Origin of the sequence: Microcoleus sp. B4-D4, from assembly GCF_036705185.1 — a bacterium.
Taxonomy (GTDB): Bacteria; Cyanobacteriota; Cyanobacteriia; order Cyanobacteriales; family Microcoleaceae; genus Microcoleus.
In genome coordinates this window covers 1-115,343 of record NZ_JAUBTX010000011.1, presented here as the reverse complement: position 1 = coordinate 115,343, position 115,343 = coordinate 1, and the positions used below count along the sequence as shown (strand labels likewise).

Sequence of the window (115,343 nt, the reverse complement as noted above, 5' to 3'; positions counted from 1 at the left end):
TTTGTAGTGACATAGGGAGAAAAGCTCTCCGAGAAGCGATAGAAAAAGTAAAGGAAAAATATCCTTTTTGTATTGATGCTTTTGTTTTATTACCAGATCATTTCCATTGTTTGTGGACTTTATCTCCTGATGATAAGGATTTGTCGGTGAGATTGCGCTTAATTAAAACTTATGTTACCAAACATTATGGACAAGCATTAGGGGTTAATCGAGCCGTTTATCAATCACGACAAAAGCGAGGGGAAAGTAATCTTTGGCAACGTCGGTTTTGGGAGCATTTAATTCGGGATGAACGGGATTTTGCGCTCCATTGTGATTATATTCATGATAATCCGGTTCGACATGGATTGTGTGAAAATCCCCAAGATTGGGAGTATTCTAGTGTTCATCGGTTTATTGCTCAGGGAATTTATCCGCCTGATTGGGGAAGCGATGGCAGAAAGGAAAAACCTCAAGGATCTTGGGATGATTAGCAGTCGTAGGGTCTGTTAGCGACAGCGTAACACACCTTAAATTAACATAAAGATGGTGCGTTACATTTGTGTATATTTGATGGTGCGTTAACGGAGTGTAACGCACCCTACAATATCTGCCGTGAAGTGTTAGCTGGGCATTCGTCTCAGCTTAGACGACATCTTATTTTTTCCAGAGTATAAAGGGCTATCACCATTATTTTCTGATAACCAACGGTGATAGCCCTGAATCTCAGGACCACCGCAGTTGATTACAAGCTCTAAACCGAAAATAGCCAAAACGCAAAACCATTCGCCCCAACTTGTCTGAAGAATATCAGACTCATGAACGATTTGGACATCCGAGCCAAATTCATCGATCCATTTCTCATTAGGCTTATAAATACGACGTGAATTGTATGGCCAATCAGGTGTATCTCCTCGACGAGCGTGGTTCCTAAGAAGATCTAGCTGTGCTTCATTGACTAAGTAGTCGATTCCGTCAGAAGCATTTAAGTCGTCAATCTCTTTGCAGGCTTCTAAGATACGTAAAGCCATCAATTCGAGAGCTACTTTAGCCAAAAACCTTGAGACGATTCTGTCTGGTGGAGGCTCATCATGCCCCGAAAAGATTATTTCCCCACCCTTTCTTTCAAAAAGGACTTTGATAGCTTCCGGCGGCATATCTACTAATCCTGCAAACGCCCCTTCTAAATAGCGATATGAAGTCACCGGAAATTCGGATGAAAAGATCCCTGTCAAGGGCGGTACTCTCTGCCTTTTATTAGGAATAGCTTGGTGAAAACGGAGAGACTTCAACGCTGGAGCTTCAAGAAAAGGTTGCTCCACTTTACGTGCGAAGTAGTTGTTACATTTATCGCAGACAATTCCTTTTGGAAGCACTTTCGTGGTGTTACCGAGGGATTCAGGAATAATATGCTCGACACTCTTGGATTTGCTTGAGTCGCTTTTGCAAAAAATACAGCGCATGCTCCAAAAACCTCTTCGCACTACAAAAGCTGTCGTTTTATTTTCCAATAATTTTCTACGTTATAGCACAAGTAGTTTAATTGAACTATCCAGGTTAACGCCTGTGAAAGCTTTGCCTACCAAATTCAAATAAGTAACTATCCTGAAACGCAGCCAGCTAAGTATTTATTATACCGAAACTTTCCGTCTAGTCAACCCCAATGGAACAAAAAGCCGAAACTTTCGGGATAATCACCCCATGGAGGATGATAGCTAGAAACATTCCGTATATTCTCCGATAACAACCAGAAACTTTCGGGATAACATACCAGATAGTCATACTATCAAGAAACATTCTGGATCTCATCTTATGAAACAACGTCCCAAAAAACTCCTTGAACAAGTAAGTGATGTCATTCGTCTGAAGCATTACTCTTACCAAACGAAAAAAGCTACATTAATTGGATTAAATGCTATATTTTATTCCATAATAAACGACATCCTAGAGAAATGGGTGGCAAAAAAATTGAAGAATTTTTAATTTATTTAGTCGTACAATAAAATGTCGCTGCTTCAACTCAAAATCAGGCTTTAAGTGGTATTTTATTTTTGTATAAGGAAGTTCTCAAACAAGAGTTAGATTTACAGGTTGATGCGGTAAGAGAAAAAAGAAGTCGGCTCTGCCTCCGATTTAGAGCCACGAGACAGCATTACCAGACACAAGCCTGGTAACGATGTGGCAGCAGTGTTTTGTAAAAGCTCCCCGATAGTATTTTGAGCAAGATCCAGCCGCTGATTTTAAATTGAATAAGCTGGAAAAGTCATCGCGTGTTTGGGCTTGACATAAACCTGTTGCTCTCGCTTTAACTGTAGATGATCGAAGCGCTCGCGACTTACGTAAGCTGTTACTACCTGATCCGATTCTAACACTAATTCGGTTTGAATCTCCCGTCCTAAATGAATGATGCGGCTGACTTTTGCTAAGGCAAAACCAGACTGTGGATTAGTTTGAATTTCCACATCGTGGGGGCGCAAAAACACTAAATCAGAATGGGCGGCTCCATTATTGTGAGCCGTTGTGCCGTTGCTGGCGAACAAACCCGCAGTATTTGGCAGCACATTTACAGGCCCAATAAAACTCATCACAAAAGCTGTTGCGGGTTTGTCGTAAATTTCAGCAGGAGTGCCAACTTGTTCGACTCTACCTTTGTTCATCACCACAATTTCATCGGCTACTTCCATAGCTTCTTCTTGGTCGTGGGTGACAAAAACTGTGGTGATGTTAACTTCTTTATGAAGGTTGTGCAGCCACGATCGCAATTCTTTGCGGACTTTAGCATCTAATGCTCCAAAAGGTTCGTCTAACAGCAGCACTTTTGGTTGAACTGCTAAAGCTCTCGCCAAAGCCACGCGCTGCCGCTGGCCGCCGGAAAGTTGCGAAGGATAGCGATCGCCCAAACCTGTCAACTGCACTAAATCCAAAAGTTCATCAACCCGCCTGCTAATTGAGTTTTTAGCAACTTTGCGAATTTCCATCGCAAAAGCAATATTTTTCTTAATAGTCATGTGTTTGAACAAAGCGTAGTGCTGAAACACAAAACCAATATGCCGTTCCTGCACCGACTGCTGGGTAGCATCCTCGCCGATCAGGTAAATATGACCCGTGTCAGGCGGTTCGAGTCCCGCAATCATCCTCAGCAGAGTCGATTTCCCGGAACCGGAAGGCCCCAACAGCGCGACTAAAGAGCCACTTTTAATTTCCAAATTCACGTTGTCAATGGCGTGAAAGGAGCCGAAGTGTTTCGATACGTTCTGAACTTTAATGCTCATGAGTTTATTTACTTATTTTAGGAGTTGACAAGCCAAACCCCACTTACTCGACAGATTTACAGTAGTATATCCTGAAAATAATATTTTGCAAGGTCTGTAACTTTTTGTATTGTATTTCCAGCCCTCCTGATGGGGACGGCGCTTGAAAGTTGAGGCTAAGAGTCGGAAGAGTTAACCCGCGAGGGTTTCGAGAGGTGGGACGATCGCCCGTGGGCGATCGCCCGATAATCAGCAATGCTGAAAATACGCAAAAACCGGGCTTGATGGACGAAAATACTGGATCAAAACCTTTAAAATCTTTAATCCCGCTCAAAAACCGGGTTTCTTTGCTGTCGATCGATAATTTGACGGCTGCCGACAATTCCCCGACTCCCGGCGATATTGAAAATTTCAGGTAGGAATTGCTCAATCTGAGCTGCGATCGCACACAATTTAGATCACAATAGTTAATTCAGAAGCCCGCCAGCTTCACCTTTGAGAAACTACCAAGAATAAGTTCTAACCAAAACACCACTATGGGAAAACCAACAGGCTTTATCGAATTCTTGCGCGAATTGCCCTCCGAACTCTCACCAGTCGAGAGAGTCCACAACTGGGACGAATTTCACCTACCGATGGAGGAAGACAAACTCCGCAGCCAAGGCGCGCGCTGCATGGACTGCGGCATTCCATTTTGCCACACGGGTTCCCTGATTAGCGGCATGGCCAGCGGCTGCCCGATCAACAACCTCATCCCCGAATGGAACGACCTAGTATATCGCGGACTCTGGAAAGAAGCCCTTGACAGACTCCACAAAACCAACAACTTCCCCGAATTCACCGGCAGAGTCTGTCCCGCCCCCTGCGAAGGCGCTTGCGTGCTCGGCATCAACAACCCGCCGGTGACAATCAAAAACATCGAAGTCGCAATTATCGACAAAGGCTGGGATGAAGGCTGGATTACCGCCGAACCACCCGCCAAACGCACCGGCAAAAAAATCGCCGTCATCGGTTCCGGGCCCGCCGGTTTGTCGGCTGCAGCGCAACTGAACAAAGCAGGTCATTTGGTAACTGTATACGAAAGAGCCGATCGACCGGGAGGCCTGCTAATGTACGGCATCCCCAACATGAAGCTAGACAAAGAACAAGTCGTGATGCGCCGCCTCAAAGTCCTCGAAGACGAAGGCGTGACATTCGTTTGCAACACCGAAGTTGGGAAAGACTTACCAGCCGAACAACTGCTAAAAGAATACGACTCAGTTGTCCTCTGTACCGGCGCGACAAAACCCCGCGACTTAGGAATCGAAGGCCGGGAATTAAAAGGCATCCATTTCGCGATGGACTTTTTGACAGCGAACACCAAAGCAGTTTTAGACAAGAGCACCAACGACAACTTCATCTCCGCCGAAGGCAAAGATATCGTGATTATCGGCGGTGGCGACACAGGCACCGACTGCGTGGGCACCTCCATCCGCCACGGCTGCAAAAGCTTGGTACAGCTAGAAATCCTCCCCAAACCGCCCACGGAACGGGCCGCCAACAATCCCTGGCCCGAATGGCCGAAAGTCTACCGCTTGGATTACGGCCAAGAAGAAGCCGCAGCCAAATTCGGCGATGACCCCCGCGGCTATCTCACCACGGCGACAAGGTTCGAGGGCGACGAAAACGGCAACGTCAAAGCCGTGCACACCGTTGAGGTGGAGTGGGCGAAAAACGAAAAAGGACAGTTCATTCCGAAGCAAATCGCGGGCACCGAGAAAGTGTTGCCGGCGCAGCTTGTGTTGCTGGCGATGGGCTTCCTGGGCCCGGAACAGCCCTTGCTGGATGACTTGGGATTGGAACGCGACGCGCGCAGCAATATAAAAGCCGAGCACGAAAAATATACCACCAGCATTCCGGGAGTTTTCGCGGCTGGTGACTGTCGCCGGGGACAAAGTTTGATTGTTTGGGCGATTAATGAAGGGCGCGGCGTGGCCCGCGAGTGCGACCTTTATTTGATGGGTGAGACGGATTTACCTTAGTGGATTGATAGAGCCGATAGGGGCGGGTTAATCAACATTTTGAGGCAACAAACCCAAAATTCTGTAAACCCGCCCCAATACCGCGAAATGACCTAAATCCTGACGTAATATTTGGGTGGGGAACGGCGGGTTTAGATAGTTTGTGGTTTGGTGTCAGAGATTTTGGTGAACCCACCCCTTGTATATTAAAAGAAACAGGCGATCGCATCGCTAGCAACGCAAATCTAAAGAAACCAGAAAAGTTTCATAGCTTGGTACAAGTTTCGCTAGAAATTATAGTGCGAGCGTCCCCGAAGAGCGATCGACTTCGCTCTTCGGGGACGCTCGCACTATCAATGATTAAAATATATAATTCCGATGCTATGGGAAACGATATTACAAGCCCTATTGCAGCGACTCGATTCCTTACAAAAAATGATGACAGCAGAACAAAACCGTTGAGAAACAGCCACAGCGACTGTGGCTGGACTTACTCAATAACATTTGGAGTACCTCAAACAACAAGCACAGATCGTACCAATTCCGCTTGCACTCATACATGATGTTAACAGTTAACAGTTAACAGTTAACAGTCAACAGTCAACAGTATCTACGGGATTGGTATATTTGAATTAATCTTGTGGTGGGGCGGGTTTATACGATTCGTCGTTGGGTGTCAAATATTTGGGGGAGGGGAACCCCTACAAGATTGTGATATTATGTATTATTGAGAAATTTATTATCGCAATCTAATTTAATAATAAAAATCATGAAATTAGCCAATACAAAAAATATATTTATCTTAACATTCCTCTCTTTTACCAGCTTAGTAACTGGGGAAATCGGACTTTTCACCCCATCCCAAACAGCCACGGCCCAAATTACTCCCGCTGCTGACGGCACAAATACTAAAATCACACCGAATGGCAATCAATTCAACATCCAAGGCGGCCAACAATCCGGCGATGGCACTAATTTGTTTCACAGTTTCCAACAATTTGGTTTAACTCAAGGACAAACTGCAAATTTTATCTCAAATCCCAATATCCGCAATATTTTAGGGCGAGTTGTCGGCGGTGATGCTTCGCTGATTAACGGCATAATTCAAGTTACGGGCGGCAATGTTAATTTATTTTTAATGAATCCGGCGGGGATTGTTTTTGGTGCAAATTCTAGTTTGAATATTCCCGGTTCTTTCACGGCGACTACTGCAACAGGAATCGGTTTGGGCAATAATTGGTTTAGTGCGGTTGGTACGAATAATTATACAGATTTAGTCGAAAATCCGAATACTTTTGCTTTTACAAATCTACAGCCGGGAGGAATTATTAATCTTGGTAATTTGGCGGTGAATCAGGGACAAAATATTAGTTTGTTGGGCGGCACGGTTTTGAGTGCGGGACAACTTGCTGCACCTGGAGGAAATATTATGGTGGCGGCGGTTCCGGGTCAAAGTTTAGTTAGAATTAGTCAGCCGGGAAATTTATTGAGTTTGGAGATTCAACCGCAATCTGTGGCTGGTAGTTTGCCGCAAAGTTGGGTGTTACCAGTTGCATCTTTGCCGCAGTTGTTGACTGGTGGTGCGGGAAGTGCAACGGGGGTGATAGTGAATGCTCAAGGGCAAGTAGAATTAACTGGTGGCGTGCAGGTAGAGAATGGGGATGTTGTTGCTAAAGAAGTAACTGCCCAGAATGCAACTCTGTCAGCTAATGGCAATTTGACGTTAGTTGAAAGTCTGTTGCGTACAACTGGTGATTTGAGTTTGCTGGCTGACGATACAGTGCGGGTGCGCGACAGTGTGGCGAATCCGTTTGTGGCGAATGCTGGCGGCAATCTTTATATTCAAGGTAATAGAAGTATTGATATTTTGGCGCTGAATCATCTTTCGGAAACGCCGTTTATTAGCGGTGGAAATTTGACTTTGGCGAGTGATGGCATCATATCTACAGATTCTCATTTTCGCAGTGGCAGTAATATGTCAATTCTCGATTTGTCGGGTCAACCTGCTAATTTTACCAGTTTGTACGATCCGATTTTTACACAGCCTGGTGATTATACTTCAGGGGGTTACAGTGGTGCATCCCTCAAGGTAGATACGACTTCGGGTACTGGAAATATTACTTTTAATGGAGATATCAATATTACGAGTGTCGATGCAACTTATGCTGGCGCTACTACGGGTACAGATGAATTTATTTTGGGCAATTCGCGATCGGTGATTTTGCGATCGGGTGGCAACATTCAAGTAGTTGGAAAGATTGATACTTATGCAAGTAATTCTAATAACGTAGGCCCTGTAATTATGCAAGCCGCAGGCAACATTCAAACGGGCCTGATTGTGGCAGACGCTTTTGGGGGTAATGCTGGTTATATATCTTTGACTGCTGGGGGCAACATTTCTACAGGTAGAATTACTACTATAAATACAAATACCAATGGCAGTGGCGGTGATATTAATGTGAATGCAGGTGGCAGCATTACTACTGCCGATATACATTCTTTCGGAACCCGTGGATCGGGTGATATTAGTCTCAAAGCAAAAAACGATATTACTTTAGACTGTGATTCCCCTAGTTTTTGCATAGAGAGTTTTGCAGGAGGAGTTCCTGACGTAATACCTACTGGCAGTAGTGGTAATGTTACCATCATCAGCGAACAAGGATCTATTATTTTTCCTCCCAGCGGCGTACATATAACCACTGGAAATAGCGCTTTGTCCAGCAGTCCTGGTTCTGTAACGTTACAGGCAAATCGTAACATTAACGTAGCTTATATAGGTGCAGAGAGCCTAGGTGAATCTACATTAGATGGTGCAAATATCAATATTACGAGCATCAATGGCAATATTCAGCTTGGCGATATAAATAATTCTTCAGATGGCGGTAAGGGTGGCAATGTTACCATCTCTACCAGTGGGAATATTAGAACAGGTAACGTATTAAACTACGGGATATTGCGAGGTGGTAGCATTAATTTTACTAGCACGAATGGCAGTATCACTACTGGAAAATTAAATACAACTAGCTCTCAGGAGTCAGGAAATGCTACTATTTTTAACCCAGAAAATGGTGGATCAATTACTTTAAAAGCCGATCGCAATATTACGACGGGCAATCTCAGCGTAATGGCAAATCAAGACGGCGGCCCGATCGCCCTTACGAGCACCGCCGGTTCCATAGATACCGGGGCGATCGACACCACGGGCGATCGCGCTGCTGGCAATATTACCATTCAAGCCAGCACCGGCATCAAAACGCCGACAGAAGGAACTGCAATCGCAGGTAATTCCGTTAAGGGGAATGGCAGCAACATTACTTTATCTACCACTAGCGGTGACATTAATACAGGCAATGTATTAGTATCAGGAATTCGGGGCGGAAATCTCAATTTTACTAATAGCAATGGCAGCATTACAACAGGTCAGCTACTGACAAGTTATGACGGTTTATCTGCCGATAAAAAAACTAACACAGGCGGCACTGTTAATTTAAATGCTGGGGGAAATATTACTACCAGCGACATCCGCGCGATCGGCAATCAAGACGGCGGCTCAATCACGTTTAAAAGTGGCGGGGCGATCGATACTACGGCCGGACTTCTCAACGCAATCGGCGGCAACAGCGGCGGCAATATTTCCCTAGAAGCTGGAACTAACATCAGTACGGCCGGAATTGGTAGCGCTTTATTATTAACCGGATTCAGCGCCAATAGCGGCAATCTTCGCATTCAAAGCGGCGGTAATATTGACACAACTGCTGGCCCGCTGATTACTGCCGCGGCCAATGGCAAAGGCGGAAATGTTGTCATAAATGCTAAAGAAAATGTGGCGACATCTAGTATTAATTCCCGCACTTTTGCTCCCAGCACCACTGTGAATGGCGGCAATATAGATATTCAGGCAAATAGTATTACTGCGGGCGGAATTATCGAAACTAACCGCAACAATATTACATTTGCTGCTCCGGTAACATTGTCTGAGAACCTCTCTGTTAACATTCTGGAGATGGGCGACATTACTTTTAATTCTACAATTGACGGGCCGTACAATCTCGCGGTCAAGCCAAATGCGGGAGTTGTTCAGTTTGGCGGTGCGATCGGCAGCCTGACTCCTCTCAACAGCGTCAATATTCAAGATGATATTCCCGAAAATACGGCGGCGATAAATATTGCTGCAACTAATAACATTACCGCTCAAAACATCACCTCGGAAGCCGGGATTTCTTTGTATAGCGAACAGGGAGAAATTAAAACAGGAAATCTTGACTCGACTTCCCAAAATAATGGTAGCAATATTGATTTGAATGCGGGAACTAATATCACAGCAGGCAATATCAACACTTCGGCCGCTGGTAATGGCGGCAATATATTTCTCGATGCCAATGGTAATATTAATGCTGGAGAAGTTGACTCTTCGGCTAAGGGAAATGCTGGCAATGTCAGCGCGATTAACCGCAGCAGTGCGGGCGACATTGTTCTGAGTTTAATTAACGCTGAAAGTATGGAAAGCGGTAGGGGCGGAGATGTTTTGATTTTGACTCAAAGGTTTTTTCGATCGCCCAATTCGTTCTCAGACAGAAACAGCATCAATGCTAGCATCTCTACGGCCGCCAGTCCAGGAGACGATCGCGGCGGCTTCATAATTATCAACCACGGGGGCGCGGGAATCACGCCTTTTATTGTCGGCAATTCCGACAAAAATGGAACTGCTGGCGCACTTACTAGAGGAAATAGCAATCCCATACAAACGATTTTGCCTGAGATCGGTTATACCTACACTCACAGACAAGACCCCAGTCTCGCATCCAATCGCGAGCGCATTCAAATTAACTCGGTTCCCTCACCCATTACGCCCGTACCAACACCCGCGCCGACGGCGACTCCATCTCCAACAGTCGCCGCCACACCCGCCGCCACACCCGCGCCGACGGCGACTCCATCTCCAACAGCCGCAGCCACACCCGCCACCACACCCGCACCGACGGCGACTCCATCTCCAACAGCCGCCGCCACACCCGCCACCACACCCGCACCGACGGCGACTCCATCTCCAACAGCCGCCGCCACACCCGCGCCGACGGCGACTCCATCTCCAACAGCCGCCGCCACACCCGCACCGAGGGCTGTTCCCTCGCCCATAACCCTAGCTACAAGAACCGCACCGACGGCTGTTCCCTCGCCGTCACCGGCAACTGAAACGGCGTCACCGACGGCGACTGCATCCCCAATACCCGATCGCCCGATCGACCAAACTCCATCTTCCACTCCCTCACCAACACCCGCACCCGCGCCCGTCTTCGAGAATTTTCCCGAACTCGAAGAATTGCTAAACACCAATTTCTTTACACTGCCGCCCCGCAGGCTTCCCACCCAGCCTTCTACACCAACCACACCGGGCGCAGCCGCCCGAATATCCGTCACGCCGACAATTCCCTCGATCGCCCAACTCACCGCCCCCGTCGCTCCTCCAAGTGCGATCGCTCCTCCAAGTGCGATCGCTTCTCCAAGTGCGATCGGGCAAAATCCAGCCTCCGCAACCCTTCAAGCCCCTTACAACCCGCCTGTAGGACAAATTCAACCCGTACCTGCACCTTCTGTTTCACCCGTTCCCGCACCGATTCCCGCACCGATTCTCGCACCCACTCAAAGCCAAACTCCGCAACAGCAATTAGGCTTGTTAATTGGCGATTTATTAGCAGCAAAAACCACCATCACCCCAAATCCTGAAACCGGAGGCAACACTTTTGAATGGGCATTTTCCGATTCAAAGAACAACTTTTCGCTCACACCACCGCCCCTTGAGAAAGCACCCAATCTTACTTTTATACCGCCTTCGGAAAAGCCGCCAGAAAATCCGCCAGAACTTGGTTCTTCTGCTACAGAACAACCGGACGGATGGATAGTCTCAACTCCCGATCCTGCGCCTATTGAGCCGCCAGTTGCTCAAATAGAGCCTGATTGGTTGGCCAACATTCCCCAAATCACTTTTTCGCCAACTCCCGCACCAACTCCAGCACCGGCGCCAACTCCCGCCCCCGCACCAACTCCAGCACCAACTCCCGCACCCGCACCCGTGCCAACTCCCGCGCCCGCACCAACTCCCGCACCAACTCCCGCACCCGCACCAACAACCGCACCCGCAGCCATCCCTAATCTTTTTCCCTTAGAAATTAGCAGGTTGAGCGTCGAACAAACATTAGACCAAGGTAATGGTAATGATGCTGTTGGTCTAATTGATAAACTGTTTGAACAAGATTATGAAAATTATTATGGCGAAGATTTGACCGACCAACAAGTAACTATTGAATATCTGAAAGAAACTCTCAAAACAATCAAAGAGGAAACCGGGAAGCAAGCGGTTATTGTTTACGCGCTAGTCCGTTTTGAAGCATTGTGGCTAGTATTAGTAGTTCCCGACGGCCCTCCGATTATCAAAAAAATTCCTGTCAACAGCGAAACTTTGCTAAAAACAGTGAAAGAGTTTCACCACTTTTTGGCTAAGCCAAATGATGCAGCAGATACAAGATATTTGCCAATTGCTCAGAAACTTTACCAGTGGTTAATTGCGCCGATTAGTTCAGATATAGAAGCGTTAAATGTCGATACGTTAGTGTTTTCTTTCGATGCGGGTTTGCGCCAGTTGCCGCTAGCTGCTTTGCACGACGGCCAGCAATTTTTAGTAGAAAAGTACAGCCTCGGCTCAATTCCCAGTGTTAGCTTGACTAGCACGAGTTATCAAAGTTTGAAAAACGCGAAAGTTTTGGCAATGGGTGCTTCGGTATTTATCGATAAACTTGCTTTGCCTGCAGTGCCGATCGAATTAGCTGCGATCGCCGGTACAATCGGTAAGGGGCAAAATCCTGCGGAATTGCCCTTGTGGCCTGGCCGCTTTTTTCTCAATCAAGATTTTACTGTAGAAAATCTCATAAAACAGCGCCAGCAAGAATCTTTTGATATTATTCACTTGGCTACTCACGCGAGTTTTCCGCAAAATCAATACGGGCGCAGCGAAGCTGAAATTGATTTTTGGAAGCGCTCTTTGCCGCTGGATGAATTTCGGTTGGCTAAGTGGTACTATCCCCGACAAGTACAGTTATTGGTGCTGAGTGCGTGCGAAACTGCGATCGGCGATCCGACAGCGGAAATGGGTTTTGCTGGGCTGGCAGTCGGCAGCGGTGTAAAATCAGCTTTGGCCAGTTTGTGGAAGGTTAAGGATGTTACGACTTTGGCGCTGATGACGGAGTTTTATGCTAATTTGCGATCGGCTCCGATTAAAGCTGAAGCCCTGAGACAAGCTCAACTGGCGATGATTCGCAAACAGGTAGTATTTAAAGATGGTAAGTTGGTGGGAACTCAAAGGGCGATCGATCTTACCAAAGTCGAACAAGTAGCAAATTCAGATTTATCTCACCCAAAATTTTGGGCAGGATTTACAATAATTGGCAGTCCTTGGTAATAAACTGGCGCGCATCTAATTTTAACAATAAGATTGGTTAGTAGTGCGGACTTTACTCCGCACGAGCTAACCTTTATGCTAATCAACCGGACATGATATAAGTTATAAGCCAATACGGTTCACTTAACATATTTATGCCCCGGAGATCCCCCTAAATCCCCCTTAAGAAGGGGAGTAGGGGTTGACTTTGAGGGCATTCTTGTCCCCCCCTTCTTAAGGGGGGCTAGGGGGGATCTGTCTTAAGTGAACCGTATTGAGTTATAAACTTTTTTTTCCCAAATACTGTAATGGAGCAAAACCTGTGAGCAATTTTACTCAAATATTCAAGTCCAAAGATAAATCATCAATGCAGTTGCGTGTAGAGGAATCCGTCGCGGCGGTAGCACTTGTCGCAGCGGAGGCAAATTACCCTGATGTGAGTGCTGATATCTTGATAAGCAGAATTTGGGATTCAGAAATATTTGCTGAATACTCGGAGGATGATATGTCAGCAACTCTTCAAAAACTCGCGGGTATTCTTGCCAAAGACGGTTTAGGAGGATTATTTAATACGGCTTGTGAATCACTCCCAAATGAGTTGGTGTTGGATACTTTTACGATTACCGCAGCAATGTTTGTCGCAGATGGCGAAGTGTCTCAGAAGCATCGGGCTTTTCTGAAGGAATTTCAAGAAGTATTAGGTGTAGGCGATAAGGAAGCTAAGGCAATTATTGAGGATGTAATTGCTGGATACTCGGAACTAAAACTCGAAGATTACGATATCGAGACAGATGAGGCGTTGTATTTTTCTGCTCTAGGCAATTTTGTGGTTTCGATTCCTGTTGAGAGGCAACGAGGCGGTAAAATTGAGGATGACAAAAGCTTTGTTGCTTTTTCTGACGATTTTGGTGTTTTGCTGAAAATTGATTATTTCCCGCTTTCTGGTGATGTGAAAAAATTAATCGAATCAGCGGGGGAATGGGCTTATCTTACTTTGTTTCTTAACAAGTTTATTGATGACACGGTTCTGGCTAAATTTGCTAATTCTCAGTTACTCTACAGTGAATATTTAGAAGAGGAAAATGCTTATTTGGTAGTGACCGATTTGCCTGGGAGTGCTAATGTCAGCGTACCACAAAATGACGATCAACTTACTTTGATGGATGCTTACCGGGGATTTATGGCTTTGATCGTTGACGATTTTTGCTACACGGTGAGTTGTCAGCGAATTTATGAGAAGCAGGAGGAATTGGGTTCTATTGAGTCGGAGGTTGAGGATCTTATGAATAAGATTTTTGATTTTATTCAGACGATCCAATTCTCTGGGGAGAAATAAACACTACTTTTAGCTTCTGCGATCCAATCTTATAGTTGTCAATTGACGGGACAGGATATTAAAGCAGTTAACAGCCCTATGATACGGTGACGATTATTTTAGCGGGGTGCTAGATATTATATCAAATCCTCTCTTCATCGGAATTGTAAATTCACTGTTGACTGTTGACTGTTGACTGTTGACTGTTAACCGTTAACATCATGTATGAGTGCAGCCGGAATTGATTTTAGAGGTTGTTGGAATAAAATAGTGCGATCGAGAACAGGCTTTTTAGTCGGTTCTCGATCGCACTTCCAGAGTCAGTCAACCCCAGTCGGAAGACAGCAGCAATTCGCCGCCATTTTCGATTAATTAGTCGTTTGAGCTTCCTGCAATCGCTGCTTGAGTTCTTCCAGAGCGCTCGCCCAGCGCGGATCTGGCTGCACCGAGCCAGAATCAGCGCTCGACACTGTGGTTGTGGACTGATTGCGGCGAGACTTGTTGTTGTCACTCCGACGGCGATTGCTTTTACTAGAACCGCCTCCACCTTGAGTTGGGGGAGCCGAGCGCTGCTGTTGCTGCGGCGCAGGCACCGGCATCGCTGTTGATGCGGATGCCAACTGCGGTGAAGCAGGCGACGATGACTGCTGCTGATCTTCTTCGCCCTTCTCCGATTTACCCTTAGAGCGCGGGAGTGCCTTCTCTATTTTTAGCGGGTTTTCTTTGAACATCAAGCCGTTATATTTCTCAATAACTTGGTCGGCTTGTTCGTCGGTTAGCACCGTCACAAAACCAAATCCTCTACATTTACCTGTTTTGCGGTCTGTAATTACCTTTGTGGTAACAGATTCGCCCTCGGGTGCAAAAACTTCTTGCAATTCTTGGCGATCGAGTTCCTTGGGTAGGTTGCCAACATAAAGACGAATAGACATGAAAAATTCCTCCAGAATAGGATTCTAATTAATTTGCTCGAACCGAATTACCTGCTGTCAACTGAATGTTGACTTCAGGGAAAGACCGCATAACCGCATAATTTGCACATTCCTCCCACCAACCTTGACAGATTCTCCCACCTTTTAGAAAAAAAAGGTGATTTATTCTGATCGGGCCGGAACTTAACCGCCGATGCAGAGAGCCTTGAAATCTCAGGTTGTTGTGTAAACTTTTAGTCATCACTCAAATGTTGAGGCTATTGGCTATTCTGTATTTCTTGCTTGCGGTTTTGATTCAGAATGTTTGTAGCCAGAGCCGTGTAGAAATTTATGTCCAAGGATGTCATTTCAAGCGATCGGAATGCCAGTATTCAGTTTAATACAGTGATGGATAAAATTGCTAACATTTTTTGGCCCAGTAATCTTACCTCGCTCCTCATCTCGCTCTTAATCCTAAAAACTGCTCGCTTACCCGGTCTCCCTTAAATCGGGCTCGGCAGCGTCCGACCATTCTTTAAAGGTATCACAACCTGGGTGACAGAGCTAGCTATTTAGGTATATTTCAGGCGAATTTGATGAAAACAACAATCAGAATCATTTTTCTGAATTCATCGCCCACAGCAAAATTGCCAGTCTAAAAAAACAGCCGACAAGCGGCTGGCTAAACTTGCTGTGTTGGGAGGTTGACAATTTTTACGCAATACCTTAGCGGTTTTAGCCCACTGAAGTTATTGCGATTTTTGTTTTATCCAATTTATATAAACAAATGTAACAGGATGTCATTTAAAAAGCAACTTTTGTTTACGAAGGAAGAGGGAAGTTCGGCAACGAGCAATGTACGGGATGTAACGGATGTAACGGATGTAACGGATGTAAGTCCGTCGGAAGACGGAAGAGGGAAGAGCATTATATATCTTGCAAAAGTCAAATTCACCCCCCGCAAGTCCCCCCTCCTGCGGGGGGAAACAAGAATAATCTTGCCCCCTCCCCGCGAGTTCGGGGAGGGTTGGGGTGGGGTGAACTGTATTTTTGCAAGAGTTCTATTGGTTTGTAGTGCGGACTGAAGTCCGTACTACGAACCTTTTGTGCAATCTCAAATCCCAAATTCCCTCATCTTCCGCCTTGGATAATAATGTATGCGCCCCAACAAGCAGCAGCAAAAGCCAAAATCGCAGACCAAATCGGATGTCCGCTGTTACTGACTAGGCTGCCTTGACTGCGGAGGGTTTCGAGGTCGATCGCCACATTAGCACCCCGGCGCAACCAACCAGTCGCCACAACTGGTTTTCCGATCAAATCGCTGGGGCGAGTAGGTTGCGGCCACAAAGAACCACAGGGCCCAAACCTCGAAACATAGTGCAACCTCACCAAACCAGTCGCCGTTTGCAAAATCAAATCCTGTCCCAGCCAATTTTCTATACCAGTCCTACCCAAAAGCTGCCCGGAAAGCTGCACTGGTTGAGCATCTACGGGCAAAACATCGGGATTTGACAAAATTTCCGGCAAACTCGGCGAAGCGGCTTCTCGCGGCGTAATATCGGGGAAAAAATAATTGATCCGCATCAAAGTACCGATGCTAAATCCGATCGGCAAACAGCCCCAAAAGATCGATCGATCGCCCAAAAGCCAATCCAGCCGCCAAATACTCGTCTGCGAGAAAATCCAGCCAATCAGCCAAAGCAAAACCACCAAGCCCAAACTCATCGGAATCCCAAAAAACGGCGCGCCCTGTAAAAATAGTTTTGAGTCTTTAAATTCGAGTATTGATTTAAACAGAGATAATTTTCGTTTCTTCGGTGATTCCAGCGACAGACTCGCCAAATCTAACTCTGTCTCGATTTTCCAGAATTGCGCGTAAAGTTCCAATAGCTTCAAACGCTCTCCCAGCAAAGGATGCGTGCTGTTAACCGTCAGCCAAACGCGATCGGGATTGGTGAGATCCCACAGCAAAATCTGTGACAGCGGCGCGCGCAACGCAGCAGAACCAATGGTTGCAGCTTGTCCGACTCCCACGGGTAACAACAAATCGAAACCTTCAAGAAAAAAGCTAGTTTGTTTTTGCTGTTCGATATTTGCAGCAATGCCGATCGCCATTTTACCAAGCGCCCGCGTCAAACCGTTAGGATTGCCCGTAATTTCCGCAGCGGTGCGATCGCTAAAATATACCCGGCGGCGGGACAGCCACAACATCGGCCAGCGCAACAACTTATAAATCCCGTAACTAATAGCAGAAATTGCAGCGGCCAAATTTCTCACAGCAAAACGCAAAAAGTCGATCGTCATTAAATCGCACAACCTCTCACTCCAGTATGCCGCTTGCCAATAAATCAAGTAAGGAATCTGAATCACCAGCAGCGCCAGCGACATCGGCGCAAAATCCCAGTGAGAAATGTGGCTTAATTCCCGCGCAAAAATAGTCGCAATTTCATCATCCGTCAACTGTTCCAACAGCCCTTTACTCACAGCAATCCGAGCAAAACGGGGCAAACAGCCGTAACTGAAAGCCACAGGAACATTCAGCGGCAAGAGTTTCAACACAGGGGTTGGCATATTTTGCTTGGTACAAAAACTGCGGAGTACCCGACTAGCTTCTTTGCTGTGCTTGGATAAAACTGAGCCGCGCAGGGTTTCGATGCCGCAAAATAGTTTTAGCAGCGCGTCTGTCAGCCAGGGAGATGAGGCCAAAAGCAATCCAAAAACTATCTGCACAAAGGGAGTTGGATCGCGGTAAAAAATTTGGATCGGCGCGAAAATAGGCAGTCTTGTAAATATGTAAAACTGAAGCAATAGAAAATTAGCGTTTGTCAACAGCAATTGCAGGACAAATCGCGCTAGGAAAAATAGGGCGATCGCGCTTACAGCAGCCCCAATCCAAAAATTCAGCAATTTTAGCGGTTTCAGTCGCTGCGGGTTTTTTGTGCGCCCTGCTTCGCGCCAAGTCAGTTGGTAAGTTTCTGTTGGGGAACCAGGGCTATTTTCGCCGCTAGTTTCTGCATCGGTTGCGGTTTCTGTAGGGGCGGTGGATGGTGCGTGATCGCCCTCTTCTGAGGTGGGGCGAATCGGTGGTTTGGGGGGTGGAGGTGGCGGTGAAATATGTGTGGAGTTGGTGGTTTTTGGCGCGGCAGTCGCTTCTAAGGGTGAAAATCCGGTTTTTTGGTCTGCGGTTGGTCGTAGCGAAGCGGGGCGTAAGCCATCGCCCTCAAGCGTATTTTCTGCCGATTTTGTGCCGTCATCAAAGGCGACAAAGCCTGTTTTGGGGGGAGTTTCTGGTGGTTTTGGAGGGCGGGGCGGGGTTAATTCTTTTAAAGTGCGATCGGCCCAAGCTTTAACTTGAGGGTTAGGATTTTTGCTGAGGGAGGTGCAAAGGGCGATCGCGCTTTTGAGATTGCCGGTTGCTTTGTACGCAGCGACTAACCCCATTTGCGCGCGGATTCCGGGCGGTTGATTTGCTGCGGTTTGGCTGACGGATTCTAAAAGGGCGATCGCGCTTTGGTAATCTTTTTGTTTCAAAGCAGCTAACCCAGCCTCTAGAGACTGTTTCAGAGATGAATCCGCCGAATTTGGATTGTGTGGAGATGCCATGACTGTGCTTGCGATCGCGTCTTTTCCAAGATAACCTCACCCTCCGGCAGTTCGGCAACTAGCAATCTACGGGATGTAACGGATGGATCTTTAGTCGTAGGGTGCATCGCCTTAGAAAAATCCCTGGATGTGATCGAGAATCTCATAGCGACGCACCGGGAAAACAGGACTCACAAAACAAACAACACTTATTTTGTAGGATTACTTTTTGCAACTGGTATAAGGTGCGTCAGAATTGGTGTATGCAAAACAATTAGGTTTTGCCGTCTGACGCACCCTACTCCTTTATCCGCTCCAATGATTTGTTATGCCCCGATCGCTTCTCAATTCTTAACTTTTGCGATCACCAATAACCTTTCCGAACTCAACAACAAAACCAACTATTTTTGCTTGCCCAATCTCGGATGAAATCAGACAACCTAGACAGACGCATCGGTTCGGCATAACGATGCCCATCACCCGCCGCAGATAACCTCTGCATCAAACCAATGATTTTTCGACGGTCGGCGTGCATGGGCGTTGTTAGCCCTCGGATGCAACAAACTAAATCATTTAATCCAACCCATCGATAGCATTAATAGAGCAGCAATATCACTTACTTTTTGATTTGTATAAATCTGTTTGTTCTCCTCTGGATTTGATTTTTCTTTCATCACTGCATCCATTTGTGTCACAAGCTCTTGGGCAAGCACCCTTATATCATCCATAGACTTTATCTGGTTCTGAATCGATGGCTTGAGTGATTTTGTCTGCCACATAGCTGAAACAATGTCTGCACAGGTGGCCAACTTATTCTCATAACTTGCTTGTTGCCATTCGAGTGCACCAGCGTTATGTAACGTGCCCCCTTCATACCACTTACCTTGCTGCAACTGACTTTGCTCTTGACCTGATGTAGGCGCAGTAGATGTGGCAGTGCGAGATGTAGTAGGCTGTTTCGGGAGAGCGCAATAGCCAACTAAACCAATAATTAAGACAACAAAAACTCCAAGACCTATGTTACTAGAAGTTGTGTTGTCTACAAATTTCCCATTCTTAAGAGCAAGAAATCGGTTCCATACTTCCGTTTTTTTATCTGATGCAATCTCTGAAACTCTTACTGAACGTACTTTATCTGGCTGAATATCATTCAGTATGCCAGTTACAGCCTGGATGCAGGATTGAGGTTGCATTGTCGCTAGGGGATATATCTTCAACCACAAAATAACACCATGTTGCATTGTCGCCTCCACTGTTATATTCCGAGGTGCAATTGCTCGACCGATAAGACTAGAAATAGCCTGAATATCTCCTTTTTGTGCTGCTTCTCGAAGCAGAATTACTTCTGGATTAGCATCGCTGCCAGAATGAGGGACTAAATTACTATTTTGAGCCGTTAGAATATTATTGTTTTGAGAAGAGGATATAGGACTTTGTACGCGTTGGGAGCGCAGATCTTGCGGTTCTGATATCACATCCTGATTGGTTAGGGGTGATGATGGCATTTTCAAGTTAATTGTCTGGCTCCATGCGGGAGCTTTATCACCTACCTGTCGCCCAAGAACCTGAAGAGTATTAAGTTCAGCTATTCCGAGTTTTAGGATGGCATTGCGAATAAACTCGCTCAGATTGTCCTGGTTGGGGACTTGATTTGATTCGAGCATAACCCTCAGACAGTCATCCTTGCGACTAACTTTTGCAGTTATCCCTTTGGGCTTAACATTACGATTTATTAATACAGCGATGGCATTGGGATTTCCTTGTTTCGCAAGTTCGAGCGGGTTTTGTTGAGGCATCTGGGAAACCTTGAACTTTGATTGAGCGATTTTGCTCTATTGTAGCAACATGAGTGTATTTTTTCCCATACACGAGATATGGCGATAACTAAGCCCTGAACACAAGCAGATAGCTTTGCAGTATATCCCCACCGATAACTCAGCGGGCTAACTATGTATTAGACGGAAAATTTCCATCTAATCTGACTATAGGGGATTTAGCCCGAAAGTCAAATTTCTGCCTAATCACCCCATATGTCATGTTATGCAGAAACTTTCTTGCTAACACACCATTTTGGGGTAGTTATACAGAAAAATTCTGCCTAATCACCCATTTAGATAATTAGCCAGACAAAATCATGTAAGTAGGTAGGCGATATATTTAAATAATGGCAAAAGTAAAAAGTCGATATGTTTGTAATAGCTGTGGTTTCGCAAATTACCGACAACGACCAAGCGCGATCGCCTTCAGGCTATGAAGAACTCGATCGCGTGTTAGGTGGTGGTATTGTTGCAGGTTCTTTAGTAGCTTGATGGGAACGAGTGAATCAGACAAAGAAACCGGGTTTTTTACTAAATCTAGGAATCACAACGAAATATTCTCGAAAAAACCCGGTTTCTGGCCCTATGCGTAAGTCCTAAATTTGCTAAAATAGACCCAGAAAATATCAAAATATCAAAAATATGAACGAATCCCAAATACCCCAAATAGCTTGGCTGCCCTTAAGCCGAGAAGCGCACAAACTATCAGTTACCGACAGATTAGCTCTAGTCAATGCGATTTTTGAGTCCATCAGACGGGAACTCAGACCCCCACAATCCCTACCAGATAACTTCCTCGAACCCATGACGGGGCTACCAAAAACTGATGCACCACTCCCAAAAAATACCGAAGTTAAAATTAGATTGCGGGGCGATCGCAAAGGTGCATCCAAGCGACTCAGAGGGCTAGCGAAAACAGATATGCCACCGCCAACAGATGCGGAAGTTGCACTCATGTTAGAAGAACGTTTTGTGGAGAAATACCTAAAATTAAAGGTATTAGTATACAACACCAATATTATCCTCGATAGTTTGCTAGAGCGAAAACCGTTTGTAGAGGATGCTGATGCTTGATTTGAGGCGATCGCTCCTTATTTAAAAAAGCCGTTTCTGAAGCCAACGCACCTAGTACAATACTGCTGGATACTCTACCCATCTTGAAAATTAAAACCGAGTCCTATGCAACCAAAGCCTAACCTTAACCTATACTCATTATTGGGGCATATCCCCTGGCTGAAAAAAAGCTACACTGCCAAAATTATGGTGGTTGCTTTTTTAGGCACGCACGTTCCTTTGCTAACCTTAATGGTCTGGTTTCTTACCTCAAACGCTTACTCTCTAGAGACATCAGTCCGGGTTCTGCTGATTGCTCTGCTGGCGACATTAGCGGGTACGGCAGCAACGCTTTATACGCTACGCCACCTCCTGGTTCCGGTAATCTTAACCTCGGAGGCTCTACAAAACTACCTCGATACCAGAACATTGCCGAACTTACCCACAAAGTTTACTGATGAAGTCGGTACGCTGATGGCAAATTCCTCACAAACGCTTTACAAACTAGATGAATTAATTCATTACATTACCCACTACGATGAACTGACTGGATTGCCAAATCGTGACTTATTCTGCGATCGCCTGAATCAAACCCGATCTCAAAATCACTCACCCTTGGTCGCATTGCTGGTATTGGGTATTGATGATTTCCCAGGGATGCGCCATGCGTTGGAGCCTGAGATATGCGACTTACTAATTAGAGCCGTTTCCCAACGGGTGGTAGAGTGCATCGATGGGTCAGATGTCTTGGCGCGTTTGGGTGACGGTGAGTTTGCGATCGCTCGCAGCGAACTCCCCTCGCTGGAGAGTGTGGTCAAGCTATCCCAACTGCTGCTGAGTACGCTGATCAAACCTTTCTATATCAAGGGCAACCCGATCCACATCACCGCCAGTCTTGGCATTACATTGAACCATCTAGAAAATACGAATTCTGTAGAGAAACTTCTTCAGCAAGCCGACTTCGCACTTCATCAGGCAAAGCAGCAAGGGCGGAGTCACTATCAGTTTTATTCACCCGAAATTAACGTTCAGTTACAGGAGCGACTGGCCCTAGAAAATAGCCTGCGCGGAGCGCTGGAGCGTAACGAACTACTGGTTTACTATCAACCGCTGATCGACCTGCACGGCGGACGGGTGACAGCAACGGAGGCGCTGGTTCGCTGGCAGCATTCTACAGAGGGTTTGGTCTCTCCGGTAAAATTTATTCCGATCGCCGAAGCCAATGGCGAGATCGTGCCAATTGGTGAATGGATCTTGCGAACGGCTTGCGCTCAAAACCGTCGCTGGCAACTGGCTGGGCTGCCAGCCCTGCGGATTTCGGTGAATCTGTCGGCTCGACAATTTGAGCAAACGAATCTGGTTGAGATGGTTCGCCAAATTTTGGCCGAGACCGAACTCGAAGCTGCGTATTTAGAACTGGAAGTGACTGAAAGTGCCTTGATGACTGACATTGAACGATCGGTCACAACCTTAACGCAACTGCGAGAACTTGGCGTGTCCCTCGCCCTAGACGACTTTGGCACAGGTTATTCTTCCCTCAACTACCTGCAACGGTTTCCGGTTAATATGCTCAAGATCGATCGATCCTTTGTCAAAGATGTACTGTCTAACCCGAACAGCGCCACCATTACTGATGCGATCATTGCTCTGGCAAAAAGTCTGCGGTTAACGATCACCGCAGAAGGCATTGAAACCAAGGATCAGCGTGACTACCTGCAAGCGCGAGGCTGCGATGAAGGTCAAGGGTTTTACTTCAGTCGCCCTGCTAACGCTGATACAATCACCAAACTGCTAAACGACTCGTTTCAGTCTGATGCAGAATCTATCGCTCTTACCACAGACTTTTAAGCTGAATGACTAATACCAATTTAATGGGTCGTTGCACATATCTCGATCCCCCTAAATCCCCCTTAATAAGGGGGACTTTGATCGGAATCTTGTCCCCCCCTTATTAAGGGGGGCTAGGCAGGGTGGTTTTATTGTCATCCTAGAAATAGGTACGTAATTGGGCTTTAGCCCTCTTTAGACGTATATATAAAGAGGGCTAAAGCCCAACTACGTACCTTTATTAATATAACACTTGCGTCCCAGACGCGAGCTTTGAGCGGTGCTTTCTGTCGTTTCAGATTTCTTCTCCCCACAATAAAACCACCCTGCTTATTAAGGGGGGCTAGGGGGGATCGAGATATGTGCAGCCTCATAAAAAATTGGTATAAAGCGCTCTTGTTTTTAGATTTCCGACTTCTCCAAGAAGTCGGAAATCTCGATATGCTGTTTTTTACTCGTTAACAAAAACAGAAGATGTAAGCTGACTTTGACTTACACCCTGCACGATGCCCAAATAATTACTACCAGACTTAATCGCCGTAGAAGCGACGCTTGCGCCTCCATCCAACTGCAAACTCACAGCTTCAAAAGTCAAGTTGGCAAATCCGATACCGTCAGTCAAACCAATCTTATCCTCTGCCCCAAAATCGGTAATCACATCCGCACTAATTAAAGCAGCCGCAGCAGACAAACCTCCTGCCAATACAAACGTATCATTACCAGCGCCGCCCGTCAGAACATCTTGCCCGCGATCGCCAGCCAACAAATCGGATCCGTTACCGCCAATCAAAATATCATCTTCTTTCCCACCGCGAATAGTATCATTGCCGTCAGATCCGATCAGTCGATCGTTATCGTTATTACCGCTGATAAAATCATTACCAGCACCGCCATCAATTGAATCCGAATCTTTGCCACCCCATAGGCTATCATTGCCACCAGCGCCGTTAATTGTATCAGCACCTTGCATTCCATTAATGTTATCAATACCCTCTCCACCAGTGAGATTATCTTTACCAGAAAGAGCAAAAATTGGCAATCCCGCAGCATTTGCCGGTATTTGAGTATCGGCACTATCTGATAAGAAATAATTGCCGTCGCTGGCTGTATTCTTTGGCCCTGCTGTCGGGCTGCCCTCCCCTGTAGCATTCGGTATTGGCGAATTAATTACTACTAATGTGTTGGGAGTTGGTGTCGGAGTTGGTGCGGGAGTTGGTGTCGGAGTTGGTGTCGGAGTTGGTGCGGGTGTCGGAGTTGGTGCGGGATTGACGCTACCGTCAAGAGAAGTCGCAAAAACTTGTGTCCAATAGTGATTCCAGTTTTCTGTGCCAGTATCGTTGGCTAAGAAATAGTAGCCGATTCCTATTTCTTTGAGATTGGGGTTGAGAATGTTAGTCCGGTGGCCCGTGCTGTTCATCCACGATGATACAACTTGTTCGGGTGTAGAAGAACCCGCAGCGATGTTTTCTGCCGCCGCCCTGAATTGATAGCCCGTTGCAGTAATCCGACTTCCCATTGACGAACCATCTTTGCCAGTATGGGAAAAGAAGTCTTGCAGTGCCATGTTTTGGCTCTGAGTTTGCGCCGCACTCAGTAACTGAGTATTTAAAGTTAGGGGGGGAAAACCTAATTTGCTGCGTTCTATATTAGTAAGTTCCAAAACTTTATAAATAAAGTCTTGATTAGTTGTGGGTTGGGAAATTTGAGAGACCGATCGCTCTCCTGTTACAATGTCTGCAGACTGAGAACCGAAATTTTGTGGTTCGAGCATGGGTATGATTAAAAATTTTAAGACTTGGTGAGTGTTGGTAGATGGCTTACCGTCTTAATGATAGTTTCCCGATTATTAGTTGGCGGCCTACAATTCAAGCATTGTGTTAATCTCTGCCGCTGCTGTATGTATTTTGATTATAGCTGTTGTGAAAGTGCAAATGTCAAGAGTTTGGCTGTAGTTTTGTTGATAATTAGTCCGATCGCCCTTTGCATCAATACAAATGGTAGGATTTGAGATTAACAGGTAGCGACAGTTGCAGGGGCGGCGAATCGGGGGCAAAAAACCCGGTTTCTGGGAGTTTTGCATTCGGTTACGAAACATTTCAAAAAAAACCGGGTTTCTGAGTTCGGCGTGTGAATCGCGCGCGGGAGAAATCCGGTTTCTGGGAATTTTGCATCCGGTTACGAAACATCTCAAAAAAAGCCGGATTTTTGAGGCAACAAGTGCGATCGCCCTTGCTAACTTTTTACTAGAATATTCACAAAAAATTGTAAATTATACCATTTTTATAAAGATGTGCTATGTATGAAATCTTAGCCCCCCCTTACTAAGGGGGGGTTGGGGGGGTAATCTCTAGCGCTACATGAAATTGGTATAAGGGGGGGTTGGGGGGGTAATATCTAGCGCTACTTTAGAAAATTGGTATTAATGCAAAATCCCCAACTCAAAAATCACAATTTCAAACTATTTTCCTGTCCGATTTTAGCCTCCTGAGCAACTTGCTCAACCTCATCTTTCGCGAGAATTTCCAAAGCAGCAGCAGCTTCCGTGCCGCCCAACCTGCCCAAAGCTTGAGCGACTCTGTAACGAATTTGCCAATCTGCATTAGAAGCGCAAGGAAGCAGCAGCGGCACCGCGCGTTTATCTCCCAATTCTCCTAATGCACTGATGGCAATAGTTTGGATCAATTCGTTTTCAGAACCTATGGCATTTTCTAACATCGGAAATGCTTTGGGATCTCCCATTTCTCCCAAAGCTGCGACGATACTCAGTTGCACCAACCATTCAGACGTACTACTATAAACTTGCTCCAAATCTCCTAAAGCAGAGGTTAATTTTAAAGCGCCCAAAGCATCGGCTGCTGCTGCTTGCACGTCGGGTTCGGGGTCGTTGTTCAAGCTGTTAAGCAATACCTCTAAAGCGTTAGGCAGATTCTGCGTGCCGAGGGTTGACATTTGGCTAACGGCGGCGTACCGAACGCGGACGTTTTTGTCGCCGATCGCAATTTGAATCAAGTTGTAGGCGATCGCAGGTTCTAATTGTCGCAGTTGGTTGACACCTCGCAGCCTTTCGCCAAAATCCTCGGAATTCAACAATTGTTCGACAGACTCAGGGGTAATGCTCATGGAATTTTTAAATGGGGAAAAAGGTAATTGGGAAAAAGGTAATTGGGAAAAAAATAATTGCCAAAAGCTGAGAGATTGAAGGAACGATCGGGAACATCTCTGTCGGAATGCACGCTCAAATGCTCTCACCCTCGATGCTCCCGAGCGATCTACTTATTTTCTGATACAATCCTTCAACTACAACAATTAATTAAGAATCGGCCGCCATCGATCGGATAATATCTCCCCTAGTGAGGACACCGATTACTTTGCCCGCAGTATCGACTACCGGCAATCGGTGAATGCTGCGATCGTGCATTAGTTTTGCAGCTTCTTGGACAGATTCGTCGGGCTTGATGGTAACTGGATCTTTACTCATCGCTTCTCCTACTGTTTGTCCTAAAGCCTTGTGCAGTTCTCGCTCGTAACGCGAGGGATTTTCTAGATAAATCACGCTGTCGAGTACCATGATGTAAGCGGGCGGAGTTACGCCGGTTTCCCGCCACATCAAGTCGGTTTCGGAGATGACTCCTACCAACAAGTCATTCTCATCTACGACGGGAAGACCGCTAATACGTCGATCGGCTAAGATTTTAATCGCTTCGTTCAAAGGCATTTCGGGACGCGCTAAAATCGGCTCGCGGCTCATCACATCGGCTACTGTTTTGGGCATGATTGGCGGTTGATTGACTTTTTGCTCTAAATCCGATCATATAGGGAAACCGTGACACAGGCCCAAGAAAGGCAGCGAAGCCGAAGAGATTTGTTACCAACTAGCAGCACCCAAAAAGTTTGAATGCCAGAATTTGAAAGCTTTTTTTCGATCGCCCTCACAAATTCTGCAGTTTGCCTAGAAGCACGCGGGCGATCGACCCCACAAGATTGTTAAGATATATTAAAGAGCCGATAAATCCTTACCGATGCCAGAATCTCCAGCCCCAGCACCAGAATCCCAACCAGAAGAGCGCTGTGTATTAATTTGTCAGTATCAATCCTGCCTCAAAAATGGTTCAGCAGAAGTGCTCGCTGCCTTTGAAGCCCAACCCGTTGCAGGAGTGATAGTTAAAGCTTGTAGCTGTCAGGGACAGTGCAACACAGGCCCGACTGTGCGAGTCACCCCAGACGAAACTTGGTATTGTCGAGTTAAACCGAGTGATGTACAGTCGATCGTGGAAGAGCACCTCAAAGAGGGAAAACCTGTAGAGGCGCTGTTCAATCCGAGAATTCATATGCGTTATTATTATTAAAATGGAATTGATGGAAGTGCCAATTCCCAGCTCTCGCGCATCTAATTTTAATAGTTATTACAGCAGATTGCAAGTTTATGAAGCGATCCCCGTAGGGACACGGCAATGCCGTGTCCCTACAAGGGCTAATTTGAATAGTTATTGTTATGGAAATTGCGCTTTGAAAATCAAAGGAATTGCAGTTAGTTTGTTAGTCCTAGTTCTGGGGCGTTCGCCGCAGGCGATCGCGCAAACGTCGGCGGTTGCTGGGGATATTTGTCCTGGGGAATTGGGAGCGCAAGTAGATGCGATCGCCAATCGTCCTGAATTTAGCCGATCGCGCTGGGGGATTTTGATTCAACCCCTATCTTCTACCGCTACTCTCTACAGCCGCGACGCAACCAAATATTTCATTCCAGCATCAAATGTCAAGCTGCTAACTACAGCCGCTGCTTTGCAAAAACTCGGTGCCGATTTTCGGATTAAGACATCGGTTTACAGCGGCGAAAATGGGAGTTTGTACGTTGCCGGCAGGGGAGATCCGAGCATTGCTGAGCCTCAGTTGAAATCCTTGGCGCAGCAGTTGAAGCAGCGGGGAATTAGTCAAGTAAACGAGTTGATTGGCGATGACAGCTATTTTCAAGGCAGTGCAGTCAATCGCAATTGGGAATGGGAAGACGCGCAAGCTGGCTATGGCGCGCCGGTTAACAGTTTAATTTTCAATCAAAACGCGATCGAGCTTGTTTTGTCCCCGCAGAATCTCGGGCAACCTCTAAAAGTTACTTTTGCCGAACCAAAGTTAGCCAATCAGTGGCAAATTCAGAACAATTCAGTCACAGTCGCCCCCAACGAATCTGAGTTTCTTGAAGTTGGCAGGGAGTTCGATCGCCCCGCAATTCGAGTTAGCGGACAATTGAAAGTTGGTGCAGAATCTGAATCAAGTTATGTTGCAGTTGTCAATCCCGCCAATAATTTTTTACAAAATTTTCAACAAGTCTTGACGGCGGAGGGAATTCCGGTTAAACAGGTTTTAGTTGCCTCTGTTGCTCGCAATTTGAACCAAGAATTAGCAGCCGTTGAATCGCCGCCGTTGGCAGAATTGGTGAAGGAAACTAATCGGGAAAGTAACAATCTTTATGCAGAGGTTTTATTGAGATTGTTGGGAAAATTCACAGTCAAGATGTCTCTGCCACAAGAAGATACTAATGAAACTGGTTTGAAGGAGTTAAAAACAGCTTTAACTCAATTAGGTGTAAATCCCAACAGCTACATATTAGCCGACGGTTCGGGACTTTCCCGACACAATTTGATTAGTCCCGAAGCCTTGGTGCAAACTTTGAGATTGATGGCTAATTCACCTGCTGCGTCTGTCTACCGCGCCTCGTTGCCGATCGCAGGCGAGAACGGCACTTTAAAAAATAGATTTAATTATACATCAAGCCGCGTCAATTTGCAAGCAAAAACTGGAACTTTGAGCGGAGTTTCGGCGCTGTCGGGATATATCGAAGTTCCAAGTTACGAGCCGCTGGTGTTTAGCATCATCGTCAATCAATCTGACCTGCCATCTTCAAAATTGCGATCGGCAACTGACGAAATTGTGCTATTATTGAATCGCCTCCGCCGCTGTTAAAACTACAAATTTCAATCGCTCAATTTGAAATAAGTAGTTACACCTAAAAAACCAGATACTCCAAAACGCTACAAGTTTTAAGTTTAATTAGATTCCAGCAGCGGGGATCGAAAAGCAGCTAGAATAAAAGCAGAAACATTAAAACCATTCGGTCGTTTCAGCCGACTAAGTAAGTAATGGCAAAAAAACAATAGTACGTTGTAGGGCGGGCGCGAGTTAAGAATCACGAGATACAAGCGAGAAAATCGAGGCAAAACTCGCCCGACACATCTAATGTTTATTTGTACTCACCTGCTAGCAGTCGGCGGGTTCCGTACTTCCCGAAACATAAGTCTAACTTTTAATTTATGCAGTCTTTAGATTCCGAACAGCAACACATCTTTGTCGAAACCAACAACATCCGCTTGCACTGCGTTTCCCAAGGAGAAGGCGAGCTCGTTGTGCTCTTGCACGGGTTTCCAGAGTTTTGGTACTCTTGGCGACATCAAATCCCTGCCTTAGCGCGTCATTTCAAGGTTGTGGTGCCGGATTTGCGGGGCTACAACGATTCCGACAAGCCGGCCAGCGGTTATGATTTGGATACGCTGAGTGCTGATATTCGCGGTTTGATCGATCGCCTCGGCTATAAAAAAGCTCACATTGTCGGTCACGATTGCGGCGGTGCGATCGCGTGGCATATAGCTCAAAAATTCCCCGAAAAACTCAACCGCTTAGCAATTTTAAACGCTCCGCACCCGCAGCGATTAGTGCAAGAAATGGCAAGCAATTTAGACCAACTCCGGCGCAGTTGGCACATTTTGGCTTTCCAAGTTCCCGGCATCCCCGAATGGTTGATCCGGCAAAATTTGAAAGATTTTGTGCAAAATATTTTTCAGGGTCAAGCTATTCGCAAAGGAGCTTTTAGCGCTGAGGAAACTAAGATTTATCAGACTGCTTTAGAAAAGCCGGGAGTGTTAGCTGCGGCGATGAATTATTACCAGCAAATGTTTCACCCGCAGCGGCTTTGGCATTGGGGGCAGAAATTAGAACCGGTGACAGTGCCTACTTTGGTGCTTTGGGGAGAAGAAGATGCGTTTTTGAGCCACACACTTGTAGAAGGTTTAGATCGGTTAATTACAGCTCCGTTTAAGTTGAAATTAATCCCTAATTGCGGTCACTGGGTTCAGCAGGAAGCGCCGCAAACGGTGAATCGAGAATTGCTGAATTTTTTAAGAAATTCTTCTCGTCCTTTGGCTTTGGCCTAAAAAAAATTAAAACTTGCAAGTAAGAACGGGCTCAGGGGCCCCTTTTTGAGTTGTAGGGTGCGTCAGATTCGAGATTCTCAATTTGCACAGAAAGTATTTTTCTGACGCACCGATTTTTGCAAGGTGCGTCAGTTCTGAGATTGTTGGTTTGTAACGAAAATAATGCTAGCTGACGCACCCTACTTATTTATCTAATAGCAATGCTTAAGACAGCGTGATTATGACCGCTAAGAGTATGTATTACCTTATAAGTATTGAGTTCCCAAATTATAATAGTGCTGTCGGCAGCAGCGCTAGCTAAGCGCGTACCGTCGGGAGTAACTTGTAAACTTCAAACCTATGTCTTTAGGCAGTGGCCATAACTCTTCTGGAAGTAATTCAAAAGCCTTCATTCCTAAACAAAAGTCACAGACAAAATCAAAAAAACTTCGACCAATTTTATAAATGTTGTCATCAAATTCATCAACTTTAGCCCAGTAAATATCGTAACTTCGATCGGATTCTTTATAACTTCTCAAATCCCAGAATAGTATGTTACCTCTATCATCATGTCCAAACATCAAAGCTGAATCTAACAAACAAACTTTCAAGCTCTCGATCCCATTCATGGTTCTTTGACGGATATTCTCTAATTTGTTCTTTTATGGATTTGGTTGCTAGGTTCGATCGAGAAAATAAGTCGCTACTTGGACACCGAATTGCTATAAAATCTCCAAATATTCCCGAACCAAAGATTTGGCAAAATCCTTTATAATCAGCAGGTAAAATTAGGTGCATTTCAGTTTCAACTCGGCTCAGCTCTACTTCTGTTAAAATTCCCGGTTGATAATTTATAGTTACTTCTAATATTTTCAGTAGTTTTTGCCATTTCTGCATTTCCATTTTTCTATGTAGTATTAGTTAACCAAAAACTGTGAGACCAATTATAACATTTCTTAGTAATATCATGTGCTGTCAATTGACCGCAATAAAAAACGTTTTGTGGTGCGGAATACGCACGAACAAGTTCATAGGACTGAAGTCCTAATAATGTTTTTCCAAAATTATGCAACAGTAGACTGTATTGATAGAAGATAATTCTATCCAGCTACTCAATAAGCATTGTAGCAGCCTTTTAAAGCAATGATATATAGACTTTCACCAACATGAGGTACACCAGATTTTTCTTGTCTTGCCCTTGCCAATATAAATAATCGCCCCAAGCCTCATCCGTCCATGCTAACTTTCTAGTCATCCAACAAATTTCGCTCCACCACTTTCCCCTGCTTAAACTGAGCAATAGAACGCTCCAAATGGGCAGCATTGGGCTCTTCTGGGTTTGCGGTGTAAACTGTATAATATATGAACTTTATGCTAGAGCGTCGCTCATGGATTTTCATCTTGACGGATTACTCAATTTGCCAGGCATTACGATTGAAAGATGTATTAAAAATGATAGAAAAACAATTTTAAAAGTTGATTTTTTGACAGATTATGCTACTTGTCCTCACTGTCAACAGTCCACAGATGAACTTCATCAGATTCGTCCAATCTTGATTCGAGATTTACCGATTTCAGGTCAGTTAATCGAATTGGAAATTCCTCGTCGCCAATACTACTGTAACAATTGTCAAAAATATTTCACAGAGCAACTGTGTTTTGTTGATGAAGGTCGGCGTTATACTCAACGATATGAGGAGTATATTTATCACCGTGTTCAGGTGACAACGGTGGAACAGGTAAAACGAGAGGGAGAATTAAGTTGGGAGCAAGTTCAAGGAATTTTCAATCATCAGCGAAAACAAGTAAAAAAGCCTCATGGGGAGCGGTTAAACGTCTGAGTATCGATGAAATTAGTATGAGGAAAGGGCATCAAGATTTCGTGACTGTAGTCTCCGATATTGACCAAAGTCAATTGATTGAAGTTATCGATAGTCATGAACAGCAAGGTATCATGGAAATCCTTATGCAGCAACCGATTGAGGTTCGTGAACAGGTATCAGAAGTGAGTGTAGATATGTGGGGTGGTTTTCCAAAAGTGATCCAAAAAGTTTGGACGAATGCGATTGTAGTCTATGACCGATTTCATGTGATGAAATATGTGAATGAGGAATTGAATAAAATCCGAATACAAAGCAATATTAAAGGAAAAGGCAGCAGATTTATTGTCCTGAGAAATGGTGTAGATTTAAAAGAAGAGGAGCGGATCAAATTGGCTACAGTTTTAAGTCAATCTAAACGTCTTAAGCTTGCCTATGAATTGAAGGAAGAATTCAGAGATATTTTTGAAAGTCATCATAGTGTGGAAGAGGGGAAAAAATCACTGCTTGAATGGATTAAGAAAGCACAATCGATTTACATTGATACCCTAACCATGCTTCGCAATCATATCGATGGAATTTGTAACTATTTCTTGAACCGAACAACGAGTGGTGTGATGGAGGGAATCAACACTCGCCTCAAAGTGATTAAGCGTCAAGCCTATGGATTTGTTAATTTCGACAATTTTCGAGCTCGACTATTAGCTTGCTTTTCTAATTAGTCTTTCTTATCACCGCAAACCCAGAAGACCCCAGCATTGGCGGGAGATTTGAGTAAATGAACTGTTTCCAGCAAACTATTAAAGAACTCTAGCGACATCACCACGGCATCCTCCGCATCCCGTCTAGTGATGATGGTATAGTCCGTATCTTCCACTACTCTGTCTAAAACAGCCTTGAGGTTATTTCTCGCTTCGCTAAAAGAAACAATATTCATGTACTTGACATTTGTACTACTTACTGTACAACTATAGCAATCCGCAATATATTCGGCAATCCCAATCTCATATCGTGTCCGGTCAATTTACTGGTTCTATGGCTGTGTTACTGGTTTATATCAATTCCGTTAGCATCGGAATGATATAAAGAAACGGAGGACACGGCAGTGCCGTGTCCCTACAATTGATCGTGGTAGGGACACGGCACTGCCGTGTCCTCTATATCATTCCAGTGCAGCCGGAATTGATATTACTGGTTTACTGGGTGTCCCTCTTAACCCGTGTAAGCGACAAGCGAGCCTCGAGCGCGAAAATTAAATTCGAGGCTCGCTTGTCGCTGTTGAGCGTTACTTTCGCAAAGAACGAAAGTAACGAGTAAACAACCAGTAAACGAGTAATAATTGAGGACTAAAAAACTTAGATTTCTTCGTCCAAACCATCTACATCATCTACATCATCTACATCATCTACATCATCTACATCATCTACCTCAATAGGAGCGACAGAATTAGCAGAAACCAGAGCACCAGTCTCAAGTTTCTTTTTAACTAGCTCCTCAATTTCATTTTTGAAATCGATGTTTTTCTCCATGTGCTGGATCACTTTGTCTCGTCCTTGAGCTATGTTCTCTCCGTTGTAGCTATACCAAGAACCTTTTTTCAGAATTACTCCCATTTCGTCTGCCAAGTCAGTCAGACAGCCTAAAGTAGAAATTCCTTTGCCAAATATAATGTCAAATTCGGCAATGCGGAAAGGCGGAGCAACTTTATTTTTAGCAACTTTAACTTTCGTGCGATTGCCGTATTCTTCTGTACCTTTTTTCAAGCTTTGAATGCGGCGAATGTCGAGCCGGACGCTGGCGTAGAATTTGAGTGCGTTACCGCCAGTGGTTGTTTCGGGGTTGCCGTAGGTTATGCCGATTTTCTGCCGCAATTGGTTGAGGAAAATGACGGTACAGCCTGATTTGCCGATGTTGCCGGTGATTTTGCGAAGCGCTTGACTCATCAAACGCGCTTGCAAACCCATGTGGGAGTCGCCCATGTCGCCTTCGATTTCGGCGCGGGGCACTAGGGCGGCTACGGAGTCAATGACTACGATATCGACGGCGACGGATCGCACGAGTTGATCGACGATTTCCAGGGCCATTTCGCCAGTATCTGGCTGAGAAACTAGGAGATTTTCAATATCAACACCTAATGCTGAGGCGTAGGTGGGATCGAGGGCGTGCTCGGCATCGACGAAGGCTGCGATACCGCCGGATTTTTGGACTTCGGCGATCGCGTGGAGCGCTAAAGTAGTTTTACCGGAACTTTCCGGGCCGTAAATTTCAATGACTCGGCCTTTGGGTAAACCGCCACCCAAAGCGATGTCCAGTGTCAGGGCTCCGGTGGGGATGGTTTCTACCTTCATGCGAGTGGAGTCTCCCAATCGGACGATCGCTCCTTTGCCAAAGCTGCGCTCGATTTGGGACAATACGGAAGTTAAGGCTTTTTGCTTTTCTGAGTTTTCAGCAGTTTTTGTAGAAGCTTCTTTTTTTGCCATTTGCGGTACGCGGGTAGACCCCTTGCGGAGCTTGTTGATTAACTGTACAACACGTATGTTAGCAGTTATTTTTGGGGTCTGGAGGTTCTGGGAGGATTTGGTTTAAGATTCTTGATGGTGGCTTGCTTGAGACTGCTCCAGCTTCCACAAGGCTCTTGTGTAGAATGTATTCGGCATCCGGCAGAGGATAGAATTATTGTCGGTTGGGGTATGTACTGGGTATCGATCGCTCTTTAAGCTGTTGTGCATCCCAATTGTGCATGGTGATTGAGGGGGAGATGGGGAGATGGGGAGAGGGGGAGATGGGGAGATGGGGAGATTGGGAGATGGGGAGATTGGGAGATGGGGAGATTGGGAGATGGGGAGATTGGGAGATGGGGAGATGGGGAGATTGGGAGATGGGGAGATGGGGAGATGGGGAGATGGGGAGATTGGGAGATGGGGAGATGGGGGAGAAGATTTTTGATTGATCGTCGAAATATACAATTTAAATGCACAGCAGCTTACCAGAACCCAAACGGGGGTGGAGAGAAACCGGGGTTTTGCACAGCAATACAGGGGTTGCAGCAGGCAAACCAGCTAAAAAACCCGGTTTCTGAGCGTAGCGGCGCGATCGTCCCCAGAGTCGATATGCGCTGTTTCTAGGACGATCGCCACAATAAGGACAAGCATGGCATCTACAACACCTCAAGACACATCTGTTAATTCTCAAAATTCCCGGTGGCCGATCGGCTTATTGGCGATCGGCATTTTACTAGGAATCGGATTTCGGTTCTTCGAGCTCGATCGCAAACTTTACTGGCACGACGAAGTTTACACATCAATCCGCGCCGCTGGTTTCACCAGGCAAGAAATCGACGACGAACTATTCCAAAACCGAATTATTCCCGCACCAGAATTGCAGAAATATCAGCGGATTAAACCGGGAAGTACAGCAGCAGATACAATTCGTTCTTTAGCACTAGAAGACCCACAACATCCGCCTTTGTACTTTCTCATGGCTCGTTGGTGGATGCAACAATTTGGCAGTTCTCTAGCAGCATCCCGCAGTTTGCCAGCAATATTGAGTTTGCTGTCGCTGCCTTTGATGTACGCTTTAGCTCAGGAACTTTTCGCCTCAAAAAATGTGCCGTTAGTAGCAACAGCACTGTTAGCTTTATCTCCCTTTGACATCTTGTTTGCCCAGACAGCAAGGCAGTACAGTTTGCTGACAGCCGTAGTTATTGGCAGCAGTTGGCTGCTGTTGAGAGCAGTGCGGTTGCGGGGCTGGCAAAATTGGGCCTATTACTCGCTGGCGATCGCGATCGGCTTCTACACTCACCCTTTCTTCAGTTTAACACTCATCGGACACGGAGTTTTTATAATTTCTTGCTGGCTGTTTGTTAAAAAAAAGAAATTGCGAAGTCACCTTACTAATTCTCAATTTTTCTTAGCAGTAACAGCAGCTTTAATCTTGTATCTACCGTGGATTTACGTGCTGGCGACCAATCTCCAACGAGCTTCAGCAACGACAGATTGGACGCGACTATCTCCTGGTTTGCTGTATCTATCAAAATTGTGGACTCTCAGCTTTACAGCCTTATTTTTTGACTTCGACTTCGGCTTTGACAATATCTGGACTTATCTGCTAAGATTGCCATTTTTGCTATTAATTGCGGCAGCCCTTTACAAAATATGTCGCCAAACTAGCAATTCAACTAAGCTGTTTATTTTAACATCAATTTTTGTACCTTTTTTGATACTAGCTTTACCCGATCTAATTCTCGGTGGCAAACGTTCCGCCGTCAGCCGCTATCTCATTTCTTGCTTTCCGGGAGTGCAGCTAGCAGTGGCTTACTTGCTCGCGAGTCATCTGAAAACTCAGCAGCGGTTTTGGCAAGTCGTTTTAGCCGGGATATTTACAGCAAGTATAGCATCCTGTACGCTCAGTGCGGTTTCTGATACTTCGTGGAGCAAAGACTTGAGCTATTTTAATGCTGAAGTTGCGAAAAATATTAACAAAGAGGCGATAGCTAATAGGTCGATTAAAGATACAATTGTAATTAGCGATCGCGGGAATGATTTTACTAACATGGGAGATTTGCTTTCTCTGAGTTATTTGCTTGACAAAGATGTACGGCTGATGCTGCTGAGCCAGTCGCCAGATATGGAAATGCTGAAAAGATATTCGGCTCCTCTCGTATTCCGCCCTTCGGAAAAATTGATCTCGGCACTCAAGCAAAATCAACAGCGACTAGAACCTATATTGGAATATGCCAGACTTTTTCGAGTGCGGCGAGCTTCTTAGTTATCCCTAGGGTGCGTCAGCAAAAATATGTTTGATTTGCCTCAAATATTGGAACAAACGCACCTGAAGATCGTGTCAGATCGAACGACATAATAAAATTGGTTCGTAGCGAGCACTTTAGTCCGCATTCGTCAAAGGACTTGCATTCCTCACTACAAATAATTTTTATTACAGATAATTGACGGAATATAATATAAGTCACTATTGTAGATTTGTGTCCTCAATAATCCATCAGGTGCGTCAAAAAAAACTGTTTGAGTTGTCTCATGTATTTGGGATGATGCACCCTACACTATTAGCAAACATTATTTGAATCATTAGGATTAAACGCCATGAAAGAGTTAAAGAATTCATCTTCGGAATCCGCACAGCAATTTCGCAATCTTCAAACACAATTACGCGAACATTGGCGAGCGAGCGAAGAATTTGACAGCGATGATTGTGATATCATCATCATTCCGTCTCTCAGCTTAGACCAGCAAGAAATGCAGAAAATTGAGGGTGCTTACCACTATGAAGAGCGGCATTTATTTTCATTAATTCGCCTGCGAAATCCCCGCACGCGCTTAATTTACATTACCTCGCAACCGCTGCACCCAATGATTGTGGATTATTACCTGCAATTGCTCCCGGGTATTCCATTTTCTCACGCGCGCGATCGGCTTTTGCTGTTCTGTGCTTACGATGCTTCTGCTAAATCCCTGACTCAGAAAATTTTAGACCGCCCCCGGTTGATGGAGCGCATCCGTCAAGCAGTGCGGCCGACAAAATCTTATATGGTTTGTTACAACTCGACGGCTTTGGAACGCGAGTTATCTGTTAAATTGGGAATTCCTTTGTGGGGCAGCGATCCGGATCTGCATTACTGGGGAACCAAAAGCGGCAGCAGGCAGATTTTTAAAGAATGTGGCGTGGCTTATCCTGACGGTTCCGAGTTGGTTTGGAATGCGGAAGATTTAGCGGAAGCTGCGGCCGATTTGTGGGAAAGGCAGCCGCATTTGCAGCGGATAGTAATTAAATTAAATGAAGGTTTTTCGGGGGAAGGAAATGCAATTTTAAACCTCAAGCCGATCGCAAGTAAAGCGCCGCAAGAAAGAGTTAAAGCAATTGGCGATAGCTTCCATAATTTGCGCTTTCAATCCACAGGCGAAACCTGGGAAAATTTCAGCAGCCGCATTCCCGAGTTAGGGGCAATTGCCGAAGCATTTATTGAAGGAGAAGAAAAGCGATCGCCCAGCGTTCAAGGTCGAATCGTCCCCAGCGGCGAAGTAGAGATTCTCTCAACCCACGACCAGATTTTAGGAGGCCCGGACAATCAAATTTTCTTGGGTTGCGAATTTCCGGCTGATGAATCCTATCGGCTGGAGTTGCAAGAATTGGGATGGAAAGTGGGGAAAAATTTAGCTAATAAAGGTGCTTTAGAGCGATTTGGAGTCGATGTTGTTGCCGTGCGACAAGATGACGGCACATGGGATATTCAAGCAATAGAAATTAATTTGCGGAAAGGAGGAACAACTCATCCGTTTATGGCTTTGAAGTTGTTAACAAACGGTCGTTACGATCGCACTACGGGATTGTTTTACAGCCAGCAGGGCCGTCCTAAATATTATGTCGCTTCGGACAATTTGAAAAAAGAGCGGTATCGGGGATTGTTACCGAACGATTTGATGGATATTATTGCTGACAATCAACTGCATTTTGATAGCGGTACTGAGACGGGGAGCGTGTTTCATTTAATGGGTTGTTTGTCGGAGTTTGGCAAATTGGGATTGACGAGTATCGGCAATTCGCCGCAAGAAGCAGAGGAGATGTATAACAAAGTTGTGAAAGCGATCGATCGCGAAACAGCATATTAAATCTGCTGCAATGATAAGCTGTTCCGGTTAACTGTTTATTTTTGACTGTTGACGGTTTGAACAATACTGATGCAACCGAAATTGATATCACGCATTAACTCACAAACCCGGCGGTTGAAACCGCCGAGGATTTGAATAGTAGCTAATTTTTGGCGGGATAAAGCGGCGTAGGATCGATCGAGCCTGTACGGTTGAGAGGCCAAAAACGGACGATCGCCCTACCGATGATATTTTGCTTCGGTACAAAGCCCCAATAATGGCTGTCACAGCTTGCGTTGCGGTTGTCGCCGAACACCAAGTAAGAATTTTGAGATACAACTACAGGCCCGTAGGGATAATTGGGAATTTCTTCTATATACTTTTCCTGTAGCGGTTGCTTGTTGATAAAAACTTTTCCGTCTTTGACTTCCACAGTGTCCCCCGGAAGCCCGATAACTCGCTTGATGTAGGCATCTTTGATCGGTGGCGGCTGTCCCGTGCACAAACTCGCCGAATCGGGAGGCATAAATACGATAATATCTCCTCGGTGGGGGTCTTGGAATCGATAGCTCACCTTGTCTATAATTAACCGATCGTTAATTTGTAGAGTTGGGAGCATCGAGCCGGTAGGAATATAACGAGCTTCTGCAACTAGGGTGCGGATGCCAAAGGCCAAGAATGCTGCTAAGCCGATCGTCTTAATTCCTTCAATCCAAGGATTTTCGTCGGTATTTTGCGGGGGTTTGTCGTCGGCTGACTTGTCTAAACGAGTCATAAGTATTTAAGTCACTGGGCTGGATATAAATTATAGACTTAATTCGGAGTTTTTTTGAGGAAACCCGCCAAATCTGTGTTCGACTGGTAAGTTTTTATACTATGTCGTTGAGTAACGCACCCAATTCGCACCCGACAAATTAAAAATTTTCCCAAACCTAGTTAGATTTATTACTATTTTTCCAACTGTTTTAAGGATAAACTTGTTGGAGGTTTCCACACACATTACCGTTCTAAATTATAACTTATGCCGACCACATCAAATTTGTTAATCCGCCGCGCTCGCGTTCTGTTACCAGACGGCGAGTTTTTGGTAGGGGACGTACTAATTAGCGATGGCAAAATTGTTCGGGTTGCTCCTGAAATTGCCGAGTCAGCCGATCGCGAAATAGATGCGATCGGCTTAACTCTGTTACCCGGAGTAATTGACCCGCAGGTACACTTCCGCGAACCGGGTTTGGAACACAAGGAAGACTTGTTTACCGCTAGCTGCGCCTGCGCTAAAGGGGGCGTGACATCATTTTTGGAAATGCCCAATACGCGACCTCTAACTACCACCCAAGCGGCCTTAGATGATAAACTAAGTCGCGCTGCCCAGAAGTGTTTGGTAAATTACGGCTTTTTTATTGGTGCAACGCCGGAGAATTTGCCGGATTTGTTGGATGCAAATCCGACTCCGGGGATTAAGGTATTTATGGGTTCGATGCACGGACAGTTGTTGGTGGATGGAGAAGCAACTTTAGAGCAGATTTTTGCTAAGGGCGATCGGCTAATTGCAGTACACGCCGAAGATCAAGCTAGAATCAATCAGCGCCGTCAGGAATTTGCCGGCATTTCCGATATCGCCGTACACTCGCAAATTCAAGACAATCAAGCAGCCTTGTTAGCCACTCAACTAGCCGTAAAACTTTCTAAAAAATATCAGCGCCGATTGCACATCCTGCACCTTTCAACAGGCGATGAAGCCGAGTTTTTGCGCCACGAAAAACCGAGTTGGGTAACAGCGGAAGTAACGCCGCAACATTTGCTGTTAAATACCGGCGCATATCAGAAAATCGGCAGTTTAGCACAGATGAATCCGCCCTTGCGCGAACCCAAAGATAACCAAATACTTTGGCAAGCTTTACTCGACGGCGTAATTGATTTTATCGCCACAGATCATGCGCCGCACACCTTAGCAGAAAAAGCTCAAACTTATCCGAATACGCCATCGGGAATGCCCGGAGTAGAAACTTCTTTGCCTTTGATGCTGACGCAAGCAGTCGAGGGAAAATGTACGGTTGCTCAAGTTTCTAACTGGATGTCGGCGGCAGTTGCTAAGGCTTATAAGATTCCGAACAAAGGGAAAATTGCTCCGGGTTTTGACGCGGATTTGGTATTAGTAGATTTGGAAAAATACCGCCCGGTTGTCGGAGCAGAAATGGCGAGCAAGTGCGGCTGGAGTTCCTTTGAAGGTTGGAATTTGACGGGATGGCCCGTGGTGACTGTTGTGGGAGGAAAAGTTGTTTTTGAGAACGGCAAATTAGATACAAATGTGAGGGGAGAAGCCTTGACATTTGATGCCGAGTAAACCTGCATAGGAGTTGTGTAATAAACCCAGTCAGGGGTAGGCTGCGTCAGAAAAGGGAATTATCAATTATCACTGAAAATCTCATTCTGACCACCATTTATTTATTCGTTGGTGCGTCAGAATGAGATGGTGAATTTTTTGCAAAATTCTGCTAACTGACGCACCCTACTTTACTACTTCAGTGAGAATAAAAATTGTGCTAAAATAATCAGAATATATTCCCTTATTTTCAAGGCGATATTACCTATGCTCCCAGAATTAGAAACACAACTTCTTGCCTTAAATCCGACGGAAAAAGCTGAAGCAATACGGCTGTTAACCCAAAGTTTGAACAATAGCTGGCCGGGAATTACGAAAACTCCCGATGTGTGCGGTGGCGATGCTTGTATCGCCAAAACTCGCATCCCAGTTTGGCTGCTTGAAAGTTTTCGCCGTGAAGGTTCAAGCGATTCTGAACTTCTACAATTTTATCCCCATCTCAGCGCTGCCGATCTAGTGAATGTTTGGACTTATGCTGATGCACATCTGGAGGAAATCGAAGAAGCAATCTGCAAGAATGAGGAAGCCTGAGTCATGCTGAATTTGTATGCAGACGAACAATTTCCTTTGCCAGTCGTCCAATTGTTGCGCGCTTTTGGTCACAATGTCCTGACTGTTCAGGAAGCAGGAAAAGCAGGACTTGGGATTCCAGATCCAGAGGTGCTAGCATTTGCTATAAGCAAAGATAGAGCTGTTTTGACATTAAATCGGTTTGATTTTATCGGACTGCACAACCGACAGCCAGACCACTCTGGTATTATTGTTTGTACCAAAGATAGGAACGTAGAAGGGTTGGCAACACGCATCAATGAGGCTATTTCAATTGAGGAAACATTGAGAGGCAAATTGATTCGTGTCAACCGTCCGCAGTAAGTCCGTGAAGCGTAGCTATCCCGTAGGGAATCGCCTTTTCTCAAATTTCCAATTGCCAATCCAATAAATCGCCATTCCCCATCACTTCAATTTCCCGCCCGCTATCGAGATAATTCAAAGAAATTTGCAAATAATTCTCTGGTTTGTACTGCAATCTTTGGGCCCATTCGATCGCCACAATTCCCAAATCCCTTTCTAATCCGTCCCAATAACTTTCTAAGTGCAAAGCCTCTGCTTCTTCGGGTTCCAGTCGATACAAGTCTAGATGATACAGCGGAACTCGCCCTGCAAAATACTCGTTAATCAGGGTGAAAGTAGGACTTTCGACAGATTCGGAGATTCCCAAACCTTCAGCGATACCTTGCACTAAGGTGGTTTTGCCGGCTCCTAAATCTCCTTGCAATAAGATGACAGTGCCGGCGGGGAGCGATCGACCTAACGCCACACCAAACTTGCGCGTAGCCTCAAAATCAGGAAGAGAAAGTATCATATTAGTTGTTAGTTGTTAGTTGTTAGTTGTTAGTTGTTATTTGTTAGTTGTTAGTTGTTAGTTGTTAGTTGTTAGTTGTTAGTTGTTATTTGTTATTTGTTATTTGTTAGTTGTTAGTTGTTAGTTGTTAGTTGTTAGTTGTTAGTTGTTAGTTGGGGCGGTGCGCCGTGCCCGCCCTCAGTTGTTAGTTGTTAGTTGTTAGTCAACAGTCAACAGTCAACAGTCAACAGCTAACAGCTAACAGCTAACAGTCAACAGTCAACAGCTAACAGCTAACAGCTAACAGTTAACAGTTAACAGTCAACAGCTTAAATGTTCTGGGCGCGCCCGTACCAACGCAGCAACATTCCCGCCAACCTTTGAGAATTGTGGCGAATTAAACCCGTATTTTTATCTTCATCCATGACATTTGCGATGACTATTCGCCGGCCCAATTGCGTTACGGCTTCTCTATCGAGCACTACGGGATAGGAATTTTCCTGAGAATAGCGGATCAAGGCTTTTGCAGAAGGGACTTTTCCTTGAACTACTACAGCATCGAACAGGGGCCGGCCGCAAGCGCGATCGATCGCCCGAATGTGATCTGCAACACTGTATCCGTCAGTTTCTCCCGGCTGAGTCATAATATTGCACACATAAATGCGCGGAACTTCGCTGCGGGCGATCGCCTCGGCAATTTCCGGCACCAATAAATTCGGAATCACGCTCGTATAAAGACTCCCCGGCCCAATAATTATAAAATCCGCTTCCCTCAGCGCGATCGCCACCTTGGGCAAAGCGGGAGGATTAGCAGGAATGCAGCCTATTTTGACGATTTTTCCGTTAGCTTCGGTAATGCTGGACTCCCCCTGAATTATCCTGCCGTCAGCCAGTTCTGCCCACAAAGAAACGTCGCTCAGAGTAGCCGGCAGCACCTCTCCCCTAACCGCTAAAACTTTAGAACTCGCGGCGATCGCCTGTTCCAAATCTCCCGCAATATCGCTCATCGCCGTCAAAAACAAATTCCCAAAACTGTGGCCCACCAAACCGTCACCGGCCTGAAAACGATATTGAAATAACTCAGTCAATAACTTTTCCTCATCTGCCAAGGCCGCCAAACAATTGCGAATATCTCCCGGCGGCAGCACCCCAATTTCCCGCCGCAGTCGCCCGGAAGACCCGCCGTCATCCGCCACCGTGACAATAGCAGTGATTTTGGCGCTGTATTCCTTCAATCCCCTGAGCAAATTAGAAAGCCCGGTACCCCCTCCAATTGCCACAATTTTCGGGCCGCGGTGCAAGCGGCGGTGGTTGAGGAGTCGATCGACCAATTCCTCATTCCCTTCCGGCATCAGCACTTGAGTAATAGAGTTCAAACTGCGAGTTTGCCCCCACAGAATTAACAAAATCCCGCCAGCAATCACGACCGGCCCCGACACGTAATTGGGAATAACTTCTGCAATCCACGTCAAAAAATTTTTCAACAATTGCAACAAGAAAAAAATCGGAGTCATCCCAGTCCAAATCGCTAAACCCAAGGTGGCAAGCACCACACCGCTAGCACTGATCAGCAGCCACCGTTTCACCAACAGTCCGGGGGCCAACCACTTAAACCACTGGTGAACTCGCCCGTTCCGCAAAGAAGGGGGGTAAGGATTTTTGGAATGGGCAATAACCTGCTTGGCTTTAGCCAAGACGCGAAGGGCTTTAGGAAATGAACTAATTGACATGGTTAATTAGTCTTAAGGGTATTGGAACAGCTCAATCTGACAAATTTACAATACAAGAGAGTTTTGATTCTGGCAGTCTATTTAAGTCATTAAATTATTAGTCATGAGTCCTCAGTCATTAGCTAGACTGATGACTGAGGACTGACAACTTATTGATAACATCTTATGGCTGAGCCGCTAATCGAACTCAAAGGGATAAGTAAGTCCTTCGGCCAGAACCAGATCCTCGATCGAGTCGATCTGAACATTTATCGGGGAGAGGCCCTGGCAATTATTGGCCCTTCCGGGACGGGGAAATCGACGATTTTGCGGATAATTGCGGGTTTGTTGGCCCCCGATGCCGGAGAGGTTGTCGTTCAGGGACAGCGCAGGGTGGGATGGGTAGACGACGTGGCAGATCCGATCGGGATTGGGATGGTGTTTCAGCAAGCGGCTTTGTTTGATTCGCTGACGGTGGAGGAGAATGTCGGTTTTTTACTGTACCAGCATTCTAAGCTGCCGCGCCCCCGGATTCGGCAATTGGTCGAGGAGAAGTTGGATATGGTGGGTTTACCGGGAATTGGCGAACGCTATCCAGCGCAGTTGTCTGGGGGAATGCGGAAGCGGGTAAGTTTTGCCCGCGCCATCATGGCGAATCCCGATAATGACAGGGACAATCCAGAGGTTTTGCTGTACGACGAACCCACGGCGGGCTTAGATCCGATCGCCAGTACGGTAATTGAAGATTTAATCCGCGACTTGCAGAAAGCTCAAGGAGTTTGCAGCACTTATGCGATCGTCACCCACCAAGACAGTACCATCCGCCGCACAGCCGATCGCATCATATTTCTCTATCAAGGCAAAGTGCAGTGGGAGGGAACCGTCAGCGACATTGCAACCACAGATAATTTATTAATTAAACAATTTTTTAGCGGCAGCGTTACCGGGCCTATTCAAGTTATTGGATAGTCATTAGTCATTAGTCATTAGTCATTAGTCATTGGTCATTAGTCATTGGTCATTAGTCATTGGTCATTAGTCATTAGTCATTGGTCATTAGTCATTGGTCATTAGTTGTGAATTTTTAGTCATCAGTTGTGAGTCATTAATTATTAATAACGAGGGTAATATGACAAGCAAAAGTTTTCAGGAATTGCGGGTTTATAGATTATCAGAACGATTAGCAGATGAGATCTGGAAAATTGTTAACAGTTGGGATATTTTTGCCAAAGATACGATCGGCAAACAAATTGTCCGTTCAGCAGATAGCGTCGGTGCTAACATAGCAGAAGGACTAGGACGAGGCAGCTATCAAGACAATCGACGCTTTGTAAAAATAGCTAGAGCCTCTCTGAACGAAACCCAGCACTGGTTGAGACGAGCTTACACTCGAAACCTTTTAACTGTTCAACAGATAAATGAGCTTACAGCCCTCATTAATGACTTAGCCCCTCAATTAAACTCCTACCTACAATCTATTGGGCCATGCCCTAAAAATCACGACTAATAACCAATAACTAATAACCAATAACCAATAACCAATAACCAATAACCAATAACCAATAACCAATAACCAATAACCAATAACCAATAACCAATGACTAATGACTAATGACTACTGACTAATGACTACTGACTAATGACTACTGACTACTGACTAATGACCAATGACTAATGACTAATGACTACTGACTCAGGAGGCAATATGCGATCGCGAACGATGAGAGAAGGTTCTGTCGGATTCTTAATTTTAGTAGGAATCGGCTTATTTGGAGGCTTAGTCCTCTGGCTGCGGGGCGTGCAGCTAGGCAACCGCAGCTACAAATTCGCCGTAGAATTTGCCAGCGCCCAGGGAATGCAAATAGGCACGCCCGTCAGGTATCGCGGGGTTGCAGTCGGTAAAATTACCGCGCTCAAAGCCAGCTCCAACGGCGTAGACGTGACGCTGGAAATTGCCCCCGGCACTTTAGTCATTCCCCGCGATGTGCTAATCGAAGCGAATAAATCGGGTTTAATTGGCGAATCGTCGATCGACATTACCCCCAACTCAATTTTGCCAGACTCATTACTTACCGCCAATCCCATTAGTGCCGACTGTCCCCCTGCCATAATTTGCAAAAATTCCCGCTTAAAAGGCCAAGCAGGAGTCAGTCTAGACGAACTCATTCGCTCCACAGTCCGCCTAGCTAATTTATACACCGACCCCGCCCTATTCGACAGTATTAAATCTATTGCACAAAATACAGCCAGCACAGCTCAAGGTGCAGCCAAACTAACTCAAGATTTATCGAATCTAACTCAAACTGCCAAAGCAGAAATAAAAAGCTTGAATCAATCCGTCAGCGGAGACGTTGGTAATTTAAGTAAATCAGTAACCAACGAACTAGGAACTTTAAATCAATCGTTAAAAGGGGAAGCCAACAGTTTAACTAAATCATTAAAAATCGAAATAAGCAGTTTGAATCAATCCTTAAAAGGAGAAGCTAGCAGTTTAAATCAATCCATTAAGGGGGAAATATCAGGAGTCGCCGCAGATGTTTCTAAAGTAGCAGCTACAGCCGACACTTCCACAAAAGCCGTATCTGCCGCTGCGATCGATTCTGCCAATTCAGTAACTCAAGCAGCCAATCAAATTACATTAACAGCCAACCAACTCAATGCTTTAGTAGTAACCAACCGCGCCAGTTTAGTCTCGACTTTAAACAACATCAATCAAAGCAGTCAAGAATTGCGGGTAGCTGTCAGCAGTTTGAGTCCGACAATTAACCGCATCAACCAAGGACAATTGCTGAACAATTTAGAAATTCTCTCAGCCAATGCCGCCCAAGCTTCTGTTAATTTGCGAAATTTATCCAGCCAGATCGACAATCCCGCCACTTTGCTATTATTGCAGCAAACTCTAGATTCGGCACGAGCTACATTTCAAAACCTGCAGAAAATTACTTCCGACGTGGATGAATTGACAGGAAACCCGGAACTTCGCAACAACATTCGCCAATTGTTCAAAGGATTGGGAAACTTGTTGGGTTCGACAGAACAACTGCGACAGCAAGTTAAAGTCGCTCAAACATTAGCGCCAATTTCTGAGAAAGTAAATGCGAGTACAACTGCCACAAATCAATCAGTAGAGCCTGGAACTCCCAGCTTGCACAAACAGCAAAAATTGCCTGTTATACCTTCTCAAACTGCAAGGTCAGCAGAACCAGTTGCTCCAGAAAATACCCCTTAAAACATGGTATCATTGAATAACCGCAATTATTGCAAGATTTGCGAGTTCTTATGTTTCTTAAATCTGCATTCTCTGCGTTAAACAGGGGTAAGGTTCGCAATTCGCACCTTACAGTTAGTAAGGTGCCAAGTCCGCACCCAGGCATTAAAGTTATTGTCCAAATCCTATTAACAAAAAACTCTTTCACTCAAAACAAGGAAAACCAATGACGCAAACATTATCGAAACCGGCTGAAACCAAAACCCAGTATACTGTAACTTGGGAAAAATTGCCAGACGACTTTAAATTACCCGACGATCCTGTGGAAAATATCGACCAACCACTTTTAGCCGCCGCCCTGCGAGAAGCCTTGGATCTCGCAGGATTTATCCTAGCTTCAATGCTAATAGCTTCCAATTTTGGACTCTGTGCCAAAGTTAACGACAAAACAGTAGTAAAAGCACCCGATTGGGTGTACGTTCCCTCGGTATTGCCAGCAGAACCAGGAGAAGTTCGCCGCAGCTATACGCGCAATGCTGAGGGAGAAGTACCCGCAGTAGTGATGGAATTTTTATCGGATACTGACGGCAGTGAATATTCAAATAAACCGACATATCCTTACGGAAAATGGCGGTTTTATGAGCGAATTTTGCAAGTCCCGATTTATGTAATTTTTGAACCGAAATCGGGGGTATTGGAAGTGTACAGACTCTCGACATCGGGAGAATACGAACTGCAAGAACTGGATGCTAATCAGCGATTCTGGATAGAATCAATGGGTTTATTTCTGGGGGTTTGGGAAGGTGAAAAATCTCAGAGAACTGGTTATTGGTTGCGCTGGTGGGATGAGAATGGCAATTTGCTGCTGTGGGGTGTAGAACGGGTGGAACAGGAACGCCAGCGCGCCGAAGATGAACGCCAGAGGGCCGAAGAGGAACGCCAGAGGGCCGATCGACTAATGGCATACTTGAGAAGCCAAGGCATCGATCCTGATGGCATTTGAAGGTGTGGGAGGTCGATCGATTTTCGATTTTCGAGTTTCGATTGAATAATTGGGAATCAAGGAGCCAGAGCGATCGATTTTAGAGTTGAGATTTTCGATTTTCGATTGGGAATTAAGGAGCGCCATGACTGCAACAACATTAGAAGAAAAATTAGATCGGCCGTTACTATTTCCAGGCTTAACCTGGGAACAATTCAAAACCTTAGAACCGATGCTGGATATTCCAGGGGTTCGGCTGTCATTTTTAGATGGGATACTGGAGATTCAGAAAATGCCTGGAAGAAAACACGAAACAGCCAAGGGACGTATCGGTGCGTTGGTAGAAACTTACATGATGGCGGCCGGAATCGATTTCACCCCTACGGAGTCTCTGACTTTAGAAAATGAATCGCGACTGGTGAAGTGTGAAGCAGACAAGTCTTACGAATTGGGTGCTGATAGAGAACGTCCAGATTTAGCGCTCGAAGTAGTCGTCACTAGCGGCGGAATTGATAAGCTAGAGGCTTACAAACGGCTGCAAATCCCTGAAGTCTGGTTTTGGGAAAACAGCCGACTGTCTCTGTATGCTCTCAGAGAGCAAGGATACGAAGAGATTGGCAGTTCCGAATTGCTCCCAGAACTGGATATTGGTTTACTCGTCAGGTGTGTTAATATGCCGAGTCATGTTGAGGCAATTAAGGAATTCAAAAGGGCGATCGATGGGGATTTGTAGTCAAAAATAGATCATACCAGAACCCCCAATTTTTGAATAAGTCGGGACTCTAAAGCACGAGATAGTTTTACGTTTAATTAAATTAACCTACTTAGTTGCATCAAAAAAGTTTATAATAAATCTACAACTCAAAGGAAGCACGACCATGACAACAGTCGTTCCCACCCTCAAAACTTCTGAAATCGTATACCCTAGCGCTGATGGAGAACCAGTGGCAGAAACTTACGACCATGTTTATGCAATCTTAACTACTTTAGAAGTCTTAAAACAATACTTTGCAGACCGTCGAGCTACTGTTTTAGCAAACCAATTTTTATACTACGCTCAAGGTTTCCCAAAAATCCGTGTAGCACCAGACGTGATGGTGATTTTTGATGTAGAACCTGGTGGCAGAGATAATTACAAAATCTGGGAAGAAGGGCAAGTGCCGAAAGTAATTTTTGAAATTACATCACCAGGTACAAAGTCGGAAGATCAAAATAATAAAAAAGAATTGTACGAGGGGATAGAAGTTCAGGAATATTGGTTGTTTGACCCTAGAGGTGAATGGATTCGGGAACAATTGCGCGGGTATCGATTGGGGGAAGATGGGTATGAATTAATCAGAGATCATCGCAGCGAAGTATTGCAACTGCGGTTAGAAATAGAAGGCAAACTGATTGGATTTTATCGGGAAGATAATGGGGAGAAATTATTGATTCCCGATGAATTGGCTTCAGCTTTGCAAGCGGAACGGCAACGTGCTGCTGAACTGGAATCTTTGCTGGCGCGTTATCGAGATCAGTTTGGAGAATTGCCGGAGGATAACGGCTAAAGATGCAGGGGTGCGATCGCCCTTCACCGATCGAGATCGTGCGCGTGTTATTGTTTCCTAAATGTCCTTGACAAATCTCAGATTTTGTGTATTGGAATGGAATTGGTCTCAAATTTTAAATGGCGAAGGGCGATCGTTTTGCGATCGAACTTGGGCAATCTAGAGATAGGTGCTTTGCGAGTACCAGGAAAACAGCGAGGCCAAGAGTTAGCAATGGAAAGTATACAGAAAAAATCTAGCCCTCGTCCAGTTAATAAGGGCGATCGCGTTAAGCAGATTTTTGCGTTAGTGTCGATGGTGTCGTTTGGTGGTTCTGCGATTTTTGGGATTTTCAGTCTGTTCAGCAGCGGTTTGAGCAGTCAGCACCGACAAAAACCGGTGGCTGCTGCTGCTGTTTCTCAGGAGTCTCTGCTGGCGGCGCAGGAACGGGGATATGAGACGGTTTTGCGGCGGGAACCTCAGAATCTGACGGCTCTGGAGGGGTTGGCCAATGTGCGGTTGGAGATGAATAATAAGCTGGGGGCGATCGAGCCTTTGGAGAAGTTGGTGAAGCTAAATCCTGACAGAGCTGATTATAAGGTATTGTTGGGACAGGTGAAGGGGAAGTAGTAGGCGATCGGTCAATTTTGTTAGTAAGATAGATTGAAAATCCTTAAATTAAATGCAGCTTTCTAATTAAAATACCCGAATTAGTTTCACAAAAGGATTGAATATGGGCATAGTACGCATGGGGCCACCAATAGAAATCATCTCCCAACTCAAAGAAGCTTACGGGATTAATAATTTTATTGAAACAGGAACTTATCAAGGCCATACAGCATACTGGGCTAGCCAAGTATTTGAACAAGTTTTTACAATAGAGTATTCTCAAGACCTTTATCAAAAAGTTACTGAAAAATACGGTCATATCACAAACATAGAATTTTTGTACGGTGATAGCAGAAATCTTATTGACAATACAGTATCACAACTTGAAAGTCTAAGTTTATTCTGGCTTGACGCTCATTGGAGCGGAGGGCAAACCTATGGAGAAATCGATGAGTGTCCCTTACTCGCAGAAATCGCAATAATCAACCGCTCCGACTGCGAACACTTTATTTTTATTGATGATGCCCGATTGTTTTTATCTCCTCCACCGCCGCCCCATTCACCTCAACATTGGCCGGATATTAGCGCAGTATTAAATTTGTTGAATTCAGGAAAAAACAGCAGGCATATTGTAATTATTGATGATGTTATTATTGCTGTTCCGGCGCGGGCAAAAGAACTAATTGTTCAGTATTGCCAAGATTTGCTCACAACTTTAGGCAATACAGGCAGCGGCAAACAGGAAGAAAATCATCAAAGCACTGGGGTGTCTACTAATAATATTAATAACGCAGAGTCTATCAACAACTATGAATTAAAAATAATCGAAAATTTTATTGGTTCCGGTAATGTGGTTTTCGATATTGGTGCCAACATAGGTAGCTGGACAAATCAAGTATTAAACATATGCCCCGACGTTCAAATCCATTTGTTTGAGCCAGCACCGCCAATATATCAAACACTTCTACAAAACCTGGCTGAACCGATTAAAAGCGGTCAACTTGTGTTAAACAACTTGGCAATAGCACACCAGCAGGAAATTAGGGAATTTTATTACTACGATAAATTTTCTGGATGGAGTACATTTCACCGCCGATTTGAAATCGAAAAACAATATAATATTCAGTCGCCTAAGCCCTTTGAAATTTTAACAGCTACCCTTGATGATTATGTCCAAACAAGGGGCATAAAGCGAATTAATTTCTTAAAAATTGATACAGAAGGCGGCGAACTAGAAGTTCTTCGCGGAGCAACTAGCCTCTTGCAAAAAGGCAAAGTAGATTATATTCAGTTTGAGTATGGCGGAACATTTGTCGATGCTAACATCACATTAAAACAAGTATTCGAGCATTTACAAAAATTTCGTTACACAATCTTTAAAATACTGCCCAATGCCCTACAACCCTTACTCCAGTTTTTACCAGAATATGAGAATTACGAATATAGCAACTTTTTAGCGGTGAACGAGAGATTCACAGCTTTGATTTTTAGTGAAGCACCAAATATGCTCGATTTGCAGCAGCTTTGCGTAAAACATTCTGTTGTGCCGCGTGGCGTTATTCACATTGGAGCCCACGAAGGCAAGGAAATTGCAAGATACCAAGCAATGGGAGTACAAAGGATACTGTTAATTGAAGCTAACCCTGTTGTATTTGAACGTTTAAAAACGAACATAGCGGGTTTTTTTAACGTGTTAGCCGTGAATTGTGCAATTAGCAATATCAACGGCACAAGCACATTATATGTAACTTCTCTGGATCAAAGCAGTTCGATATTGCCATTGAAGGAGCATCAAAAGATTTATCCGCAAATCAAGGAAGTTGAGCGTGTAGTTGTGGAGTCGAGAAATCTGGATACGCTTTTAGAAGAACTTCAAGTTAATCCCGCCGATTTTAATATTTTAAACATTGATATTCAGGGTGCAGAGCTTTTGGCTTTCCAAGGAGCAACCAATGTTCTCAAACACATAGAAGCAATTAATACGGAAGTTAATTATGAAGAACTCTATGAAGGCTGTGCTTTAATTGACGAAATCGATGAGTTTCTGGAGATATGCGGTTTCGATCGCGTAGCAACTACAACACCGTTCCATCCATCTTGGGGCGATGCGTTTTATGTGAAAAAGCCGGTAATTACAATGTCCACGCTGGGTAGAAACGGACGGTTTGCCAATCAAATATTTCAGTATGCTTTCTTGAAAATCTATGCTAAAGAACATAACTTGAAAGTAGAGACACCAGCTTGGAGCGGTCAATATCTCTTTGGGTGCAATGATTCGCCCATTTCTCAAGAGTTACCGGTAGTTACTGAACCCACCAATAAATTGTCAGCAGCTCGCATTCCTAATGCGAAAGAAATATTTAAAAATGTAAACTTTTGGGGTTACTTTCAATATCACACAAAGTATTACAAACTGCACCAAGAGTATTTCCGCTCCCTGTTCAAACCTGTACGGGACATAGAAACTAAAATGAAGGAAGCGATCGCTCGTCTGCGATCGCGCGGCAAAACCATCGTCGGTTTGCATTTGCGGCGCGGAGACTACGGCTACGAAGATTTTTTTATAGCACCGAGCGAATGGTACAAACAGTGGCTAAAAGGTTTGTGGGAAACCCTTGACGAACCAATACTATTTATTGCCAGCGATGAACCGGAAAAAGTTTTAAGTGATTTTGAGGGGTATAATCCCATCACGACGAAAGATTTAGGTTTGGAGTTACCGGAAGCAGAATTTTATCCCGATTTTTATTTATTGAGCCAGTGCGATATTGTAGCAATTTCCAATAGCTCATTTTCCTTTGCAGCTTGTATGCTCAACGAAAAAGGCAAATTTTTCTTTCGTCCGCACTTGTCTGCCCAAAAAGTCATTCCTTTCGATCCGTGGAATAGCGAACCAATTTTGCGTAATTATATGCCAATTAACTTTTTGACAATAGTCCTCAACGGTCAGCCTTTTATCCGCTACCACATAGAAGTATTTAAACAACTGCCATTCAAGTGGCACTGGCATATTGTTGAGGGTGTAGCTGAGCAAAAACACGATAGTGCTTGGATGGTAAAATTCGGCGGGCAGATTACCGATGAGCTTCACGACAGCGGCCGCAGCAAGGACGGGACAACAGAATACTTAGATGAACTGGCGCAGCTCTATCCAGAGAATGTAACAATTTATCGGAAACCAACGGGAGTTTTCTGGGATGGAAAAGTAGAAATGGTCAATGCACCCTTGGAAAGGATTAATCAGGAGTGTTTGCTGTGGCAAGTAGATGTAGATGAACTGTGGACGGTTGAGCAGATTTGTACTGTCCGGCAGATGTTTACAGATTATCCAGAAAAAACCGCAGCTTACTACTGGTGCTGGTTTTTTGTCGGAGAAAACCTGGCTGTCAGCACGCGCAACTGTTATTCTCAGCACCCCCAGCAGGAATGGTTGCGGACTTGGAGGTATAAACCGGGAGCGAGGTGGAAAAGACATTCACCCCCCAGCTTAGTTGAGCCTTTGGCAGACGGTGAAGTTAGGGATATTGCTACTCTCAATCCTTTCCTTCACGAAGAAACCGAAAAACACGGCTTGGTATTTCAACACTTTGCTTATGTGACACCTGACCAACTGCGCTTTAAGGAACGGTATTACGGTTACAAAAATGCACTGCCAGAATGGATGTCCCTGCAAGCTGCAACAAGTTTTCCCGTGCGCCTAGGCAATTATTTTTCCTGGGTGTCAGACGGGACGCTGGTTAATACCACAGAGGCACTGGGAATAGCACCGATCGCGCGACGAGAAAAGGATAGTAATGAGTGGCATTTCGTGCAGCCAGAAAAGGTGCACAGGCAAACTGCGCTTGCCCAACAGCCTCCCAGGATTATTGTGGACGGCGTGTTTTTCCAGCTTTACAATACGGGAATTGCTCGCGTTTGGCGATCGCTCTTAGAAGAGTGGGTGACACAGGATTTTGCCAAACATATTATTGTGCTCGATCGCGCGGGAACTGCACCAAAAATTCCTGGCATTACTTATTGCCCGGTTCCTGCTTACGACTATGAGAAGACTGATAGCGATCGCGAAATGCTCCAGCAAGTTTGTGAGGAACTAGAAGCTGACTTATTTATCTCAACTTACTACACAACGCCACTATCAACACCTTCTGTCTTTATCGCCTATGACATGACTCCTGAAGTCTTTGAGACAAATCTCGATGAACCCATGTGGCGCGAGAAACATTACGGCATCCGCCACGCATCTGCCTACATTACTATTTCTCACAATACAGCATCAGACTTATTAAAGTTTTTTCCCGATATTGCCCCAGAGTTAGTAACAGTCGCTCATTGCGGAGTTTCCAAAAATTTATCGCCAGCTAGCCCAGAAGAGATAGAGCATTTTAAGATTAAATACAATCTTTCAAAGCCATACTTTATGATGGTGGGTGCGGCAGGCGGTCATAAAAATGCACCATTATTCTTGCAAGCTTTCGCACAACTACCCAATCAACCAGAATTTGATATTGTCTGCACATTTCACAGCGCTTTAACAAAGGATGAATTTGAACCTTACACTTCAGGGAGTACAGTGCATAAGCTTCCCCTCAGCGATGAAGAGTTAAAAGCCGCTTTTTCTGGTGCTGTTGCGCTGGTTTATCCGTCCCAGTATGAAGGCTTTGGCTTGCCGATTTTAGAGGCAATGGCCTGTGGGTGTCCAGTTATTACTTGTCCCAATGCTTCTATACCAGAAGTGGCGGGAGAGGCAGCTTTATATGTTCAGGATGATGATGTTGAGGAGATGACGATCGCACTTATTAATATTCAAAACCCGGAAGTGCGCGAAGCTTTGATAGCTGCCGGAATTGAGCAAGCGAAAAAGTTTTCCTGGTCAAAAATGGCAAAGACGGTTAGCTCAGTTTTGCTCAAAGTATTTCAGGAAAAACAAAGTCTACAAAAAATAAAAGAAACATCCCCCAAAAAATTAATGAAACGAGACTATGTTTCCCCAAAATTTTCCATTATCCAGCCTGATGAATGCTTAGATAATATGATTGTAGTAGATACAAATGTAAACAGAGGTAATCAACAGGATTTGCACAAGGGTGAGATGTTGCGTGTAGATATAGGATGTGGCGATCGCAAACCTGATAATTTTGTGGGAGTAGATGTATGTCCTGGTTTAGGAGTAGACATTGTTGCCGATCTTAATCAGCGGTTTCCCTTTCCAGATAACAGTGTCGATGAACTTAGAGCCTACGACACTATAGAACACTTGGTAGATAGAATTCATACAATGAATGAAATATGGAGAATTTGTAAAGATGGTGCAAAAGTTGATCTTCTAGTTCCTTCTACTGACGGTAGAGGGGCTTTTCAAGACCCTACTCATGTCAGCTTTTGGAATATTAATTCTTTTCTGTACTATTGTATCGATTTTCCTAATTATATAAATCTTTGTAGAAAATATGGATTTAAAGGGGCATTTAAAGCTGTCAGCTTAGAACATGAAGAATCGACGCAAAAAGTTATTCATGTTAAAGCTGAATTAATTGTAGTCAAGAATCAAAATGAGGAGGTAGAACTTAGACGTGAACTGGAAGAAAAACCAGCATATATCGATCCATTTTTATTAGAAGTTGAGAATTATTTAGAGCAGCATAGAACAAAATTAAATGAACCCGATGTAATCCAAAATATAAGTCAATATCGAAAACAGATTGCTGAACGATGGATAAATTGCGCCTCAGATACAATTGAAGAAAGTTATCTAGGATATTTAGGTAAAATACATGGATCGCTTATTGACTGTAGTGTAAAAAATCAAACATTAACACAGGAAGAAAAAACTTTTATTGAGTCTATATCAGCACAGATTCGCAAAGGACACAATGAGCCAAAAGCTATTAATTACCTGTTAGCAGCGATGCTGTACTGTAGTCCTGAGAATTTGCCTTTATCACATAACCTTTCTCCTGTCCCCCAGTGGTTTATAAACGACTATTTAAAATTTCTACTGAATTATTTCCCCTCCTTTCATGAATTGGGAGAAGCCGATAGCTACTATCACTATATGCAAGGATGGGTGGATTATATACACTTCTCTATTTTTGCCAATCAAGATTCCTTGTTTTGGCAAAATGTAGCTAGGAGTTTTTTAGGATTAGCTAACTTCATTCCTGTTTATTTTAGTGAAGCCAATTTGAAAAATATTTATGTAAAGCGAGCGGAGATATTAGAGTATGTACTGAAAATAAACGGGCATGAGATTGATTATATGTTTTTCGATTCATCTGAAAAGTACAGAAAAAAACGAATAGGTATCCTTGCGTCACATTTTACGCCAGCAGCAGAAACATTTGCATCTCTACCAGTTTATGAGTATCTCAGTAGAGATTTTGAAGTTATCTTATACTCTCTTAATAACACGGGGCATCGACTAGAGAAATATTGTCAAAGCTGCGCTAATTTATTTAAGCTCCTACCGAATGATTTAAGGGATCAGGTTAATTTAATTCGCAGTGACGACCTGGATATTTTATTTGTTGCTACAAATATTACTGCCAGAACCAACCAAATTTGCTTACTTTCAATGCACCGACTAGCCAGAGTTCAAGTTACCAGCGTTTCCTCAGTTGTCACAACAGGTATACGTCATATGGATTACTATATATCTGGTAAGTTGACCGATTGGTTTGACAATGCAGAACAACACTATCGGGAGAAGTTGTTAAAACTTGAGGGTTCTGCTCACTGCTTTAGTTATGGATCTGAACAAAATACTGCTACTATAAAAGTAACTCGGGAAATCCTTGGGATAGCTGAATCAGCAGTAGTTTTTATCTCCGGTGCTAACTTGTATAAAATTACTCCTGAGTTGAGTAATACTTGGGTAAAAATAATAGCTGCCGTCCCCAATGCAGTCTTAGTTCTCTACCCATTTGGCCCAAATTGGTCAAGCTCTTATCAGAAGGAAGTATTTAAAACAAATCTCAATAAAACTTTTTCTCAACAGGGTGTAGAGCTAGATAGGTTACTGATTTTAGACCCAGATCCTATACCAAACCGAGATGATATCAAGGAATACTTAAAGCTAGCGGATATATATCTGGATTCATATCCATTTTCAGGAACAACATCTGTGATTGACCCTTTGGAAGTTGGTTTACCTGTAGTAGCTAGACAGGGAACTTGCTTCCGTTCTTCGATGGGAGCAGCACTTGTACAAGAACTTGAAATGCCTGATTTAGTTGTCAGCAGTGAAGAGTCATATATCCAGATGGCGATCGCACTGGGTACAGACAGAGAATTACGCCAGCAAAAAAGTGAACATATCCAGCAAAAAATGCTTAGCAAACCACAATTTCTGGACAGTCGTGCTTACTCTGCTCAAATGGGAGTCTTATTCCACGAACTAATCCGAAAATATCATATAGATGCTCTAGGCAACTACCTGCAATTAAAAGATATTAACCTGATTATTTTCCCCGATTGGAGTCAATCGGAAGAATTAATATCTCAGGATTTAGCGAGTGTTATCGGGGCGATCGTCACTCATCCAGACAAAAGCAAGATGACTCTTTTACTAGACAGCAGTAACATTTCTGAAGAAGATGCTAATCTCGCTATATCAAGCGTGGCAATGAATCTTTTGATGGAAGAAGATTTAGACGTTTCCGACGGGCCAGAAATTTCACTCGTTGGAGAGTTAAGCGATATTCAGTGGGAAGTTCTCATCTCTTGTCTGCATGGGAGAATTATATTGCAAAATGAGAATAGAGATGCGATCGCTAGAGTACAGGCCCAACACATTCCCACTCGTCAACTAGACAGCTTAATTATCAGAAACTCCAGTAAAGAAATCAGTTCTCCTTCTTAAATGTATCCTGCTGTGGGCTATTTCCAAAAAGCCTTACCCCCACTTGCTCATATAATTCTCTAGAAAATGGGTGCAAAAGATTGTAATCTAAAACATTTTTCATAACTAGCAGCAAAAAGCCAGAATCTACCTCCGACGATCGATCCGACTTCAGAAGCTTGATTACGCCCAAAGAATCGAGATCGACTTCTGTATAGTTCCCAATCAGAATAGAGAGGTTAATCAAATGCAACAGGTTATTAATATCTGTGGGATTGATTTCCCGTAGATGCTGGCGGATTGTCCAAGTCATTAAATAGTCACCTAATTGTCCCCGTCGCTCCGCTTCTGTTTGCAGGACTTGGATTAAATCCTTTGTCCAGAGTTCGACTTGTTCGCTATCTCCTCCCCTCATGCCCATCAGCCATGTCGCCTGAGCTTCTATTTCTTGTCCATCTAATAGCAATGCCAACCCCAAGTACCCATAGTTAAACCTATTATCTGGTTCAGCTTTTATAGCCTGTTCGTATAGATTTGCAGCTCCAATGTAATCTCCTTGAATTAAATTTTGATAGGCTTGTTCCTGGATAATTTCTGCTTGAGTCAATCCAGTTTTTTGTAAAGTTTTAAATGGCATCAAAATTTCGACACGTGCCATTAATTTTTCTCGATACGCTTTCAAATGCGCCCGCAGTATTTCTTCTTGCTCCTTTCCTGCGGCATAACGGGATTCTTTTGTAAACTGACCTGATTCTTTGACAAAAACCATATCAACTTGAGATAAAGCTAAGTCGGAAAGTCGATACCCAGGATCGACAATATCGTAGGCTACAAAACCTTGCTCTTTCATAAACTCGATCACAGTGTACATCTTATCAAATCTACTTAATACATATAAAGCAACTTCTACAATTACAAACTCTGTATTTTGAAGAATTTGACTTGCACCTGCTAGGACATCTAGTTCTCTACCATCTACATCAACTTTGATTAAATATGGCCCTTCTAACTGGCGAATCTTACAAACTTCATCCAAAGTAACGGCCGGGATTGTCCTTAGCTCAAAAGTTTCTGAGCTGGCTTCACCCTCCTCTGAGATGTAAGAGTGGATCAAGTTGCTCAAATTCACTTGAAGAGGCACAAGCCCTGCTTTTTTGGAAGCAGCAGCAATTATATAGTCGGCTCTTTCAAGATATTGACAAATTTTTTTGAGATATGGTTCGTTCTCTGCTATGGGTTCGATCAGGAGATATCTTGCTTTTGGAAAAGCTTCATAAATTTCAAATGTGCCTAATCCAGCACCTACGTCAATAACTGTTTCCGGTTCAAAGCCCAACTGCTTTGCATTCCATAATGACCCAAACATTGAAGTTCTAGGAATTGGGTTATTCGTCATAGTAATTTTTTCTTCTGCTATGCTTAGTGGATAATTTAATTGCCAGCTTCAACGTAATTTTGCCACATCTGCTCGTAAGCTTTTTCCATCTCTCGCGTAAATTGCTTACCATTCCACAGCGGAGCAGTTTGTCGTGACTCCCGCAATTTCCAAGATATTTGCTGCCGCAAAACTGGATCTTTTCCTAAACAAATCCCCCACTCTACATATTCTTCATCTGTCCATGAAATCCCCTCAGTTATGCCTGCATTCATCATCATCCCGTAACTGTTGCGAGCTGAAAACTGCTCGCCCACCCGTGTCACCATAGGAATGCACATCCAGAGAGTTTCTAGAGTAGTAGTCGCTCCATTGTAGGGATAAGTATCGAGTACAACATCAGCAATCCCTAAATTCGCTCGGTGAACTGCCTCTGAAGGAGCGTGAGGCAAAAATCGCAAGCGCTCCGCACTCACCCCCTCTGATTCCGCAGTCTGAATAAAAAAGTTTTTTAGCGATTCTTGCTCAGCAAACCATTTAGTGACAAAGTAGCTATTCGGGACTGCTTTAATAATTTGCATTTGCAGCCGAGCTGTGTTGGGATTGTACTTGTATCCCATCTGACTACAGTAGTATATGACGGCATCGCTAGGAATATCCAGCGAATCCCGTCGAACCGTTGGCACTCCCACTTCAAAACCATCTACTGCTACATAAGTTTCAGGCAATCGCCATATTTTTTCCGCATAGTAATCCTGTGCTGATTCCGGTAAAACGTAATTATCTGCAATATAGTAATCAACATTGGGTACGCCAGAAGCATCCCACCCCAGCCAACTAACTTGTATGGGAGCCGGCTTAATTGCCATTACCTCACAGTTAGTATTCATCGTAATGCTATCGAGATCTATCAATATATCTATTTCATCTTCGTAAATCTTTTCAGCAGCTTCAATACCAGAGACACCTAATTTATAAGCTCTATCTGATTTGCTAATATACCATTGCTGAACGGGATCATTTGTCAGTTTTGAGCCAATTAGATAAGCACATATTTCAAAGCGATCGCGGTCGTGATGTTCAAACAGCCACCGCGCCAGCCATCCCACAGAATGGCTACGCAAGCAATAAGATAAATAACCAACTTTATAACGTCTTTTTTGATGGCCTCCCTGAAGCAGGGGCAACGACCGATGGCGACACTTCTCTACTATTGGCTTGGCATAATTTTCAACATTTTCTTGAAAAAGATTACCAATTTGGATGCGAATTTTCCCGGCTTCTTGAGGCCGATCTTCAAAGTAAGGAAAGAAAAATAATGAACTCATCAGGCGAACCGCAGCAGTTGAATCCAGATTAGTCGGATATTCCTCAATGAGCGCCCCCATCATTAATTTGTGTGCTTCAAAGGCTGACCAAGCATCTTCCCAATGACCACCAGCGATCATTAGCCCGCGCAACAGCACGTGATTAGCAAAAATTTTATCTACCAACCGTTCCATCACTGAGGAGCAAATTTTAGCAATTTCTATCCCCTTAGAAAAATTCCCTATATCTTGGTAAAAACCAGCCAGGGCACGCAAAGTTTCTTGGTGTTTAGCTTCTAACTGCAAGGCGAGTTCCACATAACGAGTCGCTAGGTGAAATTGCTTTCCTGAATATGCAATGTCATAAGCAAAGTAAAGTAAATTTTCAATAACAGGTAGAGGTTCTTTAACATATTTAAAACAAGCTTCTGTAAACTCAAATGACGAAGGGTGGAATGGAGCAACATCTAAAACGCTCTTCCATACTGGCAGCAGCAGGTCTGAGTCCACTGCTATAAGAGGCTCTGACTTCAAAAGCTTGATAATCGATCCCAAAGTGTCTGGTTCTTCACCTCTGTAATTTTTCCGCAGGATCGAAAGTCCCACTGAATGCAACAGGTTATTAATATCCCCAGGATTGATTTCTCGGATATGCTGCCGAATCGCCCAAGCTACTTCATAATTTGTCAAATCCAACCGTTGTCGTTCAGCCTCAGCTTCCAGGACTTCTAACAGTTCTGCTGTCCATAATTCAATTTCTTCAGTATCGCCCTCAGCCATTGCCAGTAGCCAAGTTGTTTGAGCTTCTGTTTCTTGTTCTTGCAACAGCAATATCAATCCTAAGTGCCAGTAATAAGACTTCTGGTTTGGTTGCTCTGCAATTGCCTGTTCGTAGAGCATAGCTGCCTGAGCGTAATTTTCTTTAAGCAAGAGTTGCTCGGCTTTCTCCTGCCAATCGGTCGCCAGCGCCAAGAAATTGTCATAACTCATAAACTCAGCCAATAAAAGGAGTTTTCTATATACACTAAAGCGGGCAGCACATAGGGCTAACCCGCTCTTCGGTTTTTTTCCACAAGCATTGCTTGTGTGCTGAACTGTTACTTAGTTACCAGCGTCATACCGTTACAAACAGTGCCGGTGCCCAGAAGAGCAATAGCTGCTGTAGGAGCTCCAGGACCCGTCGTTTCACAAAGGATTGTCTGTGTGCCTGAAGCCCCTGAAGCATCAGGCGCAGTCACTGCTACAGCTCCTGCATATCCCTTCAGCGAAGCAGCGGCAGCCGCATTAGGAGCTGCTACTGAAGTTACTCCCTCCGCACTTGTAGCGCCAATGCTGTATCCATAGTTAGTGGTCTGTGTTTTGAGACCAAGACCCAACAAACTTACATCTGTTGTAAACTTGGTATTTTCTGCGTAATAAGCTTGCATACCCTTGTTGATTGAACTGACGTACTGCTTAGCTTCTGTCTGCTTGGCTTTGTTAGCTTGGCTGAGGAACGAGGGCAAAGCAATAGCGGACAAAATACCGATAATGATGATAACAACCAGCAGTTCAATCAGGGTGAAACCTTGATCCTGTCTTTTTTTGTTGATGTGTTGCAGGAACTTGGCTTTAAATTCAGTCTTCATAAGTCTTTTCTCCGTGAGGGGTGGGATGCTCGATTTCTAACTCTTATATGTAACTTACCCAGTTATCGGCGCTTTAATATCACCCCCAACTATTTTTTTTCTCAACTCCTGGCTTTAAGGCTCCAAAAGCACATACAGAAAGGCTTCCAACCTACTCAACATTTCCTTGACTTCCTCAAAAGCCGTCTGCTCGCTAACAGGCTCTAGGTTAACACCTCTTTGGGAGCGGATCTGGAGCCACTGCTCTACTAGGGACACCACAGACTGCGGCCCATCCCACAGAGGTAGCAAGCAAGCAGCCATTGTACTCTCGATCGCCACCGGCGCTAGAGTTGGTACAATAATATAACGGCTAATCTCAAACGGTGTCTGGCTGTCAATGCAATTAGTCAAGTCTTCCCTAATCTGGGAAGTCCTCAGTTGCGGGTGCAGGTGTACCCGTGCTTCCCGCCATTGAGCTTCCGTCCATTCCGCCACGGGCACAAAATCCTGATCCCGATCGGGATTGCCGCACCAGAAATCAAACAAACGGTGCAGGGGATGCAGCAAGTCAAATAAATGCAGCCGCTCTTCCAGAGAAGCTTCTGGCAGACTCATCGCCAAAAACGCAGGCAAATCATCTGCATTTTTGAACAAATCCATCAAATCCCACCTGCGCCAAGCCACCATATTGATAAACTCTAGATCGGCACCTCTCAACATGGCAAACACTTCAGGAATGGTAGAACCTTTATCACCCACCAATAAATAGTTAGCCATAATCCATGACTCATTCTGCGCGCGATCTGAAGTCCAGGTAAATGCCTTAAGCCCTACTCCATCTTCTAATGCTTCCATAGTCTCCCGGACTATTTCTATCTCCAATTCTCCCGGACTTCCATCCATTAATCCCATTGCTTTGAAAACAGCTTGAGCGCGAAATACTCCGGCTCTACCATTTGCACTGTGCAGGTTGGTGCGGATGATGCCATCGGGAGCCAGAACAGACTTCATCGCCTGCAATCCAGCAATAGCATCGGGCAAGAGATACAGAACTTCGTCAGCATTGATATAGTCAAACTCTAACCCTAAACTTGGTAATTCTTCTATCTTCAAAGCATAAAACTCTGCATTCGCAACTTCATGATATTGCAAACGTTGCTCGGCTAGTTTCACAGATTCTTCTGATAAATCGAGGCCTATTATTTTCGCTCCGGGATTTGCTATAGCTAAAACCAAGGATTTATAACCGGTGCCACATCCCGCATCGAGGATAACTTTACCTTCTGTATTGATGACTTTTCTATTTCTGAAGTAGTAAGCAGTTACCAGATTATGAAGGTAGAGCAATTCACTGTTGTCTTTTGGAGATTGTTCCAGCGGGATTCTGGGATAAGGAGTATTGTCAAATTGCTGGCGAATGTTTTCTATTAACTCTAAATTTTGGTGATCCATTTTCAATTACGCTCAACGCTGGCAAATTACCTTAGTATCTCAGAAAATAGCCGATCGCCCGCCAAGCCGCAACACATACTTGCCATAATAATCTCAATCCCTCATTATACAACCAACCACCACCTCCATGAACAGCAACATTAGCCCCATCCTCAAAGTATTCACCCTCTCCGCCGCCCTTTCCCTGGCCATCAAATACGCAGGGCCCAGCTTATCCATCCCCTCTACCGACCTCAACGCCCTCATCGCCGTCTTTACCCCCAGTATCATCTTAGCTGCCATCCTCGGCTGGCGATCGCGCCAACAGCAGCAGTAGAGACACAATCAAAAAGTGCGATCGATCTACACTAGGTCTAAAGATTATGTTTTTGCCAAAATCTTAATTCCCCGTACACCTATCGCAACCAAACTAAAGGCACTCACCATGATTCAAAGCATAACAGAATTAGTAACATTCAATGAATTCATTGACTGGTATCCTGAAAATTCAGAACACCACTACGAATTGCACAATGGAGAGATTGTTGAGACGCCAAAAGCAACAGGCAAACATTCTAAAGTTGCCGGTTTTACCGCACTGAAAGTCGGAATAGAGATTGAGCGTCTCAATTTGCCCTACTTCATCCCTAAAGAATGCGTCATCAAACCGATGCCCGAGGAATCGGGGTATGAGCCAGATATCATTGTACTCAACGAGCAAACCATTGGAAACGAGCCGCGATGGGAGAAATCATCAATTATCACGATGGGTTCATCAGTGTCCCTAATCGTAGAGGTAACTAGCACTAACTGGGAGGATGATTATGCCCTAAAGCTTGAGGCATACGAATCAATGGGTATTCAGGAATATTGGATTATAGACTATCTAGGATTGGGTGGCAGACGGTTCATCGGCAACCCCAAACAACCTACTTTTTCGGTTTACCAACTAATTGACGGGGAATACCAAGTCAAACTGTTCCGAGGGGGCGAGTGTATTGAGTCCCCAACTTTCCCAGAATTGAAGCTGACAGCGCAGCAGGTGTTCGCAAAAGGGAATTGAGGTGGCTGCTTATGCTAATGTCCGAGTAGGGGTATCCGATTCAAGATGCGATCGCGCGCATCTGCTGTATCTTGATATAAAGGCGATTCATCGCTTCTGGGCTGCAGAGCAATTAGCAAGCAGTAATTCCCCATACTCTATTCCTCAATCTAAAATCTAATATCTAATATCTAAAATCTAATGAAGCTAGGACAATGGATGGGCTTATTAGCCCTCATCGCATCTTGTTACATCCTCTGGCAAATCAGGCAAGCCCTGCTGCTGCTGTTTGCCGCTATCGTCTTAGCCACATCCTTAAACAGACTAGCACGCTACTTGCAAAAATTCCGACTCAAAAGGTCGATCGCCGTACTTTTATCAATTAGCTTTTTAGTCCTGGTTTTGGTAAGCTTGTTCCTGATAATTGTACCGCCCTTTGCCCTACAATTCCAACAATTGACCCAAAAAGCACCTGAAGCAATCGCCAAACTCAACGATTGGGTAGATCAAATCGAAGCTCGCTTCTCGGGACAAATCGATCAGCGGCTGCTGCCCAATCTCGATGTTAACGATATTATGCGACAACTGCAACCCTTGTTCAACCAACTCGTTGGCGGTGCAGGAGCTTTTGTTGGCAACACATTAGGGGTTATCCTCAGCTTTTTGCTAGTCTTAGTTTTGACCTTGATGACCTTAGCAGATCCCCTCTCTTACCGCAAAGCATTTATACAACTATTTCCCTCTTTTTACCGCCGGCGAATCGATGGTATTTTAGATGAATGCGAAATAGCTCTAGGTCGATGGGTTATCGGCGCTCTCATTAGTATGAGCGTGATTGCTTTGTTGAGCTTAATTGGTTTGTCAATTTTACAAGTTCCCCTACCGCTAGCTCACGCTGTAGTAGCAGGATTTCTTAACTTAATTCCCAATATCGGCCCCACGATCAGCGTCATTCCGCCAATGACGATCGCACTTTTAGACTCTCCCTTACAATCTGGTTTAGTTTTAATTCTTTACTTTCTAATTCAACAGTTTGAAAGCAACCTACTCACTCCCTATGTCATGGCACAGCAAGTATCATTGCTGCCAGCAGTAACATTAATTTCTCAAGTATTTTTCGCCACCTTTTTTGGATTTTTAGGACTATTACTTGCCCTCCCCCTCACCGTTGTAGCTCAAGTTTGGATTAGGGAAGTATTAATTAAAGACATCCTCAACCAATGGAACGCGAATCCTCAAACCTTAGCAGCAATCGATTCGGCTATTCACGAAGAATATGAGTCTCTAGGAGTAAAACATCACAGGCAAGAAAGCCTTCCAGAACAAAAAACAGACATCGCAGACCAAGCAGAAAATGACGATACTGTTAATCGATAATTCAGGTTGGTAGTGAGGACTTCAATCATTCTTGATTCTCAGAGTGAGAACTGAATTCCTGACTACAAACTTAGCAACTCGATCGCCATCAATAATTAAGGTTTGATTGTTCGGACTTCAGTTTTTCTTGACTGAGAGCATCTGGGTTTTGCATTTAATAGTGCTGTCCCCGCGAGTTCGCGGTGCAAGACTCGCACAATAAAAAATGCTTTTTTCAATGCCGGAGATGCTCCCTTCTTGATTCGAGATTGAGGACTTAAGTCATGACTACAAATTTAGCAACTCGATCGCCATCAATAAAACAATACGGTTTACTTAAATGAACGGTATTGATCGATAAAACTAAAAACTAAAAACTAAAACTAAAATTATGAGATCGATCGACGAAATCAACGATAAAATCAGCCAAGGCAAAGCGACAGTCTGGACAATCGAAGAACTCAAAAACCGAGTCGAAGAAACCAGCATTAGCCAAGCCGCCAAAGAAGTCGATGTGATTACCGCAGGCACCTTCGAGCCGATGGAATCCTCCGGTGCCATCATCAACCTCGGCCATACCGATCCCCCGATCAAAATCCGCCAGTGCTGGCTGGACGGCGTTTTAGCCTACTCCGGCTTTGGGGCAGTAGACCTGTACTTGGGAGCTACCCAAGTAGCCGAAGACGGCGAAGAATCCCGCGAACGGGGAGGCGGACACGTCATCGAAGACTTAATCGCCGGGAAACCCGTGCAGTTGCGAGCTTTGGGGCAAGTCACAGATTGCTACCCCCGCGCCTCCTTTGAAACCACGATTACCCGCGATACCATCAACCAGTTTTATTTATTCAATCCCCGGAACGCCTATCAAAACTTTATTGTGGGAGTCAACGGGGGCGATCGCCCGCTGTTCACCTACCTCGGCCCCCTGCAACCAAACCTCGGCAACGCAGTCTATTCGAGCCTGGGAGCCATGTCTCCCCTGCTCAACGACCCCCACCTCCAACTCATCGGCATCGGCACCCGCATCTTCCTAGGAGGCGCTCAGGGCTACATCACCTGGGAAGGAACCCAGCACTTCCCGCTGCAAAAACGCCAGCCCAACGGCACCCCCATCGGCCCGGCCGCCACCCTCGCACTCATCGGCGACGCCAAACAGATGAACTCCAAATGGGTGCGCGGCTGCTACTTCAAAAACTACGGCCCATCCCTGATGCTGGGAGTCGGCATCCCTTTTCCAGTCTTAAACGAAACAGTGGTAGCCAACTGTGCAGTCTCCGACAAAAAAATAGTAGCGCCGGTGGTAGATTTCTCTATCCCCCGGCGCGTTCGTCCCACATTCGGTTTAGTCAGCTACGCTCAATTAAAAACTGGTCGAATTCTCATCGAGGGCAAACCGGTGCGGGCGGCCCCCTTGGCGAGTATGTTTCTCTCGCGGCAAGTAGCATTGGAATTGAAGCAGCAAATTGAAGCAGGTCAATTTACCCTCACGGCCCCAGTTGCTCCCCTACCCACCGACAGAGTATTTCTCCCGCAAGATTTGTGGGGCGCCCAAGTCCGGCTGGAATAAAAGATTTTAGATTGGCGATTTGGCGATTTTAGATTAACCAGACGCACTAACCGAAAATCTCAAATCTCAAATCTTGCCCTATTCCTCGGGCTTAGGCTTCTTAACCGGCTTAGGAAGAGGTTCCTTGGGAACAGCAGGTGCTGCTGCTGCGGACTTGATGGTAGGACGCCCTACAGGAGCACCGTCACCGCTGGGCCTAGGAGTAAACGGACGCTTGTTTCCCCCTCCTTTGTAGCCACCGGGCGGCTTGCTGCCGGGGGGGAATTTCCGCTTCTTAATCGGCACGGCACCAATATTGTTAGCCTGCTCGATGGTCAGACTGTCAGCTTTCAATTTGACGTGGAAATCCCAAAAAAATCCGATCGCCTTTGTTCCTACATCCCCCTTGAGTTTCAGCTTAAAAAACTTCATCTTGTCCTCATTCTTGCGGGGAGCTTGCTTGATTTTGACGATGACATACTTTTCTTCCTCTTGCGATTGTTGATAAATCACCTCGCCTCGAATCGAAAAATAGCCATCTTCAACATCAGGTTCCGAGGGCGACACAGATGCCGTCGATGCTTCGGTGCTAGTCTCAATCTCCCCTGCTTCCAGATTTTCCTCATCCGAAGACACTTCGGAAGATTTCTTGAGCGTTTCCGGCTCCCAAACTCCCATAATCTGGGCGTGCAAGTTGCCGTCTTCTTGCCTGGTGCGGGGATAGACCACCCATAGGTGTTCTTGTTCCAGATCCAGGTGATTTTTGACTAAACTCATGACTCTACCAAGCAAAACTGCGTCGATGGCAGTTCCGTCGGCAGCAATCAGCATACCCCTGGTGAATTGCTCTTCGGATTGGGTGTAGCGGCCCCGCACCAAACCAACAGCTCGGTACTGTCTGGGTTCGCTGGGGGGGGGAATGGGATGTTGGCGCATGACCGAGGGTAGGTCATCCTCGGCCTGACTTTCGTTAGCTGCTGGCTCGCCTGTTGCGGGCACGGAGACTGCGATTGATGGAGTATTGCTGGCAGATTCCGACGGCGCTGCAGGCGCGGAGGGTTCAGGAGCATTGCTCGGCGGGTCTTTTGGCTTTGTTTTGTCCTTGTCGGGGGCAGAACTGTAGCGGGGTCGTTGCAGCGTATCCTTTGACGCTGATGCGTCTGTTGTCGCTGGTGCGTCTGTTGTCGCTGGTGCGTCTGTTGACGCTGGTGCGTCTGTTGTCGCTGGCGATCGATCTAGGTCAACAGGTGCAGCGGGCGATGGCGGAGGAGACACGGGACTTTCGTCTGGTGTCTCGGCCGCGGAGGCTGTAACTGCGGGCTGATTCACGGCGGGCTCGCTTGGCTGAGCCTTGCGAGCAGAAGTAGATTTGGACGATTTGGAAGACGGGTTGGGAGAGGGGTTCATAAAAAACTCCTTGCAGCGGAGACACATCCCTTAAGGGAAATTAGGAATAAACTGAAGAAACTGATTTCACAACTACTAGCACCAAACTTAGGGCTTGCGCCGGAAAGTTTGGTTTTGATTCATCAACGCCAGTTTTAAACTTCGCTACGAGCGATCGATCGCTCCGGGATGGGCGGGCTGCTCTAATCCTTGTTGGCAAAGAGTTTGAGAGTTGCTAACTCCAGGAGCGGGTCGATCGGGCGAAAACTGGCACTGGTGGCTAATAGCATTTAGGATATTCAGATACTTCGAGCCCGGACAATCTAGGATATATCCCGATCGAGCGCGTGCTGAATACCTGAGCATCAAACCAGGCAATATTTCGCAATGCTTTGAGGAAAAGCCTCAAGGCGCCGTTCCAATCTCTTTGGAGCAGCTTGCTTATTTTACTTACTCCAATTACCTAGCGGGTCGATCCGCCATCTTTTCGGTAATTTTTAGCTCGACCAAACTAAATTGGACGAAAGTCGCAGTTTTTGGGGCTGCGGGTCTTTGTGTCCCAAATTGTTTGACGAGCGTGGAGTTGCGGGTCTGTTACCATATTAGCTGCAAGCAAAAGACTGGTTTGTGAATTGGCACTTTGAAGTTAAGAACTTTTATGGTTACACGGATTGGGTTAAATCGCAGACGCCCCTAGGCGATGGGTTAATTCTTAGAAAATAGTAGATTTTAAGTTGGGATAGTTGAATTATGGAAAAAGCAAACAAGCGTCGCGGGTTGATTAGTGTGGTGGTGGTGCTTTCGCTCATCGCTTTTTTGGGATTTTCTCTGGTTCCAATTTTGGACAGTATTCTCAAGGGCAGTCAAACAACCGCTACATCCACTCCAACGCCTACTCAGACTGCGCCTTCTGGTGAGAAGCAAGCGCAGTTGCTGCAAGATCAGGTGAGGGGATACGAATTGGTTTTGCAGCGCGAACCTGACAATGTAACGGCGCTGCGGGGGTTGTTGCAGGTACGGCTGGAGTTAATCGGACAGGGAGTGGGGGATATTAAGGATGCGATCCCGCCTTTGGAAAAGTTGGCTAAACTGAATCCCGAGACTACTGAATATGGGATTTTGCTGGCTCAGGCCAAGGAACGCACGGGCGATCGCGAAGGGGCGGCTCAGGCTTACAGGTCAATTTTGGCGTCTAAACCTGGGGAAATTAAGGCTTTGCAGGGCTTGGTGAATTTGCTGTTGGTGCAGCAAAGGCCCGAAGCTGCGATCGGACTGCTGCAAGATACGCTCAAGGCCGCTCCGGCGCAAAATCAGGCAAAACCCGGAAGTATTGATGTAACTTCGGTGCAGTTGATTTTGGGACAGGTTTATGCTGTGCAGAAGCGCTACGATGAGGCGATCGCGATTTATGACGAATCGGCTAAGGCGAATCCGAAAGATTTTCGCCCGACTTTAGCCAAGGCGATCGTGTTTAAGGAACAGGGCAAAACTGACGAAGCAAAAACGCTGTTCGATCAAGCTAGTGAGTTAGCTCCTCCTAACTACAAAGACCAAATTAATCAGTTAGCTAGCGGCACTCCTTCGCCTTCTCCGGCGGCAGATGCGAGTCCCGAAGCGGCATCTCCAGAACCAGCGGCTTCCCCAAGTCCTGAAGGTGCGCTACCTCAGCCTTAAGGAGAGTTTTGCATGAAAAATTTTTGAGTTTTAAGTGAAATAGTTTTAAGTAAAAAACTTAATACTTAAAACTCAAAAATTATTGTTTTATTCCAATTTTAAATTAGATCGTATCCGGTAAAATAACGGTTATAAGGTTTGTATAAAGGACTGAAGTCTTCAGATTTTTGTAAGGACTTCAGTCCTCTATACAAAGCTATTTAATTGCCGTCGTGACTGCAGACATGATATTATGAATTAAGCAAGACTTCGGAGGGAATTATGACCCAAAGCGTTGACCGCGTTGTTCTACCTCCTGCTTTTCCAGATCACACTCAATTACCAGAGTCGGATGGTAATTTTGTGAAAAATTTTCAGGAACATCCGCAGAGTTTAATTTTAACTGATTCGATCGGACTAATTTTGCAGGAGCGGCATCCTGACGGACAATATGCGATCGGTCAAGACTGCGGCATTTACTGGCGAGAAACCGAGCCACCGGAAAAAGGTGCAGAAGCTCCTGATTGGTTTTATGTTCCGAATGTACCTCCTAATATTGACGGTCAAATTCGTCGTTCCTACGTGCTGTGGCGGGAACACATAGCACCGTTAATTGCGTTGGAATTTGCGAGCGGGAACGGGGATGAAGAGCGCAACCGTACTCCTTTATCGCGTACTGATGAAGGGGTGTTAACGAAACCGGGAAAGTTTTGGGTTTACGAACAGGTGATGCGAATTCCCTATTATGGCATCTATGAAATTAACAGCGGGCAATTAGAAGTTTATCGGTTAATTGACGGGTATTATCAACTGTTAGAACTTAACGAGCGCGGTCATTTTCCTATTGCACCTTTAGGCGTAGAATTGGGACTTTGGCAAGGAAGTTATCAAAATCAAACCATGCTTTGGCTGCGCTGGTGGGACGAGGAAGGTAATTTGTTGTTGATTGGCGATGAAAGAGCCGAATTGGAGAGATTGCGAGGGGAACAACAGCGGGAAAGAGCCGAGAGTGCAGAACAAGCAAGACAGCAAGCAGAACAGGCGCGAGAAGCTGAATTTCAAGCAAGAAGGGCTGCAATTCCCCGGTTGTTGGGAATGGGTTTGAGTGCCCCACAGGTGGCGGAGGCGTTGGGTTTATCGGTGGAGGAAGTCAGGGAGGATGCTTGATAGGGATACCAGTTCCAAACCACTAACTTTCTGACTCCGCAGGCTGAGGCACAGACTTGGCTTTCCCTAAACGATAAGCTGTGAGAGGACTATTCCGAATATCTGCTTCTATCTGGGCAATCAGTTCATCAAGTGCAAAATTAAGACTATCAAACTGCCGACAGACTTCGCGCATTTTAGCAACTGTCTGCTTAACTTTTTCTGGTTCTGGTTGCGGTTGTTGAGTCATAGTAGGTTCCAATCACTTTTAGCTTCTCGGACAGTAGCTTCTCCGGCCTCGGCTGTAGCTTCAGCTTGTTCTATCGTTTGAGTCAGTAGTTCTATGGTAGCAGTAGGAGCGATCGGCTGAAATTCAGAAATTCGCAGCAGCAGGTTATAAAGGCGAGAATAGGAAGAGGTAGCTCGTTCTCTGATGTTTGTCAGTTGTTCTAGTACAGAAGCGGTTGCCTCGGTTTCTCCAAATATTTCAAAAACAGATAGTTCTGTTGCTCCTGCTTGATTGATTAGCTGCACAAGTCGGCGCTGTAATTCTAGGATAATTGTAATAGTTTGATCAGGCAAATCAGCCATCCACTTTCTCCTCACTATCGTCCAAATCAACCATAAAATCGGCTGTCAAATCAAATTTAACATCGCCTTCAGCATACTCTTGACGAACTTCTGCCACTTCCTTGAGTAATTCATTTCGTCGCTCTTGTCGCAGACGATTCTGAAGAATATCTAGAAGCATAGCTTGATCTTCTAGTGATAAAACTTCTACAGCTTCAAGAGCTTGCTGGAATTGAGATGTCTGTGTTGTTTTACTCATATATTATTTTGAACTGTTTAGAACTACGATATTTTTTATGGTTTTAGCAAAATTTATCCTCTGTTAGCACTTTTTTATGTCGATAATTTCCAAGATGAGTTTCAAATTAATTCTAAATCATTCTAGCAACATAGTACCATCAGGCATAATAGTATTGCGAAAGATAGTCATGCGAGTCTGAGCATCAATTAAATTAGCTTGTTCGAGGTTAGCGTCAGTTAAATCGGTGTAGTCTAAGTTTGCGCCTTCTAAATTAGCTTCTTCGAGGTTAGCACGACTTAAATCAGCCCCGCTCAGATTTGCACGGCTCAAATCAGCCTCAGTCAAATCAGCATCACTTAGATCGGTATTTGTTAAATCAATGCCCTTCAAATCGGCTCCAGCCCCGATATAAATTGCACCTGAATGAGGAGAAAATGTATCGTCAAAAGTAGTTTCCGAATCATAGAGAAATCTACTGAAATTTACGTAATCCAACTTAGCTCCACTCAAGTCAGCCCCCATCAGATTTGTACCTTCTAAGGAACCCTCATATAATTCAATGTCTCGCAAATCAGCCTCTCTCAAGTTAGCACCGTTGAACAAGGCGAAAGCAGCATTAGCTCCTCTTAAATTCACTCCTTTTAAGCAGGCATTCTCCAAAACTGATTCATATAGTTTAACACCTCTCATGTCGGCGTTAGTCAAATTCGCCCTCTCCAAGGTGCTTTCACTCAAATCGGCTTCGACTAAGCTAGCATTCTCCAGATTAATTCCTTCTAGCTCGGCATTATCCAGCCTTGCATTATCCAAAACTGCTCTTTCCAAATTCGCACCCTGCAAGCCAGCGGAGTAGAGATTAGCACTATGCAAGTTAATTCCTTCTAAATTGGCATCGTGCAAATTCGCACCCACCAAATCGACTCCTTTAAAGTTTCTTTCTCCAGCAGAGTACCGCTGCAACAATTCATCAGAGTTCATAATTTACAGTAGATTAATCGCTTTAATACTAGCCTATTAGTAAGGTGCGCATTGCTAGCCCTGTCAAGGTGTGTCAAACGCTTGGTTTTTAGTGCCTAAAATGCTGGAAATTTGGTAATTTGTAGGGTGTGCACTGCGCACCAGTTGACTTTGACACCTATCGAAATGCGTACTGGTTGACTTTTTTAATGCTTTTTGACGCACCCTACAAGATGAACCGGTGCGCATTGCGCACCCTACAAACTACGATATTTTAGGTGTTTGAGAGAATTTTATCCAGACTCAGCAGACACGACAGGGCTAGCAATGCGCACCCTACAAATTAGGTACGCGATGCCCACCCGTACAAATTAATACTTACGTTCCTGCGGCTCAAACATCGTAATCGCCACCGGCATATAAGCCAAATCAATCCCCGCAGGTGAATAATAGGCCAGCGTATGCTTCAAAAACTTCTCATCATCCCGCTGAGTAAAATCTTCCCGCGAATGAGCTCCCCGACTTTCCTGCCGGTTCAAAGCAGAAGTTAAAATCATTTTCCCGACAACGATTAAACTCCGCAATTCCAAAGCTTCCACAATTTCCGTATTCCACAACTTGCCTTTATCGTCTAAGTAAACCTCCTCATATTGTCGCTCTAAATCCTCCAATTTTTGCAAACCTTCCTGCATCAATTCGGCGCTGCGAAATACTCCGCAATACTCACTCATCGTATCTTGATACTGCTGCCGGATTTGATTGATTCGATATTTTCCGGGACGGTCTAAAAGTGCTTGAATTTGCTCTTGAGCTTCGTTAATATAACGCTGTTCGTCTACTTCAGGCAACTTGCGATTTTGGACAAATTGTGCTATGGTTGCGCCAGTAACTTTGCCGTAAACTACGCATTCCAACAGCGAATTGCTGCCCAAACGGTTAGCGCCGTGAACTGAGACGCAAGCTGCTTCGCCGGCTGCAAAGAAACCGTCTACCAAACTGTCAGCACTGCTGCGAACTTGCCCGTCGATATTAGTTGGAATTCCGCCCATTGAATAGTGAGCTGTCGGGCGGACGGGCATCGGTTGGTTGACAGAATCAATTCCTAATAAGCGGTGGGCTTCTTCCCAAGCAAAAGGTATTTTGCTCATGATTTTTTCGCGTCCCATGTGCCGCAAATCGAGGTAAATAAAGGGGCCGCCTGCACTACCATCGAGATTAATTCCTCGGCCGGCGCGAATTTCTAGGGAAATCGATCGCGATGTAATGTCCCTGGGCGCTAATTCCATCCGCGACGGGGCATAATTGGCCATAAATCGATCGCCCTCCGAATTGATCAAATAAGCACCTTCGCCCCGCACAGCCTCCGAAATCAACACTCCCACCGGATACAAACCCGTCGGGTGAAACTGCACAAACTCCATATCTTCCAGCGGCAATCCAGCCATCGCCGCCATCGCCAAACCGTCACCAGTCGAGGCGTAATCGTTCGAGGTGGTGTTGTAAACCCGACCGTAACCCCCCGTAGCAAACATCACCGCCTTAGCGCGCACGACGGCAATTTCGCCGTCTATCAGGTTGAACATAACCACGCCCTTGGCTTGGCCTGCTTCCAAAATCAGGCGCGTGACATACCACTCTTGATAGATGTGAACTCCGCAGCGGCGCAGATTGTTGACCAATTCGTGGAGGATGGCGTGACCGGTTTTGTCGGCGGCGTAGCAGGTGCGGCGGTGGGAATGTCCGCCGAAAGCGCGCTGGGCAATTCTGCCGTCTTCTAGGCGGGAAAAGAGGACTCCCATGTGCTCTAAATCGATGACTACACCTGGTGCTTCGCGGGTAAGGATTTCTACTGCGTCTTGGTCGGCTAAATAGTCGGAACCTTTTACTGTGTCAAAGGCGTGGGCTTTCCAACTGTCTTCGGGATCGACATTTTGCAGGCTGGAGGCCATGCCGCCTTGGGCTGCGACGGAGTGCGATCGAATCGGGTGAGTTTTGGCAACAACTGCTACCTTGAGACTGGGGTCAGTCCGCGCAATTTCTACAGCGGCGCGGCAACCTGCTAAACCGCCGCCTACAATGATTACGTCGTGTTCCAGCATTGTTTAAGTAATTTTGAGTGTTCTCCTCAACTTATCGTGACGCAAAAAAAAACTTCCTATCAAAAGATCGGGAAGTTTTTTAACTTTTGATTGGAATGGAAGATCAAAAGTTAAAATTTCAAATTAAACTAGCCGATGGTTTCTATAGGCTGCTGATTGGATTGATTTCCCGTTGCAGAAGGTTGATCTTCGGTGGCGGGGTCTACCGAAAGCACTTGAATGTTATTTAGCAGAGTTGTAACGAAAGCAAACAGCAAGAAGGGCAGAGACAGCACTAAAATCAAGCCGACTGTAGCCAAGGCGTAGATTTGACGGGCGCTGCTCCACAGGGCGAGTGCTGACGCTAGACTCAGGAAGATGACTATCAGCCAAACAATGATTTGACCGTAAATGTCGCCAAAGGTGAGGGTACATTTAAGGCGATAGTTTTGGATGTTACTCATTTGATGCCTCGGGAGATTGCTATTACGACTTGTCCAACAATACTTTGACAGCCTGTCAATACTGACTGTAAATTTATAATTTTAGAGTTCACAAGTAGGTTTTGCGGTAGTTTTAAACATTTTTATAGAAGTTTGCAACAACACTTTATGAATTTTTGTTTCGGATAGGGAATTTTTGCCGCAACAAGACTTAGGTATTTCTCACAAAAGCGCAGCGGAGGGATGGGCCAAACAGGGAATTGGGCGGAGCGAAGCGGAGGGATTGGCCCGCGCAGGGAATTGGGCGGAGCGAAGCGGAGGGATTGGCCCGCGCAGGGCATTGGGCGGAGCGAAGCGGAGGGATTGGGTATACCTCACAACGCGATCGAACCGCTATCTGTAGATCCGCGCTGCGCCTGAAATGCGGGTAGATTTGCAAAGGTCTTGTCTAGGGGAAGTATACTTTTTGGCTGAGTCCCGACTTGGTAAAGTAATGTTAAGCTGCGTGGGGATGCAATCAACCTTTATAGCCTCGCACCTGTGTTTTAGCCCATGTCTTCCGATCGCACATTGCTGATTTCGCGCTGTTTCCTGGCTGGTTTGGGAACGCAGATGTTTTTGCACCACCAGCACCGGATTCCCCGAGATAGTCCGGTGCTGGTGGTGAGCAATCACCGCAGTTTCTTAGATCCGGTACTGCTGACGGCGGCTTTGGGTCGATCGATCCGGTTTGCTTGTCATCACTACATGGGTCAAGTTCCGGTGATTCGGGAAGTTGTCACGACTTTCGGCGCTTTCCCCTTGGAAGCACCGGAGCAACGACAGCAACATTTTTTCTCTCAAGCGACGTCGCTGCTGCAAAGTGGGGAGATGGTGGGGGTATTTCCAGAGGGTGCAGAACCGATGGTGAAGTGTACTCAACCGAATACTGTGGGGAAGTTTCAGCGGGGATTTGCTCATTTGGCTTTGCGGGCTCCGCTGCGCGATTTGGCGGTGTTGCCGGTGGCGATTGGTTCGATGGAGGAAAAGTCGGTGCGCTCTGGTGTACCGCTCAAGTTGTTGAGTTTGTTCGATCCTTCCGAACCGCTGTTCGATCGCGCCGGGTGGCATCCTGTGATAGTTTATCAGCGAGTTAATGTTTTAATCGGCCGCCCTTACTGGATTACTGTCGATCGACAGCAGCAATATCGAGGCAAAAAAGCCAAAGCTGTTGTGGCTGAACTCACAGAACACTGTCAGGGGGAAATTGCACAATTGCTCCAACGAGGGTGTTTTTAACGAAGGAAGAAGGAAGAAGGAAGAGGGAAGAAGGAAGAAGGAAGAGGGAAGAAGGAAGAGGGAAGAAGGAAGAAGGAAGAAGGAAGAGGGAAGAAGGAAGTTCGGCAACGAGCAATGTACGGGATGTAACGGATGTAAGTCCGATGTCCGTCGGAAGAAGGAAGAAGGAAGAGGGAAGAAGGAAGAGGGAAGAGGGAATAAATTTGTGATTTTTGATCGCATTTTCCTTGTGTCGCCGTCCTCGGCTGATTCTTAGTCGCTTCTTGGTTTAAGATTCCCGATTCGTCTGATGTCTTAATTGATTGTTCTTGCTCTCTGATTATCCCCCTATTTTTGACAGCAATCCCCGACTGATAGAGTTCATATAATTTAATTTCTGATTTTAATCATGCCAAATGCTAGTAACCAGGTTCGTTTTCTAACCCCCAAACCGCCGAAAGCCGATCGCCCTTTATTTATATTTCTACCCGGTATGGATGGTAGCGGTTTGCTGCTGCGGCCGCAAATTTCTAAATTGGCAAATCATTTCGACATTCGCTGCTTAACTTTACCTGCTGACGATATGGCTAGTTGGGAGGTACTTGTCAGCGAAACAATTGCCTTAATCGAAGCAGAAAAACAAACCGGAAAGCAGCAGCGCCCGGTTTATCTGTGCGGGGAGTCATTTGGGGGCTGTTTAGCGATGAAAATTGTTTTAGAAGCTCCTCAATTGTGCGATCGACTAATTTTAGTGAATCCTGCTTCTTCATTCCGACAACAGCCTTGGGTGCAGTGGGGTTCGCATCTAACTCAGTGGTTGCCGGCGAATCTTTATCCGCTGTCGGTAATCGGTTTGTTGCCGATGTTAGCATCATTAGGAAAGATTGGGCGCGACGATCGGCGGGCTTTGCTAGAAGCGATGCAAGCGGTACCGCAACACACGTCTGTGTGGAGATTGGCGTTAGTGCGATCGTTTGATGTGGATCAAAATCAGTTGCGCGGCATCAAACAGCAGACGTTAGTAATTGCTAGCGGTGCCGATCGGCTGCTACCTTCTTTAGCAGAAGGGAAGCTTTTAGTCAAGGTAATTCCTAACGCGGAGATGGTGCTGCTGGGTAACAGCGGTCATGCTTGTTTGTTAGAAACAGATGTTAACCTTTACGGGATTATGCAAGAGCGCAATTTTTTGACTGAATCCATTAGTCAGCAGTCATTAGTCATTAGTCAGTAGTCAATAGTCAGTAGTCATTAGTTTGGAGTCATTAGTCAGTAGTCATTAGTCAGTAGTCATTAGTCATTAGTTTGGAGTCATTAGTCATTAGTCATTAGTTTGGAGTCATTAGTCAATAGTCCTCAGTCATTAGTTGCTTGTCTCCAGGCACTTTTTAGTGACGGTCTCGTTAATTTGGATACGAACTTTATCGATCGCTCAATCTGTAATTTTGCTTCTAGTGACCAATAAATGACAAGTCATAGCTAATGACTAATGACTGTTGACTGTTAGTTGTTATTTGTTAGTTGTTATTGGGAATTGAGAATGGGAAATTGGGAATTCGTAGCAAGTAACCAATAACCAATAACTAATAACTAATTCCAACAACTACTGACTAATGACTACTGACTAATGACTAATGACTCCAAACTAATGACTACTGACTACTGACTACTGACTACTGACTACTGACTAATTAAGATTCAGCCATTTTTGAGCGTTCAGCCGCTGGACTATGCCAAACACCATGAGGTCGAGAGTAATCTTGCGCTCGTCTATCAAAAAAGGCTCTAAAGTGCTGGTATGGGTATTATTTTCAGCACAGGAAAACGCTCTTTGACTTTGAATATTTTCTTGAGGAAAATACAGGTTAAATTGGCGCTGACCTTCTTGGAATTTACCAATTACCTGCCAGCAATCTCCAGCGGTACTCATACCGGCAATGGGGAGTTTTTGCTTGGTAAAACGTACCTCTAAGTCCTTAACGCCCTGCTTAGTCAAAGCAGTTTGCAAGGCGGGCAAATAATCTTGTTGAATAAATTCTGCAAAGGGCTTGTCTTCAACAGCAGGTGCTTTTTCTTTTTTAGCTTTAGCTGGGGGCTTGTCGCCGTCAGCGGCTTTAGCTGGGGGCTTGTCGCCGTCAGCGGCTTTAGCTGGGGACTTGTCGCCGTCAGCGGCTTTAGCTGGGGGCTTTTTAGCTTTAGCTGCGGGCTTGTCAGTGCTGGGTAAGTCGGTTGTCTCGGGTGCGTCGGAACTTGGGGCGTTCTCGATCGCAGCACTGGGAGTTTCTGATTCGCCAGCGGTAGGGTTTTGCGGTTCTTCTGGCATTAAGGCTTCCTTGTAAAATTGATTGGTAGGAGTTTTGAGTTGAGATCCGGGCGATCGACTCGATCGATCGCACAGATATTTTATCGAAAACCAAGCTTAAAGAATTGTCAGTCAAAAAACTTTGAGATCGAAACACTCGCTGCCGGGTTTTCCTCTTGACAAATTGCAACTCCTGTGATGACTCTAAATTTCAGCGACAGCTCGTTCAATCAAACGGCGGGCGAGAGTTTGAACGCCGGTGTGTTCATAGTAATTGGTAGTCATGTCGAGGAATGCGCCCACATAGTCCACCTTATCGGCAGAAATTTCGACAAAATTCTGCAAGTGGCCGAGTACGTTTTGAGGTGTCAAACCTCGATCGCTGACAAAAGAGCCCATCCAACCGGAAACCGAGTTAAAGCTTTCGCCGATAAAGCCGAGCTGGCCTGCGGGAGAGCCGCCTGGAATCATGCCGCCGATCGACTTAAACACTACATTATCTTGCAAATCTTGCGGAGAGAGGCGTTGAATCCAAGACTGAGTGGCCATAATAAAGTCTGGGCCCAGAGGAATCAAACCGTCGAAACAAACCAAAGCAGCCATCCGCATCAGGGATTCGCCGCCGTAGTCGCCCAGAGCTCCGGCAAAATCGCCGATGCTGTCGCCTGGAATCCCGTTGATTTGGCAAAAAGCCAGCAACTCAGTGACTAACTTCAAAGAAAGGTCGATCGTCTGAGCTTTTTCTGGCTTCGGGGTGAGATTGCCGAGGAAGCCCAAAAACGGGACATTTTCGGATACTTTGTTGGCCATAGCAGCAGCGCCTAGGGCACCTGAAGCACTGTCGATCGTTTGGTAAAGCCAAAGAGCGCGCTGGTAGCCCTCAGACTTATCGTTGTAGAGGTAGATGGCGCGATCGCCAATTTGCTGAATCAAATCTTCATCAGTTTCGCCAGTAACAGTGCGAATGGTATTTTCAAAGCCCACTAAATTGTTCCACTCGCCGGGAACCACAAAGTCAAGCGCTCGCAGGGCTTTGACAGTCATGTTGTCTTTTGGCAGTTGATCGACTAATTCAAAGACTGTTTTGCTCACAAAAAACTCCTTATAGCTGAACAAGAATCAAAGATATTACTTTTGGCAGATGGCAAGAACTTCACAGTTTTGTCTGGGCAGACTTAATTCTGATTGCGCCTGACTAAAGTCGGGCGCGGAGTTGGATCGGAGAGATTGCTATTTAACGCTAGCGAGGCCGCCGAGGTTAAATTTTGACAGCCAAGCTTCGCGATCGCTAGCAGTAAAAGATGGATCGCGGGATTGAACTTTCACCTGATAGCGATTTGCCACCAAAACAGCAGTGATATTAGCACCCTGATTGACGGCAGGATAGCCGCCAATTTTCTTGGTACTTTGCTGGAATTTTGTACCTGCCGAGGGGTTGCCGGCGATATCGTTAATCGAGAGCATGGCGACATTTTTACCGCCTTTGTTGAGCTTAGCTTCAGCAAAACCGGATTTTTCTTGAGCGAAGACGCGATCGAATCCGCCGCCTGAAGAGGGGAAGTATTTATTTAACTTGCCGCCTGCAACTGCCTTCTTGGGGAGGTTTTGAGTTTGAGCTGCGGATTTGTCAGCAGTTTGCTTGGCATTGCCAGCGGGTTTTTGGGTACTTTCCTGCTGGGCTTGATCCCAGCGAGAGGAGGAGGCCTCATTCTGACCGCAGGAAGTCACCAGCAGCAGTACCGAGATCAGGAATGGAGCTAAGATTTTGCGCGCGGAGAGAAATTGCATCGCTGTCTCCTGATGAGTAGGTTTCCATAACAATTGTGGCTCAGAATTTGGAAATTTGTCTTTGGCGATCGGGTGATTTGTGCCTGCGGGAAAAAAATATTTGTAAAAAAATCCTCTGCCCGCATGACAGAGGATTTTTTGCAATGGCGAATTCAGATGGAAGAAGACAGAAAGATTGCTCCACACAGTCGAGTCTGGGGGTTGGGGTAAAGAAAGCAAATTTCCTAATTACCAGCAATCTCAAAACAATTTTTTCGGATTTTCCCTAGACTTATGAGAGAGGTTTCAGAGCAGTTGTCTGTCAGTCTTCCAACTGAGGTGTTGCTTTGTGGGTAAAGCTCAGGCGTCGCTTTCGATGTAGATAAACAACAAACCCATTACCACAACTGGCATCAGCCAGGTAATTACCGGAATCAAAATCCAAGGCAAGAAAGAGGCAGCGTAGGTACCTGTCATGTCAAATTCTCCAAACTAAAGTTAGCGTGTTTCAACAGGGATATCGAGCAGCGGAGTCTAATTGTTGACTAAACCCCGGAAAATGGCATCAACGCCATTAAAGTTTTCCAGCAAGAAGTAGGCAGCAAAGACGCCGCTCATGCCACCAATGAAGAAACCAGCGGTCAACTGACTCCATCCTTCAGCATTTCTGAGGGAATCGGGAGTCATGGGATTAGCACTGGGGTAGCTGGTGTTGTCTTGCTTGAAAGAGACCAAACCGTAAGCAGACATACCTAGTGTGCCTAGTAGAACTATGACGAGGGCTGTAATTAGTCCGCCAAGATTAGCTGCTTCAGGATAATCCCGCAGGGGCCCGAAGACGATTTCTGGGCCGACGAGGAAATAGCCGTGTGCCAAACCGATTTCTAGACCTCGAACTAGGGGCGAGAGTCCTTTGCGGTAGGCTGGCAAGTTCCCGATGAATGCTTTGGTGAAATCAGAAGCACTGATGGGAGTTGCTAGATGACCCGTGAAGGGGTCGCCGTTAAAGGGTTTAATAAGCTCTGCATCTCTGGGATCGGCCATATTCTCTTTTTCCTCGCTGTGCGTAAATTTTGAGGCGTTCAAGTCATATTTTACGCAGGGACGGGCTTCCTATTTGCATAAATGCTACCGAGCTTTAGAAAAGTTCACTATTCTTTAGTTTTCAGAAGAATTTTTCTTTTGTCCTCTATACCAGAAAGCGAGTCGATCGGGCGACACTCCCAGGAAATAAGCGATAATTACTATTTGATTAATTGCAGTGGTTTTAATGACCCCAAGCTGCTGCCAGCGGCGGTCGGAGGTCAGCACGGGCTGGGGTAATATGGCAATGCGGCCTTGTTTTTTCAACCGGCGCACGAATTCAAAGTCTTCCATCAGGGGTAAGTCGGGAAAACCGCCGATTTTGTCAAAGGTAGCTGAATACAGAAAAATGGCTTGATCGCCGTAGGGCATTTGGAGAAAGTTCGATCGCCAGTTTACCCCTGTTTCTACCAGCCGCAGACAGAGCCTGCGCCCATCAATTTTGAGTGGAAACGCCCCCCCTAGTGTGGACGGTTTAGCTAATGCCGTGCGCGCTTCAGAGTCGTAGCCTGGGGGTAAAAGAGTGTCGGCGTGGAGGAAAAGCAGGATATCTCCAGTAGCGGAGGCGGCACCTGCATTCATTTGAGTAGCGCGGCCTGGGGAGGTAGAGATAACTCGCACGCCCAAAGATTGGGCTATATCTGCGGTGCCATCGCTGCTGCCGCCGTCGGCGACAATGATTTCAACATTTTTAGCATTTCGGGCGGTGGAGATGACTGGGGCGATCGTAGGTGCTTCGTTTAAGGCTGGAATAATAATAGAAATTTTGAGATTATGATTTTCTGATGGCATACAGAATTAAGCAACCCGTGACATAGAGGGCGGGTTGTACAAAGCTTATCTGTTATTCAACAGCTTGGGACAGTTTTAGGCTTTACAGATGGGGTCGAAAAACCGGGTTTCTATGAGTTTTGGGTTGAGTAGCCATAAATATAGCCTTTCTGTGCTCTCATATGAGGTACTATCCGGGATAGGGCATAGGGCATAGGCCAAACAGGGCGGAGCGAAGCGGAGGGATTGGCCCGCGCAGGGCATTGGGCTATCCTCACTTTTTTGATAACCGCTATAGTCAGAAACCGGGTTTCTAGGAGTTGGGCGACGCTTTAGGATCAATTCAGTCAGAAACCGGGTTTCTACGATTTGGGGGACGATTATCGCAGAGTATCGCCCTCAAATCATGATTCTATTTTGAACTAAAATTTGTTATATTTTGGCTTTTTGTCGCGCTTGCGACTATTGTCGCAAGCGCTGTCTAACCACTGCATTTGGTCAGACAAATACAATTACTATATTATGACTTTCTGGTTTCACAATCAAGTGTTTTTTATTAATTAAACATGAGAATTACTAATGAATTAGATCTGCTCAATCGAGTTTAATTATTTCAACATATTCATATCTAAATCTAGCAAATCCTCCGGTCGATCGATATCTGCAAGAGTGGGAAGATAAGCAATTTTCAGATCGAGGTTTTGGGCGATCGCCCGCGTAGCAGCAAATACCTCATTAGTTCCCCAGCTAATCCCGCCAAACAATTCTGGTACCGATCGCCCCAGCCCGATCAGATAATAACCTCCGTCTTTTGCCGGCCCCAAAACTAAATCGTGCTGGCTCAGTTTGTCAAAAGCTTTTGCCATGATTTCTGGTTTCAGTGCGGGACAATCAGTGCCGATAATTACAGCTTTGTCAACCCCCGAATTAAAGGAGTTTTGAAACGCTGCAGTCATTCTGGCGCCTAAATCGCCGTCTGTTTGATTTTGATAAATAACATCGGTTCCCAACCAGTCTTGCATCTGTTGTGGGCTGCCGCCTGTGTAATGAATTTCTACTGATAGGCGGCGGGAGTTTTGGAGAGTGAGCGCGCGGGCGATCGCCTTTTGGGTCATCAAGCGGTGAATATTGGCAGCACCTGTTTTTCCCAGCACCGGAATCAGTCTAGTTTTCGTTTTTCCGGGTTCGGGATAGCGGGTGAAAATTATTAGTTTTTCTGGAATCATACCATTTTTGATTTTAGCTGATAGTTCTTGTATAAATCTTCGATAGAGCCGAGCAACTGCAGATTTTAAGCAAATAAACACAAATAAACGCAGATAATTTATAGATTGTCTGCGATTGAGTGCAATGCAAGTCTAATATTGGTGGGTTGGGCGCGGTTTAATATTTGTTTGTTGGTAACTTAAGTTAATTGTCGCACCCAATTTACCCTACAATAGGTTAACCGAAAATTGGTAATTAACGGTTAGCTCATTTCTAGCATTCGCTGGATTGGTTTCAAGGCGGCTAGTTGCAGTTCTTGGGACATGGTAATTTCGGGAGTTTGATTTTTGAGGGATAGGTACAATTTTTCCAAGGTATTTAATCTCATGTGCGGGCATTCGTTGCAAGCACAAGTATTATTGTTGCCAGGAGCGGGGATAAATTGTTTGTGTGGTGTTTGCTTTTGCATTTGGTGAATTATTCCCGGTTCAGTCGCGACAATAAATGCTTGGCTGGAACTCGATTGAGTATATTTGAGCAAAGCGGCGGTGGAACCGATATAATTCGCGTGGCGAAGTACGGGAGGTTCGCATTCTGGGTGGGCGATGATTTCGGCTTCGGGATTTTCGATTTTGAGTTGAACTATCTTTTTTTCTGAGAAGTTTTCGTGGACGATGCAGGCTCCTTGCCAAAGTTCCATGTGTCTACCGCTTTGTTCGATGACGTAGCGGCCGAGATTGCGATCGGGCCCAAAGATTATTGGCTGATTTTCAGGAATTTGGTTGACAATTTTGACGGCGTTGGAGCTGGTGCAAATTATGTCGCTCATTGCCTTTATTTGGGCGGTACAGTTAATGTAGGAAATAACTAAGTGTTTTGGTCGATCGGCTTTGAAAGCTGCAAAGGCTTCGGGCGGGCAACTGTCGGCGAGGGAACAACCTGCATTTAAGTCTGGCAATAATACTAATTTGTCTGGATTGAGGATTTTGGCGGTTTCTGCCATGAAATGAACTCCGGCAAAAACTATGACATCGGCGCTGGTGTTGGCGGCTTTGCGGGCAAGTTCTAGGGAGTCGCCTATGAAGTCTGCGATGTCTTGGATGTCGGAGTCTTGGTAGTAGTGGGCGAGAATGACGGCGTTTAACTCTTGTTTGAGGGCGTTGATTGCTGCAAACAAGTCGTCGGGCAGTCTGGTTTGAGTAAAATTCGGAGCTGGTGCGGTGGTAAACACAGTTAGAATATTCCGGGGAAGGTGGCGGCTGGACTCAAGTGTATTTGAATTATAGTTGAATTCACCAAAAACGGTTGCAAGCGGCTGGTTGGGCCAATCTAAAATCTAAAATCTAAAATCTAAAATCTAAAATTGCCTGGGGGAGAGTGCAAAAATTGGTCGCTGTTTCCTATGCTGATAAGAAGGGGCTAGGGCTCGATCGCACATAACAAATCAAATGAATAAAGCTAAATCTATCAAAATTGCGGTGGTGGGGGACGTTCACGATCACTGGGAAGCAGAAGACGGCGAGGCGCTGAAGCATTTGGGCGTTGACTTGGTGCTGTTTGTGGGGGATTTTGGGAACGAGTCGGTGGATGTGGTGCGGGCGATCGCCCAATTGGATATTCCGAAAGCTGCGGTGTTTGGAAACCACGACGCTTGGTACACAGCGACGGAGTGGGGCAGAAGCCAGTGCCCCTACGATCGCACTCAAGAAAATTGGGTAAAACAGCAGTTAGATTTAATGGGAGAAGCCCACGTCGGTTACAGCAAGCGAGATTTTCCCAAATTGGGCGTAACTGTGGTGGGAAGCCGCCCGTTTACTTGGGGGGGTTCGGAGTGGAAGTACAACGATTTTTACTCGGAATGGTTTGGGGTAGAAAGTTTTGAGGAGTCTGCCAAACGCATTGCAGGAGCTGCGGCGGATGCGGATTGCGAAAATGTGATTTTTTTGGGTCACACGGGCCCGACGGGTCTGGGAGAGGCTCCTGAAGACCCCTGCGGTCGAGATTGGAAGCCGCTGGGAGGGGATTGGGGAGACCCGGATTTTGCTGAGGCGATCGATCGAACTCGCGGTTCGGGGAAGCACGTACCTCTGGTAACTTTTGGTCATATGCACCACAAACTGCGACACACCAAGCACGAGTTGCGGAAGTCATGTTTCGTGAGTGGGGAGGGTACAGTTTATTTGAATGCCGCCAGCGTACCGCGAATTGTGGAGAGAGAGCGATCGAAACTGCGGAATTTCTCGATCGTGCTGCTGGAAAATGGCACAGTGTCGGAAGCGTCTCTAGTTTGGCTGGGGGAAGATTTCGCAGTGGTTTTAGAACAAATTCTTTACCGGCACACAGAATCGGCAACGGCTTGTAGTTAGTGGCAACTACTGGTATGATGTAGTTTATCTACCGGGAGAGGTGGCAGAGTGGTCGAATGCGCCTGACTTGAAATCAGGTGAACCGTAAGGTTCCGTGGGTTCAAATCCCACCCTCTCCGTTTTTTCAAGACTTTTAGTCAATTAATATTAAGCTTTAGCAACACTCTAGGCTCCAGCAAAACCCCGGACAAAGGGAGCTGGATAGAAAGTCGATAAGTATAGCCTTTCTGTGCTCTCATATGAGGTACTTTCGGGCATAGGGCATAGGGCATAGGGCATAGGGCATAGGGCATTGGGCATAGGGCATAGGGCATAGGGCATTGGGCATTGGGCATTGGGCATTGGGCATACCTCACTTTTGTGAGAACCGCTATAACAGTTAACAGTCAACAGTCAACAGTCAACAGTCAACAGTCAACAGTCAACAGTCAACAGTCAACAGTGAATTTACTATTCCGATGAAGAGAGGATTCGATATCATATGAGGTATTGACCGATCGATCGCTCCCTCAATCCTCCAATCTAAAACTTGTTTGCTCGTGAAGTCGAAAAATCTAAAACTTGTACGATCGCGAAGTCGAAGAATCTAAAATCTAAACTTTTTGATAAAGGCTATTTTTTTAAAGAGGGCATTTTAGTTGGTTGGCTTTGCTAAACTAAACTTGACCGCAGACTAATTTGCTTACTTATATTTTGAGCAAAGCACAATTTAGAGTAATTTAAAAAATTGGCAACAAAAATAGATTCATCAATATATAGCATCAAAAAAGTGACGTATGCCCTATGCCCTATCCCGGATAGTACCTGACTTTTTTGATAAAGGCTATATGACAGCCCGATCGCAATTATAGCACTTACGCACTGGGACTAAAAAAACCGAGTTTTTAGAATGATCTACGTCTACAAACGAAGTATTATCGTGAAAAACCCGGTTTCAGGACACTCGCGCGTCCAAGAGTGAATCGTGCTTTAACGATTACATTTTGCTGATAATTCTTTGCACGATTTCCACACCTGTTACCGCCTGCCAGCCAAACAGCCCCAATAGCGCCACATTTAGAACGATGTGACTGTATCTGGCCAAATCATTGCCTTTTTGCATCAAAGGAGTCAGCGAGGCTGAAATGGCAATTATTGCGGTCATTCCCAAGCCTGCTAGCAAGTGGGCTCCCACAAATAGTTTGCCATTGTTGATGTAGGTGACAGCCATTCCGCCGATCGCCCCTGTTACCATCAAGGCTAGCAGCAAAGAACCAATTTGGTGATGCTTGATGTTGAATTTGCCCTTAATTAATTCTTTTTTGGCCTCGCCTTCAGCACTTCTGGTACGGCGGATTTGAAGACCGAGATACAAAGCATAAAATGACAGAGCCAGCAATACCCACATTAAAACTGGGTGGAAGAATTGGCTCCAAACTTTCACTGACTCAGGAATTTCGAGGTTCATAGTGTTCTCAGAATTAGCAAAAAAACTTCATAAAAATTAGTATACCAGTAAGTCCCTCTCATGTGATGGTAAAAACATACAGAACGAGATACTATTATGCCTGCCATTAAACAAGACGCTGTATTGATTCAAGCGGCCAAGACTGGCAATATTAGTCACGTCCAAGCTTTACTCGCTAAAGGCGTTGACGCTAATGCCAAAGACTCTGAGGGGACAACGGCTTTGATGTTTGCCGCCCAAAAGGGCTATACGGAAATCGTGCGTATCCTACTAAACAATGACGCTAATGTCAACCTCGCGAGCAGGCGTTTTGGGCTGACGGCTTTGATGCTGGCCGCCGCTCACAAACAGGCTGATGTTATGCGGCTGTTGTTGGCTGTGGGGGCTGATGTTGATGCAAAAAATGATGATGGAAGTACGGCTTTGATGGCCGCTTCTCTCAAAGGAGATGTTAATGTTGTGCGGCTTTTGCTTGATGCTAAGGCTGATGTGAATGTCCGAGATATAGATGGAGATTCTGCTCTGAAAATAGCGGCTTTGTCCGGGGACGAAGCTGTTGTGAAAGTTTTGGCTGATGCGGGTGCTGTTGCTGACAATTTCATGCTATTTTTAGCTGTTAGTCAAGGTAGCGCTGAAATTGTCAGAATTTTGCTCGATCGCGGTGCGGATGTTAATCTTAAAAATCTAAAGAGCAAAACCGCTTTGATGCAGGCTGCATCTGCAGAAAATTTGGCGGTTGTCGAGGTGCTGTTGGCTGCTGGCGCTAATGCGGAAATTCGCGACAAAGACGGCGAAACTGCTTTGACTTTGGCTGCGGATTTAGGCAATATTGATGCGGTGCGGGCTTTGCTGGGTGCGGGCGCTGATGCGAATGTGAAGAATGGAGATGGGGGCACGGCTTTGATGGCTGCTGCGGCTGGGGGAAATTTGCCGATCGCACGTATGTTACTCGATGCTGGCGCGGATATCAACGCTAAGGACAGAGATGATGAAACTGCGTTGAATTTTGCGGTGGTTGAAGGCTGCGAAGATGTGGTGGAATTGCTATTAAACCGAGGTGCTAGTGTCGGAGCCAGAAATCGGTTGGGCGATACGCCTTTACTGGTGGCTGCAGTTCACGGTCACAGTGCGATCGTAGCGGCTTTGCTGCAAAAAGTCAACTCAAATCAGGCAGATTTTCTGAATGCTAAAAACTTTGGGGAGACAGCTTTGACGCTGGCTGTTTTTGGCGGACATACTGAGACGGTGAAGGTTTTGCTCGACGGCGGTGCAAATCCGAATGTCCCGGCAGATTTGGGGAAAACGGCTTTAATGAAGGCGTGCGATCGCGGTTATTTGGCGATCGTCCAATTATTAGTTGAAAAAGGTGCGGATGTCAACCTGCTGGATGATTCCGGTGCAACTGCCTTAATGTGGGCCGCCCATCGCGGTTATACTCATGCAGTCAAGATTTTAATCGCTGCTGGTGCAGAACTAAATCACAAGAATCCCGGCAATTATACAGCTTTAATGCTGGCTGAGTTTAAAGGTTATTCGACTGTTGTGAAATTGCTCAAAAATGCCGGAGCACAGGAATAAATATCGCATCATGGGAGATGCAGATGCAGACGGCGGTTGAAACCAGGTTTACAAAAACTTTCGTCCGCCTCCGCCGACTGAAAAAAATGCCGTATCAAGAAAAAAACGTAATGTTAACCATCCATTCTTCAACCCCTCTCAGATCGGGTTTTGTTTGTGTAAACCTGGTTTTATATCAAATTTTATCTTCATCGGAATAGTAATATCGTTTCCGGTTGCATCGGAATGATTTAACCACAGAGAACACAGAGAACACAGAGAGATTAGAGAGAAATGAATAATTCTGATGCTAACAGAATTGATATAAATTCACTGTTAACTGTTAACAGTTAACATCATGTATGAGTGCAACCGGAATTGATATTAACCGCCGTTTTATCTTTACTTTACGAACCCAGATTAACCCGCAAATCTTGTCTCAATCTGCTTTACGCACCCAGCCGTTAATAGTACAGCGACTATCAGCAAAAGCTTTCGAGGGACAGCTAACTGTCAAAACTTCGTGCATATAGCGGCTGAGAAAAAATACGATACTGTTATTCCGAGGTTCTACCGTTCTGAAAGTGTCGGCCGCCACATAAAAATTGTTCTCAACTTTGCTATCATAAATCAGCAATTCGCCACCGGAAAAAGCCTTGGGTTCTCGATAGAAATAGTAAACGTAAGTAAAAAATCTGCTAGCGGTATCGGGCGAGCCGCTGTCGTTGTGAAGTTTATAAAAGTTGTTGTCGTTGTGTGTGGTTAGCTGAGATTCTATATCACCAAGCGGAAATGATGGGATATTTAATTTCCGCAGCACGTCGGGGAGAATTCCTTTAATCCGATTTACCATCAGTGTTGAAAATTCGGGGAATGAGTGAAGTACCATAGAACGGCGGTAATCTTCGGCATTTGTTGAGGTGCTGGTACTCACAAATTCTGATTCTTTTGCTAAAACATATTTGATTAGTTTGTTCTTTTCGGCTGGTGTCAAAAAGTTGTCTATTTGGGCGTAGCGAGATATTAAGTCGTCATTTATAGGCGCGGCGGCGGGAATTTCGGCGGGGATTTCGGCGGGGATTTCGGCGGGAGTTGCTGGCTGCTGCGGTTGCAGTTGCTGCAAGTAAATTGGGGGTTCAGTGACTAATCCGACTAGGTGTTCGCCGGGAAAGGAAAGGCTAGAACGCCCATCGTCTATGGGGATTTGAAATAAGGTGGAAAAACCTACTGTTGCTTGGGTGCGATCGACTAATGTTTTGACTAGGCTGTGCAATAATGGTGTGTCGGATTTGAGCGTAATGGTACACTGATGTCCGCCGGTGAGCAGGATTTTAACTTTTACGTCTTGGGGTTGAATTTGCTGTTGAGTGTAAGTCATAATTTTTTAAGGATGCAACTGGGAAGTCGTTAGGGACATAACAGCTTTGATTGGTGTCACAGTCTTTTTTATCCCCTCTAACCTCCCTTAATAAAGGGGGATAAGAGTGTCACAGTCTCCCGTCTTAAGACGGGATAAGAGTATTCTCTTTCGTCCCCCTTCTTAAGGGGGATGCAAGGGGGATCTAGACTCTGCTATCAACGAGGGATACAAAAAAATTAGGCGCTTATTGACATCCCCGAACACTATTGTATCCCTACCCTATGATACACAATTGAAAATTGCTAGGTATTATTCCTAATGCAAAAAGTGGCGGATATCGGTGAAAACCATTGTGATTCCGAGTTGGTTGGCTGCTTCGATCGAATCTTTATCGCGCATACTACCTCCCGGTTGGACGATCGCAATTATCCCCGCGCCCGCCGCCGTTTTTACGGAGTCGTCGAAGGGGAAGAAGCCGTCGCTAGCCAAAATCGCTCCTTGACTCTTCTCTCCTGCTTGTTCCAATGCTAGTTTAACCGATCCGACGCGGTTCATTTGTCCCGCACCGACACCGATTGTAGTGCGATCGCGCGTTACAACGATCGCATTAGATTTAACGTGTTTCGCTACTTTCCAAGCAAACAGCAACTCTTCCAACTCTCGCGCCGTCGGCTGTTTCTCAGTAACTGCGCGCCAATTGCTAGTTTCTTCTACTGCATTGTCTGACTCTTGAACTAGCAAACCACCTGCAATAATTTTAACAGTTTGTGGCGGCCCTTGAGTCAAATCCGGCAAAATCAAGACTCGAACTTTCGCCTTTTTCTTGATAATTTCTTCCGCTTCTGGTTCGCACCCCGGCGCAACAATACATTCTAAAAATGTTTTAGTTAACGCCGTTGCGGTAGCAGCATCAATCGGGCGGTTAAGGGCGACAATTCCACCGAAAGCTGAGACTGAATCGGTGTCGAAAGCTTTTTGATACGCTTCGGAAATAGTTGTTCCCAAGGCTGTACCGCAAGGATTTGTATGCTTGAGAATAGCGGCGGCGGGAGTGTCCGGGAATTCTACAATTAGCCGCCTTGCTGCTTCTAAATCTACTAAATTATTGTAGCTTAATTCTTTGCCTTGCAGGATGGTGCTAGTCGTCCAGCCTGTGGGTGCAGTTCCGCTTTGATACCAGGTGGCCGCTTGGTGGGGATTTTCGCCGTAGCGGAGTGTTTGCAGTTCTGTTCCCGATACGTTGAAATCTTCTGGTAGCTTCGATTCTGGCTCGGATTGGCTGCTGAGATAATTGGCGATCGCGCGATCGTAGTTTGCTGTATGTTTGAAGGTTTCCAGCGCGCACTTTTGCCGGAATTTTAAAGAAGCTTCCCCGCCATTTTCACGCAGTTCTGCTAAATAAGTATTGTACTGTTCTGGATTGCACAAAACTGTCAAATGAGCGTGGTTTTTAGCTGAAGCTCTCAGCATCGCGGGCCCGCCGATATCGATCTGTTCAATTGCGTCTGCTAGAGTTACTCCCGGTTTAGCAATTGTTTGTTCAAACGGATACAAATTAACTACAACTAGATCGATCGCCCGAATTTGATTTTCGGCTAAATCTGCGATATCTTGCGCTACATCGCGGCGCGCTAAAATACCTCCGTGGATTCGCGGGTGAAGTGTTTTGACTCGCCCTCCCAAAATTTCGGGGGAACCAGTATATTCTGCAACTTTTGTGACTGGGATTCCTGCTTCTTTGAGGGCGCTTGCTGTCCCGCCGCTGCTAATTATGTCAAATTCAAATTCTTCTACTAGACTGCGCGCTAAGTCGATTAGCCCGGTTTTGTTGGATACGCTCAGAAGTGCTAGACGTGCCATTGGTTTGAAATTGCGATCGCAAAAATAGACAGGTTATATTCTATATCAAATCTGGTGGTAGGGGAATAATTTGGTAGTTTGTGACTATGATTACATTATCTCAACATGACTTGGCTTGTTATAAGTATATTTTTTCTATACAATAAAACACTTTTCAGTTAATTATATAGCTGTTCTCAAGCGTGGTGAGGTATACCATATGCCCTATGCCGGACAGTACCTCACCTTTCGGAGAAAGGCTATAAATATTTATAACTGGTGCGTCGATCCTGTTATATTGTCCGCTGTCAGAGGGATTGAAGCCATCTTTCCCCTTCACGGCAGTCTCCCGCGCCAGGGTCTATGCTCTTAAAATTACTTATTCAAGTGTAATAGATAATTCGCTGGCGATCGCTCTATAATCTTAAGGATATTTTAGGATTAATTATCAAATTCATGTGCTAGCATCGGTTATAAATTGTTCTATCCCTAAATTAGCCAAAAACTTGGGCAAGAGCGACATCTTAATAAAAAAAATAGTAGGTTCAAATATGTTTTTTCAAGAAGCAGATTCAGAAAATCAGCTCAGTAATATTAGCAGGAACCCGAAACAAACTGCTAGCAACATGACCAATAGAATAAACTCTCAAGAGATATCAAAAAAATCAGCAGAAACTTCGACAGAGGCCAACTTTTCACAAGCTTACAGTCTGAGTCTGTGTGAAATGCAGCAGATGCAGCGAGCAATGGAACAGCTAAAGCAGGATTTGAAAGCTAGCGAAGGTCGGTTTCGGAATGCGATCGAAAAGAATGCAGACGGCATGGTAATTGTCAACAAACGAGGACTTGTTTCTTTTGTAAACCAGTCAGCAGAAGCGCTGTTTAATTGCACGGCTGAGGAACTTTTAGGTCGAGTGTTTTTTGGTGGTTTGCTAGTAGAAGGTTCTGCTTGCGATCTGGAGATTAACGCAGATATTATTCCCCCAGTTAGAAAAGCAGCTACAGCAGGAATTCGCGTCGTACAAACCGAAGTTAAAGTTATTCGCAAGCAGCAAGAAAATGCTGTGGTAGAAATGCGGTTGGTGGAAACAGAATGGGAAGGAGAAATGGCTTATTTAGCGACGCTGCGGGACATTACCGATCGCAAGCGCGCCGAAGAAATGCTTTGGTTGTACGATCGGGCTATGGCAGCTACCAGCACCGGAATAGTCATCTCTGACGCAACTAACCCAGAACATCCAATTATTTATTGCAATCCCGCATTTGAGAGCATGACAGGTTATCGGCGACAGGAAGTTATCGGGAAAAACTGCCGATTTTTGCAAGGAAGCGATACAGACTCCGATGCGCTAAACACCATCCGCCAAGCATTGAAAACAGAGAGCGAATGCAAGGTAAGATTAAAAAATTACCGCCAAGACGGAACCGCTTTTTGGAATGCTTTGTCAATATCTCCAGTGCGCGATAGAACAGGTAAATTAACTCATTTCATCGGCGTACAGAGAGACATAACCGATCGCAAAAAAGCCGAAGAAGCATTGCATAATTCCGAAGCACAAAGCAGAGAACAAGCAGCTCAACTAGCAGCAGCACTAGAAGAACTAAAATCCACTCATTCCCAATTAGTGCAGAGCGAAAAAATGTCTAGTTTGGGATTGCTAATTGCCGGAGTCGCTCACGAAATCAACAACCCCGTTAGCTTCATTTACGGCAATCTTGCTTACCTCAAAAATTATACTAGAGACTTGTTTAATTACCTCGAACTTTACCAAAAGCACTATCCCAATCCAGTTGTAGAAATTCAACAGAAAATAGAAGAGAATGAACTAGATTTTTTGGTTGAAGATTTCCCCAAAATCGTATCTTCAATGAGCGTCGGTATCGAGCGCATTGACCAGATTGTCAAGTCGCTGCGGAACTTTGCGCGGCACGACGATTCACAGATGAAACCCGTTAACCTCCATGAAGGTATTGACAGCACGCTGTTAATACTAAATCACCGTTTGAAAGGAAATGGTGAAATACCGTCAATTGCAATTGTCAAAGAATACGGAAAATTACCACCTGTGAAGTGTTTTGGTGGGCCGATAAATCAAGTTTTCATGAATATTCTCAGTAATGCGATCGATGCTTTAGGTGATGGGAATAGTAAGCAAAGTTTTCAAGAAATGCGAGAGAGTCCCAGCCAGATTAAGATTTGCACAGAAGTTAGGGAGAATTTTGTAGAAATCAAAATTGCTGACAACGGGCCTGGAATTGCTGAAGAAGTTAAGCAGCGCATATTCGATACATTTTTTACTACCAAACCCGTTGGTAAAGGCACGGGAATGGGTTTGTCAATTAGCTATCAAATTGTTGTAGAAAGACACAATGGCGAATTATCTTGTACTTCGGAATTGGGCAAGGGCACGGAATTTATTATCAAAATGCCGATCGCACATTAGATGCAGACGGCGGTTGAAACTGCAGTCTGCATCTGGGGAATTAAAAAACCTCCGCACCCTCCAACTTCTTCATAGTTTCAACCTTAGCCCTCGCCGCTTCCCCGCAAGTCTTCGGCGTCGGAAACATCTTCCCAGGATTCGCCAAACCTTTCGGATTAAACACCTGACGCACCCACTGCATCGTCTCCAAATCTACCTCCGAAAACATATCCGGCATAAAACACTTCTTATCAGCACCGATGCCGTGTTCCCCCGAAAGACTGCCGCCGACTTTCACGCACAGCCTGAGAATTTCTCCCCCCAATTCTTCCACCTTTTCCAACGCACCTTTTACCGAGTTATCGTACAAAATCAGCGGGTGCAAATTCCCATCTCCCGCGTGAAATACATTCGCAATCCGATAACCGTATTTCTCGCTCAAACCCTCAATTTCCTTCAAAACATAAGCCATTTGCGTGCGCGGAATTACGCCGTCTTGCACGTAATAATCCGGGCTGAGATGACCCGCCGCTGCAAAAGCAGCTTTCCGCCCTTTCCAAATTTTCAGCCGCGTTTCCGGGTCATGGGCAGTAGTGATATTTCGCGCTCCATTCTGCTTGCAAATATCAGCAATTCGCTGTTTGTTTGTGGCAACTTCCACTTCTAAACCGTCAATTTCTACAAGCAGAATTGCCGCCGCATCGCGGGGATAACAACCAGTTGCTACTACATCTTCTACAGCATTGATGCTGATATTGTCCATGATTTCCATACCGCCTGGAATAATCCCAGCGCTGATAATATCGGAAACCGATTCGCCCGCTGCTTCGATACTGGCAAAATCCGCCAACAAAACGCAAATCGATTCCGGCGCTTTCAGGATTCGCAAAGTAACTTCCGTGGCGATGCCTAAAGTGCCTTCGGAACCGACAAATATACCTGTTAAATCGTAACCGGGCATTTCGGGAATTTCGCCGCCAACATCGACAATGGAACCGTCGGGAATTACCAATTTTAATCCTAAAACGTGATTGGTTGTAACTCCGTATTTGAGGCAGTGAACGCCGCCAGAATTTTCGGCAACATTGCCGCCAATCGAACAAACAATTTGACTGGAAGGATCGGGTGCGTAGTAGAAACCGGCACCGCTAACTGCTTGCGTTACCCAGTTATTAATTACTCCCGGTTGTACGACAACTTGCTGATTTTCTAAGTCTACTTTCAGGATTTTTCGCATCAGGGCTGTGACAATCAGCACGCAGTTTTCTACGGGTAAAGCGCCGCCGGAAAGCCCAGTTCCTGCGCCTCTAGCTACCCAGGGAATGGAATTGCGATCGCATATTTTGACCACATTTGCGACTTCCTCGGTAGTGCGCGGCAACACCACTACAGCGGGGCGCTGGCGGTAGCTGGCGAGCCCGTCGCACTCGTAAACAATCAATTCTTCGCGGCGCTGCACTACCCCGTTTTTACCGACTACAGCCTCAAATTCTTTAATAACGGGTTTCCAGTTGCGTTCGGTTGCTATGGCTATCATTAGTAACTTAATTTTAAGGGTTGCAATACTGACACTGAGCTGGATCGGCAGTCTCTCGACCGTCGGGAAACAGTTCTTCTTTAGTATAACCGCAGTTTTTGCATTGATAAATAGTCGATCGCGCTAGCTGAGTCGGAAAATAGCAAAGTCCGCAGGGCAATCCGATTTTTTTGTCAGTAACTTCAAATCCCGGCCAACCGCACTGCGGGCACAATTGCTGACATTTTCTAACTAAATCGAGAGTTGCATTTTCGATGTTTTTCATCCGAGTGGGATTGTACATCGCCCGCATATCTGTTTCGATGTGAACTCTGCCAGTTGAAGATTTTTTCAAGCCTGCTGTCACCGCCTCAAACAACTGCTTTTCGGTAGTTATTCCCTTAACAATGTCTCCTTTCCCTTTAGCAGCATCGCCAACTACAACCACCAGTCCGTGTGCGGGAAATCCAGCTTTTTGAGCAAAATCATCTGCTTCTTCTATAGTGGCAACTAACTGGTGACTGTAATTAGTTTCTACAGACAATGATTCGCCGATAATTTCGAGATTGTTGGCTCGATCTAATAAAATTACAATTTCTCGATTAGCTGGCAGATACGGCATCATTGGGTGAGGGCCAAAAGTACCTTCACTCGCAAATGCCAGAGTTTCGCCCGCAATTTCTAGAGCTTTTTCCGCTTTCTGGCGGGCGGCTTCTATTTGAGTTCCTAAGCGTTTAACTTCTCTAGTAAATGTGCCGAAAATGTCTGTATTAAGCTCTGCAGGCAGTACGAGTTTTACGCCTAATTCTCGTTCCAAAATGGGAGCCATCACCCGTTCTTTTTGGTGCATTGTAGCAAGAACGGCGGTGCGATCGATCAATAAGTGATGTTGGTTCATCTATTTTAAATACTGCAAATCAAACTGATATCACTGCTTGTTTTTATTGCTTGACAAATCAATTACAAAATTTGCTCCATCATCATAAATCCGTTTTCTCGTTTGACCGAGTTTTTGTAAGCTATCTTGAAATTCAAAAGTGTTCAATGCCTGATTTCGGAGCCAAAAACCTAGTGCCTTGACTTCGAGTCTATATTCTAGAGATTTCCTAGGAAAGTTCGCTTCATCAGCGTAAGAATATGCAACATATCTAATCGATTTTGAAACTAGATAATCTGCTAGCGCTTCTTCTCCTTTAAAGGAAGGCATACCGGGCGGAAGGCTAGCCCCGCCTGGGTAGTCTGCAATCCAGATTGTATGTTTCTTAAAATTCATTAAAAAAGGTTTGTCAAGTCTTGTTAAAACTATTTCTCCTTCAGGAACCGAATCTAGCATTTTTGAATATTTTTCTCGCTCGTCTCGTGTCACTAAAGGTACATTTTTCAAACCAGAGGCAATGTTCTCTACATAGTTATTATATTGTATAAACATTTTGTCGCCCTTACAATTTATCGCCAACAACAATGACAAAAATAATCCACCAATGAAACGCCTATTTCTTAAGTTTAAGTTTGACATTTTTGGCTCGATATTTTCCATAACAACGAAGATTAATATCAGGAACACAACTAATAGTAGTGAATATGAATAGCGGCCGATCTCCGAGCCTCCAGTAGAAATTCCTATGATTGCAACGCCCGTCACATTACTAAGATTAATAGACAGAGTTGCTTCCCTAACAATTGGCTTTTTATGGAGACCAACCATAAAAAATCTAATTCTCAATACAGTCAGTAAATAAACAATTGCTAAAATTGCATATAGCTTGAGTCTAAGTGCTGAAAATCGAAAAAGCTCTCCGAAAATCTCATTGCTAGGAAGCTTGACCGAGCCTCCGTATACTGAACCATGAAAACCTTTCCCAAGTATGGGATATAGTAAAGTCCCTGATGACTGATACAGTGAGATCGACCAGGGTAAAATAAACACAGCCAATAAAATACTAGCCAAACAAAATTCGTAGATTGCTTTATGCTTTATTTGGCTGCCAAGGATATAGAAAAAATAACTACAGGTGAAGAAAATAATACACGCGGGAATCAAGGTGGTTTTTAAAGCGCAGATGGCGGCTGCAAGCAATCCTACAATCGCAGCATTACTGTGGATGTTTGTTGCTTTTAGCTTGTCCCAATCAAAAACTCTAAATAAGCTGAAGAAAAGACATACCGGAATTAATATACCAGTTGTATTTGTATGAGCTCGGCTAATTAATAAAAATGCGAACACAATCAGTAATGTCGAGCTTTTTGAAAATTGTTTTTGCTGACAGTATCCGATCATGAGTCCTATCATTACGACTAAGGCGCATCCGGGATCGATCAGATATAAACTTCTTTCATCCAACAGGCTGAGAATGAATGTATGCAAGAATGATTGTCCTCCCAGTGCAGATACCAATCTTCTTTCGCTGAAAGGATCGGAACCAAGAGAACCTATTTGAAGCATTTTATGGGGGAATACAAAATAGGCGTGGTAGTCATCGTGAGGATTAAAATTATACCCGGCCACTGAACCACTGTATTGCACAGCAGCCAGAAGAAAAGCGATAAAAGTCCCGATCGCCAAAAAACTATTTTCTTTAAAAGCATTAATTAACCGATTCAGCTCGTCGGCGATCAAAGTTTTATTTGCCCAGGCATCTATTATTCCGTAAAGTGCGCCCAAGCATATATATATTAAAATAGTTGCTTGCGAAATAGTCCATGTCACATTTAATAAACCACCAAATATAATAGTCCAAGCTATCCCCCAAGCGGCTCTTTGTCCCCAGTCAACTCTGTACTGAGGAAAAAGGATGCGGTTGACTACTCCACCCCAACCAATCAGGGATACAAGAAGGAAAATTCCCCAGGCAAAAGAAATAAAATAATAATAATTCATAATTGTGACCTCAGTATCGATTTAGAAGGTTATGATCAGACGCACCCTTTGAATTAAGTTATCAACTCAGCACTCAATGATCAATGTTAAAAGCGATCGCTAGTTGCCCCCAGCGGTTCCCCCACTTTGACCTTGGAGTACAAAAATTACTCCCGTCATAATTAGCCCCACGCCTACCAACCGCAGCGGTGGCAAAGGCTCGTTAAATACAATTTTCCCGCCCAACACAGTAAACAAGTAACTAATTGACAGTAAAGGCGAGACTATGCTAATGTTGGCGCGAGACAAAACTACGATAAAGCCGATCGAAGAAACTGCATACAAACACAGACCTCCAACTATCAAAGGCTGAGTTGCCATTGCGAGCACTTTTTCCACTAAATTAGCAGCGCCAATGGGCCCTAAGATTTTTGCTCCTGCTTTCAGACTAAATTGACCCACCACACTGCACAAAATAGCAGCTAGCAAAACTAGAAAAACGCTTCTACTCATAAATTAACTAACCTAATATTACAAAAAAACGGCAGTTGGGAAAAAATTGAAAAACTTTAATTAAGTTTTGTTGATTTTTATTCACAACTAATAATTTAAGCAGAGATACTGGAAAAGTAAGTATTGTCGATCGCCAGCAATGCCTGGAATAAACCTATGGCCGAACAGACCAACACCAGCGGGGAATACACTCTCGAACTCTCGATACTCATGCCCTGCCTCAACGAAGCAGAAACTTTAGAAATTTGCATCGAGAAGGCTCAGAGGTCACTGCGCGAACTGGATATTGCCGGCGAGGTCATCATAGCAGACAACGGCAGCACTGACGGTTCCCAAGATATCGCCACCAAAATGGGGGCCCGAGTCGTGCCCGTAGCAGCCAAAGGCTACGGCAGCGCCCTGATGGGAGGCATCGTAGCGGCGCGCGGAGTTTATATTATCATGGGCGACGCTGACGACAGCTACGACTTTTCTAACCTCGGTGCCTTTGTCGAAAAATTGCGGGGAGGCTGCGATTTAGTCATGGGAAATCGCTTTCAAGGAGGCATCAAACCCGGTGCAATGCCACCACTGCACAAATATTTAGGAAATCCGGTGCTGACATGGGTTGGGCGGTTATTCTTTGCAAGTTCCGCCGGCGATTTTCACTGCGGATTGCGGGGTTTTAGGAGAGACTCAATTTTGAAACTCGACTTGCAAACAACGGGTATGGAATTTGCTAGCGAAATGGTCGTCAAAGCCTCTCTGTACAAGTTGAAAATCGCTGAAGTCCCAACGGTACTATCTCCCGACGGGCGCAGTCGCCCGCCGCACTTGCGAACTTGGCGAGATGGCTGGCGGCACCTCAGATTTTTGTTGCTTTATAGTCCTCGCTGGCTGTTTTTGTATCCTGGTGTGGCGCTGATGATTTTGGGTATAATTGTTACCATCTGGCTGTTGCCCGGTACTCAAAAGATTGGCAGTATTAACTTTGACGTACATACGCTGCTTTATGGGGCGATCGCAATTATCGTCGGTTTTCAAGCAGTAACTTTCGCCTTCTTCACCAAAGTTTTCGCCATCAGCGAGAAACTGCTGCCCGAAGACCCCAAACTCAACAAAATATTTCGCTACGTTACCTTAGAAACAGGATTGATTGCCGGAGTCACGCTGATATTAATCGGAATAGTTGGCTCGTTTTTGTCATTAACTATTTGGAGCGGTACAGCTTTCGGTTCTCTAGACCCTTCTAAAACTCTCCGTTTAGTTATTCCCTCGCTCACGTGCCTGACCGTCGGTTTGCAGATGGTTCTGTCTAGCTTTTTTCTCAGCGTGCTGGGCTTGAAGCGCAGGTAAACTAATTATAAGTCAAACACTATAAACTCTGCTCAGAGTACGTCGAAAACTTCAAATCCTATGACAATAAATCAAAAAAACTCCAGCGAGTACGTAGGCCCCAAGCTTGGTGGTTTTGCCACCAAACTATCTTGGTATGCCCGCCAAAAAATGTTTGATTTACTCATGGCATTAGCCAATCCCAGCGGCGACACAACCGTGTTGGATGTAGGAGTAACTTCCGACCGCCGCGAAGATTGCAATTTTTTTGAGAAACTCTATCCCTACCCCCATAAAATCACCGCTGTGGGCATGGAAGATGCTGCATTTTTAGAACAAGAATATCCCGGTTTAAAGTATGTCCGTTCTAACGGTTTGACTTTACCATTTCCAGACAAAAGTTTTGATTTAGTTGTGAGTTTTGCCGTCATCGAACACGTCGGTAATCGAACTCAGCAAGAAACTTTTATTCGAGAACTTTGCCGCGTCGGCCAAACCTGCTGCATCACTACTCCTAACCGCTGGTTTCCCGTAGAATTCCACACCGCTGTCCCCTTAATTCACTGGCTTCCCCCCTCTTGGTTTCGAGCTTTTTTGAGATTGCTGGGCAAGAACTTTTTCGCCCAAGAAGAAAACCTCAATCTTTTATCCGAAAAAGATGTATTGCAGATGCTGCCAGCAGAGGCTAAAATTGATACCAAACATTTCCGGCTTCTCGGTTTAATATCCAATTTGCTTTTTTATGTAAAAAATCCCCTGTGATCAAATAAACCGGATTTTTAACCTTTACTGTTGGCTGCAACGAAAGATGTTTGGAAAAAACCAGATTTCTGACTATCTCCGCGTCCAAGACTTTCTACAATTTTGTTTCTAAATCCAGCACAAAATTTTCTCCGTCTTCATACAATTGTTTTCGAGTTTTTGCAAGTTGCCACACGTTATCCCGAAAGTCGTGAGAAAGTTTTGCTTGCAGTCGAAACCAAGATGACAATCCAGGCCCTGAAGTATCTACAGCAGGATGATTGAGACTCCAAGACGAATAAGCTATGTATCGAATAGATTTTGTGGCTAAATAGTTTGCCAAGGCTTCAGGGCCATTGAAGGCAGGCATACCGGGTGGCAAACTAGCTCCCCCGGGCCAGTCGGCGAGAAAAATTTGATTGCGTTTAAAGTCGAGAATAAAAGGTGCGTCTAGTCTGGTCAAAACTGTTTCTCCTTGTGGAATAGACTGCTGTATGGCTGCATACTGTAACTTTTGCTTGGCTGTAACTAACGATGGATTTGTCAGTCCAAATTGAATGTTTTTTAGATACGCTGAATAAGTTTTTTTGGTGATATCCCAATCGTAGCTAATTGCCAAACCAGCACAAAATACAGCAACCACAAAAAAATTGCCTGCTTTGTTTTTATTTGATGCCTCCGTGTCGGTCATTGCTATTGCGAGCAATATTAAAATTGCTGGGAATAGGTGGGAGAAAGAATAGCGAAAAGTATCGGCATTTTCGGTAAGTACACGGCAACTATTGCCAATCCCGCTGCAATTGCCATAGATAAAGCTGCTTGGCGGTTGGAAAACGATGGTGGAAAAATTTATTTTTAAGTTAAAATTTGGGGATTAACTATCGCCCGAGGAGAACACCAAAAGGTCGATCGCCCTAACAGCAATATCCTCTGGCGTTCGATCGCGCGAAAAGCTAGCGGGGTTCTGGCATTCTACTGATTTTCTTGCGATGCTGAGTCTGGCGGGCCAAAGCGATCCGGCAGGCGATCGATAGTTAATCCGCGCGATCGCACTTCGGGAAGAAATGGTCGATCGCACTTTCTTTGAGCCAAAATCAGTTTGATTGGGTTTGGCGCTCCTAAAGTTGCTATAATTTATCGATAATCCCACAGACTAGGAGATTAATATGCAAGTCAAAGATATGACAGTTGAGCAACTGCGGGACTTGATTCGGCATACCGTTGAACAATGCTTAGAAGAATATTTGGGCGATCCTGATGCAGGTTTAGAAGTTAAGGAAGAAGTCAAGCTGAAATTGTTAGAGTCAATGAAGCGCAAGCAAGCAGGAGAAAGCAGCATCGAAGCTGGGGAAGTTTATCAAAAACTCGGCATGAAGGCGTAATGAGCTATTTGGTTGAGTTGACAGCAGAAGCTCTGGTTAACTAAGAAAAATTGACTCAGGCTGTGCAGGAGCGTATAGGTAATAAAATCAATTGGTTGGCTGAAAATTTTGAACAAATTACTCCTATGCCGTTGTCGGCTAATCTGGCAGGTTTCTTTAAGTTAAGAGTGGGTGATTATCGGGTAATTTATTCTTTTGATGATGATTTAAGGGTTATTACCATTCACCAGATTGGACACCGGAGAGAAATTTATGATTAACTTAAGGGCGATCGCACTTCGGGAAGAAAAGGGCGTACTTGGGAAGAAACGGGCGATCGCATTTTCCTAGAGCCTAAATTGCTATAATAACAATCAGCCCAAAAATCTCAACATAAAGCCTATGTCTACTTATAGCGAGGTACTAAGTCAGGCTCAAAGTCTCACTCTTGAAGAGCAACAGCAACTTTTAGAATTTTTGTCAGCATTGATTCGTCAGCGGGAAACAACCGAGACTCAGGATAGCAGTCAAAGATTGCCCAGGAAAAATTTAAAGAGATGGCGCGGTTTTTTACCGAAGCGTGTGGATGCTTTGGAATTCCAGTTGCAGCTAAGAGAAGAATGGGATGAGTAATATCTCAATCACTTCGATCGCAGTGCTACGATAAAATCAGCGAAATAAAGTGTAATCTAAGACAGCCTATGTTGACTGTAGAACAGATAGAAAATGCGATTCTCGAACTTCCGCCGAACGAAATTGGAGAGTTGTTAGAGTGGTTTTTGAATTTGGATTACCAACGATGGGATATTCAGCTAGAGAAAGATATTGCTAAGGGTAAACTGGATGCTTTAGCAGGAGAAGCGATCGCCGATTTTGAGAGTGGTAACTATCGAGAGATTTAATGCACTATACTACTCGAAAATTTTGGGACTGTTATAACGCTTTACCCTCAACGGTACAGGCTACAGCAGATCAGTGTTATGAGTTGCTGAAGGCAGATCCGTCTCATCCTTCTTTACATTTTAAGAAGGTTGGTAATTATTGGTCTGTAAGGGCCGGACAAGCTTATCGGGCGTTGGGTATTGAAATTAAAACAGGTATTTTGTGGTTTTGGATTGGGACTCACGCAGAGTACGATCGGCTGATAGGAAAATAATCCAATAGTGCGATCGGCGTAGCTATCCCGTGGGCGATCGCACTTTGGGAAGATAAGGGCGATCGCCTGTGATTCTATTTCAACTACGCAAACATCGATCGACCTTTCGGTTGAGGAATAGGGCGACCCAGTGCGTTAGCCGTTTCTATCCACTCCTGCATCATAATTTCTAGATTTTGCAGTGCTTCTTGATAATTTTCCCCATCCGCAGCACATCCCGGCAATTCTGGTACTTCTGCAATAAATGCCTGGTCTTCGTCACTCCAGTAAATGATGACTTCGTACTTCATTAGGGAATTTCACCTTACTCAAAAAGGTCGATCGCGTTCCTGTCCTAATTCTTTGCAAAACTCTAGATAATCATCAATGGAGTTGTGGAATTCTTGGCGAGCTTCTTCAATAGTTTGTGCCTTAAAAGTCACTACGTCATTAATATCGAGGACTCGCCCGAAAATAATTTCCGCTTCTAAATCTACTTCAATGCTAGCACTGTAACCTTTGTAAGTCATAATGGTTGTAATACTTCTTCCTTTTAACAAAACTCTAAATAATCATTCCTAATCACTGACAGATTCGATACTCCAATCGGCTTCTGAGATACCAACTGCTGCTAAAAAACGACGACAAAATTCTTTATGCTGACTCACTGTTTTGTCTACATGAACCCAACATCCATTTGATAATTCATGCCATCTTTTTATCTCACTACTATTTTTATCTAGCATATTATCTCGAAAATTAGATTTAGTAAGTGAAATTCTAGCCTTTTCAAAGCTATCTGAGCGGTTTTTAATCACCCACTCACAGCATTGAATTGTAACTTGTCGCCAGGTTTGCTTAGAAAGTGGAATTTCGTCACCACAGATTTTAATCAACTTTGGCTTACCGGATGTGCGAGTAGGAAATACTTCATGTTCTCCAAGGGATGGCCAAATTTCGATCAACTTAATGCTGAGAAAATTAGCTCGTTCGAGAATAGCTTTTTCATCCCATCGGTTAATACTTTGAGAAAAATAGTCATTATTAATTCGCAAAGCGTGTTCAGCCAGTTTTTGCTTTTTCACCAGAAATGATGAATTAGAAAGTTGTGCATTCCACTCAGAAGTAACTAAAGTTAAATTACCCAAGGTATGTAAATAATCTCGGTAGATTTGTTGAAATTCACCTCCAAGATCACTCTTCCAATCTTCACTGAGTGTTTGCGGCAAAATATGCTCAATAGTTGGATTTTGATCGAGGACAGTAAACCCACCTGTTCCCTTAGACAAGTGGCGATTAATTGTGTCTATAACAAGATATATTTTTTGATTGTTTTTCTCATAAAGTTGACGGCTATTAATTGATTGTCTGACATCATTATCATTAGGATATTGCTTGGCAATCAAAACTTTTTGCAAAGCTTCTGGCAAAGTGATTTCTTCATCTTCATTTTTCATTGCTTCTACATCTTTCCAAATGGAGGGGAACATTTTATTAAGATAGTTTGTTTGTTTCCCACAAATATAGCGACGAACTAGATAGTTTTCTAGTAAGGTTAGGGATTCTATAAACTCCTCAAGATCAATATTTTGAGATTTATACTCATCATATAGCATTAATAAAAACGGATAAGCAGTAGAAAGGTCGAAAGTATTAAGGCGAATCAAGGCAGTTTGAATATCTTGGTTGACTTCAGTTTCCGGTCGTAGTAGTTTGTTGTAATACTCAGCAAATTTTAGGAGATTAGCAATTTCTAGGACAAATTCTTGGTCATCTAATTTTTTACAATAATCACGAAATCGTGCATAAATATGGGATTCGGCACAAAGATTTCTCGTTTGCATTGCTAAATAATGCCGAAGAAAAGCCGTTAATTCACCCATCCCTGATTTCCCAACTTTTCGTTTCTCTTGCAATAATTCTTCGATTTTTTCCCAATATTTAGTAAAAGCATTTTCTTGCTGAGATGTTGGTAGCATCATCGCGATATAGTTGCGGACTAAATCTGCCTGAGTTAACGGTTTACCTTTAGCATTAAGACTTTCAAAAATATGATAAGGATTTTCATCTTTATTAAGTTCTATGAAAACAAGTTGAAAACAGTTCTGTAATACTGTAAAAAACTTACCAATATCTAGTTCACCTTCTTTAACTTTAGATTCGATTTCGTGACGAAAATAATTATAAGCTTTAGGTATGCCAGATTCAGTAAATTGATTATAATTTCCTTCTAAAATAATCGCTTGATAAGCTTGGCGATCGCCATATTTCTTGGTTGGTAAAAGTTTAAAATAAACATCACCTTCGCCTTCTTCATCTGAATTGACTACAAATTTATTAATTTTGTTAGCAAGCTTTTGATCGGTGGGCTTGATAATATCCCGCAAAACAAGAAATATTAAGGATAGGGTGGTCAAACGTTGCTGGCCATCAACCAAGTTAAAAGCTGTCATTATGCCGCGTGTTCCATCATTGATTACTACCAGAGATCCTATAAAATGTTCTGGTTCTCTATCTGGATCGTATTCATCATAAATTGCGATCGCATCTTCTAATAAGTCTTTCCATTCTCTTGTTTCCCAACTATATTGGCGTTGAAAGTGGGGCATAACATAATGAATCTCACCACCTGAACTGAAAACTTTGGAAATTTTCCAACTATCTGCTTTCATTGCCAATCACTCCAAATATATCTAAGATTTGTTCGTCACTTAAGCCGCAGGTATCGGTACTAAGTGGAATATTCCAATTATAGTCGAGGGCAGGCCCAAAAGCCTGCCCCAAACTATCCTATTCTACCCCCTCAATCCGGTCTTCCACCTCCTGATAAAGTTCACGCAGACGATCGAGATTACTCTCCGAAGTTTCCCAATAACCCCGGCCATTCACCTCAAGCAAAGTGCTGACAATCTTGCGGAACGAATGAGGATTTAAATTCAGCAAACGCTTCTGCATCTCCTCATCTTGGATAAACGTACCGTTCACATCCTCATACACCCAATTATCCACCGCGCCCGCAGTCGCACTCCATCCAGTCGTGTTCACCAGACGCTTAGAAATCTCCCGCACGCCTTCATAACCGTGCGATAACATCCCCTCGTACCACTTCGGATTCAGCAGCTTAGTCCGCGAATCTAAACGCACGGTTTCTGATAGCGTCCGTACCTGCGCGTTGGCTGTTGTCGTATCAGCAACAAAGGATGTCGGTTGCTTCCCATCTGCGCGCAAACTGCCGATTAATTTAGTCGGATCGGAATCGAAATAGTGCGACACGTCGGTTAGCGAAATCTCCGCAGAATCTAAGTTTTGGAAGGTGACATCAGCAGTTTTTAAGGATGACTCAAAAATCTGCCTGTCTTGTTCCATAGTTCCCGGATTATCGGAAGAAAAGGCGAAGGATTTGCGAGTTAAGTACATTTCCTGCAACTCGGCTTCGCTTTCCCAAGTGCTGTTTTCTACCGCCAAGTTGATGTTAGATGAATAGGAACCAGAAGCATTGGAAAACACGCGGGTTGCTGCTTGGCGCAAATTGATTCCCATTTCTTCCGCTTGCTTCAATGCGTGTTTGCGGACGAAGTTCATTTCTAAAGGTTCGTCGGCTTCCGCTGCCATTTTCACGGCTTTATCTAACAAATTCATTTGGTTGATGAACAAGTCGCGGAATACGCCGGAACAGTTAATTACTACGTCGATCCGAGGCCGTCCCAACTCTTCTAAAGACAGCAATTCGAGTTTGTTTACCCGGCCCAAAGCATCGGGAACTGGCTTGACTCCCACCATCCACATTACTTGGGCGAGGGATTCGCCGTAAGTCTTGATGTTGTCGGTTCCCCAGAGCACAACGGCGATGGTTTCGGGATAGTTGCCGCCGTTATCGGTGCGCTGTCTTTCTAATAGTCTGTCAACGACAACTTTAGCAGACTTCACCGCACCCGTCGTCGGGATTGACTGCGGATCTAAAGCGTGCATATTCTTGCCAGTCGGCAAAACATCCGGGTTGCGAATCGGATCGCCGCCGGGCCCGGGGATAATGTATTCGCCTTCTAGGGCGCGCAACAATGCGCCTAATTCGTTGTCGGCACAAACTTGCTGCAAGCAGAATTCCAGATACTCAAACAGCGGTTTAATCGGTTCTGGATCGACTTTTTTGTAACCGGCTGCGTGCAAGGATTCAATCCAAGGTGTTTTCTTGCCCATGTTGAAGAAATTCAACTTGGAAACCAGGGAAACTCGGCCTTCAGCGTCGGTTTGTTCCTTCACCAAAGCGCTGACTGCATCCCGACAGGCTAAGGTGATGTTTTGCAGCAATTCGACATCAACTAAAATGCCTTTGTCGCTGTTGGTGTAAACTTCCTCGATATCGCGTCCCAGACTGTTGGCGATAATTCGCGGTAAGCTGATCAAGTTGTCTTCTTCGCGGTCTAAATTGGCGATATTTACTAAAGTTGCGATCGCCTCTTCGGCAGTTGGCGGCTTACCGATAATATGCAAACCGCAAGGTAACAACCGCGATTCAATCTCCATCAACTTGCGGTAAACCAAGCCAACTAAATTGTCCCGTTCCTGGGCAGTCATCCCCGCAGCAACCCCCCCTGGCCCCCCCTTGGTAAGGGGGGGTTGGGGGGGGTCAGGAGGTAGGTCAATATCTTTGTCTAAATTGACCAAACGGCATTTTTCCACGATCGCATCCACAATCGGCACGCCGCGCCCCGTATCCTTCAAAGTTTGATAAGAAGCAATCAACTCGCTGAGTTCCTGCAAACCTTTGTACAAACCAGCATTTTCCGCCGGAGGAGTCAAGTAAGAAATTGTTTCAGCATAACTGCGGCGCTTGGCAATAGTTGCCTCGCTGGGATTGTTGGCGGCGTAATAATAGAGATTAGGAATTTTGCCAATCAAACTGTCGGGATAACAATCGATCGACATTCCCATCTGCTTACCGGGCATGAATTCTAGGGAACCGTGAGTGCCGAAGTGCAGCACCGCATCCGCACCCCAAATGCGCTCCAAATATGTGTAGTAAGCAGCAAAACCGTGGTGCGGGCTGGCGGAACGAGAGAATAACAACCGCATCGGATCGCCTTCGTATCCAAAGGTAGGTTGCACTCCGATAAATACGTTGCCGAAATGTTTGCCGTAAATCAGCAAATTTTGTCCGTCGCTGTTCAAATGTCCCGGAGGCGGGCCCCAATTTTCTTGCAAGCGTTCCGAGTAAGGAGTGAATTCTTCATACTCAGCTACGGACATCCGGTGAGCAATATTTAATTCGGGAGTTTGGTATTGGGCTGTGGCGTCGTGGATGACTTCTTGCATCAGCTTTTCGGCAGATTCCGGCAGTTCTGGCAAGTCGTAACCGTTACCTTTTAAGGCTTTCAATACTTCGTAAATCGAGCCGAAAACGTCCAAATAAGCGGCTGTTCCGACGTTGCCTTTATCGGGAGGAAAACTGAAAACGGTGATCGCAACTTTCTTATCTAATTTTGGTTTGCGGCGCAGCATTGCCCATTTCATGGCGCGCTGGGAAATTGCTTCAATTCGGTCTTGCAGGGCGATCGCCTTGCCAGTTGCGCCATCTCTTCCCGACAAAATAATCGGTTCGATCGCACCATCCAACTCAGGAATCGCAACCTGCAAAGCAACTTGAATCGGGTGCAAACCTAAATCGCTATTTTCCCACTCTTCCGTCGTTTGGAAAACCAGCGGCAAAGCCACCATGTAAGGGCAATTGAGCTTTTTCAAAGTATCGATCGCCTTTGGGTGATCTTGTTTCGCCGGGCCGCCAACCAAAGCAAAACCAGTCAGAGAAACTACCGCATCGACGATCGGCAGCGGTGCCACACCTTTGGCCCCAACTTCCAAGAAAAAAGTTTCCACCGGTTTCGAGAAGTCCAAACCGCCGGCAAAAATCGGCAAAACCCGCGCCCCCATTGCCTCAAATTCCTGCACGATTGCCACGTAGTGCGCGTCATCTCCGGTAACTAAGTGAGTGCGCTGCAACACTAAACCGATGCAGAGTGCGAGGGGGTCTTTGAGGTCTGCCGAAATATCTGTGCGGGCATTATACCAGTTCAGATATCCTTTGACATCCTCAAACATTCCTGGTGCCAAAGGATGCCAAATCCCCATATCCGGGTAGACAACCGGTTCTTGAAAACTTAGCTGTTCCTGGCCTTTGAAGACATATTTATGCGACAGCATCAGCAGGAAGTTTTCCAAGTTTTCTTGGGAACCGCCCAGCCAATACTGGAAACTCAGCATGAAGTTGCGGGCATCTTGGGCTTTGTCGATCGGCAAATATTTCAGCACTTTCGGCAAAGTTTGCAGCAGTTTCAGCATTCCGTCTTGGAAGGAACTCCCGGATTTTTCCTTCCGTTTTTTCATGAATTCGCCGATCGCGCTTTTGCTTTGTCCCAACTGCGCCATCGAGAAACTGCCCATTTTATTCAGGCGCATCACCCCCGGCATTGACGGGAAGACAACGGCGACATCCAAGCTGTCGCGCAGCGGTTCTACAGCCGATACCACTTTTTCGGCCAAATCTTCGATAAAAATTAGAGAAGCAATAAATACGTTGGCATCGGCCACATCCCGCTTGAAGGCCTCGTAATTTTCCGGGCTGCGGAGTTCTTCGATCAGGTAGCCGCTGATTTCTATTGCCAGATTCGGATTTTTGTTATTTATCGCTCGAACCGCTGCGGACAGGGCGCTTTGATACTGCGGTTCTAGTACGACATAGACCACCTTCATGAGCGATCGCCCCTGCAAGTTTTCCGGCACGACGTGGCGAATGGTGGGCTTGACGTGAGTGAACATCCGGTTAGGCTCCTTTAAGATGCTGTTTTCGGCAATCGGGAATTTTTTATCCCATAAGCATTTTTACCAGAAAACGCTTGCCATTGGGCGATTTGAGCCTGCACATGACACAATTCGACAAATTTATTGCGATTTTTCGTTACATTATTTGATAAATTCCTTGAGCAAACACTCCAAATTTTCTTTGTAAATCTTTACTTGACAAAAAAATGTATATATGTATTCATAAAATATGATAACAAAATAAACGATAGACCAATCTTTGAGAAAAACGCTCCTGACCAAGGTTCCAAAGTTTGTAGAACTAATTAAACTGGCGATCGAGCAATTAATCAAATGCAGAAAAAAATCAGTTCCGAATCTGGAATTTTCCGTTCTGATGAGTTCCGCATGAGAAAATTTATATATTGGTCGGGAACTTAAAACAGTTTCATAAATTCAGTATTGTATAAGTTCCAGATCCGCGATCGATCGCCGGCGAAATTAATTGCTTTTGATTGTCAGGCTCATCAAAACCCTAGGGGGAAAACATGGCTAACTACGCAATTTTCGACGAACAATACTACCTAGCTCAATATCCTTGGGTCAAACCCGCCATTGATGCAGGAATCATCAAATCCGGCAAAGAACACTTTGAAAAATACGGTCAAGCCGGCGGCTTAACTAAAATATCGCGGTATTTTGACGAAGCTACTTACCTGGCCGCCAACCCAGACCTTCAACCATTTGTCAAAACTGTCAATCCCAACGCACCTTTTGCAACCGGTCTCGATCACTTTATTCAGTTCGGCTACGATGAAGGACAGCGCCGGGCCGCAGTATCCCCTGAATACAACGAAACCTTCTATTTAGCAAACAACTCTGAACTGCAACCGTTTATTCAGAACGGAACTTTCAAATCTGGGTACGACCATTTCATTAAATTCGGGGCCAAAGAAGGTCGTTTTGGAACTTCATTTTTTGAACCGGAATACTTAAAGAAAAATCCTGATATTGTGCCATTTGTCAACTCTGGAAATTTGAAAACCGGTCGGGAACACTTCTTCAATTTCGGCAAAAACGAACCCAGCCGGTCTGCGACTTTTGTTGGCAGCCGCAGCAACGATGTCATCACTGGTGCGGGCGCAGGAAATGCCGAACTTATCGGAGTGGAAGTAGGCATCGATCGCAACGGGAACCGGCAGTATGAAAGCTTTGGCACCAATGAATTCGATGTGCTGACCGGCAGTCCGGGCATTGATACATTCGTCCTCGGAGTTCCAGCAGCAGCCCAGAATCCCTCCGCGACACCCCTGTATACGGGTAACGGTCAAGCTACAATTCGGAACTTCGACATAGAAAACGATTTGATCCAACTGCAAGGAAATTCTTTAAACGACGGCTACACTCTGAATCCCGTTGGCAACAATTTATCAATCCAGCGTTTTGGAGATGTGCTGGGCGTGATTGAAGGAGGTGCAACTTTGGGTTTGACTTTCCAAGAATCTAACGGTAACGGTACTTTCTCGATCGGATAGTCATTAGTCATTGGTCATTAGTCATTAGTCATTGGTCATTGGTCATTGGTCATTAGTCAATACTGATGATTGATGACTTTTTTTGCGATCGTACTCTTTAAAAAAAAGGCGATCGCCCTTTTTTCTGCTGTCATCAAAACTATTAGAGGTAATCTAATAATAATTAATTTGACTGTACAAGCAAAAACAGCAAGCAATAATTTATCCAAATTCGATTAATGGCGCGCAGCGAGCCGAAGTAATAAAGATTAGTCATCGGATCGCATAAATAGGTCTGAAGTGATACTCTGGCAAGCAATAGACAGTGTAAAATTGTATGTAGCGCTTCTCCAGTAAGTTTGGTCAAATGCGAGCAATTAAAAGTGATCAATTACCCATTACCGGAAATACATCACCGCCCTTGAGAAAGGCTATAGTAGCAGCGATTATATTCCATGTTTAAACAACTAATTTTAGGCAAAAAACCATGACAAACTACGCAATTTTCGACGAAAAATACTACCTCTCACAATATCCTTGGATTCAGCCGGCCATTGATGCAGGAGTCATCAAATCCGGTAGAGAACACTTTGAAAAATTCGGGCGAGAAGGCGGCTTAACTAAAATATCGCGGTATTTTGACGAAGCTACTTACCTTGCAACCAAACCAAACATCGTATCCTTGGTTCGCACAGTCAACCCAAACGCACCCTTTGCCACCGGCCTCGATGAATTTATCCAGTTAGGTTACGATGAAGGAAACCGCTTATTCCGGCGCACTCAAGTATCGCCTGAGTACAACGAAGATTTTTATTTAGCAAATAACTCAGACTTGCGACCGTTTATTCAGAACGGAACTTTCAAATCAGGCTATCAGCATTTCGTTCAATTTGGGGCTAAAGAAGGTCGTTTTGGAACTTCATTTTTTGAACCGGAATACTTAAAGAAAAACCCGGATATCGTACCGTTTGTCAACTCAGGCGTATTGAAAACCGGCCGGGAGCACTTCTTCAATTTCGGGAAAAACGAGGCTACTAGATCCGCAACTTTTGTCGGCACCCGCAGCAACGACTTCATCACTGGTGCGGGTGCGGGGACTGCGGAATTTGTCGGAGTAGAAGTAGGTATCGATCGCAACGGCAACCGACAGTATGAAAGCTTTGGCACCAATGAATTCGATATCCTGACTGGTGGCCCGGGAATTGATACATTCGTCCTCGGAGTTCCTGCTACAGCCGGGAATGTCACCCCAACACCGCTGTATTTGGGTAACGGTCAAGCTACGATTCGGAACTTCGACGCAAACGATTTTATCCAACTGCAAGGAAATTCTTTAAGCGACGGCTACAGCCTGACTCCTGTTGGTGGCAATTTGTCAATCCAGCGTTTTGGAGATGTGATCGGCGAGATTGAAGGACGTGCAAACAACTTGAGTTTGATTTTCCAAAGATCTAACGGTAACGGTACTTTCTTAATTGGTTAGTCAGTAGTCAGTAGTCAGTCATTAGTCATTAGTCATTAGTCATTAGTCAGTAGTCAGTAGTCAGTAGTCATTAGTCAGTAGGGGCCGCCCCCCGTGGCTGCCCCAATCTCTGAAACACCTACAAAATTCTGAACGGGGAGGGCGGGCCAGGGGGCACCGCCTAGGCTGTGTACTTTGTGGTATTTTTGAGAACAAAAGTTCATACAGTTTTAGTGTCCCAACTAATCCGAAAACA

The 115,343-nt window shown here is 45.0% G+C and carries 98 protein-coding genes, 1 tRNA gene and 2 pseudogenes (1 of these 101 running past the window's edge); 53 read left to right on the top strand and 48 right to left on the bottom strand.

Annotation, left to right across the window (positions count from 1 at the left end; genetic code table 11):
• Positions 1–473 carry the 3' portion of an REP-associated tyrosine transposase gene (locus tag QUB13_RS11930; RefSeq protein ID WP_333380876.1) on the top strand. The gene continues 79 nt to the left of window position 1, outside the view, so 473 of the gene's 552 nt are visible here — the last part of the coding sequence; its start codon lies beyond the left edge, outside the window; its stop codon occupies positions 471–473.
• A gap of 129 nt (positions 474–602) precedes the next feature.
• Here QUB13_RS11930 and QUB13_RS11925 read toward each other — a convergent pair whose 3' ends face one another.
• On the bottom strand, positions 603–1,490 hold the full coding sequence (locus QUB13_RS11925) for an HNH endonuclease (RefSeq protein ID WP_333380874.1): 888 nt from the start codon (positions 1,488–1,490) through the stop codon (positions 603–605).
• Between the two features lie 387 nt (positions 1,491–1,877).
• On the opposite strand from QUB13_RS11925, the pseudogene QUB13_RS30445 reads away from it, so the two are divergent.
• Positions 1,878–2,153, top strand: a pseudogene (locus tag QUB13_RS30445) (phage integrase N-terminal SAM-like domain-containing protein).
• 66 nt (positions 2,154–2,219) lie between these two features.
• Here QUB13_RS30445 and QUB13_RS11920 read toward each other — a convergent pair.
• Complete coding sequence (locus tag QUB13_RS11920; protein ID WP_333380872.1) at positions 2,220–3,251, bottom strand: sulfate/molybdate ABC transporter ATP-binding protein; 1,032 nt, start codon at positions 3,249–3,251, stop codon at positions 2,220–2,222.
• 149 nt (positions 3,252–3,400) lie between these two features.
• Here QUB13_RS11920 and QUB13_RS11915 point away from each other — a divergent pair, with 149 nt between their 5' ends.
• From QUB13_RS11915 to QUB13_RS11895, 5 genes are all read left to right on the top strand, one after another.
• Complete coding sequence (locus tag QUB13_RS11915) at positions 3,401–3,649, top strand: hypothetical protein (protein WP_333380870.1); 249 nt, start codon at positions 3,401–3,403, stop codon at positions 3,647–3,649.
• Between the two features lie 117 nt (positions 3,650–3,766).
• Entirely contained in the window at positions 3,767–5,251 is a 1,485-nt protein-coding gene (gene gltD, locus QUB13_RS11910; RefSeq protein ID WP_333380868.1) for a glutamate synthase small subunit, read from the top strand.
• A gap of 748 nt (positions 5,252–5,999) precedes the next feature.
• Positions 6,000–12,683, top strand: a complete 6,684-nt coding sequence (locus QUB13_RS11905) for a CHAT domain-containing protein (protein ID WP_333380866.1) — start codon at positions 6,000–6,002, stop codon at positions 12,681–12,683.
• A 301-nt stretch (positions 12,684–12,984) separates the two neighbouring features.
• Positions 12,985–13,998 carry a tellurite resistance TerB family protein gene (locus QUB13_RS11900; RefSeq protein WP_333380864.1) on the top strand — a complete coding sequence of 338 codons (1,014 nt, stop codon included), beginning with the start codon at positions 12,985–12,987 and terminating at the stop codon, positions 13,996–13,998.
• 204 nt (positions 13,999–14,202) lie between these two features.
• On the top strand, positions 14,203–14,349 hold the full coding sequence (locus tag QUB13_RS11895; RefSeq protein ID WP_333380861.1) for a hypothetical protein: 147 nt from the start codon (positions 14,203–14,205) through the stop codon (positions 14,347–14,349).
• Here QUB13_RS11895 and QUB13_RS11890 read toward each other — a convergent pair.
• The 3 genes from QUB13_RS11890 to QUB13_RS11880 form a co-directional block, all read right to left on the bottom strand.
• Positions 14,346–14,909 (bottom strand): RNA recognition motif domain-containing protein, encoded by a 564-nt coding sequence (locus QUB13_RS11890; protein WP_333088961.1) that lies wholly within the window; start codon positions 14,907–14,909, stop codon positions 14,346–14,348. The genes QUB13_RS11895 and QUB13_RS11890 overlap by 4 nt on opposite strands.
• A gap of 1,110 nt (positions 14,910–16,019) precedes the next feature.
• Positions 16,020–18,491 (bottom strand): zinc metalloprotease HtpX, encoded by a 2,472-nt coding sequence (locus QUB13_RS11885; protein WP_333380859.1) that lies wholly within the window; start codon positions 18,489–18,491, stop codon positions 16,020–16,022.
• Between the two features lie 548 nt (positions 18,492–19,039).
• Positions 19,040–20,266: a hypothetical protein gene (locus QUB13_RS11880; RefSeq protein ID WP_333380857.1), complete on the bottom strand. Its 1,227-nt coding sequence runs from the start codon at positions 20,264–20,266 to the stop codon at positions 19,040–19,042.
• 390 nt (positions 20,267–20,656) lie between these two features.
• Between QUB13_RS11880 and QUB13_RS11875 the strand changes: the two genes are divergently transcribed.
• The 3 genes from QUB13_RS11875 to QUB13_RS11865 all read left to right on the top strand — a co-directional run bounded on the left by QUB13_RS11875 (position 20,657) and on the right by QUB13_RS11865 (position 23,188).
• Complete coding sequence (locus QUB13_RS11875) at positions 20,657–20,779, top strand: hypothetical protein (protein ID WP_333276957.1); 123 nt, start codon at positions 20,657–20,659, stop codon at positions 20,777–20,779.
• A gap of 150 nt (positions 20,780–20,929) precedes the next feature.
• Positions 20,930–21,361, top strand: coding sequence for a hypothetical protein (locus QUB13_RS11870; RefSeq protein WP_333380855.1), 432 nt, complete (start codon positions 20,930–20,932; stop codon positions 21,359–21,361).
• Positions 21,362–21,547: 186 nt separating this feature from the next.
• Complete coding sequence (locus QUB13_RS11865) at positions 21,548–23,188, top strand: putative bifunctional diguanylate cyclase/phosphodiesterase (RefSeq protein WP_333380853.1); 1,641 nt, start codon at positions 21,548–21,550, stop codon at positions 23,186–23,188.
• A 430-nt stretch (positions 23,189–23,618) separates the two neighbouring features.
• On the opposite strand, the gene QUB13_RS11860 is transcribed toward QUB13_RS11865, so the two are convergent.
• The 3 genes from QUB13_RS11860 to QUB13_RS11850 form a co-directional block, all read right to left on the bottom strand.
• Positions 23,619–24,938, bottom strand: a complete 1,320-nt coding sequence (locus QUB13_RS11860; protein WP_333380851.1) for a CAP domain-containing protein — start codon at positions 24,936–24,938, stop codon at positions 23,619–23,621.
• 674 nt (positions 24,939–25,612) lie between these two features.
• Complete coding sequence (gene nblB, locus QUB13_RS11855; RefSeq protein WP_333380849.1) at positions 25,613–26,287, bottom strand: phycobilisome degradation protein NblB; 675 nt, start codon at positions 26,285–26,287, stop codon at positions 25,613–25,615.
• Positions 26,288–26,477: 190 nt separating this feature from the next.
• Complete coding sequence (locus QUB13_RS11850; RefSeq protein WP_333380847.1) at positions 26,478–26,939, bottom strand: CBS domain-containing protein; 462 nt, start codon at positions 26,937–26,939, stop codon at positions 26,478–26,480.
• 247 nt (positions 26,940–27,186) lie between these two features.
• Between QUB13_RS11850 and QUB13_RS11845 the strand changes: the two genes are divergently transcribed.
• From QUB13_RS11845 to QUB13_RS11835, 3 genes are all read left to right on the top strand, one after another.
• Positions 27,187–27,513: a (2Fe-2S) ferredoxin domain-containing protein gene (locus QUB13_RS11845; protein ID WP_333194879.1), complete on the top strand. Its 327-nt coding sequence runs from the start codon at positions 27,187–27,189 to the stop codon at positions 27,511–27,513.
• A gap of 166 nt (positions 27,514–27,679) precedes the next feature.
• Positions 27,680–29,122, top strand: coding sequence for a D-alanyl-D-alanine carboxypeptidase/D-alanyl-D-alanine endopeptidase (dacB, locus tag QUB13_RS11840; RefSeq protein ID WP_442922157.1), 1,443 nt, complete (start codon positions 27,680–27,682; stop codon positions 29,120–29,122).
• A gap of 347 nt (positions 29,123–29,469) precedes the next feature.
• Positions 29,470–30,366, top strand: coding sequence for an alpha/beta fold hydrolase (locus QUB13_RS11835; RefSeq protein WP_333380843.1), 897 nt, complete (start codon positions 29,470–29,472; stop codon positions 30,364–30,366).
• A 187-nt stretch (positions 30,367–30,553) separates the two neighbouring features.
• Here QUB13_RS11835 and QUB13_RS30440 read toward each other — a convergent pair.
• A pseudogene (locus QUB13_RS30440) lies at positions 30,554–30,691 on the bottom strand (WD40 repeat domain-containing protein); the annotation flags it as partial.
• A 221-nt stretch (positions 30,692–30,912) separates the two neighbouring features.
• Positions 30,913–31,242 (bottom strand): SMI1/KNR4 family protein, encoded by a 330-nt coding sequence (locus QUB13_RS11830; RefSeq protein ID WP_333380841.1) that lies wholly within the window; start codon positions 31,240–31,242, stop codon positions 30,913–30,915.
• A 491-nt stretch (positions 31,243–31,733) separates the two neighbouring features.
• On the opposite strand from QUB13_RS11830, the gene QUB13_RS11825 reads away from it, so the two are divergent.
• Together QUB13_RS11825 and QUB13_RS11820 are read left to right on the top strand one after the other, a co-directional pair.
• Positions 31,734–32,186, top strand: coding sequence for a transposase family protein (locus QUB13_RS11825; protein WP_333380839.1), 453 nt, complete (start codon positions 31,734–31,736; stop codon positions 32,184–32,186).
• Positions 32,108–32,887 carry an ISL3 family transposase gene (locus QUB13_RS11820; RefSeq protein WP_333380837.1) on the top strand — a complete coding sequence of 260 codons (780 nt, stop codon included), beginning with the start codon at positions 32,108–32,110 and terminating at the stop codon, positions 32,885–32,887. The genes QUB13_RS11825 and QUB13_RS11820 overlap by 79 nt, the downstream gene beginning before the upstream one ends.
• Here the strand turns inward: QUB13_RS11820 and QUB13_RS11815 are convergent.
• Together QUB13_RS11815 and recA are read right to left on the bottom strand one after the other, a co-directional pair.
• Positions 32,884–33,102, bottom strand: coding sequence for a type II toxin-antitoxin system Phd/YefM family antitoxin (locus QUB13_RS11815; protein WP_333380835.1), 219 nt, complete (start codon positions 33,100–33,102; stop codon positions 32,884–32,886). The two genes, QUB13_RS11820 and QUB13_RS11815, sit on opposite strands and share 4 nt — an antisense overlap.
• 418 nt (positions 33,103–33,520) lie before the next feature.
• Entirely contained in the window at positions 33,521–34,645 is a 1,125-nt protein-coding gene (recA, locus tag QUB13_RS11810; RefSeq protein ID WP_333380833.1) for a recombinase RecA, read from the bottom strand.
• Positions 34,646–34,931: 286 nt separating this feature from the next.
• Here recA and QUB13_RS11805 point away from each other — a divergent pair, with 286 nt between their 5' ends.
• From QUB13_RS11805 to QUB13_RS11795, 3 genes are all read left to right on the top strand, one after another.
• Positions 34,932–35,111 carry a hypothetical protein gene (locus QUB13_RS11805; protein WP_333380831.1) on the top strand — a complete coding sequence of 60 codons (180 nt, stop codon included), beginning with the start codon at positions 34,932–34,934 and terminating at the stop codon, positions 35,109–35,111.
• A gap of 204 nt (positions 35,112–35,315) precedes the next feature.
• Positions 35,316–36,932: a glycosyltransferase family 39 protein gene (locus tag QUB13_RS11800; RefSeq protein ID WP_333380828.1), complete on the top strand. Its 1,617-nt coding sequence runs from the start codon at positions 35,316–35,318 to the stop codon at positions 36,930–36,932.
• Positions 36,933–37,264: 332 nt separating this feature from the next.
• Positions 37,265–38,788, top strand: a complete 1,524-nt coding sequence (locus QUB13_RS11795; protein WP_333380826.1) for a peptide ligase PGM1-related protein — start codon at positions 37,265–37,267, stop codon at positions 38,786–38,788.
• A 142-nt stretch (positions 38,789–38,930) separates the two neighbouring features.
• Here the strand turns inward: QUB13_RS11795 and lepB are convergent, their stop codons facing one another.
• Positions 38,931–39,542, bottom strand: a complete 612-nt coding sequence (gene lepB, locus QUB13_RS11790; protein WP_333088983.1) for a signal peptidase I — start codon at positions 39,540–39,542, stop codon at positions 38,931–38,933.
• 246 nt (positions 39,543–39,788) lie between these two features.
• Between lepB and QUB13_RS11785 the strand changes: the two genes are divergently transcribed.
• From QUB13_RS11785 to QUB13_RS11775, 3 genes are all read left to right on the top strand, one after another.
• Positions 39,789–41,111 carry a dihydroorotase gene (locus tag QUB13_RS11785; protein WP_333380824.1) on the top strand — a complete coding sequence of 441 codons (1,323 nt, stop codon included), beginning with the start codon at positions 39,789–39,791 and terminating at the stop codon, positions 41,109–41,111.
• Positions 41,112–41,357: 246 nt separating this feature from the next.
• A complete protein-coding gene (locus QUB13_RS11780) occupies positions 41,358–41,681 on the top strand; it encodes a DUF433 domain-containing protein (RefSeq protein ID WP_333380822.1) in 324 nt (107 codons plus the stop codon).
• A 3-nt stretch (positions 41,682–41,684) separates the two neighbouring features.
• Positions 41,685–42,023 carry a DUF5615 family PIN-like protein gene (locus QUB13_RS11775; RefSeq protein ID WP_333380820.1) on the top strand — a complete coding sequence of 113 codons (339 nt, stop codon included), beginning with the start codon at positions 41,685–41,687 and terminating at the stop codon, positions 42,021–42,023.
• Positions 42,024–42,063: 40 nt separating this feature from the next.
• On the opposite strand, the gene tsaE is transcribed toward QUB13_RS11775, so the two are convergent.
• Both tsaE and QUB13_RS11765 read right to left on the bottom strand, forming a co-directional pair.
• Positions 42,064–42,513 carry a tRNA (adenosine(37)-N6)-threonylcarbamoyltransferase complex ATPase subunit type 1 TsaE gene (tsaE, locus tag QUB13_RS11770; RefSeq protein WP_333380818.1) on the bottom strand — a complete coding sequence of 150 codons (450 nt, stop codon included), beginning with the start codon at positions 42,511–42,513 and terminating at the stop codon, positions 42,064–42,066.
• 308 nt (positions 42,514–42,821) lie between these two features.
• A complete protein-coding gene (locus QUB13_RS11765; protein ID WP_333088991.1) occupies positions 42,822–44,222 on the bottom strand; it encodes a gluconeogenesis factor YvcK family protein in 1,401 nt (466 codons plus the stop codon).
• 165 nt (positions 44,223–44,387) lie between these two features.
• On the opposite strand from QUB13_RS11765, the gene QUB13_RS11760 reads away from it, so the two are divergent.
• The 8 genes from QUB13_RS11760 (at position 44,388) to QUB13_RS11725 (ending at position 58,384) form a co-directional block, all read left to right on the top strand.
• Positions 44,388–45,170 (top strand): ABC transporter ATP-binding protein, encoded by a 783-nt coding sequence (locus QUB13_RS11760; RefSeq protein ID WP_333380815.1) that lies wholly within the window; start codon positions 44,388–44,390, stop codon positions 45,168–45,170.
• A gap of 160 nt (positions 45,171–45,330) precedes the next feature.
• Positions 45,331–45,708, top strand: coding sequence for a four helix bundle protein (locus QUB13_RS11755; RefSeq protein WP_194068304.1), 378 nt, complete (start codon positions 45,331–45,333; stop codon positions 45,706–45,708).
• Positions 45,709–45,882: 174 nt separating this feature from the next.
• The gene (locus QUB13_RS11750; RefSeq protein WP_333380813.1) at positions 45,883–47,430 is read left to right on the top strand and encodes an MlaD family protein; all 1,548 of its coding nucleotides are present in this window, start codon (positions 45,883–45,885) and stop codon (positions 47,428–47,430) included.
• Positions 47,431–47,635: 205 nt separating this feature from the next.
• Complete coding sequence (locus tag QUB13_RS11745) at positions 47,636–48,412, top strand: Uma2 family endonuclease (RefSeq protein ID WP_333380811.1); 777 nt, start codon at positions 47,636–47,638, stop codon at positions 48,410–48,412.
• A 124-nt stretch (positions 48,413–48,536) separates the two neighbouring features.
• A complete protein-coding gene (locus tag QUB13_RS11740; RefSeq protein WP_333114749.1) occupies positions 48,537–49,124 on the top strand; it encodes a Uma2 family endonuclease in 588 nt (195 codons plus the stop codon).
• A 145-nt stretch (positions 49,125–49,269) separates the two neighbouring features.
• Positions 49,270–49,938, top strand: coding sequence for a Uma2 family endonuclease (locus tag QUB13_RS11735; protein ID WP_333114747.1), 669 nt, complete (start codon positions 49,270–49,272; stop codon positions 49,936–49,938).
• Positions 49,939–50,034: 96 nt separating this feature from the next.
• Positions 50,035–50,547 carry a tetratricopeptide repeat protein gene (locus QUB13_RS11730; protein WP_333380808.1) on the top strand — a complete coding sequence of 171 codons (513 nt, stop codon included), beginning with the start codon at positions 50,035–50,037 and terminating at the stop codon, positions 50,545–50,547.
• Between the two features lie 118 nt (positions 50,548–50,665).
• Entirely contained in the window at positions 50,666–58,384 is a 7,719-nt protein-coding gene (locus tag QUB13_RS11725) for an FkbM family methyltransferase (RefSeq protein WP_333380807.1), read from the top strand.
• Here QUB13_RS11725 and QUB13_RS11720 read toward each other — a convergent pair.
• The 4 genes from QUB13_RS11720 to QUB13_RS11705 form a co-directional block, all read right to left on the bottom strand.
• Positions 58,368–59,759 (bottom strand): FkbM family methyltransferase, encoded by a 1,392-nt coding sequence (locus tag QUB13_RS11720; RefSeq protein WP_333380805.1) that lies wholly within the window; start codon positions 59,757–59,759, stop codon positions 58,368–58,370. The two genes, QUB13_RS11725 and QUB13_RS11720, sit on opposite strands and share 17 nt — an antisense overlap.
• Before the next feature lie 35 nt (positions 59,760–59,794).
• Positions 59,795–62,035, bottom strand: coding sequence for an O-linked N-acetylglucosamine transferase, SPINDLY family protein (locus QUB13_RS11715; RefSeq protein ID WP_333380803.1), 2,241 nt, complete (start codon positions 62,033–62,035; stop codon positions 59,795–59,797).
• Between the two features lie 107 nt (positions 62,036–62,142).
• On the bottom strand, positions 62,143–62,673 hold the full coding sequence (locus QUB13_RS11710) for a type IV pilin-like G/H family protein (RefSeq protein ID WP_333380801.1): 531 nt from the start codon (positions 62,671–62,673) through the stop codon (positions 62,143–62,145).
• A 114-nt stretch (positions 62,674–62,787) separates the two neighbouring features.
• A complete protein-coding gene (locus QUB13_RS11705; protein WP_333380799.1) occupies positions 62,788–64,107 on the bottom strand; it encodes a class I SAM-dependent methyltransferase in 1,320 nt (439 codons plus the stop codon).
• 127 nt (positions 64,108–64,234) lie between these two features.
• On the opposite strand from QUB13_RS11705, the gene QUB13_RS11700 reads away from it, so the two are divergent.
• The 4 genes from QUB13_RS11700 to QUB13_RS11685 all read left to right on the top strand — a co-directional run bounded on the left by QUB13_RS11700 (position 64,235) and on the right by QUB13_RS11685 (position 68,051).
• Positions 64,235–64,423, top strand: coding sequence for a hypothetical protein (locus tag QUB13_RS11700; protein ID WP_194068331.1), 189 nt, complete (start codon positions 64,235–64,237; stop codon positions 64,421–64,423).
• Positions 64,424–64,531: 108 nt separating this feature from the next.
• Positions 64,532–65,149, top strand: a complete 618-nt coding sequence (locus QUB13_RS11695) for a Uma2 family endonuclease (RefSeq protein WP_333380797.1) — start codon at positions 64,532–64,534, stop codon at positions 65,147–65,149.
• Between the two features lie 180 nt (positions 65,150–65,329).
• Positions 65,330–66,505, top strand: a complete 1,176-nt coding sequence (locus QUB13_RS11690) for an AI-2E family transporter (protein ID WP_333380795.1) — start codon at positions 65,330–65,332, stop codon at positions 66,503–66,505.
• Between the two features lie 370 nt (positions 66,506–66,875).
• On the top strand, positions 66,876–68,051 hold the full coding sequence (locus QUB13_RS11685) for a homocysteine biosynthesis protein (protein WP_333380794.1): 1,176 nt from the start codon (positions 66,876–66,878) through the stop codon (positions 68,049–68,051).
• Between the two features lie 78 nt (positions 68,052–68,129).
• Here the strand turns inward: QUB13_RS11685 and QUB13_RS11680 are convergent, their stop codons facing one another.
• Both QUB13_RS11680 and QUB13_RS11675 read right to left on the bottom strand, forming a co-directional pair.
• Entirely contained in the window at positions 68,130–69,437 is a 1,308-nt protein-coding gene (locus QUB13_RS11680; protein ID WP_333380792.1) for a hypothetical protein, read from the bottom strand.
• Between the two features lie 144 nt (positions 69,438–69,581).
• Complete coding sequence (locus QUB13_RS11675) at positions 69,582–69,782, bottom strand: hypothetical protein (RefSeq protein WP_333196864.1); 201 nt, start codon at positions 69,780–69,782, stop codon at positions 69,582–69,584.
• Positions 69,783–70,166: 384 nt separating this feature from the next.
• Here QUB13_RS11675 and QUB13_RS11670 point away from each other — a divergent pair, with 384 nt between their 5' ends.
• Both QUB13_RS11670 and QUB13_RS11665 read left to right on the top strand, forming a co-directional pair.
• Positions 70,167–71,090, top strand: coding sequence for a tetratricopeptide repeat protein (locus tag QUB13_RS11670; protein WP_333380790.1), 924 nt, complete (start codon positions 70,167–70,169; stop codon positions 71,088–71,090).
• A gap of 261 nt (positions 71,091–71,351) precedes the next feature.
• Entirely contained in the window at positions 71,352–72,236 is an 885-nt protein-coding gene (locus tag QUB13_RS11665; RefSeq protein WP_333380788.1) for a Uma2 family endonuclease, read from the top strand.
• Positions 72,237–72,258: 22 nt separating this feature from the next.
• Here QUB13_RS11665 and QUB13_RS11660 read toward each other — a convergent pair whose 3' ends face one another.
• The 6 genes from QUB13_RS11660 to QUB13_RS11635 form a co-directional block, all read right to left on the bottom strand.
• Positions 72,259–72,465, bottom strand: a complete 207-nt coding sequence (locus tag QUB13_RS11660; protein ID WP_265236545.1) for a hypothetical protein — start codon at positions 72,463–72,465, stop codon at positions 72,259–72,261.
• Complete coding sequence (locus tag QUB13_RS11655) at positions 72,462–72,806, bottom strand: hypothetical protein (protein WP_333380785.1); 345 nt, start codon at positions 72,804–72,806, stop codon at positions 72,462–72,464. The genes QUB13_RS11660 and QUB13_RS11655 overlap by 4 nt, the downstream gene beginning before the upstream one ends.
• Entirely contained in the window at positions 72,799–73,044 is a 246-nt protein-coding gene (locus QUB13_RS11650; RefSeq protein WP_333380784.1) for a hypothetical protein, read from the bottom strand. Before QUB13_RS11650 ends, QUB13_RS11655 begins: the two co-directional genes overlap by 8 nt.
• A gap of 117 nt (positions 73,045–73,161) precedes the next feature.
• On the bottom strand, positions 73,162–74,004 hold the full coding sequence (locus tag QUB13_RS11645) for a pentapeptide repeat-containing protein (RefSeq protein WP_333380781.1): 843 nt from the start codon (positions 74,002–74,004) through the stop codon (positions 73,162–73,164).
• Between the two features lie 350 nt (positions 74,005–74,354).
• Positions 74,355–76,082: a succinate dehydrogenase/fumarate reductase flavoprotein subunit gene (locus QUB13_RS11640; protein WP_333380779.1), complete on the bottom strand. Its 1,728-nt coding sequence runs from the start codon at positions 76,080–76,082 to the stop codon at positions 74,355–74,357.
• Positions 76,083–76,210: 128 nt separating this feature from the next.
• Positions 76,211–76,525: a hypothetical protein gene (locus tag QUB13_RS11635; RefSeq protein ID WP_194010683.1), complete on the bottom strand. Its 315-nt coding sequence runs from the start codon at positions 76,523–76,525 to the stop codon at positions 76,211–76,213.
• A gap of 175 nt (positions 76,526–76,700) precedes the next feature.
• Between QUB13_RS11635 and QUB13_RS11630 the strand changes: the two genes are divergently transcribed.
• The 4 genes from QUB13_RS11630 to QUB13_RS11615 all read left to right on the top strand — a co-directional run bounded on the left by QUB13_RS11630 (position 76,701) and on the right by QUB13_RS11615 (position 78,992).
• Positions 76,701–76,907, top strand: a complete 207-nt coding sequence (locus QUB13_RS11630) for a hypothetical protein (RefSeq protein WP_333380777.1) — start codon at positions 76,701–76,703, stop codon at positions 76,905–76,907.
• Between the two features lie 149 nt (positions 76,908–77,056).
• The gene (locus QUB13_RS11625) at positions 77,057–77,782 is read left to right on the top strand and encodes a lysophospholipid acyltransferase family protein (RefSeq protein WP_333380776.1); all 726 of its coding nucleotides are present in this window, start codon (positions 77,057–77,059) and stop codon (positions 77,780–77,782) included.
• Positions 77,773–77,991 (top strand): hypothetical protein, encoded by a 219-nt coding sequence (locus tag QUB13_RS11620; protein WP_333380773.1) that lies wholly within the window; start codon positions 77,773–77,775, stop codon positions 77,989–77,991. Before QUB13_RS11625 ends, QUB13_RS11620 begins: the two co-directional genes overlap by 10 nt.
• A 179-nt stretch (positions 77,992–78,170) precedes the next feature.
• The gene (locus tag QUB13_RS11615) at positions 78,171–78,992 is read left to right on the top strand and encodes an alpha/beta fold hydrolase (protein ID WP_333380771.1); all 822 of its coding nucleotides are present in this window, start codon (positions 78,171–78,173) and stop codon (positions 78,990–78,992) included.
• Positions 78,993–79,445: 453 nt separating this feature from the next.
• Here the strand turns inward: QUB13_RS11615 and QUB13_RS11610 are convergent, their stop codons facing one another.
• The 8 genes from QUB13_RS11610 to nadA form a co-directional block, all read right to left on the bottom strand.
• Positions 79,446–80,081, bottom strand: a complete 636-nt coding sequence (locus QUB13_RS11610) for a DUF2996 domain-containing protein (RefSeq protein WP_333380769.1) — start codon at positions 80,079–80,081, stop codon at positions 79,446–79,448.
• Between the two features lie 183 nt (positions 80,082–80,264).
• Positions 80,265–81,152 (bottom strand): hypothetical protein, encoded by an 888-nt coding sequence (locus tag QUB13_RS11605; protein WP_333089032.1) that lies wholly within the window; start codon positions 81,150–81,152, stop codon positions 80,265–80,267.
• Between the two features lie 138 nt (positions 81,153–81,290).
• Positions 81,291–81,848, bottom strand: a complete 558-nt coding sequence (locus QUB13_RS11600) for a hypothetical protein (protein WP_442922156.1) — start codon at positions 81,846–81,848, stop codon at positions 81,291–81,293.
• A 339-nt stretch (positions 81,849–82,187) separates the two neighbouring features.
• Positions 82,188–82,304, bottom strand: coding sequence for a photosystem I reaction center subunit VIII (locus QUB13_RS11595; protein WP_194012095.1), 117 nt, complete (start codon positions 82,302–82,304; stop codon positions 82,188–82,190).
• A gap of 57 nt (positions 82,305–82,361) precedes the next feature.
• Complete coding sequence (locus tag QUB13_RS11590; protein ID WP_194012096.1) at positions 82,362–82,871, bottom strand: photosystem I reaction center protein subunit XI; 510 nt, start codon at positions 82,869–82,871, stop codon at positions 82,362–82,364.
• Between the two features lie 114 nt (positions 82,872–82,985).
• The gene (locus QUB13_RS11585; RefSeq protein WP_333114714.1) at positions 82,986–83,702 is read right to left on the bottom strand and encodes a TIGR04283 family arsenosugar biosynthesis glycosyltransferase; all 717 of its coding nucleotides are present in this window, start codon (positions 83,700–83,702) and stop codon (positions 82,986–82,988) included.
• Positions 83,703–84,289: 587 nt separating this feature from the next.
• Positions 84,290–84,907: a TIGR04282 family arsenosugar biosynthesis glycosyltransferase gene (locus QUB13_RS11580; protein WP_333380764.1), complete on the bottom strand. Its 618-nt coding sequence runs from the start codon at positions 84,905–84,907 to the stop codon at positions 84,290–84,292.
• 242 nt (positions 84,908–85,149) lie between these two features.
• Positions 85,150–86,118, bottom strand: a complete 969-nt coding sequence (gene nadA, locus QUB13_RS11575) for a quinolinate synthase NadA (protein WP_333114712.1) — start codon at positions 86,116–86,118, stop codon at positions 85,150–85,152.
• 217 nt (positions 86,119–86,335) lie between these two features.
• Between nadA and QUB13_RS11570 the strand changes: the two genes are divergently transcribed.
• Together QUB13_RS11570 and QUB13_RS11565 are read left to right on the top strand one after the other, a co-directional pair.
• Positions 86,336–87,253 carry a TIGR04168 family protein gene (locus QUB13_RS11570; protein ID WP_333380762.1) on the top strand — a complete coding sequence of 306 codons (918 nt, stop codon included), beginning with the start codon at positions 86,336–86,338 and terminating at the stop codon, positions 87,251–87,253.
• Between the two features lie 34 nt (positions 87,254–87,287).
• Positions 87,288–87,372 (top strand) — tRNA-Ser (locus QUB13_RS11565).
• Between the two features lie 857 nt (positions 87,373–88,229).
• Here the strand turns inward: QUB13_RS11565 and QUB13_RS11560 are convergent.
• Positions 88,230–88,700 carry a DUF4079 domain-containing protein gene (locus QUB13_RS11560; RefSeq protein ID WP_194068113.1) on the bottom strand — a complete coding sequence of 157 codons (471 nt, stop codon included), beginning with the start codon at positions 88,698–88,700 and terminating at the stop codon, positions 88,230–88,232.
• 96 nt (positions 88,701–88,796) lie between these two features.
• Here QUB13_RS11560 and QUB13_RS11555 point away from each other — a divergent pair, with 96 nt between their 5' ends.
• Entirely contained in the window at positions 88,797–90,278 is a 1,482-nt protein-coding gene (locus tag QUB13_RS11555) for an ankyrin repeat domain-containing protein (protein ID WP_333380760.1), read from the top strand.
• 418 nt (positions 90,279–90,696) lie between these two features.
• On the opposite strand, the gene QUB13_RS11550 is transcribed toward QUB13_RS11555, so the two are convergent.
• Together QUB13_RS11550 and purH are read right to left on the bottom strand one after the other, a co-directional pair.
• Positions 90,697–91,635: a 2OG-Fe(II) oxygenase gene (locus tag QUB13_RS11550; RefSeq protein ID WP_333380758.1), complete on the bottom strand. Its 939-nt coding sequence runs from the start codon at positions 91,633–91,635 to the stop codon at positions 90,697–90,699.
• 297 nt (positions 91,636–91,932) lie between these two features.
• Positions 91,933–93,477: a bifunctional phosphoribosylaminoimidazolecarboxamide formyltransferase/IMP cyclohydrolase gene (gene purH, locus QUB13_RS11545; protein ID WP_333380756.1), complete on the bottom strand. Its 1,545-nt coding sequence runs from the start codon at positions 93,475–93,477 to the stop codon at positions 91,933–91,935.
• 530 nt (positions 93,478–94,007) lie between these two features.
• On the opposite strand from purH, the gene QUB13_RS11540 reads away from it, so the two are divergent.
• Complete coding sequence (locus tag QUB13_RS11540) at positions 94,008–95,900, top strand: PAS domain S-box protein (RefSeq protein WP_333380754.1); 1,893 nt, start codon at positions 94,008–94,010, stop codon at positions 95,898–95,900.
• A 40-nt stretch (positions 95,901–95,940) separates the two neighbouring features.
• Here QUB13_RS11540 and glcD read toward each other — a convergent pair whose 3' ends face one another.
• The 4 genes from glcD to QUB13_RS11520 all read right to left on the bottom strand — a co-directional run bounded on the left by glcD (position 95,941) and on the right by QUB13_RS11520 (position 100,765).
• A complete protein-coding gene (glcD, locus tag QUB13_RS11535; protein ID WP_333380752.1) occupies positions 95,941–97,416 on the bottom strand; it encodes a glycolate oxidase subunit GlcD in 1,476 nt (491 codons plus the stop codon).
• Positions 97,417–97,429: 13 nt separating this feature from the next.
• On the bottom strand, positions 97,430–98,293 hold the full coding sequence (locus QUB13_RS11530; RefSeq protein ID WP_333380750.1) for a DUF6671 family protein: 864 nt from the start codon (positions 98,291–98,293) through the stop codon (positions 97,430–97,432).
• A gap of 30 nt (positions 98,294–98,323) precedes the next feature.
• Positions 98,324–100,273: a hypothetical protein gene (locus QUB13_RS11525; protein WP_333380748.1), complete on the bottom strand. Its 1,950-nt coding sequence runs from the start codon at positions 100,271–100,273 to the stop codon at positions 98,324–98,326.
• Between the two features lie 99 nt (positions 100,274–100,372).
• Positions 100,373–100,765: a transporter gene (locus QUB13_RS11520; protein ID WP_194012467.1), complete on the bottom strand. Its 393-nt coding sequence runs from the start codon at positions 100,763–100,765 to the stop codon at positions 100,373–100,375.
• Positions 100,766–100,921: 156 nt separating this feature from the next.
• Here QUB13_RS11520 and QUB13_RS11515 point away from each other — a divergent pair, with 156 nt between their 5' ends.
• Together QUB13_RS11515 and QUB13_RS11510 are read left to right on the top strand one after the other, a co-directional pair.
• Complete coding sequence (locus QUB13_RS11515; RefSeq protein WP_333380745.1) at positions 100,922–102,100, top strand: glycosyltransferase family 2 protein; 1,179 nt, start codon at positions 100,922–100,924, stop codon at positions 102,098–102,100.
• A 60-nt stretch (positions 102,101–102,160) separates the two neighbouring features.
• Positions 102,161–102,841 carry a class I SAM-dependent methyltransferase gene (locus QUB13_RS11510; RefSeq protein ID WP_333380743.1) on the top strand — a complete coding sequence of 227 codons (681 nt, stop codon included), beginning with the start codon at positions 102,161–102,163 and terminating at the stop codon, positions 102,839–102,841.
• A gap of 94 nt (positions 102,842–102,935) precedes the next feature.
• Here QUB13_RS11510 and QUB13_RS11505 read toward each other — a convergent pair whose 3' ends face one another.
• The gene (locus QUB13_RS11505) at positions 102,936–103,511 is read right to left on the bottom strand and encodes a hypothetical protein (RefSeq protein WP_333380741.1); all 576 of its coding nucleotides are present in this window, start codon (positions 103,509–103,511) and stop codon (positions 102,936–102,938) included.
• Between the two features lie 36 nt (positions 103,512–103,547).
• On the opposite strand from QUB13_RS11505, the gene QUB13_RS11500 reads away from it, so the two are divergent.
• Entirely contained in the window at positions 103,548–103,679 is a 132-nt protein-coding gene (locus QUB13_RS11500; protein ID WP_333380739.1) for a hypothetical protein, read from the top strand.
• A 15-nt stretch (positions 103,680–103,694) separates the two neighbouring features.
• On the opposite strand, the gene QUB13_RS11495 is transcribed toward QUB13_RS11500, so the two are convergent.
• Positions 103,695–103,970: a hypothetical protein gene (locus QUB13_RS11495; protein ID WP_333380737.1), complete on the bottom strand. Its 276-nt coding sequence runs from the start codon at positions 103,968–103,970 to the stop codon at positions 103,695–103,697.
• Between the two features lie 16 nt (positions 103,971–103,986).
• Here QUB13_RS11495 and QUB13_RS11490 point away from each other — a divergent pair, with 16 nt between their 5' ends.
• The 5 genes from QUB13_RS11490 (at position 103,987) to QUB13_RS11470 (ending at position 105,337) form a co-directional block, all read left to right on the top strand.
• Entirely contained in the window at positions 103,987–104,202 is a 216-nt protein-coding gene (locus QUB13_RS11490) for a hypothetical protein (RefSeq protein ID WP_194068126.1), read from the top strand.
• 50 nt (positions 104,203–104,252) lie between these two features.
• Positions 104,253–104,462 carry a type II toxin-antitoxin system RelE family toxin gene (locus QUB13_RS11485; RefSeq protein ID WP_333380734.1) on the top strand — a complete coding sequence of 70 codons (210 nt, stop codon included), beginning with the start codon at positions 104,253–104,255 and terminating at the stop codon, positions 104,460–104,462.
• A gap of 121 nt (positions 104,463–104,583) precedes the next feature.
• On the top strand, positions 104,584–104,814 hold the full coding sequence (locus QUB13_RS11480) for a hypothetical protein (RefSeq protein WP_194068128.1): 231 nt from the start codon (positions 104,584–104,586) through the stop codon (positions 104,812–104,814).
• A gap of 68 nt (positions 104,815–104,882) precedes the next feature.
• Complete coding sequence (locus QUB13_RS11475) at positions 104,883–105,083, top strand: hypothetical protein (protein WP_193972564.1); 201 nt, start codon at positions 104,883–104,885, stop codon at positions 105,081–105,083.
• Positions 105,083–105,337 (top strand): ParE family toxin-like protein, encoded by a 255-nt coding sequence (locus QUB13_RS11470; protein WP_333380732.1) that lies wholly within the window; start codon positions 105,083–105,085, stop codon positions 105,335–105,337. Before QUB13_RS11475 ends, QUB13_RS11470 begins: the two co-directional genes overlap by 1 nt.
• A gap of 83 nt (positions 105,338–105,420) precedes the next feature.
• On the opposite strand, the gene QUB13_RS11465 is transcribed toward QUB13_RS11470, so the two are convergent.
• The 4 genes from QUB13_RS11465 to QUB13_RS11450 all read right to left on the bottom strand — a co-directional run bounded on the left by QUB13_RS11465 (position 105,421) and on the right by QUB13_RS11450 (position 112,129).
• Positions 105,421–105,627, bottom strand: coding sequence for a type II toxin-antitoxin system HicB family antitoxin (locus QUB13_RS11465; protein ID WP_333380730.1), 207 nt, complete (start codon positions 105,625–105,627; stop codon positions 105,421–105,423).
• Between the two features lie 18 nt (positions 105,628–105,645).
• Positions 105,646–105,846 carry a type II toxin-antitoxin system HicB family antitoxin gene (locus QUB13_RS11460; RefSeq protein WP_333380728.1) on the bottom strand — a complete coding sequence of 67 codons (201 nt, stop codon included), beginning with the start codon at positions 105,844–105,846 and terminating at the stop codon, positions 105,646–105,648.
• Between the two features lie 48 nt (positions 105,847–105,894).
• Entirely contained in the window at positions 105,895–107,988 is a 2,094-nt protein-coding gene (locus tag QUB13_RS11455) for a DUF262 domain-containing protein (protein WP_333380726.1), read from the bottom strand.
• Between the two features lie 118 nt (positions 107,989–108,106).
• Positions 108,107–112,129, bottom strand: coding sequence for a magnesium chelatase subunit H (locus QUB13_RS11450; RefSeq protein WP_333380724.1), 4,023 nt, complete (start codon positions 112,127–112,129; stop codon positions 108,107–108,109).
• A gap of 530 nt (positions 112,130–112,659) precedes the next feature.
• Between QUB13_RS11450 and QUB13_RS11445 the strand changes: the two genes are divergently transcribed.
• On the top strand, positions 112,660–113,646 hold the full coding sequence (locus tag QUB13_RS11445; protein ID WP_333380721.1) for a calcium-binding protein: 987 nt from the start codon (positions 112,660–112,662) through the stop codon (positions 113,644–113,646).
• Between the two features lie 466 nt (positions 113,647–114,112).
• Positions 114,113–115,108 (top strand): calcium-binding protein, encoded by a 996-nt coding sequence (locus tag QUB13_RS11440; protein WP_333380719.1) that lies wholly within the window; start codon positions 114,113–114,115, stop codon positions 115,106–115,108.
• The last annotated feature ends 235 nt before the right edge of the window (positions 115,109–115,343 follow it).

Bases quoted from the DNA above. Each gene is read 5' to 3' on its own strand.
- QUB13_RS11580 (WP_333380764.1), bottom strand. From the start codon at position 84,907: ATGATTCCAGAAAAACTAATAATTTTCACCCGCTATCCCGAACCCGGA.
- QUB13_RS11530 (WP_333380750.1), bottom strand. From the start codon at position 98,293: ATGAACCAACATCACTTATTGATCGATCGCACCGCCGTTCTTGCTACA.
- QUB13_RS11870 (WP_333380855.1), top strand. From the start codon at position 20,930: ATGAACGAATCCCAAATACCCCAAATAGCTTGGCTGCCCTTAAGCCGA.
- QUB13_RS11555 (WP_333380760.1), top strand. From the start codon at position 88,797: ATGCCTGCCATTAAACAAGACGCTGTATTGATTCAAGCGGCCAAGACT.
- QUB13_RS11845 (WP_333194879.1), top strand. From the start codon at position 27,187: ATGCCAGAATCTCCAGCCCCAGCACCAGAATCCCAACCAGAAGAGCGC.
- QUB13_RS11860 (WP_333380851.1), bottom strand. From the start codon at position 24,938: ATGCTCGAACCACAAAATTTCGGTTCTCAGTCTGCAGACATTGTAACA.
- QUB13_RS11760 (WP_333380815.1), top strand. From the start codon at position 44,388: ATGGCTGAGCCGCTAATCGAACTCAAAGGGATAAGTAAGTCCTTCGGC.
- QUB13_RS11600 (WP_442922156.1), bottom strand. From the start codon at position 81,848: ATGCAATTTCTCTCCGCGCGCAAAATCTTAGCTCCATTCCTGATCTCG.
- QUB13_RS11560 (WP_194068113.1), bottom strand. From the start codon at position 88,700: ATGAACCTCGAAATTCCTGAGTCAGTGAAAGTTTGGAGCCAATTCTTC.
- recA (WP_333380833.1), bottom strand. From the start codon at position 34,645: ATGGCAAAAAAAGAAGCTTCTACAAAAACTGCTGAAAACTCAGAAAAG.
- QUB13_RS11885 (WP_333380859.1), bottom strand. From the start codon at position 18,491: ATGGCATCTCCACACAATCCAAATTCGGCGGATTCATCTCTGAAACAG.
- QUB13_RS11610 (WP_333380769.1), bottom strand. From the start codon at position 80,081: ATGCCAGAAGAACCGCAAAACCCTACCGCTGGCGAATCAGAAACTCCC.
- QUB13_RS11710 (WP_333380801.1), bottom strand. From the start codon at position 62,673: ATGAAGACTGAATTTAAAGCCAAGTTCCTGCAACACATCAACAAAAAA.
- QUB13_RS11660 (WP_265236545.1), bottom strand. From the start codon at position 72,465: ATGACTCAACAACCGCAACCAGAACCAGAAAAAGTTAAGCAGACAGTT.
- QUB13_RS11655 (WP_333380785.1), bottom strand. From the start codon at position 72,806: ATGGCTGATTTGCCTGATCAAACTATTACAATTATCCTAGAATTACAG.
- QUB13_RS11705 (WP_333380799.1), bottom strand. From the start codon at position 64,107: ATGGATCACCAAAATTTAGAGTTAATAGAAAACATTCGCCAGCAATTT.
- QUB13_RS11715 (WP_333380803.1), bottom strand. From the start codon at position 62,035: ATGAGTTATGACAATTTCTTGGCGCTGGCGACCGATTGGCAGGAGAAA.
- QUB13_RS11890 (WP_333088961.1), bottom strand. From the start codon at position 14,909: ATGTCTATTCGTCTTTATGTTGGCAACCTACCCAAGGAACTCGATCGC.
- QUB13_RS11785 (WP_333380824.1), top strand. From the start codon at position 39,789: ATGCCGACCACATCAAATTTGTTAATCCGCCGCGCTCGCGTTCTGTTA.
- QUB13_RS11695 (WP_333380797.1), top strand. From the start codon at position 64,532: ATGATTCAAAGCATAACAGAATTAGTAACATTCAATGAATTCATTGAC.
- QUB13_RS11640 (WP_333380779.1), bottom strand. From the start codon at position 76,082: ATGCTGGAACACGACGTAATCATTGTAGGCGGCGGTTTAGCAGGTTGC.
- QUB13_RS11490 (WP_194068126.1), top strand. From the start codon at position 103,987: ATGCAAGTCAAAGATATGACAGTTGAGCAACTGCGGGACTTGATTCGG.
- QUB13_RS11550 (WP_333380758.1), bottom strand. From the start codon at position 91,635: ATGACTTACACTCAACAGCAAATTCAACCCCAAGACGTAAAAGTTAAA.
- QUB13_RS11470 (WP_333380732.1), top strand. From the start codon at position 105,083: ATGCACTATACTACTCGAAAATTTTGGGACTGTTATAACGCTTTACCC.
- QUB13_RS11460 (WP_333380728.1), bottom strand. From the start codon at position 105,846: ATGACTTACAAAGGTTACAGTGCTAGCATTGAAGTAGATTTAGAAGCG.
- QUB13_RS11615 (WP_333380771.1), top strand. From the start codon at position 78,171: ATGCCAAATGCTAGTAACCAGGTTCGTTTTCTAACCCCCAAACCGCCG.
- tsaE (WP_333380818.1), bottom strand. From the start codon at position 42,513: ATGATACTTTCTCTTCCTGATTTTGAGGCTACGCGCAAGTTTGGTGTG.
- QUB13_RS11635 (WP_194010683.1), bottom strand. From the start codon at position 76,525: ATGAGTAACATCCAAAACTATCGCCTTAAATGTACCCTCACCTTTGGC.
- QUB13_RS11815 (WP_333380835.1), bottom strand. From the start codon at position 33,102: ATGAATATTGTTTCTTTTAGCGAAGCGAGAAATAACCTCAAGGCTGTT.
- QUB13_RS11570 (WP_333380762.1), top strand. From the start codon at position 86,336: ATGAATAAAGCTAAATCTATCAAAATTGCGGTGGTGGGGGACGTTCAC.
- QUB13_RS11680 (WP_333380792.1), bottom strand. From the start codon at position 69,437: ATGAACCCCTCTCCCAACCCGTCTTCCAAATCGTCCAAATCTACTTCT.
- QUB13_RS11700 (WP_194068331.1), top strand. From the start codon at position 64,235: ATGAACAGCAACATTAGCCCCATCCTCAAAGTATTCACCCTCTCCGCC.
- QUB13_RS11520 (WP_194012467.1), bottom strand. From the start codon at position 100,765: ATGAGTAGAAGCGTTTTTCTAGTTTTGCTAGCTGCTATTTTGTGCAGT.
- QUB13_RS11505 (WP_333380741.1), bottom strand. From the start codon at position 103,511: ATGACCGACACGGAGGCATCAAATAAAAACAAAGCAGGCAATTTTTTT.
- QUB13_RS11865 (WP_333380853.1), top strand. From the start codon at position 21,548: ATGGTGGTTGCTTTTTTAGGCACGCACGTTCCTTTGCTAACCTTAATG.
- QUB13_RS11725 (WP_333380807.1), top strand. From the start codon at position 50,666: ATGGGGCCACCAATAGAAATCATCTCCCAACTCAAAGAAGCTTACGGG.
- QUB13_RS11515 (WP_333380745.1), top strand. From the start codon at position 100,922: ATGGCCGAACAGACCAACACCAGCGGGGAATACACTCTCGAACTCTCG.
- QUB13_RS11905 (WP_333380866.1), top strand. From the start codon at position 6,000: ATGAAATTAGCCAATACAAAAAATATATTTATCTTAACATTCCTCTCT.
- QUB13_RS11540 (WP_333380754.1), top strand. From the start codon at position 94,008: ATGTTTTTTCAAGAAGCAGATTCAGAAAATCAGCTCAGTAATATTAGC.
- nblB (WP_333380849.1), bottom strand. From the start codon at position 26,287: ATGAGCATTACCCCTGAGTCTGTCGAACAATTGTTGAATTCCGAGGAT.
- QUB13_RS11775 (WP_333380820.1), top strand. From the start codon at position 41,685: ATGCTGAATTTGTATGCAGACGAACAATTTCCTTTGCCAGTCGTCCAA.
- QUB13_RS11835 (WP_333380843.1), top strand. From the start codon at position 29,470: ATGCAGTCTTTAGATTCCGAACAGCAACACATCTTTGTCGAAACCAAC.
- glcD (WP_333380752.1), bottom strand. From the start codon at position 97,416: ATGATAGCCATAGCAACCGAACGCAACTGGAAACCCGTTATTAAAGAA.
- QUB13_RS11850 (WP_333380847.1), bottom strand. From the start codon at position 26,939: ATGCCCAAAACAGTAGCCGATGTGATGAGCCGCGAGCCGATTTTAGCG.
- QUB13_RS11825 (WP_333380839.1), top strand. From the start codon at position 31,734: ATGGATTTTCATCTTGACGGATTACTCAATTTGCCAGGCATTACGATT.
- QUB13_RS11445 (WP_333380721.1), top strand. From the start codon at position 112,660: ATGGCTAACTACGCAATTTTCGACGAACAATACTACCTAGCTCAATAT.
- QUB13_RS11510 (WP_333380743.1), top strand. From the start codon at position 102,161: ATGACAATAAATCAAAAAAACTCCAGCGAGTACGTAGGCCCCAAGCTT.
- QUB13_RS11750 (WP_333380813.1), top strand. From the start codon at position 45,883: ATGACTACTGACTCAGGAGGCAATATGCGATCGCGAACGATGAGAGAA.
- QUB13_RS11525 (WP_333380748.1), bottom strand. From the start codon at position 100,273: ATGAATTATTATTATTTTATTTCTTTTGCCTGGGGAATTTTCCTTCTT.
- QUB13_RS11685 (WP_333380794.1), top strand. From the start codon at position 66,876: ATGAGATCGATCGACGAAATCAACGATAAAATCAGCCAAGGCAAAGCG.
- QUB13_RS11735 (WP_333114747.1), top strand. From the start codon at position 49,270: ATGACAACAGTCGTTCCCACCCTCAAAACTTCTGAAATCGTATACCCT.
- QUB13_RS11720 (WP_333380805.1), bottom strand. From the start codon at position 59,759: ATGACGAATAACCCAATTCCTAGAACTTCAATGTTTGGGTCATTATGG.
- QUB13_RS11650 (WP_333380784.1), bottom strand. From the start codon at position 73,044: ATGAGTAAAACAACACAGACATCTCAATTCCAGCAAGCTCTTGAAGCT.
- QUB13_RS11920 (WP_333380872.1), bottom strand. From the start codon at position 3,251: ATGAGCATTAAAGTTCAGAACGTATCGAAACACTTCGGCTCCTTTCAC.
- QUB13_RS11475 (WP_193972564.1), top strand. From the start codon at position 104,883: ATGTTGACTGTAGAACAGATAGAAAATGCGATTCTCGAACTTCCGCCG.
- QUB13_RS11465 (WP_333380730.1), bottom strand. From the start codon at position 105,627: ATGAAGTACGAAGTCATCATTTACTGGAGTGACGAAGACCAGGCATTT.
- QUB13_RS11665 (WP_333380788.1), top strand. From the start codon at position 71,352: ATGACCCAAAGCGTTGACCGCGTTGTTCTACCTCCTGCTTTTCCAGAT.
- QUB13_RS11765 (WP_333088991.1), bottom strand. From the start codon at position 44,222: ATGTCAATTAGTTCATTTCCTAAAGCCCTTCGCGTCTTGGCTAAAGCC.
- QUB13_RS11670 (WP_333380790.1), top strand. From the start codon at position 70,167: ATGGAAAAAGCAAACAAGCGTCGCGGGTTGATTAGTGTGGTGGTGGTG.
- QUB13_RS11440 (WP_333380719.1), top strand. From the start codon at position 114,113: ATGACAAACTACGCAATTTTCGACGAAAAATACTACCTCTCACAATAT.
- QUB13_RS11480 (WP_194068128.1), top strand. From the start codon at position 104,584: ATGTCTACTTATAGCGAGGTACTAAGTCAGGCTCAAAGTCTCACTCTT.
- QUB13_RS11585 (WP_333114714.1), bottom strand. From the start codon at position 83,702: ATGCCATCAGAAAATCATAATCTCAAAATTTCTATTATTATTCCAGCC.
- QUB13_RS11830 (WP_333380841.1), bottom strand. From the start codon at position 31,242: ATGCAGAAATGGCAAAAACTACTGAAAATATTAGAAGTAACTATAAAT.
- QUB13_RS11740 (WP_333114749.1), top strand. From the start codon at position 48,537: ATGACTGCAACAACATTAGAAGAAAAATTAGATCGGCCGTTACTATTT.
- QUB13_RS11645 (WP_333380781.1), bottom strand. From the start codon at position 74,004: ATGAACTCTGATGAATTGTTGCAGCGGTACTCTGCTGGAGAAAGAAAC.
- QUB13_RS11800 (WP_333380828.1), top strand. From the start codon at position 35,316: ATGGCATCTACAACACCTCAAGACACATCTGTTAATTCTCAAAATTCC.
- QUB13_RS11595 (WP_194012095.1), bottom strand. From the start codon at position 82,304: ATGACAGGTACCTACGCTGCCTCTTTCTTGCCTTGGATTTTGATTCCG.
- QUB13_RS11755 (WP_194068304.1), top strand. From the start codon at position 45,331: ATGACAAGCAAAAGTTTTCAGGAATTGCGGGTTTATAGATTATCAGAA.
- QUB13_RS11450 (WP_333380724.1), bottom strand. From the start codon at position 112,129: ATGTTCACTCACGTCAAGCCCACCATTCGCCACGTCGTGCCGGAAAAC.
- QUB13_RS11795 (WP_333380826.1), top strand. From the start codon at position 37,265: ATGAAAGAGTTAAAGAATTCATCTTCGGAATCCGCACAGCAATTTCGC.
- QUB13_RS11745 (WP_333380811.1), top strand. From the start codon at position 47,636: ATGACGCAAACATTATCGAAACCGGCTGAAACCAAAACCCAGTATACT.
- QUB13_RS11730 (WP_333380808.1), top strand. From the start codon at position 50,035: ATGGAATTGGTCTCAAATTTTAAATGGCGAAGGGCGATCGTTTTGCGA.
- QUB13_RS11880 (WP_333380857.1), bottom strand. From the start codon at position 20,266: ATGCCTCAACAAAACCCGCTCGAACTTGCGAAACAAGGAAATCCCAAT.
- lepB (WP_333088983.1), bottom strand. From the start codon at position 39,542: ATGACTCGTTTAGACAAGTCAGCCGACGACAAACCCCCGCAAAATACC.
- QUB13_RS11590 (WP_194012096.1), bottom strand. From the start codon at position 82,871: ATGGCCGATCCCAGAGATGCAGAGCTTATTAAACCCTTTAACGGCGAC.
- QUB13_RS11455 (WP_333380726.1), bottom strand. From the start codon at position 107,988: ATGAAAGCAGATAGTTGGAAAATTTCCAAAGTTTTCAGTTCAGGTGGT.
- gltD (WP_333380868.1), top strand. From the start codon at position 3,767: ATGGGAAAACCAACAGGCTTTATCGAATTCTTGCGCGAATTGCCCTCC.
- QUB13_RS11895 (WP_333380861.1), top strand. From the start codon at position 14,203: ATGAGTGCAGCCGGAATTGATTTTAGAGGTTGTTGGAATAAAATAGTG.
- QUB13_RS11675 (WP_333196864.1), bottom strand. From the start codon at position 69,782: ATGCTCAGGTATTCAGCACGCGCTCGATCGGGATATATCCTAGATTGT.
- QUB13_RS11875 (WP_333276957.1), top strand. From the start codon at position 20,657: ATGTTTGTAATAGCTGTGGTTTCGCAAATTACCGACAACGACCAAGCG.
- QUB13_RS11805 (WP_333380831.1), top strand. From the start codon at position 34,932: ATGGGGAGAGGGGGAGATGGGGAGATGGGGAGATTGGGAGATGGGGAG.
- QUB13_RS11780 (WP_333380822.1), top strand. From the start codon at position 41,358: ATGCTCCCAGAATTAGAAACACAACTTCTTGCCTTAAATCCGACGGAA.
- QUB13_RS11690 (WP_333380795.1), top strand. From the start codon at position 65,330: ATGAAGCTAGGACAATGGATGGGCTTATTAGCCCTCATCGCATCTTGT.
- purH (WP_333380756.1), bottom strand. From the start codon at position 93,477: ATGGCACGTCTAGCACTTCTGAGCGTATCCAACAAAACCGGGCTAATC.
- QUB13_RS11625 (WP_333380776.1), top strand. From the start codon at position 77,057: ATGTCTTCCGATCGCACATTGCTGATTTCGCGCTGTTTCCTGGCTGGT.